Annotated in this window: 104 protein-coding genes, 2 tRNA genes and 1 pseudogene (2 of these 107 running past the window's edge); 80 read left to right on the top strand and 27 right to left on the bottom strand. The window is 71.8% G+C overall.

What is annotated here, in order from left to right; genetic code table 11:
* The 20 genes from folC to galE form a co-directional block, all read left to right on the top strand.
* Positions 1-644, top strand: the end of a protein-coding gene (gene folC, locus IO20_RS0107070) for a bifunctional tetrahydrofolate synthase/dihydrofolate synthase (protein WP_030550531.1). The gene continues 856 nt to the left of window position 1, outside the view; the window shows 644 of its 1,500 coding nt (coding positions 857-1,500); its start codon lies off the left edge, out of view; it ends in the stop codon at positions 642-644.
* Positions 645-649: 5 nt separating this feature from the next.
* Positions 650-1,015: a DUF4233 domain-containing protein gene (locus IO20_RS0107065; protein ID WP_030550529.1), complete on the top strand. Its 366-nt coding sequence runs from the start codon at positions 650-652 to the stop codon at positions 1,013-1,015.
* A gap of 66 nt (positions 1,016-1,081) precedes the next feature.
* A complete protein-coding gene (ndk, locus tag IO20_RS0107060) occupies positions 1,082-1,495 on the top strand; it encodes a nucleoside-diphosphate kinase (protein ID WP_030550527.1) in 414 nt (137 codons plus the stop codon).
* Positions 1,496-1,718: 223 nt separating this feature from the next.
* Positions 1,719-2,738 (top strand): rod shape-determining protein, encoded by a 1,020-nt coding sequence (locus IO20_RS0107055; RefSeq protein ID WP_030222552.1) that lies wholly within the window; start codon positions 1,719-1,721, stop codon positions 2,736-2,738.
* A 91-nt stretch (positions 2,739-2,829) separates the two neighbouring features.
* Complete coding sequence (gene mreC, locus IO20_RS0107050; RefSeq protein ID WP_030550525.1) at positions 2,830-3,846, top strand: rod shape-determining protein MreC; 1,017 nt, start codon at positions 2,830-2,832, stop codon at positions 3,844-3,846.
* The gene (gene mreD / locus IO20_RS0107045; protein WP_030550523.1) at positions 3,843-4,511 is read left to right on the top strand and encodes a rod shape-determining protein MreD; all 669 of its coding nucleotides are present in this window, start codon (positions 3,843-3,845) and stop codon (positions 4,509-4,511) included. Before mreC ends, mreD begins: the two co-directional genes overlap by 4 nt.
* Positions 4,512-4,530: 19 nt before the next feature.
* Positions 4,531-6,714 carry a penicillin-binding protein 2 gene (gene mrdA / locus IO20_RS0107040; RefSeq protein WP_030550521.1) on the top strand — a complete coding sequence of 728 codons (2,184 nt, stop codon included), beginning with the start codon at positions 4,531-4,533 and terminating at the stop codon, positions 6,712-6,714.
* A gap of 4 nt (positions 6,715-6,718) precedes the next feature.
* The gene (gene rodA / locus IO20_RS0107035) at positions 6,719-7,918 is read left to right on the top strand and encodes a rod shape-determining protein RodA (RefSeq protein ID WP_030550518.1); all 1,200 of its coding nucleotides are present in this window, start codon (positions 6,719-6,721) and stop codon (positions 7,916-7,918) included.
* A gap of 19 nt (positions 7,919-7,937) precedes the next feature.
* Positions 7,938-9,464 carry a CYTH and CHAD domain-containing protein gene (locus tag IO20_RS0107030; protein WP_030550516.1) on the top strand — a complete coding sequence of 509 codons (1,527 nt, stop codon included), beginning with the start codon at positions 7,938-7,940 and terminating at the stop codon, positions 9,462-9,464.
* A gap of 52 nt (positions 9,465-9,516) precedes the next feature.
* Positions 9,517-11,445 carry a TIGR03960 family B12-binding radical SAM protein gene (locus tag IO20_RS0107025; RefSeq protein ID WP_030550514.1) on the top strand — a complete coding sequence of 643 codons (1,929 nt, stop codon included), beginning with the start codon at positions 9,517-9,519 and terminating at the stop codon, positions 11,443-11,445.
* Positions 11,446-11,514: 69 nt separating this feature from the next.
* On the top strand, positions 11,515-12,180 hold the full coding sequence (locus IO20_RS0107020; RefSeq protein ID WP_157850744.1) for a hypothetical protein: 666 nt from the start codon (positions 11,515-11,517) through the stop codon (positions 12,178-12,180).
* Between the two features lie 225 nt (positions 12,181-12,405).
* Positions 12,406-13,194: a TIGR03936 family radical SAM-associated protein gene (locus tag IO20_RS0107015; protein ID WP_030550509.1), complete on the top strand. Its 789-nt coding sequence runs from the start codon at positions 12,406-12,408 to the stop codon at positions 13,192-13,194.
* A gap of 236 nt (positions 13,195-13,430) precedes the next feature.
* On the top strand, positions 13,431-17,351 hold the full coding sequence (locus IO20_RS0107010) for an Rne/Rng family ribonuclease (protein ID WP_030550507.1): 3,921 nt from the start codon (positions 13,431-13,433) through the stop codon (positions 17,349-17,351).
* Between the two features lie 240 nt (positions 17,352-17,591).
* Positions 17,592-17,912 (top strand): 50S ribosomal protein L21, encoded by a 321-nt coding sequence (rplU, locus tag IO20_RS0107005; RefSeq protein WP_030217574.1) that lies wholly within the window; start codon positions 17,592-17,594, stop codon positions 17,910-17,912.
* A gap of 13 nt (positions 17,913-17,925) precedes the next feature.
* Positions 17,926-18,180, top strand: a complete 255-nt coding sequence (gene rpmA, locus IO20_RS0107000) for a 50S ribosomal protein L27 (protein WP_030317577.1) — start codon at positions 17,926-17,928, stop codon at positions 18,178-18,180.
* 104 nt (positions 18,181-18,284) lie between these two features.
* Entirely contained in the window at positions 18,285-19,724 is a 1,440-nt protein-coding gene (obgE, locus tag IO20_RS0106995; RefSeq protein WP_030550505.1) for a GTPase ObgE, read from the top strand.
* Positions 19,725-19,871: 147 nt separating this feature from the next.
* A complete protein-coding gene (locus IO20_RS0106990; RefSeq protein ID WP_030550503.1) occupies positions 19,872-21,518 on the top strand; it encodes a glycosyltransferase family 2 protein in 1,647 nt (548 codons plus the stop codon).
* A 208-nt stretch (positions 21,519-21,726) separates the two neighbouring features.
* On the top strand, positions 21,727-24,510 hold the full coding sequence (locus IO20_RS0106985) for a bifunctional glycosyltransferase/CDP-glycerol:glycerophosphate glycerophosphotransferase (protein ID WP_037634798.1): 2,784 nt from the start codon (positions 21,727-21,729) through the stop codon (positions 24,508-24,510).
* Positions 24,503-25,657 (top strand): glycosyltransferase, encoded by a 1,155-nt coding sequence (locus tag IO20_RS0106980; RefSeq protein ID WP_030550500.1) that lies wholly within the window; start codon positions 24,503-24,505, stop codon positions 25,655-25,657. Before IO20_RS0106985 ends, IO20_RS0106980 begins: the two co-directional genes overlap by 8 nt.
* A gap of 113 nt (positions 25,658-25,770) precedes the next feature.
* On the top strand, positions 25,771-26,763 hold the full coding sequence (gene galE, locus IO20_RS0106975; RefSeq protein WP_030550499.1) for a UDP-glucose 4-epimerase GalE: 993 nt from the start codon (positions 25,771-25,773) through the stop codon (positions 26,761-26,763).
* A 70-nt stretch (positions 26,764-26,833) separates the two neighbouring features.
* Here the strand turns inward: galE and IO20_RS0106970 are convergent, their stop codons facing one another.
* Positions 26,834-28,399 carry a DUF6056 family protein gene (locus IO20_RS0106970; protein ID WP_030550498.1) on the bottom strand — a complete coding sequence of 522 codons (1,566 nt, stop codon included), beginning with the start codon at positions 28,397-28,399 and terminating at the stop codon, positions 26,834-26,836.
* 241 nt (positions 28,400-28,640) lie between these two features.
* Here IO20_RS0106970 and IO20_RS0106965 point away from each other — a divergent pair, with 241 nt between their 5' ends.
* The 7 genes from IO20_RS0106965 (at position 28,641) to IO20_RS0106935 (ending at position 35,284) form a co-directional block, all read left to right on the top strand.
* Positions 28,641-29,636, top strand: coding sequence for a glycosyltransferase family 2 protein (locus tag IO20_RS0106965; RefSeq protein WP_030550497.1), 996 nt, complete (start codon positions 28,641-28,643; stop codon positions 29,634-29,636).
* A complete protein-coding gene (locus tag IO20_RS36295) occupies positions 29,636-30,103 on the top strand; it encodes a GtrA family protein (protein WP_030550495.1) in 468 nt (155 codons plus the stop codon). The genes IO20_RS0106965 and IO20_RS36295 overlap by 1 nt, the downstream gene beginning before the upstream one ends.
* A 124-nt stretch (positions 30,104-30,227) precedes the next feature.
* Positions 30,228-31,331: a glutamate 5-kinase gene (proB, locus tag IO20_RS0106955; protein ID WP_030550493.1), complete on the top strand. Its 1,104-nt coding sequence runs from the start codon at positions 30,228-30,230 to the stop codon at positions 31,329-31,331.
* A 157-nt stretch (positions 31,332-31,488) separates the two neighbouring features.
* Positions 31,489-32,010: a hypothetical protein gene (locus tag IO20_RS0106950; RefSeq protein WP_030217537.1), complete on the top strand. Its 522-nt coding sequence runs from the start codon at positions 31,489-31,491 to the stop codon at positions 32,008-32,010.
* Between the two features lie 162 nt (positions 32,011-32,172).
* Positions 32,173-33,456 carry a glutamate-5-semialdehyde dehydrogenase gene (locus tag IO20_RS0106945; protein WP_030550491.1) on the top strand — a complete coding sequence of 428 codons (1,284 nt, stop codon included), beginning with the start codon at positions 32,173-32,175 and terminating at the stop codon, positions 33,454-33,456.
* A 75-nt stretch (positions 33,457-33,531) separates the two neighbouring features.
* Positions 33,532-34,101: an SCO2584 family spore wall biosynthesis protein gene (locus IO20_RS0106940; protein ID WP_030550489.1), complete on the top strand. Its 570-nt coding sequence runs from the start codon at positions 33,532-33,534 to the stop codon at positions 34,099-34,101.
* Between the two features lie 88 nt (positions 34,102-34,189).
* Positions 34,190-35,284: an SCO2583 family membrane protein gene (locus IO20_RS0106935; RefSeq protein ID WP_030550487.1), complete on the top strand. Its 1,095-nt coding sequence runs from the start codon at positions 34,190-34,192 to the stop codon at positions 35,282-35,284.
* Here IO20_RS0106935 and IO20_RS0106930 read toward each other — a convergent pair.
* Positions 35,269-36,405, bottom strand: coding sequence for a M48 family metallopeptidase (locus tag IO20_RS0106930; protein ID WP_030550484.1), 1,137 nt, complete (start codon positions 36,403-36,405; stop codon positions 35,269-35,271). The two genes, IO20_RS0106935 and IO20_RS0106930, sit on opposite strands and share 16 nt — an antisense overlap.
* Positions 36,406-36,653: 248 nt before the next feature.
* Here IO20_RS0106930 and IO20_RS40675 point away from each other — a divergent pair, with 248 nt between their 5' ends.
* The 6 genes from IO20_RS40675 (at position 36,654) to IO20_RS0106900 (ending at position 40,621) form a co-directional block, all read left to right on the top strand.
* Complete coding sequence (locus IO20_RS40675) at positions 36,654-36,815, top strand: hypothetical protein (RefSeq protein ID WP_030550482.1); 162 nt, start codon at positions 36,654-36,656, stop codon at positions 36,813-36,815.
* Between the two features lie 51 nt (positions 36,816-36,866).
* Positions 36,867-37,487: a nicotinate-nucleotide adenylyltransferase gene (gene nadD, locus IO20_RS0106920; protein WP_030217516.1), complete on the top strand. Its 621-nt coding sequence runs from the start codon at positions 36,867-36,869 to the stop codon at positions 37,485-37,487.
* A gap of 19 nt (positions 37,488-37,506) precedes the next feature.
* Positions 37,507-39,252, top strand: coding sequence for an LCP family glycopolymer transferase (locus IO20_RS0106915; RefSeq protein ID WP_030550480.1), 1,746 nt, complete (start codon positions 37,507-37,509; stop codon positions 39,250-39,252).
* A gap of 83 nt (positions 39,253-39,335) precedes the next feature.
* Positions 39,336-39,803, top strand: a complete 468-nt coding sequence (gene rsfS, locus IO20_RS0106910; RefSeq protein ID WP_037630646.1) for a ribosome silencing factor — start codon at positions 39,336-39,338, stop codon at positions 39,801-39,803.
* Complete coding sequence (locus tag IO20_RS0106905) at positions 39,800-40,453, top strand: histidine phosphatase family protein (protein ID WP_030550477.1); 654 nt, start codon at positions 39,800-39,802, stop codon at positions 40,451-40,453. The genes rsfS and IO20_RS0106905 overlap by 4 nt, the downstream gene beginning before the upstream one ends.
* A 95-nt stretch (positions 40,454-40,548) precedes the next feature.
* Positions 40,549-40,621: transfer RNA gene (locus tag IO20_RS0106900), tRNA-Ala, on the top strand.
* Positions 40,622-40,624: 3 nt separating this feature from the next.
* On the opposite strand, the gene IO20_RS0106895 is transcribed toward IO20_RS0106900, so the two are convergent.
* Complete coding sequence (locus IO20_RS0106895) at positions 40,625-41,557, bottom strand: helix-turn-helix transcriptional regulator (RefSeq protein WP_030550475.1); 933 nt, start codon at positions 41,555-41,557, stop codon at positions 40,625-40,627.
* Positions 41,558-41,658: 101 nt separating this feature from the next.
* Between IO20_RS0106895 and IO20_RS0106890 the strand changes: the two genes are divergently transcribed.
* Together IO20_RS0106890 and IO20_RS0106885 are read left to right on the top strand one after the other, a co-directional pair.
* Positions 41,659-43,092 carry an MFS transporter gene (locus IO20_RS0106890; RefSeq protein ID WP_211270349.1) on the top strand — a complete coding sequence of 478 codons (1,434 nt, stop codon included), beginning with the start codon at positions 41,659-41,661 and terminating at the stop codon, positions 43,090-43,092.
* A gap of 137 nt (positions 43,093-43,229) precedes the next feature.
* A complete protein-coding gene (locus tag IO20_RS0106885; RefSeq protein WP_015033559.1) occupies positions 43,230-43,463 on the top strand; it encodes a hypothetical protein in 234 nt (77 codons plus the stop codon).
* Here the strand turns inward: IO20_RS0106885 and IO20_RS0106880 are convergent.
* Positions 43,442-44,680: a glycosyltransferase 87 family protein gene (locus tag IO20_RS0106880; RefSeq protein WP_030550463.1), complete on the bottom strand. Its 1,239-nt coding sequence runs from the start codon at positions 44,678-44,680 to the stop codon at positions 43,442-43,444. The two genes, IO20_RS0106885 and IO20_RS0106880, sit on opposite strands and share 22 nt — an antisense overlap.
* 124 nt (positions 44,681-44,804) lie before the next feature.
* Here IO20_RS0106880 and IO20_RS0106875 point away from each other — a divergent pair.
* From IO20_RS0106875 to IO20_RS0106835, 9 genes are all read left to right on the top strand, one after another.
* Positions 44,805-44,877: transfer RNA gene (locus IO20_RS0106875), tRNA-Ala, on the top strand.
* 327 nt (positions 44,878-45,204) lie between these two features.
* On the top strand, positions 45,205-48,081 hold the full coding sequence (gene leuS, locus IO20_RS0106870) for a leucine--tRNA ligase (protein ID WP_030550462.1): 2,877 nt from the start codon (positions 45,205-45,207) through the stop codon (positions 48,079-48,081).
* A gap of 147 nt (positions 48,082-48,228) precedes the next feature.
* The gene (locus IO20_RS0106865; protein WP_030550460.1) at positions 48,229-48,954 is read left to right on the top strand and encodes a hypothetical protein; all 726 of its coding nucleotides are present in this window, start codon (positions 48,229-48,231) and stop codon (positions 48,952-48,954) included.
* A gap of 49 nt (positions 48,955-49,003) precedes the next feature.
* Positions 49,004-49,849, top strand: coding sequence for a DegV family protein (locus IO20_RS0106860; protein WP_030550457.1), 846 nt, complete (start codon positions 49,004-49,006; stop codon positions 49,847-49,849).
* Positions 49,850-50,305: 456 nt separating this feature from the next.
* Positions 50,306-50,998: a helix-hairpin-helix domain-containing protein gene (locus tag IO20_RS0106855; RefSeq protein ID WP_030550455.1), complete on the top strand. Its 693-nt coding sequence runs from the start codon at positions 50,306-50,308 to the stop codon at positions 50,996-50,998.
* Positions 50,995-53,613, top strand: a complete 2,619-nt coding sequence (locus IO20_RS0106850; protein ID WP_078946009.1) for a ComEC/Rec2 family competence protein — start codon at positions 50,995-50,997, stop codon at positions 53,611-53,613. Before IO20_RS0106855 ends, IO20_RS0106850 begins: the two co-directional genes overlap by 4 nt.
* A gap of 96 nt (positions 53,614-53,709) precedes the next feature.
* The gene (locus IO20_RS0106845) at positions 53,710-54,348 is read left to right on the top strand and encodes a winged helix-turn-helix domain-containing protein (protein WP_051874487.1); all 639 of its coding nucleotides are present in this window, start codon (positions 53,710-53,712) and stop codon (positions 54,346-54,348) included.
* Between the two features lie 5 nt (positions 54,349-54,353).
* Positions 54,354-55,616, top strand: a complete 1,263-nt coding sequence (locus IO20_RS0106840) for an MFS transporter (RefSeq protein WP_037634791.1) — start codon at positions 54,354-54,356, stop codon at positions 55,614-55,616.
* A gap of 149 nt (positions 55,617-55,765) precedes the next feature.
* Positions 55,766-56,659: a YceI family protein gene (locus IO20_RS0106835; RefSeq protein WP_030550447.1), complete on the top strand. Its 894-nt coding sequence runs from the start codon at positions 55,766-55,768 to the stop codon at positions 56,657-56,659.
* Between the two features lie 8 nt (positions 56,660-56,667).
* On the opposite strand, the gene IO20_RS0106830 is transcribed toward IO20_RS0106835, so the two are convergent.
* Positions 56,668-56,928: a hypothetical protein gene (locus tag IO20_RS0106830; protein ID WP_397792990.1), complete on the bottom strand. Its 261-nt coding sequence runs from the start codon at positions 56,926-56,928 to the stop codon at positions 56,668-56,670.
* Positions 56,929-56,961: 33 nt separating this feature from the next.
* Here IO20_RS0106830 and holA point away from each other — a divergent pair, with 33 nt between their 5' ends.
* Complete coding sequence (gene holA, locus IO20_RS0106825) at positions 56,962-57,954, top strand: DNA polymerase III subunit delta (protein WP_030550443.1); 993 nt, start codon at positions 56,962-56,964, stop codon at positions 57,952-57,954.
* Between the two features lie 494 nt (positions 57,955-58,448).
* Here the strand turns inward: holA and rpsT are convergent, their stop codons facing one another.
* Positions 58,449-58,715, bottom strand: coding sequence for a 30S ribosomal protein S20 (gene rpsT / locus IO20_RS0106820; protein ID WP_030217470.1), 267 nt, complete (start codon positions 58,713-58,715; stop codon positions 58,449-58,451).
* 184 nt (positions 58,716-58,899) lie between these two features.
* Here rpsT and lepA point away from each other — a divergent pair, with 184 nt between their 5' ends.
* From lepA to hemW, 3 genes are all read left to right on the top strand, one after another.
* Positions 58,900-60,765: a translation elongation factor 4 gene (lepA, locus tag IO20_RS0106815; protein ID WP_030550441.1), complete on the top strand. Its 1,866-nt coding sequence runs from the start codon at positions 58,900-58,902 to the stop codon at positions 60,763-60,765.
* Between the two features lie 221 nt (positions 60,766-60,986).
* Positions 60,987-62,864 (top strand): AMP-dependent synthetase/ligase, encoded by a 1,878-nt coding sequence (locus tag IO20_RS0106810; protein ID WP_030550439.1) that lies wholly within the window; start codon positions 60,987-60,989, stop codon positions 62,862-62,864.
* A gap of 61 nt (positions 62,865-62,925) precedes the next feature.
* Positions 62,926-64,167 carry a radical SAM family heme chaperone HemW gene (gene hemW, locus IO20_RS0106805; RefSeq protein ID WP_030550437.1) on the top strand — a complete coding sequence of 414 codons (1,242 nt, stop codon included), beginning with the start codon at positions 62,926-62,928 and terminating at the stop codon, positions 64,165-64,167.
* On the opposite strand, the pseudogene IO20_RS0106800 reads toward hemW, so the two are convergent.
* From IO20_RS0106800 to IO20_RS0106790, 3 genes and pseudogenes are all read right to left on the bottom strand, one after another.
* A pseudogene (locus tag IO20_RS0106800) lies at positions 64,164-64,622 on the bottom strand (MFS transporter); the annotation flags it as partial. The gene hemW and the pseudogene IO20_RS0106800 sit on opposite strands and share 4 nt — an antisense overlap.
* Before the next feature lie 6 nt (positions 64,623-64,628).
* Positions 64,629-65,432: a DUF3097 domain-containing protein gene (locus tag IO20_RS0106795; protein WP_030550433.1), complete on the bottom strand. Its 804-nt coding sequence runs from the start codon at positions 65,430-65,432 to the stop codon at positions 64,629-64,631.
* A gap of 10 nt (positions 65,433-65,442) precedes the next feature.
* Positions 65,443-66,171 carry an MBL fold metallo-hydrolase gene (locus IO20_RS0106790; RefSeq protein WP_030550431.1) on the bottom strand — a complete coding sequence of 243 codons (729 nt, stop codon included), beginning with the start codon at positions 66,169-66,171 and terminating at the stop codon, positions 65,443-65,445.
* A gap of 148 nt (positions 66,172-66,319) precedes the next feature.
* On the opposite strand from IO20_RS0106790, the gene hrcA reads away from it, so the two are divergent.
* The 9 genes from hrcA to IO20_RS0106745 all read left to right on the top strand — a co-directional run bounded on the left by hrcA (position 66,320) and on the right by IO20_RS0106745 (position 75,353).
* Entirely contained in the window at positions 66,320-67,339 is a 1,020-nt protein-coding gene (gene hrcA / locus IO20_RS0106785) for a heat-inducible transcriptional repressor HrcA (protein WP_030217447.1), read from the top strand.
* Positions 67,340-68,479: a molecular chaperone DnaJ gene (gene dnaJ, locus IO20_RS0106780; protein WP_030217440.1), complete on the top strand. Its 1,140-nt coding sequence runs from the start codon at positions 67,340-67,342 to the stop codon at positions 68,477-68,479.
* A 153-nt stretch (positions 68,480-68,632) separates the two neighbouring features.
* Positions 68,633-69,730, top strand: a complete 1,098-nt coding sequence (locus IO20_RS0106775; RefSeq protein ID WP_030550429.1) for a nitronate monooxygenase — start codon at positions 68,633-68,635, stop codon at positions 69,728-69,730.
* Positions 69,727-70,470 carry a 16S rRNA (uracil(1498)-N(3))-methyltransferase gene (locus IO20_RS0106770; protein ID WP_030550427.1) on the top strand — a complete coding sequence of 248 codons (744 nt, stop codon included), beginning with the start codon at positions 69,727-69,729 and terminating at the stop codon, positions 70,468-70,470. Before IO20_RS0106775 ends, IO20_RS0106770 begins: the two co-directional genes overlap by 4 nt.
* 61 nt (positions 70,471-70,531) lie before the next feature.
* Positions 70,532-71,872: an ATP-binding protein gene (locus tag IO20_RS0106765; protein WP_030550425.1), complete on the top strand. Its 1,341-nt coding sequence runs from the start codon at positions 70,532-70,534 to the stop codon at positions 71,870-71,872.
* Positions 71,869-72,972 carry a tetratricopeptide repeat protein gene (locus IO20_RS0106760; RefSeq protein ID WP_030550423.1) on the top strand — a complete coding sequence of 368 codons (1,104 nt, stop codon included), beginning with the start codon at positions 71,869-71,871 and terminating at the stop codon, positions 72,970-72,972. The genes IO20_RS0106765 and IO20_RS0106760 overlap by 4 nt, the downstream gene beginning before the upstream one ends.
* 114 nt (positions 72,973-73,086) lie before the next feature.
* Positions 73,087-73,446: a histidine triad nucleotide-binding protein gene (locus IO20_RS0106755; RefSeq protein ID WP_030217428.1), complete on the top strand. Its 360-nt coding sequence runs from the start codon at positions 73,087-73,089 to the stop codon at positions 73,444-73,446.
* Between the two features lie 3 nt (positions 73,447-73,449).
* Positions 73,450-74,355: a ribonuclease Z gene (locus tag IO20_RS0106750; protein WP_030550421.1), complete on the top strand. Its 906-nt coding sequence runs from the start codon at positions 73,450-73,452 to the stop codon at positions 74,353-74,355.
* Between the two features lie 2 nt (positions 74,356-74,357).
* Positions 74,358-75,353 (top strand): adenosine deaminase, encoded by a 996-nt coding sequence (locus IO20_RS0106745; protein WP_030550419.1) that lies wholly within the window; start codon positions 74,358-74,360, stop codon positions 75,351-75,353.
* Between the two features lie 62 nt (positions 75,354-75,415).
* Here the strand turns inward: IO20_RS0106745 and IO20_RS0106740 are convergent, their stop codons facing one another.
* A complete protein-coding gene (locus IO20_RS0106740; protein ID WP_030550417.1) occupies positions 75,416-76,747 on the bottom strand; it encodes an MFS transporter in 1,332 nt (443 codons plus the stop codon).
* Positions 76,748-77,016: 269 nt separating this feature from the next.
* Here IO20_RS0106740 and IO20_RS0106735 point away from each other — a divergent pair, with 269 nt between their 5' ends.
* The 5 genes from IO20_RS0106735 (at position 77,017) to IO20_RS0106715 (ending at position 81,439) form a co-directional block, all read left to right on the top strand.
* Positions 77,017-78,141: a carbohydrate kinase family protein gene (locus IO20_RS0106735; RefSeq protein ID WP_030550415.1), complete on the top strand. Its 1,125-nt coding sequence runs from the start codon at positions 77,017-77,019 to the stop codon at positions 78,139-78,141.
* 106 nt (positions 78,142-78,247) lie between these two features.
* Positions 78,248-79,279 carry a PhoH family protein gene (locus tag IO20_RS0106730; protein ID WP_037634789.1) on the top strand — a complete coding sequence of 344 codons (1,032 nt, stop codon included), beginning with the start codon at positions 78,248-78,250 and terminating at the stop codon, positions 79,277-79,279.
* Between the two features lie 12 nt (positions 79,280-79,291).
* Positions 79,292-79,789, top strand: coding sequence for an rRNA maturation RNase YbeY (gene ybeY / locus IO20_RS0106725; RefSeq protein WP_030217410.1), 498 nt, complete (start codon positions 79,292-79,294; stop codon positions 79,787-79,789).
* Positions 79,790-79,799: 10 nt separating this feature from the next.
* Positions 79,800-81,089 carry a hemolysin family protein gene (locus tag IO20_RS0106720; RefSeq protein ID WP_397793008.1) on the top strand — a complete coding sequence of 430 codons (1,290 nt, stop codon included), beginning with the start codon at positions 79,800-79,802 and terminating at the stop codon, positions 81,087-81,089.
* A complete protein-coding gene (locus IO20_RS0106715; protein ID WP_030217404.1) occupies positions 81,086-81,439 on the top strand; it encodes an MmcQ/YjbR family DNA-binding protein in 354 nt (117 codons plus the stop codon). Before IO20_RS0106720 ends, IO20_RS0106715 begins: the two co-directional genes overlap by 4 nt.
* Here the strand turns inward: IO20_RS0106715 and IO20_RS0106710 are convergent, their stop codons facing one another.
* Positions 81,440-82,840, bottom strand: coding sequence for an MFS transporter (locus IO20_RS0106710; protein WP_030550409.1), 1,401 nt, complete (start codon positions 82,838-82,840; stop codon positions 81,440-81,442).
* Positions 82,841-83,007: 167 nt separating this feature from the next.
* Here IO20_RS0106710 and IO20_RS0106705 point away from each other — a divergent pair, with 167 nt between their 5' ends.
* The 6 genes from IO20_RS0106705 to era all read left to right on the top strand — a co-directional run bounded on the left by IO20_RS0106705 (position 83,008) and on the right by era (position 88,598).
* Positions 83,008-83,829 carry a helix-turn-helix transcriptional regulator gene (locus IO20_RS0106705; RefSeq protein ID WP_078946011.1) on the top strand — a complete coding sequence of 274 codons (822 nt, stop codon included), beginning with the start codon at positions 83,008-83,010 and terminating at the stop codon, positions 83,827-83,829.
* A gap of 129 nt (positions 83,830-83,958) precedes the next feature.
* Complete coding sequence (locus IO20_RS0106700; RefSeq protein WP_030217395.1) at positions 83,959-84,321, top strand: cytidine/deoxycytidylate deaminase family protein; 363 nt, start codon at positions 83,959-83,961, stop codon at positions 84,319-84,321.
* A gap of 231 nt (positions 84,322-84,552) precedes the next feature.
* Positions 84,553-85,032, top strand: a complete 480-nt coding sequence (locus IO20_RS0106695; RefSeq protein WP_030550405.1) for a hypothetical protein — start codon at positions 84,553-84,555, stop codon at positions 85,030-85,032.
* A gap of 214 nt (positions 85,033-85,246) precedes the next feature.
* Positions 85,247-86,581 carry a hypothetical protein gene (locus tag IO20_RS0106690; protein WP_030550403.1) on the top strand — a complete coding sequence of 445 codons (1,335 nt, stop codon included), beginning with the start codon at positions 85,247-85,249 and terminating at the stop codon, positions 86,579-86,581.
* A 67-nt stretch (positions 86,582-86,648) separates the two neighbouring features.
* Positions 86,649-87,617, top strand: coding sequence for a WxL protein peptidoglycan domain-containing protein (locus tag IO20_RS0106685; protein ID WP_030550401.1), 969 nt, complete (start codon positions 86,649-86,651; stop codon positions 87,615-87,617).
* 30 nt (positions 87,618-87,647) lie between these two features.
* A complete protein-coding gene (gene era, locus IO20_RS0106680; protein WP_106978595.1) occupies positions 87,648-88,598 on the top strand; it encodes a GTPase Era in 951 nt (316 codons plus the stop codon).
* A 160-nt stretch (positions 88,599-88,758) separates the two neighbouring features.
* Here the strand turns inward: era and IO20_RS0106675 are convergent, their stop codons facing one another.
* Complete coding sequence (locus IO20_RS0106675; RefSeq protein ID WP_030550396.1) at positions 88,759-89,022, bottom strand: protealysin inhibitor emfourin; 264 nt, start codon at positions 89,020-89,022, stop codon at positions 88,759-88,761.
* A gap of 32 nt (positions 89,023-89,054) precedes the next feature.
* Positions 89,055-90,107: a M4 family metallopeptidase gene (locus IO20_RS0106670; RefSeq protein ID WP_030550394.1), complete on the bottom strand. Its 1,053-nt coding sequence runs from the start codon at positions 90,105-90,107 to the stop codon at positions 89,055-89,057.
* Positions 90,108-90,401: 294 nt separating this feature from the next.
* Here IO20_RS0106670 and leuA point away from each other — a divergent pair, with 294 nt between their 5' ends.
* The 3 genes from leuA (at position 90,402) to IO20_RS0106655 (ending at position 94,568) form a co-directional block, all read left to right on the top strand.
* Positions 90,402-92,165, top strand: coding sequence for a 2-isopropylmalate synthase (leuA, locus tag IO20_RS0106665; RefSeq protein ID WP_030550392.1), 1,764 nt, complete (start codon positions 90,402-90,404; stop codon positions 92,163-92,165).
* A 229-nt stretch (positions 92,166-92,394) separates the two neighbouring features.
* On the top strand, positions 92,395-93,744 hold the full coding sequence (locus IO20_RS0106660) for a choice-of-anchor A family protein (protein WP_030550390.1): 1,350 nt from the start codon (positions 92,395-92,397) through the stop codon (positions 93,742-93,744).
* Between the two features lie 131 nt (positions 93,745-93,875).
* Positions 93,876-94,568 carry a TerB family tellurite resistance protein gene (locus tag IO20_RS0106655; protein WP_030550389.1) on the top strand — a complete coding sequence of 231 codons (693 nt, stop codon included), beginning with the start codon at positions 93,876-93,878 and terminating at the stop codon, positions 94,566-94,568.
* 3 nt (positions 94,569-94,571) lie between these two features.
* Here the strand turns inward: IO20_RS0106655 and IO20_RS0106650 are convergent, their stop codons facing one another.
* From IO20_RS0106650 to IO20_RS0106630, 5 genes are all read right to left on the bottom strand, one after another.
* Positions 94,572-95,942, bottom strand: a complete 1,371-nt coding sequence (locus tag IO20_RS0106650) for an FAD-binding oxidoreductase (RefSeq protein ID WP_030550387.1) — start codon at positions 95,940-95,942, stop codon at positions 94,572-94,574.
* A 78-nt stretch (positions 95,943-96,020) separates the two neighbouring features.
* Entirely contained in the window at positions 96,021-97,784 is a 1,764-nt protein-coding gene (locus IO20_RS0106645; protein WP_030550385.1) for a LuxR family transcriptional regulator, read from the bottom strand.
* A gap of 69 nt (positions 97,785-97,853) precedes the next feature.
* The gene (locus IO20_RS0106640; RefSeq protein WP_030550383.1) at positions 97,854-99,224 is read right to left on the bottom strand and encodes an FAD-dependent oxidoreductase; all 1,371 of its coding nucleotides are present in this window, start codon (positions 99,222-99,224) and stop codon (positions 97,854-97,856) included.
* A gap of 146 nt (positions 99,225-99,370) precedes the next feature.
* Entirely contained in the window at positions 99,371-100,186 is an 816-nt protein-coding gene (locus IO20_RS0106635; protein ID WP_030550382.1) for a hypothetical protein, read from the bottom strand.
* 44 nt (positions 100,187-100,230) lie between these two features.
* Positions 100,231-101,103, bottom strand: coding sequence for a helix-turn-helix domain-containing protein (locus IO20_RS0106630; protein WP_051874484.1), 873 nt, complete (start codon positions 101,101-101,103; stop codon positions 100,231-100,233).
* Positions 101,104-101,235: 132 nt separating this feature from the next.
* Here IO20_RS0106630 and IO20_RS0106625 point away from each other — a divergent pair, with 132 nt between their 5' ends.
* The gene (locus IO20_RS0106625; protein WP_030550378.1) at positions 101,236-101,457 is read left to right on the top strand and encodes a hypothetical protein; all 222 of its coding nucleotides are present in this window, start codon (positions 101,236-101,238) and stop codon (positions 101,455-101,457) included.
* Complete coding sequence (locus IO20_RS0106620; protein ID WP_030217357.1) at positions 101,454-101,675, top strand: hypothetical protein; 222 nt, start codon at positions 101,454-101,456, stop codon at positions 101,673-101,675. The genes IO20_RS0106625 and IO20_RS0106620 overlap by 4 nt, the downstream gene beginning before the upstream one ends.
* 9 nt (positions 101,676-101,684) lie before the next feature.
* Here IO20_RS0106620 and IO20_RS0106615 read toward each other — a convergent pair whose 3' ends face one another.
* Positions 101,685-102,140, bottom strand: coding sequence for a MarR family winged helix-turn-helix transcriptional regulator (locus tag IO20_RS0106615; RefSeq protein ID WP_030550376.1), 456 nt, complete (start codon positions 102,138-102,140; stop codon positions 101,685-101,687).
* Positions 102,137-102,754, bottom strand: coding sequence for a maleylpyruvate isomerase family mycothiol-dependent enzyme (locus tag IO20_RS0106610; RefSeq protein WP_030550374.1), 618 nt, complete (start codon positions 102,752-102,754; stop codon positions 102,137-102,139). The genes IO20_RS0106615 and IO20_RS0106610 overlap by 4 nt, the downstream gene beginning before the upstream one ends.
* Before the next feature lie 71 nt (positions 102,755-102,825).
* On the opposite strand from IO20_RS0106610, the gene IO20_RS0106605 reads away from it, so the two are divergent.
* Genes IO20_RS0106605 through IO20_RS0106590 form a run of 4 tightly spaced genes read left to right on the top strand, consistent with a single transcriptional unit; the run spans position 102,826 to position 105,899 of the window.
* Complete coding sequence (locus tag IO20_RS0106605) at positions 102,826-103,734, top strand: LysR substrate-binding domain-containing protein (protein ID WP_030550372.1); 909 nt, start codon at positions 102,826-102,828, stop codon at positions 103,732-103,734.
* Between the two features lie 53 nt (positions 103,735-103,787).
* Positions 103,788-104,537, top strand: a complete 750-nt coding sequence (recO, locus tag IO20_RS0106600) for a DNA repair protein RecO (protein WP_030550369.1) — start codon at positions 103,788-103,790, stop codon at positions 104,535-104,537.
* Between the two features lie 17 nt (positions 104,538-104,554).
* Positions 104,555-105,379, top strand: a complete 825-nt coding sequence (locus IO20_RS0106595) for an isoprenyl transferase (protein WP_030550367.1) — start codon at positions 104,555-104,557, stop codon at positions 105,377-105,379.
* A gap of 7 nt (positions 105,380-105,386) precedes the next feature.
* Positions 105,387-105,899, top strand: coding sequence for a YcxB family protein (locus IO20_RS0106590; RefSeq protein ID WP_030550365.1), 513 nt, complete (start codon positions 105,387-105,389; stop codon positions 105,897-105,899).
* 68 nt (positions 105,900-105,967) lie between these two features.
* On the opposite strand, the gene IO20_RS0106585 is transcribed toward IO20_RS0106590, so the two are convergent.
* The 4 genes from IO20_RS0106585 to IO20_RS0106570 form a co-directional block, all read right to left on the bottom strand.
* Complete coding sequence (locus tag IO20_RS0106585) at positions 105,968-106,378, bottom strand: Fur family transcriptional regulator (protein WP_030550363.1); 411 nt, start codon at positions 106,376-106,378, stop codon at positions 105,968-105,970.
* A gap of 61 nt (positions 106,379-106,439) precedes the next feature.
* Entirely contained in the window at positions 106,440-107,339 is a 900-nt protein-coding gene (locus IO20_RS0106580; protein ID WP_030550361.1) for a metal ABC transporter permease, read from the bottom strand.
* A gap of 2 nt (positions 107,340-107,341) precedes the next feature.
* Positions 107,342-108,115 (bottom strand): metal ABC transporter ATP-binding protein, encoded by a 774-nt coding sequence (locus IO20_RS0106575; protein ID WP_030550358.1) that lies wholly within the window; start codon positions 108,113-108,115, stop codon positions 107,342-107,344.
* Positions 108,116-108,144: 29 nt separating this feature from the next.
* The gene (locus IO20_RS0106570) at positions 108,145-109,170 is read right to left on the bottom strand and encodes a metal ABC transporter substrate-binding protein (RefSeq protein ID WP_030550356.1); all 1,026 of its coding nucleotides are present in this window, start codon (positions 109,168-109,170) and stop codon (positions 108,145-108,147) included.
* Positions 109,171-109,406: 236 nt separating this feature from the next.
* On the opposite strand from IO20_RS0106570, the gene IO20_RS0106565 reads away from it, so the two are divergent.
* The gene (locus tag IO20_RS0106565) at positions 109,407-109,625 is read left to right on the top strand and encodes a hypothetical protein (RefSeq protein WP_157850742.1); all 219 of its coding nucleotides are present in this window, start codon (positions 109,407-109,409) and stop codon (positions 109,623-109,625) included.
* A 66-nt stretch (positions 109,626-109,691) separates the two neighbouring features.
* A complete protein-coding gene (locus tag IO20_RS0106560) occupies positions 109,692-111,074 on the top strand; it encodes a glycine--tRNA ligase (RefSeq protein ID WP_030550352.1) in 1,383 nt (460 codons plus the stop codon).
* Between the two features lie 81 nt (positions 111,075-111,155).
* Here the strand turns inward: IO20_RS0106560 and IO20_RS0106555 are convergent, their stop codons facing one another.
* Entirely contained in the window at positions 111,156-111,746 is a 591-nt protein-coding gene (locus IO20_RS0106555; protein ID WP_030550350.1) for a TetR/AcrR family transcriptional regulator, read from the bottom strand.
* A 44-nt stretch (positions 111,747-111,790) separates the two neighbouring features.
* Positions 111,791-112,825 carry an aldo/keto reductase gene (locus IO20_RS0106550; RefSeq protein ID WP_030550348.1) on the bottom strand — a complete coding sequence of 345 codons (1,035 nt, stop codon included), beginning with the start codon at positions 112,823-112,825 and terminating at the stop codon, positions 111,791-111,793.
* 211 nt (positions 112,826-113,036) lie between these two features.
* Here IO20_RS0106550 and IO20_RS0106545 point away from each other — a divergent pair, with 211 nt between their 5' ends.
* Positions 113,037-113,252, top strand: coding sequence for a DUF6243 family protein (locus tag IO20_RS0106545; RefSeq protein ID WP_030550346.1), 216 nt, complete (start codon positions 113,037-113,039; stop codon positions 113,250-113,252).
* A gap of 60 nt (positions 113,253-113,312) precedes the next feature.
* Here IO20_RS0106545 and IO20_RS0106540 read toward each other — a convergent pair whose 3' ends face one another.
* Positions 113,313-113,564: the 3' portion of an MFS transporter gene (locus IO20_RS0106540; RefSeq protein WP_030550344.1), read on the bottom strand. The gene runs 1,149 nt beyond the window's last position; 252 of the gene's 1,401 nt are visible here — the last part of the coding sequence; its start codon lies off the right edge, out of view; it ends in the stop codon at positions 113,313-113,315.

Below are 113,564 nucleotides of genomic sequence, written 5' to 3'. Positions count from 1 at the left end.
TCTCCCGCGAGGTCGCGGTCGGCGGGCAGCTCCTGACCCTGCGCGGTCTGGGCGGCGAGTACGACAACGTCTTCCTGCCGCTGCACGGCGCCTACCAGGCGCACAACGCGGCGGTGGCGCTCGCGGCGGTCGAGGCCTTCTTCGGGATCGGCGCCGACCACGCCAGGACCCTGGACCAGGACACGGTCCGCCGGGCCTTCGCCCAGGTGGCCTCGCCCGGACGGCTCGAGATCGTCCGTACCTCCCCGACGGTGCTCCTGGACGCCGCGCACAACCCGCACGGCGCGCGGGCGACGGCGGAGGGCGTCAGCGAGGCCTTCGGCTTCTCGCGGCTCATCGGCGTGGTCTCCACGAGCGGCGACAAGGACGCCAAGGGTCTCCTGGAGGCCTTCGAGCCGATCTTCGCGGAGGTCGTGATCACGGCGAACTCCAACCCGCGGGCCACGGACGTGGACGTGCTCGCCGCGGCCGCGGTCGAGGTCTTCGGCGAGGACCGGGTCGTCGTCGAGCCGCGGCTGCCCGACGCCATCGAGGCGGCCATCACCCTCGCGGAGGAAGAGGCCGAGTACGGCGGCGCGGGTGTCCTGGTGACCGGTTCGATCTTCACGGTCGGCGACGCCCGGCTGCTGCTGCGAAGGGGCTGAACGGTATGCGCACGCTCTGTTCGTCGACGCTCATCGGCGAGTTCTTCGTGATCGGTTTCGCCGGGCTCGTCGCCATGAAGGACGACAGCCTCGCGATGTCCACCGTCTGGTGGGTCTGTGGTGTCGCGATGGTCTTCTCGGTGCTGCTGTGCGGGATGGTCACCCGGCCCGGTGGGGTGCAGCTCGGCTGGGCCCTCCAGATCGGCCTGGTCCTCAGCGGCTTCTTCGTCCCGACCATGTTCTTCCTGGGCGCGGTCTTCGCCGGCCTGTGGTGGGCGTCGGTGCACTACGGGCGTCGGATCGACGACATCAAGGCCCGCTGGGCCGAGGCGCAGACCGCCGGGGCCTCGGCAGGGCCTGACGCTGCGTAATCGAGGGGCGTGCGGGGCCTGTAGCCTCGGAGGTCCCGCACACCGCTTTTCCGAAGGAGTTCCCCCGTGAGCCAGCGCACGCTCGTCCTGCTCAAGCCCGACGCCGTCCGCCGTGGCCTGGTCGGCGAGATCATCGGCCGCATCGAGCGCAAGGCCGGCTGGACCCTGGCGGCCCTGGAGCTGCGCGAGCTGGACCAGGAGACCCTGGAGCTGCACTACGGCGAGCACAAGGGCAAGCCCTTCTACGAGCCGCTGATGGGCTTCATGTCCTCCGGTCCCGTCGTCGCGCTCGTCGTCGAGGGCGAGCGGGTCATCGAGGGCGTCCGTCAGCTGGCCGGTCCGACCGACCCGATCGCCGCCGCCCCCGGCTCCATCCGTGGCGACTTCGGCACCATCGTCCGGGAGAACCTGATCCACGCGTCCGACTCGGAGGAGTCCGCCCTCCGCGAGCTGAAGATCTTCTTCCCGGGTCTCGTCTGATCCGAAGAGACTGACCCGGCGTCAGCCGAACGCAGGACCCTGTGGGGCGACCGAAGGAATTCGGTCGCCCCCAGGCATATGAACGCCGATGGCGGGAACGGATCGCCGCGTCCTTCCGTCACCTGTACAGAGGTGGACCACCGCGCGGTATCCGGGCGGGCGGCACTACGATGGAAAACTCCACGCCGCACCACCCTTAGCCATGGGAAACAAGGGGAACTCAATGTCGTTCATCGGCCGTGACATGGCTGTCGACCTCGGGACCGCCAACACGCTGGTGTACGTGAGGGGTCGAGGCATCGTCCTGAACGAGCCGTCCGTCGTCGCCATCAACACCAACACCGGCGGAATCCTCGCGGTCGGCTCCGAGGCGAAGAAGATGATCGGCCGGACCCCCGGCAACATCGTCGCGGTCCGGCCCCTGAAGGACGGCGTCATCGCCGACTTCGAGATCACCGAGCGGATGCTCCGCTACTTCATCCTCAAGATCCACAAGCGGCGCTACCTGGCCCGTCCCCGCGTCGTCGTCTGCGTCCCCTCCGGCATCACCGGAGTCGAGCGCCGCGCCGTCATCGAGGCCTCGACCCAGGCCGGTGCCCGCCAGGTGCACATCATCGAGGAGCCCATGGCGGCGGCCATCGGCGCGGGCCTCCCCGTCCACGAGGCCACCGGCAACATGGTCGTCGACATCGGCGGCGGCACCACCGAGGTCGCGGTCATCTCCCTCGGAGGAATCGTCACGGCACAGTCGATCCGGGTCGCCGGCGACGAGTTGGACAACGCGATCATCCAGCACATCAAGAAGGAGTACTCGCTCCTCCTCGGTGAGCGGACCGCCGAGCAGATCAAGATCACCATCGGCTCCGCGTACGACCTCGACAACGACGAGCACACCGAGATCCGCGGTCGCGACCTCGTCTCCGGCCTCCCCAAGACCGTCGTCATCTCGGCCGCCGAGGTCCGCAAGGCCATCGAGGAGCCGGTCAACGCGATCGTCGACGCGGTGAAGACCACTCTCGACAAGTGCCCGCCGGAGCTGTCCGGTGACGTCATGGACCGCGGCATCGTTCTCACGGGTGGCGGCGCCCTGCTGCGCGGCCTCGACGAACGCCTCCGCCGTGAGACCGGCATGCCGATCCACATCGCCGAGGACCCGCTGGACTCGGTGGCGCTCGGGTCCGGCAAGTGCGTGGAGGAGTTCGAGGCCCTCCAGCAGGTCCTGGACGCCCAGCCGCGCCGCTAGGGAAGGCGTTTCACCCGTACGGCTCCACCCGCACGCGTTTCACCCGTACAGCCGAACAACCGAACCACGAGGAAAGGCACGGCCGCCGCACGTGAGGGACACACGAGAGAGCCGGCTGCTCCTGGTGCTGCTGATCGCCATCGCGTTCGCACTGATCACGGTGGACATCCGCGGCGGTCAGGAGTCACCCGTCGACGGTGCCCGGCAGGCCGCAGCGGCGGTCTTCGGGCCGGTCGAGAACGGTGTGGCGGCCGCCGTCGATCCCATCGGCAACGCCATAGGCGCGGTCCGGGACTCCGGCGAGCGGCACACCCGGATCGCCGCCCTGGAGAAGGAGAACGCCGAGCTCAAGGCCGAGCTCGGCAGCGACGACCGCAACCGCAACCGGCTGCGTGAACTCGACTCCATCCTGAAGACCGCCGGCGCCGGGCAGTACGGCATCAAGGGCGCGCAGGTCATCGCCATAGGAGCGGCCCAGGGCTTCTCCTGGACGGTCACCATCGACATCGGCGCGCGCGACGGCGTCCAGCGGGACATGACCGTCCTCAACGGCTCAGGGCTCGTCGGGCGCGTGACCACCGTCGGCCCCTCGACCTCGACGGTCCTGCTGGCCAACGACCCCGACTTCACCGTCGGCACCCGCATGGAGAAGTCGAACGAACTCGGCTTCGCCACCGGCCAGGGCGACCGCCCGCTGCTCGTCCAGCTCCTCAACGGCAAGGCCAAGGTGAAGGCCGGCGACCGGCTCGTCACCTTCGGCTCCGCCGGCGACAGGCCCTTCGTGCCCGGCGTCCCGGTCGGCGAGATCGTCCGCGTCGACCCGGCGGGCGGCGGCCTGACCCGTAACGTCTACGTCCGCCCGTACGTCGGCTTCACCAAGCTCGACATCGTCGGCGTCGTCGTCCAGGCCCCGCCCTCGGACCCGCGCGACACGGTCCTGCCCCAGAAGCCCAAGCCCGCGCCGACCGTCACCGTCACGGTCACGCCACCGCCACCGGAGGGCCAGGCGAACCAGCAGAACCAGGGTGAGAACCAGACGCAGGACCAGGGCCTGAACCAGGGTCAGAACCAGCAGGCACCGCAGGACCAGGGGGACGCGACACCGTGAAGTTCAACCGCATCCTCCTCTCCGCGACCCTGATCGTGGTGGCCCTGGTCGTCCAGGTCTCCGTCCTCGCCCGCCTCCAGCTCCCCGGCGCCGTCCCCGACCTGGTCCTCCTCACCGTCGTCGGCCTCGCCCTCGTCTACGGACCCGTCAGCGGCTCCCTCATCGGCTTCAGCGCCGGCCTCCTCGCCGACCTCGCCCCGCCCGCCGACCACGCCGCCGGGCGCTACGCCCTCGTGCTGTGCGTCATCGGCTACCTCGTCGGCCTGGCCCGGCCGGAGAACGGCCGGCTGACGTCCGCCGCCGGCCCCATGGCGGTCGTCGTCGCGGCGGCCGTCGGCTCCACCCTCCTGTACGCGGGTGTGGGCGCCCTCGTCGGCGACACCGCCGCCCGTCACGTCGGCCTGGGCTTCCTGCTGTTCACGGCCGCCGTCTACGACCTGCTCCTCGCGCCCTTCACGGTGCCGCTCATCATGGCGCTGGCCCGCAGAGCGGAGAACGACCCGCTCGCCGACGCCGGCGGAGGCAACGGCACCGACGTGGCCTCCGGCTGGCTCTCGTCGGGCACCGGCCTGCGGATCGGCACCCAGCGCGGCGGCCTGCGGGTAAAGACCGCCCGGAGCCGCGCCTCACGGGCCGGACGCATCAAGGGAGTCAAGCGACTGTGACCGAGGGGGCACCGGCGGTATGAGCAACATCCCCGAGACAGGACGGACCCCCCGGGTCCAGATCCGGCTCGTCGTCATCCAGATCCTCGTCTTCTCGCTGTTGCTGACCCTGGGGGGCCGGCTCTGGTACCTCCAGATCCGCAACGGCAAGGAGTACACGGACGAGGCGAAGAACAACCACGTCCAGCAGGTCGTGCAGCCCGCCGTGCGCGGCTCCGTCCTCGACGCCCGCGGCGTCCCGCTCGCCGACAACGAGACCCGGCTCGTCGTCTCCGCGTCCCGCACCGAGCTGATGAAGATGAAGGACCGGGGCAAGGGCGTCCTGACCCGGCTCGCCGGCGTCCTGGAGATGAAGCCCGACGAGGTCATCAACAAGATCCGGCTCTGCGACTCCAAGACCCCGAAGCCCTGCTGGAACGGCTCGCCCTACCAGCCGATCCCGGTCACCGACGACGCCACCACCCAGCAGGCGCTGACGATCCGTGAGGCCTCCGAGGACTTCCCCGGCATCACCGCCGAGCCGACCGCCGTCCGCCGCTACCCCGCGCCCGGCAAGGCCCGTACGGCCCAGGTGCTCGGCTACCTCTCTCCCGTCACCGACGGGGAGATCGAGAAGGCCAAGGACACCGACTCGCCGTTCCTCCGCTCCGACCAGGTCGGCCGCTCCGGCATCGAGCGCACGTACGACAAGGAGCTGCGCGGCAAGGCGGGCGTGACCCGCTACGAGGTGGACAACCTCGGCCGCGTCATGGGCCAGACGAAGTCCGACCCGGGCGTCGCCGGTTCCACCCTCGTCACCAGCATCGACGCCCGCGTCCAGGCCGTCGCCGAATACGAGCTCAACGCGGCGATGAAGCTCGTACGGAGCGAGACCGACAAGATCACCGGCCGCAAGTACGAGGCCGACGCCGGCGCCGTCGTCGTCATGGAGACCAAGACCGGCCGTGTCGTCGCGATGGCCTCCCAGCCCGACTACGACCCCAACGCCTGGGTCGGCGGCATCTCCGCCAAGGACTACGCCGCGATGACCAGCAAGGGGTCCAACTACCCGCTGCTCAACCGGGCGATCCAGGGCCAGGCGCCCGCGGGCTCCATCTTCAAGGTGGTGTCGGCGAGCGCCGCCGTGCGGGCCGGCCACGACTTCAACGACAAGTACAACTGCAGCAGCTCCTACAGCCTCGGCAGCCGCAGCTTCGCCAACTTCGAGTCCAAGGGCCACGGCCCCATCACGCTCGGCGAGGCCCTCAAGTTCTCCTGCAACACCGTCTTCTACGCCCTCGGTCACCAGGAGTGGCAGCGCGACGGAGGCCTCAAGGCCAAGCCGGGTGCCCACGACTGGTTCTACAAGACCGCCCGCGACTTCGGCCTCGGCTCCGAGACCGGCATCGACCTCCCCAACGAGGTCACGGGCCGCATCCCGGACCGCCAGTGGAAGCAGAACTTCTGGGAGGCCAACAAGGACGCCTGGTGCAAGCAGGGCAAGAAGGGCGGCAGCTACGTCGAGCAGATCGCGTACGAGAGCTGCCTCGAAGGCAACCAGCTGAAGGCCTACGACAGCATCAACTTCGCCATCGGCCAGGGAGACGTCCTCGTCACCCCGATCCAGATGGCCACCGCCTACTCCGCCATCTCCAACGGCGGCACCCTCTTCAACCCCACCGTCGGCAAGGCCGTGATCAGCCCGGACGGAAAGTCGGTCCGGGAGATCAAGCCCACCGCCCACGGCAAGCTGCCCGTCGGCGCCCAGACGATCCGCGACCTCGACAAGGGCCTGCGCTCCGTCGTCGAACCCGGCGGCACCGCCGCCTGGCGCTTCGGCGGCTGGCCCCAGGACAAGATCCCGATGCGGGCCAAGACCGGCACCGCCCAGGTCTACGGCAAGCAGACCACCTCGTGGCTGGCGACGTACACCGACGACTTCACGATCGTCATGACGATCTCCCAGGGCGGCACCGGCTCCGGCGCCTCGGGCCCCGCCGTGCGCAACATCTACGACGCCCTCTACGGCCTCGACGACGCGGGCAACCAGGACCTCAAGCGGGCCCTGCTGCCCAAGCCGCAGAAGACCCTGCCGAAGATCAACGCCGACGGGACCATCGACGCCCCCGACATCAAGCCGTACGACCCCAAGGCGCAGCTGGTCGACCCCGCCGAAGGCGGCGTGCCTCCGCTCGCGGGCCCGCCTCCCCACCTGAGGGACTGACACGATGACGACCCGCACGAGCTTCTCCGTGTCCCGTTACGCCCCCGACCGCGGACCGGTCGCACGCCTCACGGCCCGGGACTCGGTGCTGCGCCGGCTCGACTGGCCGATTCTCCTGTCGGCGCTGACGCTGTCCCTGCTCGGCGCCCTGCTCGTCTGGTCCGCCACCCGCGGCCGCACCGAGCTCAACCAGGGCGACCCGTACTACTTCCTCTTCCGCCACCTGCTCAACACGGGCATCGGGCTCGTCCTGATGGCCGGCACGATCTGGCTCGGCCACCGCACCCTGCGCGGGGCCGTGCCGGTCCTCTACACCCTCTCGATCGTGCTCATCCTCGCCGTGCTCACCCCGCTCGGCGCCACGATCAACGGCGCCCACGCGTGGATCGTGATCGGCGGCGGCTTCTCGCTCCAGCCCAGCGAGTTCGTGAAGATCACGATCATCCTGATCATGGCGGTGCTGCTCGCCGCCAAGGTCGACGCGGGCGACCAGCTCCACCCCGACCACCGCACCGTCGCCAAGGCCCTCGTCCTCGCCGCCCTGCCCATGGGCATCGTCATGCTGATGCCCGACCTGGGCTCGGTCATGGTCATGGCCGTCATCGTGCTCGGCGTCCTGCTCGCCTCCGGCGCCTCCAACCGCTGGGTCCTCGGCCTGATCGGCGCCGGCGTCGGCGGCGCGGTGCTCGTCACCGCGCTCGGCATGCTCGACGAGTACCAGATCAACCGCTTCGCCGCCTTCGCCAACCCCGAGCTCGACCCCGCCGGCGTCGGCTACAACACCAACCAGGCGCGCATCGCGATCGGCTCCGGCGGTCTGTACGGCGCGGGGCTCTTCAAGGGCCATCAGACCAGCGGCCAGTTCGTGCCCGAACAGCAGACCGACTTCATCTTCACCGTCGCGGGGGAGGAGCTCGGCTTCGTCGGCGCCGGCCTCATCCTCGTCCTCATCGGCGTGGTCCTCTGGCGTGCCTGCCGCATCGCCCGCGAGACCACCGAGCTCTACGGCACGATCGTCGCCGCGGGGATCATCGCCTGGTTCGCCTTCCAGTCCTTCGAGAACATCGGCATGACCCTCGGCATCATGCCGGTCGCCGGCCTGCCCCTGCCGTTCGTCTCCTACGGCGGCTCGTCGATGTTCGCGGTCTGGGTGGCGATCGGGCTGCTCCAGTCGATCAGGGTGCAACGGCCCATGACGGCGTGACGGCCGCTAGATTCGAGGTATGGCCGAGACGAAACGCGAGATCGAGCGGAAGTACGAAGCCACCGGAGAGACCCCGGTACCGGACCTCGCACGGGTCCCCGGGGTCGCGGCCGTCGTGGACCGGGGCGTCATGGAACTCGACGCCGTCTACTACGACACGCCCGACCTGCGCCTCGCGGCCGACGCGCTGACGCTGCGCCGCCGCACCGGAGGGGACGACGCCGGCTGGCACCTCAAGTTCCCCGTCGACACCGGAATCCGCGACGAGATCAGGGCCCCGCTGGCCGACACCCTGCCGGGTGAGCTGGCGGGGCTGCTGCGTTCCCGGGTCCGCGGCGGCGAGGTCGTCCCCGTCGTCAGGCTCCGCTCCGCACGGGACGTCCGCCACCTCGTGGACGCGGACGGCACCCTCCTCGCCGAACTGTCCGTCGACACCGTCCACGCCGAACGGCTGCCGAAGGGCAAGGGCAAGGGCACGGAGGCGACCTGGACCGAGATCGAGGTCGAGCTCGCGGACGGCACCGACCCGGCGCTCCTCGACGCGGTCGAGAAGCGCCTCGGGAAGAAGGGCATCACGCCCTCGGCCTCCGCCTCGAAACTGGCCAGGGCCCTCGCGGACACGGGAGACGCGCCCCGCCCGCCGGCCGCCCCGGGGGAGCCGGGCACCGCCGGAGCCGCCGTCCTCGCCTACGCACGCGAGCAGATCGAAGCGATCGTCGCCCAGGACCCCGCCGTCCGGCGCGACCTGCCCGACGCCGTCCACCAGCTGCGCGTCGCCTGCCGACGGCTGCGCAGCGCCTTCAAGACGTACCGGCGCGTCCTGGACCGGGACGTCACCGACCCTCTCGGCGAGGAACTGAAGTGGCTCGCCGGGGAGCTCGGCGTCGCCCGCGACCAGGAGGTCCTCGACGAGCGGCTGCGCGCCCGCGTCGAGGACCTCCCGCGCACCCTCGTCCTCGGCCCGGTCAAGGCCCGGCTGCGCCGCAGGCACGCCGCCCGGGGCAGGAGCGCCCGGCACCAGGCCCTCGCCGCGCTGGACTCCGCCCGCTACCTCTCCCTCCTCGACGGCCTCGACGCGCTCCTCGCCGACCCGCCGCTGCGCAAGGCCGCGGGCCGGAGCGCGGAGAAGGTCCTCGCCAAGGCCGTCCGCAAGGACCACGGCCGGCTCGCCACCCGGATCGAGCGGGCTCTCGCCCTCGACCCGGGGGAGGAGCGCGACCTCGCCCTGCACGAGGCCCGCAAGGCCGCCAAACGGGCCCGGTACGCGGCCGACGCGGCTCGCCCCACCCTCGGGAAGCCCGCCAAGCGGCTCTCGAAACGGGTGAAGGCGGTCCAGTCCCTGCTCGGTGAGCACCAGGACGCCGTCGTCGCCCGCGGGGCCGTGCGCGAGCTCGGTCTCGTGGCCCACGGCGTCGGTGAATCGGCCTTCACCTGGGGACTTCTGTACGGACACGAGGAGGCCGCGGCCGAGGCCGCCGAGCGTGAGCTGCCGGAGGTCTGGGCCCGGGCATCTGCCCCGGGGCTCACGGCGGCACTGACCCGCTGAGCACCGGGGTACGCTTGAGAGTCGCCCCCCTGCCAGCTCACGAAGGTTCGAGATGTCTGCTGCCGAGTCTGTCTTCCCGCAGCTCGAAGCTCTGCTCCCGCACGTGCAGAAGCCGATTCAGTACGTCGGTGGAGAGCTGAACTCCACGGTCAAGCCGTGGGAGTCCGCCGACGTCCGCTGGGCGCTGATGTACCCGGACGCGTACGAGGTCGGCCTGCCCAACCAGGGCGTCATGATCCTGTACGAGGTGCTGAACGAGCGCGAGGGCGTCCTCGCCGAGCGCACCTACAGCGTGTGGCCGGACCTCGAGGAGCTGATGCGCGAGCACAAGGTCCCGCAGTTCACCGTGGACAGCCACCGGCCCGTCGGCGCCTTCGACGTCTTCGGCCTGAGCTTCTCCACCGAGCTGGGCTACACCAACATGCTCACCGCCCTCGACCTGGCCGGCATCCCGCTGGAGTCGAAGGACCGGACCGTCGACCACCCGATCGTCCTCGCGGGCGGCCACGCGGCCTTCAACCCCGAGCCGATCGCGGACTTCATCGACGCGGCGATCATCGGCGACGGCGAGCAGGCCGTCCTCGACATGACCGAGATCATCCGCGTGTGGAAGGCGGAGGGCAGGCCCGGCGGCCGCGAGGAGGTCCTCTTCCGCCTCGCGAAGACCGGCTCGGTCTACGTCCCGCGCTTCTACGACGTCGAGTACCTCCCGGACGGCCGCATCGGCCGGGTCGTCCCGAACAAGTCGGGCGTTCCCTGGCGCGTCTCCAAGCACACCGTCATGGACCTCGACGAGTGGCCGTACCCCAAGCAGCCCCTCGTCCCGCTCGCGGAGACCGTCCACGAGCGCATGTCCGTCGAGATCTTCCGCGGTTGCACCCGCGGCTGCCGCTTCTGCCAGGCCGGCATGATCACGCGCCCCGTGCGGGAGCGAAGCATCACCGGCATCGGCGAGATGGTCGAGAAGGGCCTCAAGGCGACGGGCTTCGAGGAGGTGGGCCTGCTGTCCCTCTCCTCCGCGGACCACACCGAGATCGGTGAGATCGCGAAGGGCCTGGCGGACCGCTACACGGAGGACAAGGTCGGCCTGTCCCTCCCCTCGACCCGCGTGGACGCCTTCAACGTCGACCTGGCCAACGAGCTGACGAGGAACGGCCGTCGCTCCGGCCTCACCTTCGCCCCCGAGGGCGGCTCCGAGCGCATGCGCAAGGTCATCAACAAGATGGTCTCGGAGGAGGACCTCATCCGGACCGTCTCCACCGCGTACGGCAACGGCTGGCGCCAGGTGAAGCTGTACTTCATGTGCGGCCTGCCGACGGAGACCGACGAGGACGTCCTCCAGATCGCCGACATGGCGATGAACGTGATCGCCGAGGGCCGCAAGGTCTCCGGTCAGAACGACATCCGCTGCACCGTCTCCATCGGCGGCTTCGTCCCCAAGCCGCACACCCCGTTCCAGTGGGCCCCGCAGCTCTCCGCCGAGGAGACCGACGAGCGTCTGCGCAAGCTGCGCGACAAGATCCGCGGCGACAAGAAGTACGGCCGCTCGATCGGCTTCCGCTACCACGACGGCAAGCCCGGCATCGTGGAGGGCCTCCTCTCCCGCGGTGACCGCCGGATCGGCGCGGTCATCCGCGCGGTGTACGAGGACGGCGGCCGCTTCGACGGCTGGCGCGAGCACTTCTCGTACGACCGCTGGATGGCCTGCGCCGAGAAGACGCTGCCCGACTTCGGCGTGGACGTCGCCTGGTACACCACCCGCGAGCGCACCTACGAGGAGGTCCTGCCCTGGGACCACCTGGACTCCGGCCTCGACAAGGACTGGCTCTGGGAGGACTGGCAGGACTCGCTCGACGAGACCGAGGTCGAGGACTGCCGCTGGACCCCCTGCTTCGACTGCGGCGTCTGCCCCGCGATGCAGACCGAGATCCAGGTCGGCCCGACGGGCAAGAAGCTTCTGCCCCTCTCGGTGATCAAGTAATCGCGTAACGCTCTGGTGACGGCCCGGCAAAGGGGAAACTCTTTGCCGGGCCGTCGCGTCATTCCCGGCATGAACACGGAAATGCCCAGGTCGCAGCCCACGCACGAGCCCGCAGGCTGTCTCACCGGAGTGGCGCGGGCGATCGCCCTCGTCGTCGTCCTGCCGATCCGGCTGGTCTGGGACGCCCTCGTCTGGTGCCTGAAGCAGCTGTGGCGCTGGGTCCTCGCCCCGATCGGCCGTGCCCTCGGCTGGCTGATCGAGTACCTGATCGTCATCCCGCTGCGCTGGCTCTGGGAGTGGGTCGTCGTCCCCGTCGCCCGGGCCCTGTGGTGGGTCGTCGACCTGCTGATCGTCACCCCGCTCGGCTGGCTCTGGCGCTGGGTCCTCCTGCCCGTCGGGCGAGCCCTGTGGTGGGTCGTCGACCTGCTGATCGTCACCCCGCTCAGCTGGCTCTGGCAGTACGTCCTCGCCCCCGTGGGCCGCGCGATCGGAGCGGCGCTCGCCTGGGCCTGGCGGATCGCCGGACAGATCTCGCGGGCCGTCGGCCGGGCGATCGGGTGGGTGCTGTGGCACGCGATCGGCCGCCCCCTCGCCTGGGTGTACCGGGTGATCCTCACGCCCGTCGGCCACTGGCTGCGGACCTGGGTCTGGAGGCCCGTCGCCGCCGTCGCGCGCGCCGTCCGCAACGCCGCCCGGGAGGTGCGTGTCGCCCTCTTCGGCGGGCCGTCCCGCTGACCTCGGGGAACCGCAGGTGGCTCAGGCGCGTACTCTGGGTAGTACAACGAACGTCCCCGGCGCGGCGCCCGCCCCCGAGATCTCCCCGCGAAAGCGGGGGTGAACCGGGCGGGACTCCCGGGGCCACCCGCACATCTCGTGGACGGCGTCACCCCCGCCGCCCCGCACCGAGGAGAAGAACCACTGGGCAAGCGACAGCCCGAAGGCCCGCCGCCCGCACCGGCGGTGCAGCGCATCCGACTGCGCTACACCAAGCGCGGCCGCCTCCGGTTCACCAGCCACCGTGACTTCCAGCGCGCTTTCGAGCGTGCCCTGCGCCGTGCCGAGGTGCCCATGGCGTACTCGGCCGGCTTCACCCCGCACCCCAAGGTGTCGTACGCCAACGCCGCCCCCACGGGTACGGGCTCCGAGGCCGAATACCTGGAGATCGCCCTCACTGAGACGCGCGACCCGGAGACCCTCCGGGCCCTGCTCGACGAGTCCCTCCCGGCCGGCCTCGACATCACCGACGCCGTCGAGGCCAGGACCTCGGGCCTCGCCGACCGGCTCACCGCCTCCGTGTGGGAGCTGCGACTCGAAGGCGTCACCGTCGAGGACGCGACGAAGGCCGTCGAGGCGTTTCTCGCGGCCGAGACCGTGGAAGTACAGCGCAAGACCAAGAACGGCGTCCGCACCTTCGACGCGCGCTCCGCGGTCACCGAGCTGACGGCAGCTCGTCCCCAGGGCGATCCCCAGGGTGATGCGCCGCTGGACAGCGCCTGTGCGATACTGCGCCTGGTTGTTCGGCACGTGACACCTGCCGTGCGACCCGACGACGTCCTGTCCGGTCTCCGAGCCGTGGCCGACCTGGCGCCGCCGGTCCCCGCTGCGGTGACCAGGCTGGCGCAGGGGCTCTTCGACGAGGAGTTCGGCACGGTGACCGACCCGCTCGCGCCCGACCGCGAGGCAGTCACGGCCGCATCTACCACGGCCGCCGCGACCGCCTCTGCGACGGCGCCGGGTGGCACCGCGTAGGGAGCGGTCGTCGTAGCGCAGCCCTGGTACTCGGGAGCCACCTGGGTCGGGCCGCGCACTGACCACAAGACTTTCGCCAGGCCGTCCGCACAGGGCGTACGGAACCGGCGAGCCAGACATAGAGCTCCCGTGCGGCGCCCGCGCCCCGGACGGCGGCACCGCGCCACAGGCGCGATTCGTGCCGCCGGACCGGAACCAGGCGCGGCGCCCGGGAGCGTGACGGGAGAACCGCCCGCATGCCCGAGTCCAACGAAGACACCAATGCCCCCGGTGACAAGCTGCCGCCGCGCCGCAGGCGCCGCGCCGCTTCCCGCCCCGCCGGTCCGCCGGTGACGGGCGCGACCGCCGAATCCACCGAGACCGCGGTCGTCGAGACCGCACCGGCCGCCGCCGAGGCCGCCCCGGCCGCCGAGGCCGAGGCCGCACCCGCGCCGCGCACCCGCCGCCGGGCCACCCGCAAGGCCACCGCACCGGTCGCCGAGGCCGCCCCGGTCGTCGAGGCCGCTCCGGCCGCCGCCGTGGAGAGCCCGGAGCCGGTCGCCGAGACCGCCGCGGCCGAGGCTGTCGAGGAGGCCCCCGAGGCCGCCCCCGCCCGCCCGCGCCGCCGCGCCACCCGCAAGGCCACCTCGCCGGTGACCTCCCCGGCCGCCGCCGACGAGCCCGCGGAGGCCGTCGCCAAGGTGCCCGAGGCCGCCCCGGCCGTCGAGGCCGTCGTGGAGGAGCCCGCCGAGGCCGCTCCGCCGGCCCGGACCCGCCGCCGCGCCACGCGCAAGGCCACCGCTCCGGCCGGCGCCCCCGTCGCCGCAGAGGAGGCCGTGATCGCGGCTCCCGCAGAGCCGACCCCGGCCGCCGAGCCGGTCGCGCCCGCCGCCGAGGTCGCGGAGGAGGTCGCCGCGCCCGCCCCGCGTACCCGCCGCCGTGCCACCCGCAAGGCCACCTCCCCGGAGGCGACCGCCGAAGCGACCACCGAGGCCCCCGCCGCCGGCGAGTCGCTGCCGACGTCGACCGTCGCGCAGATCGCCGCCGAAGAGGCCGAGGTCACCGCCGCCGAGACCGCCGCCACCCGTGGCCGCGGCCGTCGTCGCGCGACCTCCCCGCAGTTCACCTCCGAGCCGGCCCCGATCCGGGAGACGCGCCGCGCCGCGCGCCCCGCCGTCGCCGTCTTCCAGGCCCCGGTCTTCGCGGAGCCGATGTTCCAGACGCCGGAGACCGCGGCCGCCGCGGCCGCCGCCGGTGCGGTGGAGCCGGAGGACGAGGAGACGGTCGAGGAGATCGAGACCGTCGAGGCCGAGGCCGTGGAGGCCCCCGAGCCCGCGGAGACCGGCGGCCGTCGTCGCCGTCGCCGCCGTGGCGAGCCCGTCGCCGTCGAGCCCGTCCCGGCCACCGTCGCCGACGAGCCCGAGGTCGAGGCCGTCTCCGACGAGATCGACGAGACCGTCGAGATGGACGAGCCCGAGGCGGCCGAGGAGGCGGACGAGTACGAGGACCGTCCCTCCCGCCGTCGCCGCCGTGGCGGCCGTCGCCGCCGTCGCGGTGAGCTCGCCGAGGTCGACGAGGCCGAGGAGGGCGAGGAGCCGCACGCGGAGGACGAGACCGCCGAGGCCGAGGAGGGCGAGGAGGAGCCGGACGACGCCGACGCGTTCGCCGGCGGCTCCAGCAGCTCCCGTCGCCGCCGTCGCCGCCGCCGTCGCAGCGGGGACGCCTCCGCCGACGTCGAGGGCGCCGAGGAGGAGGGCGTCCGCACGGTCGTCAAGGTCCGCGAGCCCCGCCCGGCCCGCGAGAAGGCCGAGCCCGGCACCGGCGCCGACGAGGTCCAGTCCATCAAGGGCTCGACCCGCCTGGAGGCCAAGAAGCAGCGCCGCCGCGAAGGCCGCGAGCAGGGCCGCCGCCGCGTCCCGATCATCACCGAGGCCGAGTTCCTGGCCCGCCGCGAGGCCGTCGAGCGCGTCATGGTCGTCCGCCAGAACGGCGAGCGCACCCAGATCGGCGTCCTGGAAGACAACGTGCTCGTCGAGCACTACGTCAACAAGGAGCAGGCCACCTCGTACGTCGGCAACGTCTATCTGGGCAAGGTCCAGAACGTGCTGCCGTCCATGGAGGCCGCCTTCGTCGACATCGGCAAGGGCCGCAACGCGGTCCTGTACGCCGGCGAGGTCAACTTCGAGGCCCTCGGCATGGGCAACGGCCCCCGCCGCATCGAGACCGCCCTCAAGTCCGGCCAGTCGGTCCTCGTCCAGGTGACGAAGGACCCGATCGGCCACAAGGGCGCCCGTCTCACCAGCCAGGTCTCGCTGCCCGGCCGCTACCTCGTGTACGTGCCCGAGGGCTCGATGACCGGCATCAGCCGCAAGCTCCCGGACACCGAGCGCGCCCGCCTGAAGACCATCCTCAAGAAGATCGTCCCCGAGGACGCGGGCGTCATCGTGCGCACCGCCGCCGAGGGCGCGAGCGAGGACGAGCTGCGCCGTGACGTCGAGCGTCTGCAGGCGCAGTGGGAGGACATCCAGAAGAAGGCGAAGAGCGGCAACGCCCCGACGCTGCTCTACGGCGAGCCGGACATGACCGTCCGGGTCGTCCGCGACATCTTCAACGAGGACTTCTCCAAGGTCATCGTCAGCGGCGACGACGCGTGGGAGACCATCCACGGGTACGTCCACCACGTCGCCCCCGACCTGACCGACCGCCTGTCCCGGTGGACGAGCGAGGTCGACGTCTTCGCGACGTACCGGATCGACGAGCAGCTCATGAAGGCGCTCGACCGCAAGGTCTGGCTGCCGAGCGGCGGCTCGCTGGTGATCGACAAGACCGAGGCGATGATCGTCGTCGACGTCAACACCGGCAAGTTCACCGGCCAGGGCGGCAACCTCGAAGAGACCGTGACGAGGAACAACCTCGAAGCGGCCGAGGAGATCGTGCGCCAGCTGCGGCTGCGCGACCTCGGCGGCATCGTCGTCATCGACTTCATCGACATGGTCCTGGAGTCCAACCGCGACCTGGTGCTGCGCCGCCTCCTGGAGTGCCTGGGCCGGGACCGGACCAAGCACCAGGTGGCCGAGGTCACCTCGCTGGGCCTGGTCCAGATGACCCGTAAGCGGGTCGGCCAGGGCCTCCTGGAGTCCTTCTCCGAGACCTGCGTCCACTGCAACGGCCGCGGTGTCATCGTCCACATGGAGCAGCCGACCACCGCCGGCGGCGGTGGCGGCGGCAAGCGTGCGAAGAAGCGCGGCCGCGGCGGCGCCGAGCACGTCCACGAGCACGAGCACGAGCACGCCGAGGCGACGGAGGCCGAGGCCGACGTCCTGGAGACCGAGGCCGAGGTCGCGGCCGAGCTGGCCGCCCCCATCGCGCTGCCCGAGCCGATCGCCGCCGACGAGGAGCTGTACGGCTCCATCGCCGAGGCGGAGGCCGCCGCCACGCGCGGTCGTGGCCGCCGTCGCGCCACCCGCAGGGTGTCCGCGCCGGTCGCCGCGCGGCCGGTCGTGGAGACCGAGGCGGTCGACTTCGAGGCGAAGCCGAAGGCCGAGCCGACGCGCGAGTCGAAGCCGGAGCCCGTCGCGGCGCCGGAGCCGGTCGCCGAGCCGGTCGTCGAGCCCGTGGCCGAGCCGGTGGTCGAGGAGACCCCGGCCCCGGCCCCGCGTGGCCGTCGCCGTGCCACCCGCCGGGCGACCTCCCCGGTCGTCTCGACCACGGAGCCGGCCACCGAGCCGGCCCCGGAGCCTGCCGTCGCGCCGGTCGCCGAGACCGCCCCGGAGCCGGAGCCCGCCGTGGCGCCGGTCGCCGAGCCCGTCGTCGAGGAGGCCCCCGTGGCCGCCCCGCCGCGTGCCCGTCGCCGGGTGGTCCGCAAGGCCACCGCGCCCGCCGGTTCGCCCTCGGGCGCCGAGGAAGCGGCCGTCGTCGTGGTGACCACGGCCCCGGCCGAAGCCGCCGAGGCGCCCGCGGAGGCCGCGGAAGCGGTCACCGAGGCACCCGCCGAGGTCGAGGCCGCCCCCGCCAAGAAGACGGCGGCGCGCAAGACCGCGGCGAAGAAGGCCACGGCCAAGAAGGTCGCCACCAAGAAGACGGCGGCGACCAAGAAGACCGCGGCGAAGAAGACCACCGCCAAGAAGGCCCCGGCCAAGAAGGCGGCGGAGAAGACCGCCGCCCCGGCCCAGGACTGACCGGCGGGTACGGGCCGTCCCTCCGGGGGCGGCCCGTACCGCACGGGCGAATTTGACCCCCCGAGGCAGCCGCCCGTAACCTAGACCGTCGGCGTGTCTGTAGATACGCCACGCCTCTGAGCACCTCCCTCCCGCTCGTCGGGAGAGGCCGCTCGTCCGATTCCGGAACGCCGCGGGCCCTCGGGTCCGTGTGAGTGGCTGGCTTCAGAGGTTTCGATCCCGAGTGAGAGAGAGATCCGCGTGTACGCCATCGTGCGCAGCGGTGGTCGCCAGCACAAGGTTGCTGTCGGCGACATCGTTGAGGTTGACAAGATTTCCACTGCCAAGGTTGGCGACACGGTCGAGCTCTCGACCCTGCTCGTTGTCGACGGCGACGCCGTGACCAGCGACCCGTGGGTCCTGGCCGGCATCAAGGTCACGGCCGAGGTCGTCGACCACCACAAGGGTGTCAAGATCGACATCCTGCGTTACAAGAACAAGACCGGCTACCGCCGTCGCCAGGGTCACCGTCAGCAGTACACGGCGATCAAGGTCACCGGTATCCCCGCGGCTGCGAAGTAAGAGGGACTGAGACATGGCACACAAGAAGGGCGCATCGTCCACCCGGAACGGGCGCGACTCCAATGCCCAGCGGCTCGGCGTGAAGCGCTTCGGCGGTCAGGTCGTCAACGCGGGTGAGATCCTGATCCGCCAGCGTGGCACCCACTTCCACCCGGGCTCCGGCGTCGGCCGTGGCGGCGACGACACGCTGTTCGCCCTGCAGGCCGGTTCGGTGCAGTTCGGCACCCACCGTGGCCGCAAGGTCGTGAACATCGTTCCGGTCGCCTGATCGGTTCTTTGCGGAGGCGGACCTCACTTCCCGTACGGGAAGCGGGTCCGCCTTTCGCGTGTTACTAGATAGACATTCCGCACGTATGTAATGGAGGCACAACCATGACCACCTTCGTGGACCGCGTCGAGCTGCATGTCGCCGCGGGTAACGGAGGCCACGGCTGCGCCTCCGTTCACCGGGAGAAGTTCAAGCCGCTCGGCGGCCCCGACGGCGGCAACGGCGGCCGTGGCGGCGATGTGACCCTGGTCGTCGACCAGGCGGTCACCACGCTCCTCGAGTACCACCACTCCCCGCACCGCAAGGCCACCAACGGCCAGCCCGGTGCCGGTGACAACCGCTCCGGCAAGGACGGCCAGGACCTGGTCCTCTACGTGCCCGACGGCACCGTCGTCCTCGACAAGCAGGGCAACGTGCTCGCCGACCTGGTCGGCCAGGGCACCACCTTCGTCGCCGGCCAGGGCGGCCGCGGCGGCCTCGGCAACGCCGCGCTGTCCTCGGCGCGCCGCAAGGCCCCCGGCTTCGCGCTCCTCGGCGAGCCGGGCGAGGCGCGGGACATCGTCCTGGAGTTGAAGACCGTCGCCGACGTGGCGCTCGTCGGCTACCCGAGCGCCGGCAAGTCCTCGCTCATCTCGGTCCTGTCGGCCGCCAAGCCGAAGATCGCGGACTACCCCTTCACCACCCTGGTGCCGAACCTCGGCGTCGTCACGGCCGGCTCGACGGTCTACACGATCGCCGACGTGCCGGGCCTGATCCCGGGCGCCAGCCAGGGCCGCGGCCTGGGCCTGGAGTTCCTGCGCCACGTCGAGCGCTGCTCGGTCCTCGTGCACGTCCTGGACACGGCGACGCTGGAGTCCGACCGTGACCCGGTCACCGACCTCGACATCATCGAGGAGGAGCTGCGGCAGTACGGCGGCCTGGAGGACCGGCCCCGCATCGTCGTGCTCAACAAGGTCGACATCCCGGACGGCCAGGACCTCGCGGAGATGATCCGCCCGGACCTGGAGCAGCGCGGCTACCAGGTGTTCGAGGTCTCCGCCGTGGCCCGTCTCGGCCTCAAGGAGCTCTCCTTCGCCCTCGCCGGCATCGTCGCCGAGGCGCGCGCGTCCAAGCCGAAGGAGGAGGCGACCCGTATCGTCATCCGCCCGAAGGCCGTCGACGACGCGGGCTTCACGGTCACGTACGACGAGGCCGAGGACGTGTACCGGGTGCGCGGCGAGAAGCCGGAGCGCTGGGTCCGCCAGACCGACTTCAACAACGACGAGGCCGTGGGCTACCTGGCCGACCGCCTCAACCGCCTCGGTGTCGAGGACAGGCTGATGAAGGCGGGCGCCCGTGCGGGCGACGGCGTCGCCATCGGCGCCGAGGAGAACGCGGTCGTCTTCGACTGGGAGCCCAGCATGATGGCCGGCGCCGAGATGCTCGGCCGCCGTGGTGAGGACCACCGGCTCGAGGCCCCGCGTCCGGCCGCCCAGCGCCGCCGCGATCGCGACGCGGAGCGCGCCGACCCGGACCGCGAGTTCGACGAGTTCAACCCGTTCTAGCGGGCGGGGCGGTCCGCCGCCCCTCGGCTCAGCGGCCGGGCACCTTCGGGGGCCCGGCCGTTTCCGTGTTCCGTGCGGGCCCGGCTGGGCGATCCGGTCGGACTCCGGTCCTCCGGAGGCCGTTCGGGGGACACGTAGGATTCACGGGTGAGTGAGACCCCCCAGCCGCAGACCCCCACGCGCGTCAGCGCTGTCAGCGTGATCGTCATCGCGTACAACGACGCGGCGCACGTCGGCGACGCCGTCCGTTCCGCTCTCGCCCAGGGCGAGGCGGTCGGCGAGGTGATCGTCGTCGACGACGCCTCCGGGGACACGACCCCCGAGGTGCTCGCAGGGTTCGCCGACGAGCCGCGGGTCCGGCCACTGATCCGGCGGGAGAACAGCGGCGGCTGCGGCACTCCCCGCAACGACGGCATCGCCGCCGCCGTCCACCCGTACGTCCTGTTCCTCGACAGCGACGACCTGCTGCTGCCCGGGGCCGTCGACGGACTGCTCGCCGTCGCCGCCGAGCGGCGCGCCGACGTCGTCGCAGGGATCTGCGTGCGACGCGAGCTCCCCGAGGGCCGCGAGACCGTCTGGGCGCCCTCGCTGTACGACGTGTCCCAGGGCGCCACGCTTCCCGGCACCGTCCTCGACGGCGTCGAGGAGCACCCGGAGTTCGTCCTCGACACGCTCTCCGTCAACAAGCTCTACCGCCGCGACTTCCTCGACCGGCACGCCATCCGCTTCCCCGACGGCGCCTTCCACTACGAGGACTTCGTCTTCAGCGCCCGGGTGCAGGCCGCCGCCCCCCGGCTCGCCGTCACCGACGTCCCCGTCTACGTGTGGCACGTACGGCGGCAGGCCGCCACCCTGTCGATCTCGCTGCGCCGCGCCTCCCTGGCCAACTGGGAGCACCGGATCGCCGCGCACGCCGCCGTCCTCGACGTGTTCCGTACGGCCGGCCGCCCCGCGCTCGCCCGCGCCGCGCAGACGAAGTTCCTCGACTACGACCTCCCCATGTACCTGCGCGAGCTGCCGCAGCGGACGGCCGCCTACCGGGCCGACTGGTGGACGGCCACCCGCGCCCACCTGGCCGGGTTCGAGGCCGAAGCGGTCGCCGGCGCCCAGGCGCCGTCCCGCTGGCTGCACGCCGCGCTCATGGCGCTCGCCGTCGTGCCCGAGGGGTGGGAGCTGACCCGGTTCGTCGAGCTGGCCGCGCCCCTGCCCCGGCTCGTCCCGCCGTACCCGCGCGCGGGCGACGGGACGCCGGTCCTCGCCGCCGCGCCCGCCGACGTTCCCCTGGAGGGTCTCGCGGAGATCGCGCCGGCCGAGCTGCCCGTGGCGGTGGACGGTTCCGTGACCGTCGGCGCGTCGACCCGGCTGACCCTGACCGTTCACGATCTGTACGGGCGCGTCGCCGAGCTGCGCCCCACCGCCGTGCGCGTGGTCTTCACGGAGCGGGTCTCGGCGGTCGAGGTGGAGCTCGACGCGCCGCTGCTCCCCACCGACGAGGGCTGGACGGCGACCGTGTCGCTGCCGACCGCGAAGCTGCTCCGCGCGGGCCGGCTCGCCGCCTGGTCGCTCCGCGCGGAGCTGCGGTGCGCGACGGGCACGATCGGAAACGCCGAGGTCAGGGCACCGCAGGGAGCCGTGGACCGGCGTGGCATGGTCCTCGGGCGACTGGGCCGGGTGCTGCTCGTCCAGGTCGTGGCGTCGGCGCGGCGCGGCCTCGTCCTGCGGTTCGCGGGCGGCGTGGTCGGCGCCCGGCAGGTGGTGTCGGGCCGCTTCCGGAGGCTGCTTGCGATGCGGTGAACATCACCGAAGGTCCGGGAGAGCAGGTATGGAACAATTCCTCCTGCCGGGTAATCTTTCCGGTCGCCGGGTGGCGCCCATGGAACACGCGGGGCGGCACCCTTCACCACTGAAGGCAGTAGTGCGCCATCGACCATGGCGCAGGCAGCGCCGCGCCTGGCCGGAACGCGTGCCAGTTGTTGCCGCCCGCACTTGTGAGAGGACTTGGATGCCGACTAGCGACGTCCCTGATGTGAGCGTCGTCGTCATCGTCTACAACGATGAGGAACGGCTCCCGCGAGCGGTTGGGTCTCTTCTGGACCAGACCCTGAACAACCTCGAAGTGATCATCGCCGACGACTGCTCGACCGATGGCACCGAGCGGGTCGCGCGCGCCCTCGAGGCATCCGACCCGCGCGTGCGCTACGTACGCCTGGAGCAGAACAGCGGCGGCTGCAGCGCGCCCCGTAACCGCGGCATCGAGGTCGCGCGCGCGCCGTACGTCATGTTCCTCGACAGCGACGACGAGCTGCCCCGGCACGCGTGCAAGAGCCTGATGCTCGTCGCCGAGGAGACCGGCGTCGACTTCGTCACCGGTGAGGTGACCCGCCTCTTCGAGGAGTCGAACACCACCGGCCTCTGGTACCCGCACCTCTTCACCGAGAAGCGGGTCGTGAACGGCATCGCCGAGCGCCCCGAGTACTTCTTCGACCACCTGTCGACGAACAAGCTCTACCGGACCGCCTTCATCCGGGACAACGCGCTCACCTTCCCCGAGGGCATCCACTACGAGGACCAGCTGTTCTCCGCGCAGGCCTTCTCGCTCGCGGAGTCCTTCGCCGTCGTCCCGTGGTCGGTCTACACCTGGCGACTGGCGCCCGAGAGCGTCTCCATCTCCTCCAGCCGTCACAAGATCCAGAACGTCGCGGACCGCATCGGCGTGGCCCGGCTCATCGACACCTGGTTCGCGGAGAACGGCCGTGCGGAGCTGCGCCCGGAGAAGGACTACAAGTTCCTCCGCCACGACTTCCGGCTGTACCTGGGTGACCTGCCGTTCCGCGACGCCGACTGGGTCGCCGAGTTCGCCGACGTGGTCAACCCGTACCTGGACGAGATCTCCGACGAGACCTACGCCCGGCTCTCCCGCGAGGAGCGCATCTGCATCCACCTGCTGCGCACCGGCCGCCTGGACGAGCTCCAGGTCGCCGCCCGCCAGCTGGGCCGGCCGCAGCTCGCCCCGCGCTTCGTGACGGAGGACGGCGAGGTCACCTACTGGGGTGCCGTCGCCCCCGCCGACGACGCGAGCCGCAGCGAGCTGGACATCAGCGAGTGGTACATGCGTGACCAGGTGCTCGCCACCGGCCGCATCCGCCACGAGCTGACCTCCGTGTCGATGCGGGGCCCGGTCCTGCACCTGGAGATCCGCACGTACGACCCGGCCGGTCTGATCACCGAGGGCACCAAGGCCTCGGTGAAGCTGGCCGCGCACAAGACGCCGCTCACGGTGCCGCTGACCCTCCACCCGGAGGGCGAGGGGCAGTACGTCTCCAAGGCCGCGCTCGACTTCCGCAAGGTGCCCGTCGGCAAGGTGGGCGTGGCGACCCGACGCCACCCCGTGGTCTCCCTGGAGCGCGACGGCGGCCGCCGTACGGACATCCTGCTGGCGAAGCACGACCAGCCGGACTTCCGCGCCACCGTCACGTACCACACGTTCGGCATCCACCACCTCCGCGTCAAGGCGGAGCAGAAGGGTGCCGGACGCCTCGAGGTGACCTGGCAGCGGTCCGGTGTCCTGAAGTCCCTCGAACCGCTCGGCCCCTACGCCCGCAAGGCCAAGGGCAAGGTGGGCAAGGTCAGGAAGATCCTCGTCGGCAACGAGGGCAAGGCCACCGCGTACGACGCCGTGTCCAAGCTCCCGCGCAAGCGCAGCCTCGCCGTGTTCGAGGCGATGGAGGGCCGCGGCTACGCGGACAGCCCGCGCTACATCTACGAGGAGCTGAAGCGCCGTAACCTCCCGATCGACGTGGTCTGGGCGTACTCCGGCGACCGTTCGTCGTTCCCCGAGGACGTCACCCTCGTCAAGCGCGGAAGCTTCGCGTACGGACGTGCGCTGGCCCGCGCCACCTACTGGGTCGACTCGCACAACCTGCCGTACCTGTACCCGAAGCCGAAGGGCACCCGGTACCTGCAGACCTGGCACGGCCAGACCTTCAAGGCGATGGGCTTCGACGTGCCCTCGCTGCGCGGCGCGTCGGACATCGAGAAGGGGCGCTTCCGCTCCGCGGTGGGCCGCTGGGACGCGCTCGTCTGCCCGAGCGCCGAGTTCGAGCGGACCTTCGTCCCGGCCTTCGAGGTCTCGGCCGAGCTGATCCGCTCCGGCTACCCGCGCAACGACGTGCTGGTGCGCTGGGCCGAGCCCGAGCAGAAGGCCAGGGCCGCCGCCGTCCGCGAGGCCCTGAACATCCCGGCCGACAAGAAGGTGCTGCTCTACGCGCCGACGTTCCGTGACGCGGCCCGCCGCACCGGCCAGTCGGTGCGCGTGGACTTCGAGTCGCTGGCCCCGCACCTGTCCGACGAGTGGATCATCGTCGTGAGGACCCACCCGTACGACCGGTTCAAGATCGCCCCGGAGCTGGGTCACTTCCTGCGCGACGGCTCGTCCTACGCCGACATCAACGACGTGATGCTGGCCTCGGACGCGGTCCTCACGGACTACTCGTCGCTGATGTTCGACTACGCCAACACGGGCCGTCCGATAATCCTCTACACGGACGACTACGAGGCGTACAAGGGCGGCGACCGCGGCACGTACTACGACCTCGAGGAGATCGCGCCGGGGCCGATGGTGACGACCACCGAGGACCTCGCCGCCGCCGTGCGGGACCTGGAGGGCACCCAGGAGCGCCACGCCCAGCGGTACGCGCGCTTCCAGGAAATGTTCTGCTCGTACGAGACCGGCCACGCCAGCAAGATGGTGGTCGATGCTTTTTTCGAAGGCGGCACCCATGACTGAGGCATCCCCTGTCCGCAACGTGTTCTTCGTCGGCATCGACGTCGACTCGATGGGCGGATCCCAGCGGGTGCTGCACACCCTCGCCCAGGGCATGGGGGAGCGGGGCCACCGCGTCGAGCTGATCGGCATCCGGCCGAGCCCGGAGCCCTTCCCGTACAACGCCACGCGCGCGTACCGGCACTCGACGCTCTACCCGGCGCCCTCCGAGCCCAAGCCGCCCGTGCGTACGGTCGGCGACCGGATCAGCCTGGCCCGGCGCGCCGACGCCCGGCGCGCCCGGGCCGACCGCGACAACGCGCGGGCGGAGTTCGAGCGGAAGCTGGCCGAGGTCGAGGACGGCTACGTCGTCTTCGGCTCGCCGTGGGCGGTGGACTGGGTGATGCCCCTGAAGTGGCGTCACCTCAAGGGCATCGGGCAGTACCACGAGTCCTTCGCGCAGGCGAAGCGGAGCGCCAACCTGGGCCTGATCCGGCGCCACTACCCGGCGCTCGAACAGACCCTGGTGCTCTCCGAGGGCGACGCCGTCGAGTTCGTCAACCAGCGCGTGCCGAACGTGCGGGTCATGCCGAACCCGCTGCCGTTCTTCCCTGACGAACTGGCCCCGCTCGACACCCGCAAGATCGGCGCGGTCGGCCGGCTCGACCCGATCAAGCGGTACGACCGCATGATCGAGGCCTTCGCGCAGGCGCACAAGGGACGCGACGGCTGGGAGCTGCACCTCTTCGGCGAGGGCCCGCTGGAGGGCGAACTCCGGATGCGCGCCGAGGACCTCGGCGTCGCCGAGCAGGTCGTCTTCCGGGGCACGGCGCAGGACATGGCCGCCGCCTACCGCGAGCTGTCCGTCGTCGCGATCAGCAGTGAGCGCGAGGGCCGCCCGATGGCGCTGGCCGAGGCCGCCGCCTGCGGTGTGCCGTGTGTGAGCTTCGACGTCTCCGGCGGTGTCCGGGAGCTCGTCGCGGACGGCGTCTCCGGCACCCTGGTGCCGCCGGCCGACGTGCCGGGGCTCGCCGCCGCGCTCGGTGAGCTGATGGACGACGGCGACATGCGTCAGCGGTACGGCAGGGCCGGGCGCGAGCACGTCGCGCACCTCGCGCTGCCACACGTGCTCGACCAGTGGGAGGCGGCGTTCGAGGAGATCGAGCGCTAGACCCGCGTGACGCCGAAGCCCCGCCCGACCGTGTGTCCGGGCGGGGCTTCGGCGTGTCCGGGGCCACTTCCCGGCCTCCGGGAGGGCCCGGAGGCTGTGGCTACACTGTCGGAATGACCTGGCTCATCACCGGCGGCGCCGGTTACATCGGTTCCCACGTCGTCAAAGCAATGACCGAGGGCGGCGAGCACGTCGTCGTGGTCGACGACCTCAGCACCGGCAACCCGGCGCGTCTTCCCGAGGGCATCGTCCTCGAAGAGGGCACGGTCCTCGACCGCGCGTTCCTCGACCGCGTGCTGCGCGAGCACCAGATCAAGGGCATCGTCCACCTGGCCGGCAAGAAGCAGGTCGGCGAGTCCGTCGAGAAGCCGCTGTTCTACTACCACGAGAACGTGACGGGTCTCCAGACCATCCTGGACGCGGCGGCCTCCGCGGGCGTGAAGAGCTTCCTCTTCTCCTCCTCCGCCTCCGTCTACGGCATGCCCGACGTGGACCTCGTCACCGAGGACACCGAGTGCCTGCCCCTCAGCCCGTACGGCGAGACCAAGCTCGTCGGCGAGTGGATGGCGCGCGCCGTAGGCAAGGCCCACGGCCTGTCCACGGCCTGCCTGCGCTACTTCAACGTGGCGGGCGCGGCGACCCCCGAGCTCGCCGACACCGGCGTCTTCAACCTGGTGCCGATGGTCTTCGAGCGTCTCGACGCCGGCGAGTCCCCGCGCATCTTCGGTGACGACTACCCGACGCCGGACGGCACCTGCATCCGCGACTACATCCACGTCGCCGACATCGCGGACGCGCACCTGGCCGCCGCCCGTGCGCTCGCCGCGGCGGGCGAGGCCGGCGAGACCGCCACGCTGACCCTGAACATCGGGCGCGGCGAGGGCGTGTCGGTGCGCGAGATGGTCGACCTGATCAACGAGATCACCGGGCACAGCGTCGAGCCCGTGGTCACCCCGCGCCGCCCGGGCGACCCGGCCCGTGTGGTGGCTTCGGCGGAGCGCATCGAGTCCGAGCTGGGCTGGAAGGCGCAGCACGACGTCCGCACCATGATCAGCTCGGCCTGGGAGGGCTGGGGCGCGAACCGCGCGGCCCGCGCGGCCGTCTGACGGTCGACGCTCTTCTCGAAAGCGGGGCGCCCCGGGTCCGGGGCGCCCCGCTTTCGCCTGTCCGCAGGTCTCAGGGCCGGTGGATGCGGTCCACGCCGTAGTACGTGGCCGTGCACCGCGCCGCCCAGTCCCGCTCGTACGAGGACGCGAAGAGGGGTTCGGTGAGGAGTCCGATGAGGAGAGGCTGGTACGCGACCTCGCGGGCGCCCGCCGCCACCTCCTCCCGGATGCGTGCGTCCTGGCGGTCCCAGGCGACGGCGCGCACCACCGTGCTCGTGGTCAGGTCGTACACCGGCCGCACCAGGGCGGCCGTGCTGCCGACGGCGACCGCGCCGACCGCCACGAGGACGGCGACACGCCCGGCGGGGCGGGGGCGGGCGGGCGCCAGGAGGCGCCGTCCGAGAAGGTGGCCGCCCCACGCCCCGTACGCACAGAGGGCGAGCAGTAGCGGCAGGAGGAAGCTCACCCAGGCCCGGCCGTACGACCAGCCGCCGTCTCCGTAGCCGCTGCGCAGTCCGAAGACGACGGCCAGGGAGGCGAGGGCGATCAGCGGCAGCGGCAGGAGGACGGCGATGCGGAGCAGGGCGCGCGGGGGGAGGCCCGTGGGGCGGCGCCGGGCGCTCCCGGCCAGGCAGGGGCCGGTCGCGGCGAGCGCCAGGCCGAGCAGCGCGCCGACGGCGACCGCTCCCAGGTAGGCCCACTGGCCGCCGACCGTCAGCCAGAGGCGACACCAGTCGCGAAGCGCCTCTCCGATCCCCTCGGCCGACAGATGCTCCTGCGGACGCTGAGCACGGCGCCAGCGCGCGCCCGGTGAGGTGTAGAGGAGGACGAGGCCGCAGAGGAGCCCGAGGCAGGCCGCCGAGCACCAGGTGGACACGTACCGGTCCCGCGCCCAGCCGAACCGGGGCAGGCAGAGGATGCCCACGGTGACCGCGAACACCCCGGCCACCAGGGCGAACGGTTCGCTCAGCATGCCGACCGCCGCCCCGATCAGGAGCACCGAGACCACCGCCGCGCTCCTGGCCCACCGCACACCGCGCCGCGCGGCCCAGACGGCGCCGAGCACGGTCCAGAGCCCGATCACGCTCGGCACGGTGTGGGAGATCGTGGCCGGCGCCCAGAGCAGGACCTGGTACGCGCGCGTACCGGCGAAGAACAGCAGTGCTTCGAGCATCAGGACCGCCGCCACGGTCGCCACGACCGGGAGCGGCAGTCGCAGGGCGCGCAGCACCTCCCGGGCGAGGAGGAACAGGCCGAGGCCGAGCGCGACCACGAGGAACGCGGGCAGCAGTTTCGGCCCGCGCATGTCGTCGGAGTAGAGCAGACCCGTCAGGAAGGCGTTGGTGACGCGCCCGTTCTGGGTGCGGTAGAAGTCCGCGGTGATGCCGAGGACGCCCATGTCCCGGCTCTTCCAGAGGGCGCACCAGTCGTCGGACGTGGGGCGTACGTAGAAGCCGAGGAAGGCGCCGACCGCGAGGAGCGCCCCGGTGCCGGCGGCGACGACGAGGGCGACCCCGCCCAGCGCCCGGCGCAGCCGGCCCCCGTGACCGGTGTCGCCGTCGGTGTCGGGGTCGGTGTCCTCTCCGTCCTCCGGTCTCCGTGCGTCACCGCGTTCCGAGATGGTCGTCCTGCTCACCGTGATCGCTCCCGCCGGCCCGTGGGTCGTCGCTATGGGTGACAAATGGTGTAAAAATGCCAGGTATATCAATATCTGGAGCGCATGCTTTGCTGCATGGACGACATGCCGACGGGGGGTGGCCACTCGGGAGACGCCGGGCGGTCACCGCCACTCCGTACCCTGGCCGCGCTGCTCGAAGGAGAGTTCGGTGGCGGTCCCTCAGGACGTACTCTCGCCCATCCCTCTGGAGTGACCGTTCATGACCAGGCTTTCCGTCGTCGTCCCCTGCTTCAACGAGGAGGACGTCGTCGACCGCTTCGACGCCCGGATGCGTCAGGTGCTCGACACCCTGCCGGTCGGCTACGAGATCTGCTACGTCGACGACGGCAGCTCCGACGGAACGCTGGACAAGCTCCGCGCCATCGCCGCCCGGCACCCGCACCGGACCCAGTACGCCTCCTTCAGCCGCAACTTCGGCAAGGAGGCCGCCATGCTCGCCGGCCTCCGCAAGTCCACCGGTGACGCCGTCGTCATCATGGACGCCGACCTCCAGCACCCGCCCGAGCTCCTCGCGCGCATGCTGGACCTGCACCACCAGGGCCACGACCAGGTCATGGCGCGCCGGACCCGCGAAGGGGACAAGAAGCTCCGCTCCGCGCTCAGCCGCGTGTACTACCGGGCCGTCAACCGCTGGGTCGACGTGGAACTCACCGACGGCGTCGGCGACTTCCGGCTGCTGTCCCGCCCCGCCGTCGACGCCCTGCTCTCGCTGCCGGAGTACAACCGCTTCTCCAAGGGGCTCTTCTCCTGGATCGGCTTCGACACCGTCACCTTCGACTACCAGAACGCCGCACGCGAGGGCGGTGAGACGAAGTGGAAGTTCAGCTCCCTGGTCAACTACGGCATGGACGGGCTGATCTCCTTCAACAACCGTCCGCTGCGCATCGCCCTCTGGCTCGGGATGATGCTCACCGGCCTCGCCGCCGTCTACGCCGTCTGGGTGACCGCCGCCGCCCTGAGCCAGGGCGTCACCGCCCCCGGATACGTCACCCTGGTCGCGATCATCGTCGGTCTCGGGGGCGTGCAGATGGTGATGCTGGGGCTGATCGGGGAGTACATCGGCCGCATCTACTACGAGACCAAACGCCGGCCGCACTTCCTCGTGAAGGAGACCCACCGCTCCTTCGGACGCGGGGCCGCCGAACGCGCCGCCGCCGAGCGGATCCGCGTCCCGGCCACCGAGCGGGAGCACTGATGGGCGACGGCCCTGGCACGGCGCGGCGCGCACGGTTCGCCGAGATCTTCCGCTTCGCGCTGGTCGGCGGTGTCAACACCGGTACCTTCTTCGGGTGTTACCTGCTGCTCCACCCCTGGATGCCGTACTTCGCCGCGTACTCCCTCGCCTTCCTCCTCAGCATGATCGGCTCCTTCTTCCTCAACACCTACTTCACCTACCGCACCCGCCCGACCTGGAAGAAGTTCGCCCTCTTCCCCCTCACCAACGTCACCAACTACCTGGTGCAGAGCGTCGGTCTGTACGCGCTCGTCACCTGGGCCGGAATGGACGACAGGATCGCGCCACTCGTCGCGGCGGTCGTCGCCATCCCGTTCACCTACCTCATCTCCCAGCGGATCCTCGTCCCCCGGAACTCCGGGACGGATCCCGCCGCCTCGGGTCCAGGGACCGAAACGGACGAGCGGCGGCCCTCCCGGCTCGCGTAGATTGCCTGGCAGCCGCGGCCGGCGAGAAGCGTGCGGCGCGCGGGAAAGCCGAGTGAGGACGACGCAGGTGGCGGCACAGGTGACGACGCGGGTGACGGGACAGACGGACGTGGCAAGGCAGTACGTGACGGAGGCCCGCAGGATCGTCGTCAAGGTCGGCTCGTCCTCGCTCACCACGGCCTCCGGGGGACTCGACGCCGACCGCGTCGACGCCCTCGTCGACGTGCTCGCCAAGGTGCGCAGCGGTGGCGAGAAGGAGATCGTCCTCGTCTCCTCCGGCGCCATCGCCGCGGGTCTCGCCCCGCTCGGCCTCACCCGCCGCCCCAAGGACCTGGCCCGTCAGCAGGCCGCCGCCAGCGTCGGCCAGGGCCTCCTCGTCGCCCGCTACACCGCCTCCTTCGCCCGCTACGGCGTCCGCGTCGGACAGGTCCTCCTCACCACCGACGACACGAGCCGGCGCGCGCACTACCGCAACGCGTACCGGACCCTCGACCAGCTCCTCGCGATGGGCGCGCTGCCCGTCGTCAACGAGAACGACACCGTCGCCACGGACGAGATCCGCTTCGGCGACAACGACCGGCTCGCCGCCCTCGTCGCGCATCTGGTCCGCGCCGACCTGCTCGTCCTGCTCTCCGACGTCGACGGTCTCTACGACGGGGACCCGTCCAAGCCCGGCACGTCGAGGATCACGGAGGTCACCGGGCCCGAGTCCATCGCCCACGTGGAGATCGGCTCGGCTGGCAAGGCGGGCGTCGGCACCGGCGGCATGGTCACCAAGGTCGAGGCCGCCAGGATCGCCGCGGCCGCCGGTATCCCGGTGGTCCTCACCTCCGCGAGCCGCGCCGCCGACGCCCTCGCCGGCCGTGACACCGGCACGTACTTCCACCGCACCGGCCGCCGCTCCGCCGACCGGCTCCTCTGGCTCGCCCACGCCTCCACCCCGCAGGGCTCCCTCACCCTGGACGACGGAGCCGTGCGAGCGGTCGTCGAGGGCAAGAAGTCCCTGCTCGCGGCCGGTGTCGCGGGCGTCGAGGGCGACTTCGTGGCCGGCGACCCCGTCGAACTCCGCGACACCGCGGGCCGCGCCGTCGCCCGCGGCCTCGTCAACTTCGACGCCAAGGAGATGCCCCGGATGCTCGGGCGCTCCACCCCCGAGCTCGCCAAGGCGCTCGGGCCCGAGTACGACCGCGAGGTCGTCCACCGCGACGACCTGGTCGTCATCCGCTGACCCTCGCTCCCCTCCTGAAACGGCTGAAAGTGCGGCCATCCGGAAGGGACGTTTACCAAAACCGCCCCAAGTGCCGCCTCGGACTGGTCAACTTTGTCTCGGGGGTAAGAGAGCAGGGCGGGGTACAGCACCACACGCATCACACAGGAGGCCGCCGGTGAGACGAGCGCGCCCAGGGGCACCGCCCCGAGGGACTGCCGAACGCGCCCTGACCAGTGTCGAGGCCGGAGCCGACTTCGACGAGGCACGGGACAGGTCCACGGACAGAAAGACCGAGACCACCACCGAGACACGAGAGGTTCGCGAGACGCGTGAGGCACGCGTCAGGGAACAGCCCGTGTCCAAACTCTGGCACATCACCCTCAGCGTGTCGGGTGTGGAGTCGCCGCTGAAGGAGGTGCGCCGCGGGCTCGAACAGCTGGCCCACGACCACCCCTTCCTGCTGACCAGCCGGTACGCCAACGACCACGCCGAGATCAGGTACTGGGAGGAGGCCCGCGACCTGCACGACGCCGCGGCCGTCGCCCTGCGCCTCTGGGGCGAGCACCGGCAGACCGCCAAGCTGCCGCCATGGGAGATCGTCGGTCTCGAGGTCATCGACCGCGAGACCTACCACCAGCGGATCGCGGAGGGCTACGGCCCGCCGCCCGCCGCTCCGGTCGGCGTCCACCCGTACTGACCGGCTGACCGCTGACCTGGCCGGCTGACCGCTGACCTGACCGGCTGACCGCTGACCGGCGAAGGCGCTTCCCCCGGGACAGTCGTCTCGCCGTCGGGGACGCACGTCTCGGAGTGCGGGATACGTGAGGGATGTCCGCAGGGCTGCCAGTACCCTGCGGGCATGACCTCGCTCACGCCCCTCGACAACCTCTCCCCGGTCACCCGGGCCGCCTACCGGGCCCGTGGCGCCGCCGCCGAAATCGCGCCACTCCCGCGCGCGGCCAAGGACGACGCCCTGCTGGCGATCGCGGATGCCCTCGAAGTCCGCACCGCCGAGATCGTCGAGGCCAACGCCGAGGACATCGCCAAGGCCCGCGAAGCCGGGACCAGCGAGGCGATCATCGACCGGCTCACCCTCACCCCCGAGCGCGTCCGCGCCATCGCCGCCGACGTCCGCGACGTCGCCGCGCTGCCCGACCCCGTCGGCGAGGTCGTCCGAGGCTCGACCCTCCCCAACGGCATCGACCTGCGCCAGGTCCGCGTGCCGCTCGGCGTCGTCGGCATCATCTACGAGGCCCGCCCCAACGTCACCGTCGACGCCGCGGCCCTCTGCCTCAAGTCCGGCAACGCCGTCCTGCTCCGCGGCTCGTCCTCCGCCTACGCCTCCAACAACGCCCTGGTGAGGGTCCTGCGCGACGCCGTCGGCGGGGCCGGCCTGCCCGCCGACGCCATCCAGCTCGTCCCCGGCGAGTCCCGTGAGTCGGTCCGCGAGCTGATGCGCGCCCGCGGCCTCGTCGACGTGCTCATCCCGCGCGGCGGCGCCTCCCTGATCAAGACGGTCGTCGAGGAGTCCAGCGTCCCCGTCATCGAGACCGGCACCGGCAACTGCCACGTCTACGTCGACGCGCAGACCGACCTCGACATGGCCGTCGACATCCTGATCAACTCCAAGGCCCACCGGGTCAGCGTCTGCAACGCGGCCGAGACCCTCCTCGTCCACCAGGACGTCGCCGCGGCCTTCCTGCCGAGGGCCCTCGACGCCCTCGCGGAGGCCGGTGTCACCGTCCACGCCGACGAGCGGGTCCTCGCCCTCGCGGAGGGCTCCAAGGCCACCGTCGTACCGGCTACGACCGAGGACTGGGAGACCGAGTACCTGTCGTACGACATCGCCGCCGCCGTCGTCGACTCCCTCGACAAGGCCGTCGAGCACATCCGGACGTGGTCCTCCGGCCACACCGAGGCGATCGTCACCACCTCGCAGGCCGCGGCCCGCCGCTTCACCCAGCTGGTCGACTCCACCACGGTGACCGTGAACGCCTCCACCCGGTTCACGGACGGCGGACAGTTCGGCTTCGGCGCGGAGATCGGGATCTCCACCCAGAAGCTGCACGCCCGGGGCCCCATGGGCCTTCCGGAGCTGACCTCGACCAAGTACATCGTCACCGGTGACGGTCACGTGCGGTAAACACTCCTTTCGGTACGGGCGGGGAGGTCTCGCATCTCCCTGCCCAAATCCACCTCGCGGGTCTACTCTGAATCCGTGCCGGACGACGTGGGGGGCAGGCCGTTCCAGGACGGCGGGGACCCCGAGGACTCTGTCGACCGCGGAGGCGCCGACGAGGTCTACGCCGACGTGGTGTTCGACGAGGACTTCGTGCGGGCCGCGGCCGTTCACGAGCCGACCGCCGTGGAGCGCCTCCTCGCCGCCGCCCAGGCCCGCGCAGAGGCGGAGGCCGCCCGGGCCCGTGCCGGCGGCGGACCGGGCGAGGACGACCCCTACGAGGGCCCCCACGACCACACCGGCCTCACCTACGAGCCCGACGACATCGGTGACGACGCCAGCCCCTACGGACGCCACGGCGGCGCCCTGCGGCCCTACCGGGGCAGCCCGCGCTGGCACCGGCCCGTCGCCTGGCTCCTCGCGCTCCTGATGGGGATCGGCATGGTCGCCCTGGCCTTCAGCGCCGTCTACCGGGGAGCCGCCGCCAACCGCCAGGACCAGGTCCCCCCGCCGGCCACCACCGGCGTCGACACCCCGAGTCCGAACCCGGCCCCACCGGTCCCACCGGCCGCCCGCGAACCTGTGGCCCGGTCGGCGTCCGCCGAGTAGCCCGCCCAGTAGCCCTGACGGCGGATTCTTCCGAACTCGGCGTGTACCTGGGCGTTTACCGAGGCCCCCGCAGACCTACCCTGAAGGTATGGCAGGGCGTGGCGACCCGCCTGAGGGGACGCCCGAGGGGTTCCCCGGCGGTGGTGAGGACGAATACCGATCCGTCGTCTTCGACGAGGCGTTCATCCGTGCTGCCCGCCTCCAGGAGTTCTCGGCCCAGGAACGGCTGGGTGAGCACTCCCAGGCCGTCCGCAGCCGCACGTACGCCGGCTCCGGGGAGGGCCGCAGCGCCTCCCGCCAGGCCGTCCTGCTCGTCCTGCTGATCCTCCTCGCCTTCGGCACCGCCATCTACCTGGGCGTCCGCAACCCGTACCAGCCCCCCGTCGACCAGCGGGCCGAGCCGCTCAGGACCGCCGTGGTCCCGCTCGCCCCCCAGGGCCCCGTCGTGGGCGGCGCGCCCGCCCGACTCTTCGACCACAGCCCGGCCGCCGAGTACCGCACCGGGGCCGCCGGCATCAACCTGCCCGTCGTCGGACGCACCACCCACTTCGCGGAGAGCCAGGTCGTCACCGCCCTCAGCATCGCCAAGGACTACCTGGTGGCCTCGTCCCTCGAACCCGACGTGCTGTCCGGGGCGACCGTGCGGCCCGCGCGCCTGCTGATCGACCCGGACCAGCTGCAGCAGTTCGACCGGAGCGTCGAGGCACCGGCCGACGACGGCCGCCACGCCCTCGCCGGCTGGCTCGTCCGCTTCGACCCGCGGCAGGTGGCCCTCGCGGACCCCGCCGTCCGCGTGCAGGGCACCCTCCGCTTCGAGGAGACCAGCCCCGACACGCTGGACGTCACCGCCGACCACACGTACACCTACGCCGTACGCCCGGCCGTCCAGGGCGCGGGACCGGTCGCCGAGGCGTCCCTCTTCACCGTCCACCGCGAGATGCACTTCCGCTTCGACCGGGAGGACCTGCGCATGCACCGGGCCGAGCTGATGACCAGCACCGTCGAGGCGGGCCCCCAGGCGTGCGGCGCGGACACCACCGGCGCCCTGAAGCCGCTCCTCGCCGGAGCACGGGTCCCCGAGGGGGACGGCGGCCCGGCGGTCACCGACCCCTACGCCACGGGCCGCCCCGCCGCGCCCTCGCTGTGCGGGGCGCTGGCCCCGAGGGCTCAGCCCTCGCTCTGACCGTCCCCGGAGGCGCTCCGCGGACCGCCTTCGCCGCCCTTGTCGTCCGCGGCCGCAGCTCCGCCGTCGGCCGGCTTCGCCGGGCCCTGACCGCCGCCGAACCGGCTGCGCAGCCGGCCGCCCAGGTCGCCCGCCAGGTCACCGGCGCCCCCGGCTATGTCCCCGACGAGCTTCATCAGCGGATCCTTGCTGGTCCGCACCGTGTCGGCGTAATGCCCCGCCGACTCGCGGAAGGAGTCCGTGACCGAGGTGTCCTTGTCCTCCGAGCGCTTCGGGTAGTGACCGTCCATGATCCGCTGGAAGTCGCGGCTCTCCGACCACTTCCTCAGCTCCGCCGCCCGGACGGTGGTGAAGGGGTGCGTGCGCGGCAGCACGTTGAGGATCTTCAGGACCGAGTCCCGCAGGTCCCCGGCCTTCTCGTACTCGTCGGCCTGCGCGAGGAACGCGTCCACGTTCATCTCGTGGAGGTGGTTGCCGCCCGCGATCTTCATCAGACCCCGCATCGAGGCCTGCGGGTCCTGTCCGACGAGGAGCCCGGCCCGGTCGGCGGAGAGCTCCGACTTCCGGAACCACTCGCGCAGCGCCGTGACGATGGCCATGATCGCCACGTTCCCCAGCGGGATCCAGGCGATCTTGAGCGCCAGGCCGGTGAGGAAGAGCAGCACCGTGCGGTACACGGAGTGCCCGGAGAGGGCGTGTCCGACCTCGTGGCCGACGACCGCGCGCATCTCCTCCTCGTCGAGGAGCTCCACCAGACCGGTGGTGACGACGATGATCGGCTCGTCCAGACCGATGCACATGGCGTTGGGCTTCGGGTCCTGCGTCACGTACATCGGCGGGACCTTCTCCAGGTCCAGGATGTAACAGGCGTCCCGCAGCATGTCGTTGAGATGGCTGAACTGCGCGTCGCTCACCCGGACGGAGTCCGAGAGGAAGAGAAGTCGCAGGCTGCGCTCGGGCAGCAGCCCGCTGAGCGCCTTGAAGACCGTGTCGAAGCCGCTGAGCTTGCGCAGCGCCACCAGCGCCGAGCGGTCGGCCGGATGCTCGTAGGCCCGCGAGGAGATGCCGGGGAACCGCTTCCGCTGCCTGCTCGGCACGTTCCCCTGGTCGTTCTCGGTCATGGATGCCCCCTGTTCGTACGAGTCGGTGCTCGTCCCCCTGACGCACCTCAGCCTAGGCGTTGGCGCCCTCGCGTGCCGGAGCCTGTGGATAACCCCGGCACCGCGGCGGACGGCAGCGTGGGCGGCGGCGCGGACGGCGGCACGCGGCGGGACGCCAACGCCTGAGTCGGCGTGAGTGTGTCAGGACGGCCCGCATACGATGTGCGCGAAGTCTCCGCTCCCATCCCCGATCGATAGGTCTGTCGAAGATGAGCCTCCACAGCACCGCCGCCAACCTGGTCTCTCTCGCCGAGGGCGCCGAGCACGGCGGCAACCACGAAAGCCTCAGCCCCTACCTCACCGGCTTCGGCGCCTTCGGTGCCCTGATGCTGCTGCTGTGGATCACGACCCGCTTCAACCGCGACCGCTGAACCGGCGACCCTGATCAGGCGTCCGCTGCCGTGCCAGTAGGCTCTGCACGCATGGGAGAGCAGGAAATGCCTACTGGCGGGCGCGGGAAGCGCCGACTCGGGGTGATGGGCGGGACCTTCGACCCGATCCACCACGGACACCTGGTGGCGGCCAGTGAGGTCGCCGCCCTGTTCCACCTGGACGAGGTGGTGTTCGTGCCGACCGGGCAGCCGTGGCAGAAGAGCGACAGGGCCGTGTCGGCCCCGGAGGACCGCTATCTGATGACGGTCATCGCGACGGCGTCCAACCCGCAGTTCTCGGTCAGCCGGATCGACATCGACCGCGGCGGTGCGACCTACACCATCGACACCCTGCGGGACCTGCACGCCCTCAACACCGACTCGGACCTCTTCTTCATCACCGGGGCCGACGCCCTCTCGCAGATCCTCACCTGGCGCGACGCCGAGGAGCTGTTCTCGCTCGCCCACTTCATCGGCGTCACCCGGCCGGGCCACGACCTCACCGACGACGGACTGCCCAAGGGCGGGGTGTCGCTGGTCGAGGTCCCCGCGCTCGCCATCTCCTCCACCGACTGCCGGGCCAGGGTCGCGCAGGGCGATCCCGTCTGGTATCTGGTCCCGGACGGCGTGGTGCGCTACATCGACAAGCGCCAGTTGTACCGCGGCGCGTGAGCTTCGGGGAGGGGCACCGGTGAACGATCAGCAGCATCCGTACGACCCGTACTATCCGCAGCCGCAGATCATCGGCTACGACGAGTACGGGCAGCCGGTGTACCAGCAGCAGGCGCCGCAGCAGGCGCCCGGGCAGCACTACGACCCCTACGGCCAGCAGCAGTCGCAGCAGGGGTACGGATACGACCCCTACGCCCAGCAGCAGCCGCAGCAACAGCCCCAGCAGCAGCCTCAGCCGCCCCAGCAGCAGTCGTACGACCCGTACGACCCCTACGGGCAGCAGGGCTACGCCTACCCCTCCTACGACACGGGGCAGCAGTGGGCCGCCCAGGCCGAGCCCGCCCCCGCACAGGCCGCACCGGTCGCCCCCTCGGCACCTGCCGCGCCCGTCGCCGCCCCGGCCGGCGTCCCCGGGCAGCGTCCCGCGTCCGACCGGACCGCTCCGGCCCGGCCGTCCGCCGACGGCGACGGCGACGGCGACGGCCATGGTCATGGCGACGGGCGGGAGTACCGCACCGAGCAGTTCTCGTTCATCGAGGAACCGGACGAGGACTCCGAGGACGTCATCGACTGGCTGAAGTTCACCGAGAGCCGCTCGGAACGGCGCGAGGAGGCCAGGCGGCGCGGTCGCAACCGGATCGTCGCACTCGTCGTCGTGCTCGTCCTCGCGGTCGTGGGCGGCGTCGGCTACCTCTGGTCCGCGGGCCTCCTCCCCGGCTCGTCCGAGGAGAAGCCGCAGGGGAACACCGCGACCGGCCCGCAGAAGCGCGACACGATCGTCATCCACCTGCACGACCTCAAGAGCGGCGGCACCTCCACCGCCCTGCTCGTGAACAACACGAGCACCCGACAGGGCACCACGGTCCTGCTCCCCAACTCCGTCCTCGTCGCCGCCGGCGACGGCTCCGTGACCACCCTCGCCAAATCGGTCGAGGACGACGGGGCCGGCGGGACCCGGGAGGCCATCGACAACCTCCTCGGTACCCGGATCACCGGCACCTGGCGCCTGGACACCCCGTACCTGGAGAACCTCGTCGAGACCGTCAGCGGTATCGAGACGGACACCGACACGGACGTGCCCGACACCAAGAAGGGCGCCGAGCCGCTCGTCAAGAAGGGCGAGAAGCAGGCGCTGAACGGCCGCGCCGCCGTCGCCTACGCCACCTACCGGGCACCCGGCGAGGCCGAGGCCAAGCAGCTCCAGCGCTTCGGGCAGGTCCTGCTGGGCGTGCTGCGGAAGATCTCCTCCGACCCGGAGGCCGCCACGGTCACCATCGAGACCCTCCAGCAGATCCTCGACCCCTCGCTCCCCGAGAAGGACCTGGCCGCCTCCCTGGCCAGGCTCGCCGAGCACGCCAAGATCGGCGACCACAAGACGGCCCTGCTCCCGGTCGCGCAGGACGGCACGCTGACCGAGGACGCCGGCGGCAGTGTGGTGAAGGACATCCTCGGCGGAAAGGTCACCGCTCCCGAGGCGGGCGACGTTCCCCGCGTCTCCGTGCGGGACGGTTCCGGGAAGGAGGCGACCGAGGCGGCCAAGGTCGTCCTGATCAACGGCGGCTACGCCTTCGTGGGCGGCTCGGAGACGGCCACCCAGGAGAAGTCGCAGGTCGTCTACGGTGACGACGCCCAGAAGGCGACGGCTGTCGAGGTCGCCAAGACACTGGGTCTGCCGGCCCGCTCGGTCGTCAAGGGCAAGACGTCGGCATCGGCCGCGGTCACCGTGGTCCTGGGCCGGGACTACGAGGTCCGGGGAGCTCCGTAAAGTCGCTCCGGAAAACGTTGGCGGGGCCGTCGGCGGTCCGTGAGACCCTGGAGGGGTACTGGACCGCCGACGAAAGCCTGCATGTGACCGCCACGGATCGCTCTATCGAACTCGTCAACGCCGCCGCTCAGGCGGCCGCAGACCGGCTCGCGCACGACATCATCGCGTACGACGTCAGTGATGTGCTGTCGATCACCGACGCCTTCCTGCTCGCCTCCGCGCCCAACGACCGCCAGGTCAAGTCGATCGTCGACGAGATCGAAGAGCGCCTGAACAAGGACCTCGGCGCCAAGCCCGTCCGCCGCGAGGGCGACCGCGACGCCCGCTGGATCCTCCTGGACTACGTCGACATCGTCGTCCACGTCCAGCACAGCGAGGAGCGGGTCTTCTACGCCCTGGAGCGGCTGTGGAAGGACTGCCCCGAGCTGCCGCTTCCCGAGGACGCGCGCAACACCCGCGGCAAGGCCGCCGAGCACGCCGAACTGACCGGTGTCGACCTCAACGACCACGCCGCCGGACTCCCCGACGAAGCGGACGGTGAGCTGCGCTGAGCACCACCAAGGGCGGCAGAGGCCGCCGCATCGTCCTCTGGCGCCACGGCCAGACCTCCTGGAACCTGGAGCGCCGCTTCCAGGGCTCGACCGACATCGAGCTGACGGAGACCGGCGTCGCCCAGGCGCGCCGGGCCGCACGGCTGCTCGCCTCGCTGAGGCCGGACGCCATCGTCGCCTCCGACCTGAAGCGGGCGGCGGCCACCGCCGCCGAGCTGGCCGCGCTCACCGGACACGCCGTCGCCCACGACTCCGCGCTGCGTGAGACGTACGCGGGGGAGTGGCAGGGGCTGACCCACGACGAGATCGTCGCGCGGTACGGCGAGCAGTACGCCGCCTGGAAGCGCGGCGAGCCCGTGCGCCGGGGCGGCGGCGAGCTGGAGACCGAGGTGGCCGACCGGGCCGCCCCGGTGGTCCTGGAGCACGCCGACAAGCTTCCCGAGGACGGCACGCTCGTCGTGGTGAGTCACGGCGGCACGATCCGCACCACCATCGGCCGGCTTCTCGACCTGGAGTCCCAGCACTGGGAGAGCCTCGGTGGCCTCTCGAACTGCTGCTGGTCGGTCCTCGGTGAGGGCGCCCGTGGCTGGCGCCTGATGGAGCACAACGCGGGCACGCTGCCCGAGCCGGTCCTCGGCGACGACGACTGAGCCCCGTGGCCGGCCTGCCGGGCCCGGATTTCACTTTCCGGCAGGTCACAGGCTAAAGTTCTTCTTGTTCGCAGCGCAGAGCGCGAAGAACACGAGGGGCTATAGCTCAGTTGGTAGAGCGCCTGCATGGCATGCAGGAGGTCAGGAGTTCAATTCTCCTTAGCTCCACAGTCACCGGATCCCGTCCCCAGCAGGGGGCGGGATTCGTCGTTCCGTCACCTCGCGCAGAGCCGCGAGCCCCTGGCGGCTCTCCTCGTCGTTCGGCGTGTACGTCACGATCCGGCACTCCGGCATCCCGTTGACGGAGAGGGAGACCGAGGTCAACCGCACCTCGCCCACCCGCTCGTGGCGGAAGGCCTTCACCCGCGTCCCCGGCGGGACCACGTCGCCACTGCGCCACAGCCGGGCGAACTCCGCACTGGTCTCCGCGAGCCGCCGTACGAACTCCTCCCAGGCGGGCTCACCCACATGGCGTCCGTACGCGCCCCTCAACTGGGCCACCATCAGCGGCAGCTCCCGCTTCCGGTCGACCAGCGGGCAGGTGGCTCCCGGCAAGGTGAAGAGCGCCCACAGCACGTTGCGTATGCCGAACGGGCCGGTGTCCATGGCCTGTCCGCCCCGGCTGTCCTGTCCCCCTCGTTCGTCCTGGAAGAAGAGGCGCTCGTACATGGCGTTGGTCGCGAGCACGTCGTACCGCGCGTTGTAGAGCACCGCCGGGTGAGGGTCGAGGGCGTCGAGGATGCCCTGGAGCTCAGGACTGACCACCGCGATGTCCGCGGCCGACCGCTCCGGGGTGTACGGCACCTCGGCCAGGTGGTAGAGGTGCTCGCGCTCGGGCCGGTCCAGGCGCAGCGTGCGGGCGACCGCGTCGAGGACCTGCGCGGAGGCGTTGATCGGACGGCCCTGCTCCAGCCAGGTGTACCAGGTGACGCCGACCCCGGAGAGCTGGGCGACCTCCTCGCGGCGCAGCCCGGGCGTACGGCGGCGGAGGCCCGGCGGCATCCCCACGTCCTCCGGGGTCACCCTGGCCCGGCGGCTGCGCAGGAACGCGGCCAGCTCCGGCCGCCGGCGCCGCTGTGTCGGTGCTGCTGCCACGATCGTCACACCCCCATGGTCGAGTCCCCGTGCCGCCGTTGCCAGGTGGTGTCAGTACCAGCATCAGCGGGCTCTCGTTACCCGTATTCGATCGCGGTCACGCTCGACGCATGACCTCGACCGCATCGCGTCCCGTACTCAGTAAAGACGGTGGCACCGACAACCGCCCCGGACCACTGCTCGGCGTGGTGCTCGCCGCCCAGTTCATGGCGCTCCTCGACGTCTTCATCGTCAACGTCGCCGCGCCCACGCTCCGTGCGGAACTCAACGCCTCGGGGGCCGAACTCCAGCTCGTCGTCGCCGGATACACCGTCGCCTACGCGGTGTTGCTGATCACCGGAGCCCGCCTCGGCGACCTGCTCGGGCACCGGCGGGCCTACCTCGGCGGCCTCGCCGTCTTCACCGCGGCCTCCCTCGCCTGCGGACTCGCCACCGGGCCCGGCCAGTTGATCGCTTTCCGGCTCGCGCAGGGCGCGGGCGCGGCCCTGATGATCCCGCAGGTGCTCAGCCTCATCCAGCGGAACTTCACCGGCGAAGGCCGGGTCCGGGCGCTGAGCGCCTACTCCGCGGTCCTGGCCACCGGCGCCGCCGCAGGGCAGGTCGTCGGCGGGGTCCTGGTGAGCGCCGACCTCTTCGGCACCGGCTGGCGGCCCGTCTTCCTCGTCAACGTCCCGATCGGCGTCGGCCTGCTCGTGCTCGGCGCCCGGGTCCTGCCCTGCGACAACCCGACAGGACCCACGCGCGCGCGTGGCCTCGATCTGCCGGGCCTCCTCCTGCTCGGCGCCGCCGTGTCCCTGCTGACCGTGCCCCTGGTCCTCGGCCAGGAACAGGACTGGCCGCTGTGGTCCCGGCTCTCGCTCGGCGGCTCCCTGGTGCTCCTCGCCCTCCTCGGCGCGTACGAGTCGCGGCTCGCCCGGCGCGGCGGCGCGCCGCTGATCGCCCCGCGCGTCCTCCGCCTGCCCGGCATGGGGCGAGCGATCCTCTGGATCACCGTGGCCATGGGCGTCAACGCCGGCTTCCTGTTCACCCTCACCCTGCACCTGCAGGGCGGTCTCGGTCACAGCGCCCTGCGCGCCGGACTCACCTTCGGTCCCGCGGCCGTCGTCTTCGGCGCCGTCGGACTGACCTGGCGGAGCTGGCCCGCCCGATTGCACCGCGCGCTGGTGCCGGGCGGATTCCTGCTCGCGGCCGCTGCGGCCGTCGCCATCGGCGGGCTGCTCAAGGACGGCGGTACGGGTGGCTGGGGGCTCTACCCGGCCCTGGGCGTGTTCGGAGCGGGTATCGCGCTGGCCTTCAGCCCCGCCCTGACCGGCGCCCTGGCCACCGTGCGGGCCGAGGACGCGGCCGACGCCAGCGGGCTGCTGGCCACCGTCACCCAGCTCGGCCAGCTCATCGGGGTGGCCGCCTTCGGCACCCTCTTCCTCGGCGGGACCGCCGGAGACGGAGCGGGGGACTCCGCGGGCGCGCTCTGGGTGACCACGCTCGCCCTGGCCGGCGCCGCGATCGTCGGGGCGGCGGCCGGACCGGCACGCCGAGCACGCTGACGCTCTTGCGGGGCCATGGCAGAATCGGACGGCCGGAGGGGGACGAGGATCCGGACGGGAGGGTGGCCCAAGTGCTCGGCGAAAACGGCGGGGTGTCCTATGGGTGCACGGCCTGCGGCCACAGCTGGAGCTGACTGATGGGTGCACACAGGCGGAAATGCGACTGGTGCGGCAGCGGCACGCCCATCGTGCGCGACATGGACCCCGTCAACCCGGGGTTCCAGTACTGGTGCGAGGAGTGCGCGCGGGCGCTGATCATAAAAGGCGACCCCATCGAGACGTACCGCGAGCTGGAGGGGGAGCCGATCTACGGCCGGCTCCTCGACGAGCACTGCACCCTCAAGCGGTTCTACTCCTTCGCCACGGCCTGAGCCTGAGCCTGAGCCTGACGCCGCAGCGTCAGCACGTACCCCACGAGCAACGCCGTCGCCGTCAGGGGATAGACGGCGGACAGCACCATCTGACCCGCGTTCTGGTCCAGTTCGGGCCGGCCCGGGTCGTGCGGGACCCACCACAGCGCGAACGAGGCGAAGGCCAGGCCGACGGCCCCCGTCACGGGCCACGCGCGCGTGGCGCGGTCCGCGAGAAGGATCAGCAGGGGGACGCACCAGACCCAGTGGTGGGACCAGGAGATCGGGCTGATCATCAGCGCCGTGAACGCGCAGACGACCACCGCCACCGCCTTGTCGCCGCGCAGCGCGGCCCGGACCGCCAGCACCATCGCCACGCCGCCCAGGACCGCCGCCGCCACCGCCCACCACATGCCCGGGTCGTCGGTGTGCATCAGCCGGGCCAGGACCCCTCGGATCGACTGGTTGGCGGTCTCCTCGGCGAAGCCGACCCGGCCGGTCTCGAACAGGGTCTCCGTCCAGAACCGCTTCGAGTCCGCCGGCAGCGCGAGCACCACGGCCAGCGTCGTTCCCAGGAACACGCCGGTCGCCGTCACGGCCGTGCGCAGCCAGGTGTTCCAGACCCGGTCACGGCGCCACAGCAGCAGACCCGCGACGAGCAGCAGGACCACGAAAAGGCCCGGTGTGAGCTTCACCGCGGTCGCCAGGCCGATGCCGAGCCCGGCCCATCGGCTGTCCCGGCGGCGGGTGAGGTCCCAGAGCACCGCCACCGCTATGAGCAGGTTGATCTGGCCGTACCGCAGGGTCGTCCACACCGGCTCGCACCAGACCACGACGGCGGCGACCCACAGTGTCGTGCGCCACAGGTCCGTACGGGACAGCGAAGGGCGGACCAGCTGCAGCGACAGCTGCACCAGGGCGACGACGAGGAGCAGGTTCCCCGCCGTGCTCAGCGTCCGCATCAGCGGCACGCTCACCAGGGTCAGGGGGACGAACAGCAGAGCCGCGAAGGGCGGGTACGTCATGCCGAGGTTCGCGGAGGTGGCGCGCATCGCGTACAGGTCGCCGCCGGCCCGGACCGTCTCGCCCTCGGCCCGGTAGACCATCACGTCGAGCATGTTCACGTGGGCGAGGCGTTGCGCCACCCAGAAGGCCGCGAACGAGAGCAGGCAGACCGCCGCGGCGGTGGCCAGGGGCCACGGCCGGGCGCGGGTTTTGGAGAGCACGGAGACGGACACAGTCGGCGACCCTACCCGGCAGGTCAGAAGGGCTCCGAGAATCGATTTGGAGATCTGCCGGGGAGCCGGTTAATGTTCTGTCTGTCGCCGCGAGGGAAACCGAAACGGAGACGGAAACAAGCAAGGGGCTATAGCTCAGTTGGTAGAGCGCCTGCATGGCATGCAGGAGGTCAGGAGTTCAATTCTCCTTAGCTCCACAGAAGAGAAAGCGGGTCACCCGGATCGGGTGGTCCGCTTCTTCGTGTTCGGCGCCACGGTCAGTGGGCCGCCCCCACTCTCCCCTCCCCCTCGCCCGTACGCGCGGCGCCACCCCGTGAACGCCGGTGCGGCCGCCGCGGGCCCTGCGGTACCCTGGCGCCATGCGTGCCGTACGCCTTCTGCTTACCGAGCCGCGCTGATCAGTCCCGACGGATGACAGACATCCTGTCGGAGTCGGCGCGGCGTCCCCTCCTGTGCGAGGGGATTTTTCATTTCACGGCAGTCCGTGGCAGTGGGCAGAGACGATCGATGGAGCTTCAAGGACCATGACCGAGATCAATACGGCCGCCGAGACGGCGGCCCCGCATCGCTACACGGCGGCCATGGCCGCCGACATCGAGGCACGCTGGCAGGACTTCTGGGACGCCGAGGGCACGTACGAGGCCCCGAACCCCACCGGTGACCTGGCGGGCGACCCCGTGATCGCCGCCCGGCCCAAGAAGTTCATCATGGACATGTTCCCGTACCCCTCGGGTGCGGGTCTGCACGTCGGCCACCCTCTCGGCTACATCGCCACGGACGTTTTCGCCCGCCACGCGCGCATGACCGGCCACAACGTGCTGCACACCCTGGGCTTCGACGCCTTCGGCCTGCCGGCCGAGCAGTACGCCGTGCAGACGGGCACGCACCCGCGCGTGTCCACCGAGGCCAACATGGAGAACATGAAGGTCCAGCTGCGCCGGCTGGGTCTGGGTCACGACAAGCGCCGGTCGTTCGCCACGATCGACCCGGAGTACTACAAGTGGACCCAGTGGATCTTCCTGCAGATCTTCAACTCCTGGTATGACGAAGAGGCCAATAAGGCCCGTCCGATCGCCGCGCTGATCGAGCAGTTCGAGAACGGCACTCGTGACGTTCCCGGCACCACGCGCGCGTGGAGCGAGCTGAGCGCCGCCGAGCGCTCCGACGTCCTCGGCGAGTACCGCCTGGCGTACGCCTCCGACGCGCCCGTCAACTGGTGCCCCGGCCTGGGCACGGTCCTGGCCAACGAGGAGGTCACCGCCGACGGACGCTCCGAGCGCGGCAACTTCCCCGTCTTCAAGTCCAAGCTGCGCCAGTGGAACATGCGGATCACCGCCTACGCGGACCGCCTGCTGGACGACCTGGACGCGCTGGACTGGCCCGAGGCCATCAAGCTGCAGCAGCGGAACTGGATCGGCCGCTCCGAGGGCGCCCGCGTCGACTTCCAGGTCGGCGACACCGGCGCCATCACCGTCTTCACCACCCGCCAGGACACCCTGTTCGGCGCCACCTACATGGTCCTGGCGCCCGAGCACGATCTGGTCGAGAAGATCGTCCCGGCTGTCTGGCCCGAGGGCACCCACGACGTGTGGACCGGTGGGCACGCCACCCCGTCCGAGGCAGTCGACGCCTACCGCAAGCAGGCCGCCTCCAAGTCCGACGTCGAGCGGCAGGCCGACGCCAAGGAGAAGACCGGCGTCTTCACCGGCGCGTACGCGACCAACCCGGTCAGCGGCGAGCGGGTCCCGGTCTTCATCGCCGACTACGTCCTGATGGGCTACGGCACCGGCGCCATCATGGCCGTCCCGGCGCACGACAGCCGCGACTTCGCCTTCGCGCGCGCCTTCGAGCTGCCGATGCGCTGTGTCGTGGAGCCCAGCGACGACCGCGGCACCGACCCGTCCACCTGGGACGAGGCCTTCGCCTCCTACGAGGCGAAGCTGGTCAACTCCGCGAACGACGAGATCTCCCTGGACGGCCTTGGCGTCGTCGACGCCAAGGCGAAGATCACTGCCTGGCTGGCCGACCGCGGCATCGGCGAGGGCACCGTCAACTTCCGGCTGCGCGACTGGCTGTTCAGCCGCCAGCGGTACTGGGGCGAGCCCTTCCCGATCGTCTACGACGAGGACGGCGTCGCCCACTCCCTGCCCGAGTCGATGCTGCCGCTGGAGCTGCCCGAGGTCGAGGACTACTCGCCGCGCACCTTCGACCCGAACGACGCGGACACCCAGCCGGAGACCCCGCTGTCCCGCAACGAGGACTGGGTCAACGTCACCCTGGACCTCGGCGACGGCACCGGCCCGCGCCGCTACCGCCGCGAGACCAACACCATGCCCAACTGGGCCGGTTCCTGCTGGTACGAGCTGCGCTACCTCGACCCGCACAACTCCGAGAAGCTGGTCGACCCGGCCGTCGAGCAGTACTGGATGGGCCCCCGCGAGGGCATGCCGACCGGTGGCGTCGACCTGTACGTCGGCGGCGCCGAGCACGCCGTGCTGCACCTGCTGTACGCGCGCTTCTGGTCCAAGATGCTGTTCGACCTGGGCCACATCTCCTCGGCCGAGCCGTTCCACAAGCTCTACAACCAGGGCATGATCCAGGCCTTCGTGTACCGGGACGCGCGCGGCATCGCCGTGCCGGCGGCCGAGGTCGAGGAGCGGGACGGCGGCTTCTGGTACCAGGGCGAGAAGGTCAGCCGCGTCCTGGGCAAGATGGGCAAGTCCCTGAAGAACGCCGTCACGCCGGACGAGATCTGCTCCGAGTACGGCGCCGACACCCTGCGCCTGTACGAGATGGCGATGGGTCCGCTGGACGTGTCGCGCCCCTGGGACACGCGCGCGGTGATCGGCCAGTACCGGCTGCTGCAGCGACTGTGGCGCAACATCGTCGACGAGTCGACCGGCGAGGTCACCGTCGTCGACACCGCGCCCGACGAGGACACGCTGCGTGCCCTGCACAAGGCGATCGACGGTGTCGCGCAGGACATGGTCGCGATGCGCTTCAACACCGCCATCGCCAAGATCACCGAGCTGAACAACCACCTGACCAAGTCCGGCGGTGCGCTCTCCCGGCCGGTCGCCGAACAGCTGGTGCTGCTCGTCGCCCCGCTGGCCCCGCACATCGCCGAGGAGCTGTGGCGCAGGCTGGGCCACAGCGACTCGGTCGTCCACCAGGGCTTCCCGGTCGCCGACCCGGCATACGTCGTCGACGAGACCGTCACCTGCGTCGTGCAGATCAAGGGCAAGGTCAAGGCCCGCCTGGAGGTCTCGCCGTCGATCACGGACGCCGAGCTCGAGACGCTGGCGCTCGCCGACCCGCACGTGGTCGCCGCGCTCGGCGGCGCCGAGATCCGCAAGGTGATCGTGCGCGCGCCGAAGCTGGTCAACATCGTCGCCGGCTGACGGGGCCCGACATAGGGGCTTCCCCGCATAGGGGGTTTCCCCTACGGGCAGGTTGGGGGTTCCGATGGAACCCCTGGCCTGCCCCTTCCGTTTACGGTGGAGGAACCACATCCGTGGGGACTCGACGAACGCCGGAGGGGCGCGCACATGGAAGCCGCGATTATCACGATCATGGCGCTGCTCTTCTTGTCGTTCGTGGCGCTCGGGGCCTACGTCACCGTGAAGGCGGCCAAGGCCGCCGCGCGGGGGGTCGACCGCACCCTGGACCAGGCCAGGCGCACGGTCGAGGACACCACGCTGAGGGCCAAGAGCTTCGGACAGACCGGGGTGGCGGGTGAGCTGGCCAGGCTGCGGCTCTCGCTGCGCACCTCGATGCGGGCCACCCAGGAGGCGCTGCAGGCCGGTGTCGGCGAGGACGCCTCGCTGAAGGAGTCGCTCGCCCTGTTCCACCGGCTCAGCGGGCACGCGCGCGAGTTGGACGAGGACCTCAAGCGTCTCGAGAAGGAGCCGGACCGGGCATGGGTGTCCGGTCAGCTCCCCGAGCTCGCCGCGCGGACCGAGCGCATCACGAGCTCGGCCGACGCACTGCGCAGGGCCGCCAGGGAACGGGCCGTGAGGTTCGCCGAGGACGACCTGTCGACGCTCAGCGCCCAGATCGACGTCGAGGCGGGCGCGCTGCGCCACTGGACCGAACCGGAGACGACGCAGGGGCCGGTGCCGGATGCCGCTTCCGACAGCGCCACCGGGGCGTCGGGACAGTCCGGTCAGGCAGCCTCGCGGGACGGCGGCGAACCGTCCGCGATCACCGCGCCCGATCCCCGGCGGACCGCCTACCCCTGGGAGAAGTCGGCCCGCCCGGAGACCACCACCTGACGGGGGGCCGGGCTGCCCTGCGGCGGCCTCGGCGGGTAACCTCCCGCTCATGTCCCGGCATGTCGCGATCGTCACCGATTCCACGGCCTACCTGCCACGCCAGACGAGGGAGCGGCACGCCATCACCACGGTCCCGCTGACCGTCGTCATCGGCGACCGCGCTCTCGAGGAAGGCAACGAGATCTCGGCGCAGGCCCTCGCGGAGGCCCTGCAGAAGAGGCGGGCCGTCACCACCTCACGGCCGAGTCCCGAGACCTTCGCCGAGGCCTATCGCGTGGCCGCCGCGGCCGGCGCGCGGAGCATCGTGTCGCTCCATCTCTCCGCCGAGGTCTCGGGCACGCATGACGCGGCCGTGCTGGCCGCCAAGGACGCCCCCGTGCCCGTACGGGTGGTGGACACCCGCATGGTCGGCATGGCGCTGGGGTTCTGCGTCCTGGCGGCGGCGCAGGTCGCGGAGGCGGGCGGTTCGCTCGACGAGGCGGTGGCGGCGGCCGAGAAGCGCGCGGCGGGCACCTCCGCCTACTTCTACGTCGACACCCTGGACTACCTGCGCCGAGGCGGGCGCATCGGTGCCGCGCAGGCGCTGCTCGGCTCCGCGCTCGCGGTGAAGCCGCTCCTCGAACTCGACGGCGGCCGGATCGAACTGCGGGAGAAGGTGCGGACGGCCTCGAAGGCCATCGCACGGCTGGAGGAGATCGCGGTGGAGCGTGCCGGCTCCGGCGCCGTCGACATCGCCGTCCACCACCTCTCCGCGCCCGAGCGGGCCGCGGTCCTCGCCGACCGGCTCCGGGAGCGGGTGCCCGGCATGGGGGAACTCCACGTCAGCGAGGTGGGGGCGGTCATCGGCGCCCACACGGGACCGGGGCTCCTGGCGGTCGTCGTCTCGCCGCGCTGAGGCCGTTCGTCCCTCGGGGGAGTGACGGAGTTTTCCACAGAGGGGCCCTTGTGCACGGAACGGGAGCGAGACCCGCACGGCACGGTGGTGATCCCTACCGTCACCTGCATGACTCTTCGTACACGCATCGCATCGACCACCCCTGACGTCCTGGGCGCGCCGGGCGCTCCGTCCAGCGGACCGGGCCGGGCGCCGGGCTCCGACGGGCGGAGCCGACCCGGGGCGCGTGGTGTGTCTCCCGGACGGGCCAGGAGGCGGGCCCGGGTCAGGAGGACCGCCACGCTTTCCGAGGCCGGCGTACGGCGGCGGGGGGACGCCCTGTTTCCGCCGGCGGGGGTGGCGGGGGCGCCGGTGGGACGGGCCGGGGCGCTGGAGGGGGTGGCTCCCGACCCTGATCCGGGGGTACAGGGTGGTCCGAAGGCTCCTGAGGCGCTGGAGAGGGGATCCCCGCCCGGGATGCGGGAGCGGTGGGCGACGGTGCTGCGCGAGCGGACGCCGGTGTGGGCGCAGACGCGGTTCGGGCTCGAGCCGAGGGCGCTGGCCGCACTGACGGTGGTCCTGCTCGTGGCGGCGGGTCTCGCGGGCGGTTACTTCTGGACGGGACGGCCGGAACCGGTGCGCGCTCCCGAACTGGTCCGGGCCGCCCCCGCCGCGGCCGCGCCCGCGGCACCAGAGGGGCCGGTGGCGGGGTCGATGGCGCGGCCCGCGGCGGGCGGGTCCAGGGTGATCGTCGACGTCGGCGGCAAGGTGCGCAGGCCGGGGGTGCTGACTCTGCCCGCGGGGTCGCGTGTGGCGGATGCCTTGCGTGCCGCGGGTGGGGCGAAGCCGGAGGCCGATCTGACCGGGCTCAACCGGGCCCGTGTGCTGTTCGACGGTGAGCAGGTTCTCGTCGGCCTGCCGGGGACGCCGGTCGCCGGCTCCGGTGTCGGGAGCGGAAGCGGTGGTGGTGGGCCGACGGTGGTGCTGAGCCTCAACACGGCGACGGTGGAGCAGCTCGACACGCTTCCCGGCGTCGGACCGGTCCTCGCCCGGCACATCGTCGACCATCGCACGGAGCACGGTGGGTTCCGGTCGGTCGGGGAGCTGCGGGAGGTCAACGGCATCGGTGAGCGCAGGTTCGCCGACCTCGAACCGCTGGTCCGGCCGTGAGCCGGGGGACGACGGCGGCAGAGGAGAGCGCGGCAGAGGAGAGCGCGACCGAGCAGCGGGGGACGGAGGAGGGGAGGGCTGGGGAGTCGGGGGCCGGGGCGCCTCCGTGGGCGGAGGGGCCGACCGATCTGCGGCTCGTCCCGCTCGCGGTGGCGGCCTGGGGGGCGGCGGCCTGGGCGGTGGGCGTCAGCGGGTGGTGGACGGTGGTGGTTGTCGGAGCCTGTGTGGCGGGAGCCGCCGTTCTGCTGGCACCGGTCTCGGCCCGGTGGCTCCGCGGCACGCGGGCCGTTCGGGGCCTGTCCGGCCGGCGGTTGTGGACGACCGCCTGTGCGGGGGTCCTGCTGTGTGCCGCGGCAGGGGCCACCTCGGCGGGGTTGCATACGGCGGACCTGCGGCGCGGCCCCGTACCGGCCCTGGCCCGGGAGGACGCGCGGGCGCGGCTGGAGGTGACGGTGACCTCCGATCCCCGGCTCACCCGGCCCCGGGTGCGGGGCAGTGCGACGGTGCCGGTCTCCGTGGTCCTGGACGGCGAGGTGACCCGGGTCGAGCGGCCGGACGGCACGGTCCACCGGACCAGGGCGCCGGTTCTGCTCGTCGTTCCGCCGGGTGGGGGCCGGGAGGAGTGGCTGCGGCTCCTGCCCTCCACCCGGCTGGGCGTGGGCGCTCGGCTCACGCCGCCCTTCCGCCCCGGCGATCCCTTCGCGGCGGTGCTCAAGGTCGACGGGGCGGGACCGCCTCGCGTCCTCGGACCTCCGAGCACGCTGCAGCGGACGGCGGGGGAGCTCCGGGCCGGGCTGCGCCGGGCGACCGAGGGGCTCGCCCCGGACGCCAGGGCCCTGTTGCCCGGCCTGGTGGTCGGGGACACGTCCAGGGTGGGGCCCGAGCTGCGGGACGCCTTCGAGGCCACCGATCTCACTCATCTTCTGGCCGTCTCCGGCAGCAACCTCTCCATCGTCCTGCTCCTTCTCGTCGGGCGTCCCGGGCGGGCGCATCAGACCGAGCGCGGTGGGCTCGCACCCCGGCTGGGGATGTCGCTGCGGGTCACGGCGCTGGCCGGGGGAGCGCTGACGCTGGCCTTCGTGGTCGTCTGCCGGCCCGATCCGAGCGTGCTGCGTGCCGCGGCCTGCGGGCTCGTCGTGCTCCTCGCGATCGGGACGGGCCGCAGGAGATCGCTGATCCCCGCGCTGGCCGCCGCCGTGCTGGTCCTGGTGCTCTACGACCCCTGGCTCGCGAGGAGTTACGGATTCCTTCTCTCGGTCCTGGCCACCGGCGCCCTACTCACGGTCGCCCCACGGTGGGGCGAGGCGCTGCGACGGCGCCGCGTACCGGACAGGCTGGCGGAGGCGCTCGCGGCGTCCTTGGCGGCGCAGGCGGTGTGCGCACCGGTCGTCGTCGTGTTCGCGGCCCGGGTGAGTCTGGTCGCCATCCCGGCGAATCTGTTCGCCGAGCTCGCGGTGGCGCCCGCGACGGTGTTCGGCTTCGCCGCGCTGGCTGTCGCACCCGCGTGGGCGCCGGCCGCGGAGGGGCTGGCGTGGGTGGCCGGGTGGCCGGCCGGGTGGATCGCGCGGGTGGCCCGTACCGGGGCTTCCCTGCCGGGGGCGGAGCTGGCGTGGCCCGGCGGGTGGTGGGGCGGCCTCGCCCTCGCGCTGCTGACGGCCCTTGTGGTGCTCGGGGTGCGCAGGCTGCCGCATCGGGGGCCGGTCGGTGCGCTCGTCGTCCTCCTGCTTCTGCTGGTGGTGGTGCGACCGGTGCCGCTGGCCCGGTGGGTCACGGGATGGCCGCCGCCCGGCTGGGTGTTCGCGATGTGTCAGGTGGGGCAGGGGGATGCGACGGTGCTGGCGGCGGGCGGGGACGCGGCCGTCGTGGTGGACGCGGGTCCCGACCCCGTACCGGTTGATCGCTGTCTGCGTGAACTCGGTGTGCGGCGGGTGTCGTTGCTGGTGTTGACCCACTTCCACGCGGACCATGTGGCCGGTCTTCCCGGGGTGCTGCGGGGGCGGTCGGTGGGGGCGATCCAGGCGACGTGGCTCGAAGAGCCGCCCGCGCAGGTCGCGTTCGTCCGGCGGACGGCCGCCGCTGCGGGTGTGCCGCTGATCCGGGCGGGGCCAGGGGAGCGGCGGCGGGCCGGGACGCTGGAATGGCGAGTGCTCTGGCCCATGACGGGTGCGGCTGGTGTGGAGGGTTCGGAGGGTGCCGGAGGAGCGGCGGGTTCCGGGGCGTCGGCCGGTCACGGGGAATCGGCCGGAGGGCCGAACGACGCCAGTGTCACCCTGCTCGTCCGGACCGCCGGAGGGCTGACTCTGTTGCTGCTCGGCGATCTGGAACCGCCGGCCCAACGGGCGTTGCTGCGGGCCCATCCGGAGCTTGCGCCGGTGGACGTCCTGAAGGTGGCCCATCACGGTTCCGCCCACCAGGACCCGGGACTGATACGGGCCGTGCGGCCGCGGCTCGCGCTGGTCTCGGCGGGGCGGGAGAACCCGTACGGACACCCGTCGCCCCGGACGCTGGAGTCGTTGCGAGCCGGTGGGGCGCGGGTGCTGCGGACCGACGAGGACGGGGCGATCGCGGTGGTGGGGGCGGGGAGGGGGCTGGTGGCCGTACCGAGGGGAGGGTGAGGGCGGCGGGAAGGAGCGCACGTGTGGGAGGGAGCGCGCGAGAGCGCTTGTAGAGAAGTGCTTGTAAAGGAGTCTTTCTAAAGATACCTTTTCATCATGCCGGAGATCAGTGACCCGCAACCCGCGGACGAGCAGCCCCGCAGTATCCGACTCACCGACCCGCGCGCCCTGCGGGCCTACGCCCATCCCCTTCGGATGACCCTGGTGGGGCTGCTGCGCGCCAACGGGCCGTTCACCGCCACCCGGGCGGCCCAGCTGACCGGGGAGTCCGTGGCCAGCTGCTCCTACCACCTGCGGATACTCGCCAAGTACGGGCTCGTGGAGGAGGCGCCGGGCGGCCGTGGCCGGGAGAAGCCCTGGCGGGCGACGGCCCGGTACACCGAATGGCCCGAGTACAGCGAGGACGAGGCGGTCTCGCAGGCGGCCGACGCGCTGAGTGCCGCCATCGCCGAGCGGTACTTCGAGCGGGTCACCCGCGCCATGGAGAACCGGCACCGGCTCCCGAAGGAGTGGCGGGAGGCCGAGCAGTTCGGCGACTCGCTGCTCCACCTCACCCCGGAGGAGCTGGCCGGCCTCGGGGAACGGATCGACGCCCTGCTCCTGCCCTACGAGGCGCGCGCCTCCGACCCGTCCCTCCGGCCGGAGGGCGCCCGGCCCGTCATCGTCCTGCGGATCGCCTACCTGGATCAGGACACCCCCGAAAGCGAAGACGCCCCCGAAAGCGAAAAGGAGTGAGTGGCGTGGCCCTCGTGGAACGCGTACCGGCGCTGCTGCGCGAGCGGACCTTCCGCCGTTACTGGACCGGGCAGACCGTCTCCCTCGCCGGGGACCAGATATCGCTGATGGCGATCCCGCTCGCGGCCGTCCTCGTCCTCGGGGCCGACGCCGCGGCGATGGGCTGGCTCAAGGCCGCCGAACTCCTGCCCGCCCTCCTGCTCAACCTTCCGCTCGGCGCCTGGGCCGACCGGCAGACCAGCCGCAGGCGCGCCATGATCGCGGCCGACCTCGGGCGGGCGGCACTGGTACTGACGCTGCCCGTCGCCTACATGCTCGACGCGCTGACGCTCACCCAGCTCTACGCGGTGGCCTTCGGGATCGGAGCGCTCACCGTGCTCTTCGAGGTCTGCAACACGACGCTCTTCGTGGCGCTCGTCCCCACCGAGCGATATGTGCAGGCGAACGCGCTGGTCAATGGCAGTCGTTCGACGGCTTGGCTGGCGGGGCCCGGTATCGGTGGCCTCCTCGTGCAGTTCCTCACGGCGCCCTTCGCCCTGGTCGCGGACGCCCTCACCTATCTGGTGTCGGCCGGGTACCTGGCCCGGATCAAGCCGGTCGAGCCGCCGCCGGCCCCGGTGGCCAAGGGCCACTTCACCGAGGGGCTGCGCTGGCTGGTCCGGGAGCCGTCGATGCGCGCGCTGTTCGCCGCCTCCGGCACGGTCCAGTTCTTCAACTACATGTTCCACACCCTCTTCGTGCTCTACGTGACCACCGAACTCGGCATCAGCGCCGGCCTGCTCGGGCTGATACTCGGAGCCGGAGCAGTGGGCGGTCTCCTCGGGGCGGTGCTCAGCGGGGCGGTCGTCCGGCGGATCGGCATCGGGGGCTCGCTCGTCACCGGCTTCCTCGGATTCACGCTGCCGCTGCTCCTGGTGCCTCTGGCGGACGGGCCGCTGCCGCTGGTCGTCTTCGTGATGTTCGTGGCGGAGTTCCTCTCCTGCGTCGGGGTGATGATCGTGGACATCGCCGCGGGATCGTTCCAGATGGCGCTGATACCGGACGCCGTCCGGGCTCGGGTCATGGGCGCGTTCCGGACGCTCAACCACGGGTTCCGCCCGATCGGCGCGCTCGTCGGCGGTCTGCTCGGCGCCACGATCGGACTCCGTCCGACGCTGTGGATCGCCACCGCGGGGGCCGTCCTCGCCGTGCTGTGGGTACTGCCCTCCCCGCTGGCGCGGATGCGGGAACTGCCCACGAGGGAAGGGGAATCGGCACCCGTCGGCTAAGACTCCGGCAGCGACCTCGCGGGCGGGAATTCCGATTCGGGCCCTCGGTCGCACTTGCTGCCGGTTGCCCGGTTTGCCTCGAACGTGCCGATGATGATCGAATGCGGCTTCGTTGCACAGTAAACGAGTCGCACGGGGGTGCGTGAAGAATGTTCGATCGTCTTTTCGGGAAGCGCGCGGGGGGCGCCGCGCGAGGCGGCCCGCTCGCCGGTGTCGCCGTCCCCGCCTCGGCGGGGGTGCTGAGCTGCCGGGTGCTCGACCCCGTGCACGAACCCCTCCGGCAGGCCGAGTTCGTCGTCAGTGACGCCGCAGGCCGCAAGGTGCTCGGCGGCGAGACCGACCCGTACGGTACGGCGCTGGTGACCGTGCCGGCGGGTGAGTACCGGCTCGCCGTCACGGCCGAGGGCTACACGCCGCACCACGGCAGCGCCGTCGTCACCGAGGGCGGCCACACGGGCCTCGGCGACGTCCTGCTCCAGGTCGCCCCGCAGCCCCAGCTCCCCGAACCCGGCGACTGGGAGATCGACCCCTCGCATTCGCAGATCGGCTTCACGGCACGCCACATAGGCCTCGCCCGGATCCACGGCCGCTTCAACAGCTTCGCCGGCGCGGTGCGGATCGGTGACCGGATGGAGCACTCGGCGATGCACGTCGTCATCGACGCGGCCTCCATCGACACCGGGGTGCAGATGCGCGACGACCACCTGCGCTCCGGTGACTTCCTCGACGTCGGCGCCTACCCCACGCTGGAGTTCTTCAGCGAACGCTTCACGCACAAGGGCGGCACCCGCTGGGCCGTCACCGGGGCGCTCACCCTGCACGGAGTGAGCCGTACGGTCACCCTCGACACCCAGTACCTCGGCCTCGGGAGCGGTCTTGAAGGCGAGGCCCGGTGCGCCTGCCGGGCCACCACCGAGCTGCACCGGGAGGACTTCACCCTCACCTGGCAGACGCTCCTCGCGCGCGGCATCGCGGCCGTCGGGTCCAGCATCAGCATCGACCTCGACATCCAGATCGTCCCCAAGGGGGTGGACCGGGGCTGACGGGGGCGTTACTCGGCTTCCAGCCAGCCCTCGTACTCGGCGGCCAGCTCGTCGAGCGCCGCCGGGTCCAGACGGCCCGCCGGATCCTCGACGACGACCAGCCACTGGGCGTCCTCGGCGTCGTCCTCGCCGGCCAGGGCGTCCCGTACGAGCTGCGGTTCCTCGGCAAGGCCGAAACGGTCGGGGAGCTCGCCCGCGACCTCCTCGGCGGCGTCGCGGTCGGGGAGTACCAGTACGTGTCGTTCACTCACCCCGCCATTCTCGGGCATCGCTGTCAGTGGCCCGTGGGATGCTGGATCGCGATGGCCACCAGAAAGACTTCCCCCGACGACCTCCTCGGCCCCGTGACGCTCGCCGTGGGGCAGGAGGACCTGCTCCTCGACCGCGTCGTCCAGGAGGTGGTGCGGGCCGCCCGCGCCGCCGACGCCGACACGGACGTGCGCGACCTCGCGCCCGAGCAGCTCCAGCCCGGCTCGCTGGTGGAGCTCACCAGCCCCTCGCTCTTCGCCGAGCGCAAGGTGCTCGTCGTGCGGAACGCCCAGGATCTCTCCGCCGACACGATCAAGGACGTCAAGGCCTACCTCGACGACCCGATCGAGGACATCTCGCTGGTCCTGCTGCACGCGGGCGGCGCCAAGGGCAAGGGCCTGCTCGACGCGGCGCGCAAGGCCGGGGCGCGGGAGGTGGCCTGCCCGAAGACGACGAAGCCGGCGGAGCGGCTGTCGTTCGTACGGCAGGAGTTCCGGGCGCTCGGGCGGGCGGCCACGCCGGAGGCGTGCCAGGCGCTCGTGGACTCGATCGGCAGCGATCTGCGGGAGCTCGCGTCCGCGGTCGCACAGCTCACGTCCGACGTGGACGGGACGATCGACGAGGCCGTCGTCGGGCGGTACTACACCGGCCGCGCCGAGGCTTCCTCCTTCAACATCGCCGACCGCGCGGTCGAGGGGCGGACGGCGGAGGCCCTCGAGGCCCTGCGCTGGTCGCTCTCGACCGGGGTCGCGCCGGTGCTCGTCACCAGTGCGCTCGCCCAGGGCGTGCGGGCGATCGGCAAGCTGTCCTCGGCAAGAGGCGGCCGGCCCGCCGACCTGGCGCGGGAGCTGGGCATGCCGCCCTGGAAGATCGACCGGGTGCGGCAGCAGATGCGGGGCTGGACGCCGGACGGGGTGTCGGTGGCGCTGCGGGCGATCGCCGAGGCGGACGCGGGGGTGAAGGGCGGCGGGGACGACCCGGAGTACGCCCTGGAGAAGGCGGTGGTCGCGGTGGCGCGGGCGGCGAGGATGCGGCGCGGGGTGTGAGGGGGCGTTTTCCCCCACCCCGCCCCTTCCCGAAACCCTGCCGGGGGCTGGTGGGGGTTGAGGTTTCTTCCCGGGGGCTCCGCCCCCGCACCCCGTGCGATCGGGCGGCGGCTTCGCGCCGCTGAGTCGACCCGGCGCGTGCTCTGGTCTCTGCCGGATGGCTTCTCGGGGGTTCCGCCCTGCTTCCCGTGCAGTCTGGCGGCGGCTTCGCGTCGCCGGGTCGACCCGGCGCGTGCTCTGGTCTCTGCCGGAGGGTTTCCCGGGGGTTCCGCCCCCGCACCCCGTCGGTCCGGCGGCGGCTTCGCGTCGTGACCCCCGGGGCGGGATGCGGCGAAGGCCCCGTCGCTCCTGGGGAAGGAGCGGCGGGGCCTTCGTCGTACAAGCTGGGTGGGCTCGCACCCGCGTGGCGAACGCGTCCGCGTGCGAGTCCTGGTGGCCGGGCGGGAGCGGGAGAGAGGGCCCGCTGGGTCCCGTACGGCCGGTTACATCAGAGCTCAGCCCTGGAGAGCGGCAGCCTTGGTGGCCAGCGCCGACTTCTTGTTGGCGGCGGCGTTCTTGTGGATGACACCCTTCGAGACAGCCTTGTCGAGCGCGCGGGAGGCGGCGCGAGTGGCCACGACGGCCTTCTCGACGTCACCCGCGGCGACGGCCTCGCGGGCCTTGCGGATCGCGGTCTTGAGCGAGGACTTGACGGCCTTGTTGCGCAGGCGCGCCTTCTCGTTCGTCTTGTTCCGCTTGATCTGGGACTTGATGTTCGCCACGAAAAGAGCCTTTACAGGTTCGATGTTCCTTCTGGAGTGTGACTCGCGGCTGAGAGGGCGCACGAGACACAGCTGTCCACAGTATCAGTCACCCTCACGCCCGCCCAAACCAGGCGCAGGGCGACGGGCATGGGACCATGGAGCCTACGTATCGATCCGACATCGCCCCGAGACGAGACCCTGCGTGCCCGCGACTCCTACCAACGTGCCCGAGCCGAGCCGTACCGACCCGGCTCTGATCCGCAACTTCTGCATCATCGCGCACATCGACCACGGCAAGTCCACGCTCGCCGACCGGATGCTCCAGCTGACCGGTGTGGTCGACCAGCGGCAGATGCGTGCCCAGTATCTCGACCGGATGGACATCGAGCGGGAGCGCGGCATCACGATCAAGTCCCAGGCGGTCCGGCTGCCGTGGGCGCCGACCGAGGGGCCGACCCAGGGCGCCACGCACATCCTGAACATGATCGATACCCCCGGGCACGTCGACTTCACGTACGAGGTCTCGCGTTCGCTCGCGGCCTGTGAGGGCACGGTCCTGCTGGTCGACGCGGCCCAGGGCATCGAGGCGCAGACCCTCGCCAACCTGTACCTGGCGATGGAGAACGACCTCACCATCGTCCCGGTCCTGAACAAGATCGACCTGCCGGCCGCCCAGCCGGAGAAGTTCTCCGAGGAGCTCGCGAACCTCATCGGCTGCCAGCCGGAGGACGTCCTCAAGGTCTCGGCGAAGACCGGTGTCGGTGTCGACGCGCTGCTGGACCGGGTCGTCCGCGACGTCCCGGCGCCCGTCGGTGTCGCCGACGCCCCCGCCCGCGCGATGATCTTCGACTCCGTGTACGACTCGTACCGGGGCGTGGTGACCTATGTCCGTGTCGTCGACGGGCAGCTCAACAAGCGCGAACGCATCAAGATGATGTCGACCGGCGCCACCCACGAGCTCCTGGAGATCGGCGTCTCGTCCCCCGAGATGACGTCGGCCGACGGCATCGGCGTCGGCGAGGTCGGCTACATCATCACCGGCGTGAAGGACGTCCGTCAGTCCAAGGTCGGTGACACGATCACCTCCCTGAACAAGGGCGCCACCGAGGCCCTCGGCGGCTACAAGGACCCGAAGCCGATGGTGTTCTCGGGTCTCTACCCGCTGGACGGCTCGGAGTACCCGGACCTCCGCGAGGCCCTCGACAAGCTCCAGCTCAACGACGCCGCCCTCGTCTACGAGCCGGAGACCTCCGCCGCGCTCGGCTTCGGCTTCCGCGTCGGCTTCCTGGGGCTGCTCCACCTCGACGTGATCCGTGAGCGGCTGGAGCGCGAGTTCGGGCTCGATCTCATCGCCACCGCGCCGAACGTCGTGTACCGCGTCGTCATGGAGGACGGCAGCGAGCACACGGTCACGAACCCGAGCGAGTTCCCCGAGGGCAAGATCAACGACGTGTACGAGCCCGTCGTACGCGCCACGATCCTGGCCCCGAGCGAGTTCATCGGCGCGATCATGGAGCTGTGCCAGACCCGTCGCGGCACCCTGATCGGCATGGACTACCTCTCCGAGGACCGGGTCGAGATCCGCTACACCCTGCCCCTCGCGGAGATCGTCTTCGACTTCTTCGACCAGCTGAAGTCCAAGACGCGCGGTTACGCCTCCCTCGACTACGAGCCCACCGGCGAGCAGGCCTCCAGCCTGGTCAAGGTCGACATCCTGCTGCACGGCGACAAGGTCGACGCGTTCTCCGCCGTCACCCACAAGGACGCCGCGTACGCCTACGGTGTGCGGCTCGTCGCCAAGCTGCGCGAGCTCATCCCGCGGCAGGCCTTCGAGGTGCCGATCCAGGCCGCGATCGGCTCCCGGGTCATCGCCCGCGAGACCATCCGCGCCATCCGCAAGGACGTCCTCGCCAAGTGCTACGGCGGTGACATCTCCCGTAAGCGGAAGCTGCTCGAGAAGCAGAAGGAAGGCAAGAAGCGCATGAAGATGGTCGGCTCGGTGGAGGTGCCGCAGGAGGCCTTCATCGCCGTCCTGTCGAGCGACGAGTCCTCAGGCAAGAAGAAGTAGTCGCCGCGGAGGCAGACGACGAACGGGTCCACGTGCAGAGTGCGCGTGGGCCCGTTCCGCGTCGGTACGCGGGTTCGTTCGTTATTGAAGCGACGTGAAGCGACGCCCTGTAGACCCTTACGCGCCAGACCCCGGGCCTTTACTCTGATCCCGGCTCGAAGGTTACTCGCCAGTTAGTTTTACGAACCACCAGAAGGCACCGCCGCCGCCCGGAGGACGTCGTGAGCGACACACAGACCCAGATCGAGAACCGGCCGCCCTCCGTGGCTGCCCTCTTCCTTGAGCGCGTCGAGCGGACTCCGGACGCCGAGGCCTACCGCTATCCGGTGCCCGCCGCCTCCGGCACCGGTCCCGACGACTGGAAGTCGCTCAGCTGGGGGCAGGCCGCCGAGCGGGTCTACTCCATCGCCGCCGGCCTCGCCGACCTCGGCGTGCAGTCCGAGGAGCGCGTCGCCCTGGCCTCCGCCACCCGCGTCGAGTGGATCCTCGCCGACCTCGGCGTGATGTGCGCCGGCGCCGCGACCACCACGGTCTACCCGCAGACCAACGCGGAGGAGTCGGCGTTCATCCTCTCCGACTCCGAGTCGAAGGTCCTCATCGCCGAGGACGCGACGCAGCTCGCCAAGGCCGTGGAGCGCCGCGCCGACCTGCCGAACCTCCACCACGTGGTCGTCATCGACGCCACCGGCGTCGAGAGCGACGGCGAGTTCGTCCTCTCCCTCGCCGAGCTGGAGGCGCGCGGCAAGGCGTACCTGGAGAAGCACCCCGAGGCCGTCAAGGAGCGGGTCGCGGCGATCACCTCGACCCAGCTCGCGACCCTCATCTACACCTCGGGCACCACCGGCCGCCCCAAGGGCGTCCGCCTCCCGCACGACAACTGGTCGTACATGGCGAAGGCCATCGCCGCCACCGGTCTCGTCACCCAGGACGACGTCCAGTACCTGTGGCTGCCGCTCGCGCACGTCTTCGGCAAGGTCCTCACCTCGGGACAGATCGAGGTCGGGCACGTCACCGCCGTCGACGGCCGGGTCGACAAGATCATCGAGAACCTGCCGGTGGTCCAGCCGACCTACATGGCCGCCGTGCCGCGCATCTTCGAGAAGGTCTACAACGGCGTCGCCGCCAAGGCCCGCGCGGCCGGCGGAGCCAAGTACAAGATCTTCCAGTGGGCCGCCGGGGTCTCCCGCGACTACGCCAAGGCGACCCAGGACAACTTCCGCCGCACCGGCACCGCCTCCGCGCCCTTCGGCCTCACGGCCAAGCACAAGGTCGCCGACGCCCTCGTCTACGCCAAGATCCGAGACGCCTTCGGCGGCAACCTGCGCGCGTGCATCTCCGGATCCGCCGCGCTCGCCCCCGAGATCGGCTACTTCTTCGCCGGCGCGGGCATCCACATCCTCGAGGGGTACGGACTCACCGAGTCCTCCGCCGCCTCCTTCGTCAACCCGGGTGAGGCCTACCGCACCGGCACCGTCGGCAAGCCGCTCCCCGGCACCGAGGTCCGGATCGCCGACGACGGCGAGATCCTGCTGCGCGGCCCCGGCATCATGGAGGGCTACCACGGCCTGCCCGAGAAGACGGCCGAGGTCCTGGAGTCCGACGGCTGGTTCCACACCGGTGACATCGGCGAGCTGTCCGCCGACGGCTACCTGCGGATCACCGACCGCAAGAAGGACCTGATCAAGACGTCCGGCGGCAAGTACATCGCGCCGGCCGAGGTCGAGGGCCAGTTCAAGGCCGTCTGCCCGTTCGTCTCGAACATCCTCGTCCACGGTGCCGACCGGAACTTCTGCACCGCGCTGATCGCCCTCGACGAGCCCTCCCTCCTCGGCTGGGCCTCCGAGCACGACCTCGCGGGCAAGTCGTACGCCGAGATCGTCGCCGCCCCGCAGACCGTGGCGATGATCCAGGGCTACGTCGACCGCCTCAACGCCGGCCTCCAGCGCTGGCAGACGATCAAGAAGTTCCGCCTGCTGCCGCGCGACCTCGACATCGAGCACGGCGAGCTGACGCCGTCGCTGAAGTTGAAGCGGCCGGTCGTCGAGCGCGAGTACAAGGACCTCATCGAGGAGATGTACGCGGGGTCCCGGGAGTCCTGACCCTCGTCCCTGTGGAGAGGTTGTCCACAGGCCGGGCGTTCACCTCGGGCAGTACGGGACAATGGGGCTCATGCCTTCCGTACTGCCCGATGGTGAGACCGTTCCCGACGACGGGGCGCTGCCCCCGCACGCCCTGGAAGGGGCAGGGGAGCGGCCGCTCGGGTTCTACCTGCACGTGCCGTACTGCGCGACGCGCTGCGGCTACTGCGACTTCAACACCTACACGGCGAGCGAGCTGCGCGGGACCGGGGGCGTACTGGCCTCCCGGGACAACTACGCCGATCAGGTCGCCGACGAGATCCGGCTCGCCCGGAAGGTGCTCGGGGACGACCCCAGGCCGGTGCGGACGGTGTTCGTCGGCGGGGGTACGCCGACGCTGCTCGCCGCCGGCGACCTCGTACGGATGCTGGGGGCGATCCGCGACGAGTTCGGGCTCGCGGACGACGCCGAGATCACGACCGAGGCTAACCCGGAGTCCGTGAACCCGGCGTACCTGGCGGAGCTGCGGGCCGGGGGCTTCAACCGGATCTCCTTCGGCATGCAGAGCGCCAAGCAGCACGTCCTGAAGATCCTCGACCGGACGCACACCCCCGGGCGCCCCGAGGCGTGCGTCGCGGAGGCGCGCGCGGCCGGGTTCGAGCACGTCAACCTCGACCTGATCTACGGCACCCCCGGCGAGTCCGACGACGACTGGCGGGCCTCGCTCGACGCGGCCATCGGCGCCGGACCCGACCACGTCAGCGCCTACGCGCTGATCGTCGAGGAGGGTACGCAGCTGGCGCGCCGCATCCGGCGCGGCGAGGTGCCGATGACCGACGACGACGTGCACGCCGACCGGTACCTGATCGCGGACTCCGTCCTCGCCGAGGCCGGTTTCGAGTGGTACGAGGTCTCCAACTGGGCCACATCGGAGGCCGGGCGCTGCCTCCACAACGAGCTGTACTGGCGTGGGGCCGACTGGTGGGGCGCCGGCCCCGGCGCCCACAGCCACGTCGGCGGCGTCCGCTGGTGGAACGTGAAGCATCCCGGTGCGTACGCCGCCGCGCTGGCCGCCGGGAAGTCGCCGGGGGCCGGACGGGAGCTGCTCTCCGACGAGGACCGGAGAGTCGAGCGCGTGCTCCTCGAACTGCGGCTCAAGGAGGGCGTCGAACTGTCCCTCCTCAAGCCGGCGGGCCTCGCGGCGTCCCGCAAGGCCCTCGCCGACGGACTGCTCGACGACGGGCCGTACGCCGCCGGGCGGGCGGTACTGACCTTGCGGGGGCGGCTGCTCGCCGACGCGGTCGTGCGGGACCTCGTGGACTAGGCGGTCTCTTGCCGGGCAGGCGGGCCGCCGGCCTCCTGGGCCGAGAGCGTCCCGCGTGACGGCAGGGCGATGAGCAGTGCGCCCAGGACGAGGAGGCCGCTCGCCCACAGCGGTCCGAGCGTCCCCGCCCCGGTCCTGAGGGCGACGGCGGCGACGAGCGGTCCGGCGGCCGCCCCGACGTCGAGCGCCGCGGTCGCGTAGGAGCCGGCCATGGTGAGGGCTCCCGCGGCCTCGCGGAGGACCCGGGCGATCAGGGTGCCGCCCAGTGCGAACGACGCCATGCCCTGGACGAACACGAGGGTGAGCAGCGCTACCGGCTTGTCGGCCAGCACGGCCAGGGCGGGCCGGCCGACGATCAGCAGCGGACCGCCGACCGCGACGACCTGGCCCGGGTACCGGTGGGACCACCGTCCCGCGAGGGTGATCCCGGCGAAGGAGCCGACCCCGAAGAGGACCGACCCCTACGGCGCCGTCACGAAGTCGATCAGTTCCTCCACGCGGCCCAGGAGTTCCGGTTCCAGGTCCTTGTACGACGTGACCCTCGACAGGATGTGCTGCCAGGCCGCGCCCGTGTTGTCGTGCGGCCAGCCCAGCGCGCGGCACACGCCCGTCTTCCAGTCCTGGCCCCTGGGGACCCGCGGCCACGCCCGGATGCCCACCGAGGACGGCTTCACCGCCTCCCAGATGTCGATGTACGGGTGGCCGACGACCAGGACGTCCGGGGAGGTCACCCGCGCGGCGATCCTCGACTCCTTCGAACCCGGGACCAGGTGGTCCACCAGGACCCCCAGGCGCGCGTCCGGCGCCGGGGCGAAGTCCGCCACGATCGACGGCAGGTCGTCGACGCCCTCCAGGTACTCCACGACCACGCCCTCGATCCGCAGGTCGTCGCCCCAGACCCGCTCCACGAGCTCGGCGTCGTGGCGGCCCTCGACGTAGATCCGGCCGGCCCGCGCCACGCGCGCGCGTGCGCCCGGCACCGCGACCGAGCCCGAGGCCGTACGGGTGGGGCGGGCGGGGGCCGCGACCGGGCGGACCAGAGTCACCACCCGGCCCTCCAGGAGGAAGCCGCGCGGTTCCATCGGGAACACCCGGTGCTTGCCGAAGCGGTCCTCCAGCGTCACCGTGCCCGCCTCGCAGCGGATCACCGCCCCGCAGAAGCCCGTGGCGACCTCCTCGACGACGAGGTCGCGGTCGGCCGGGATCTCCGGGACGGGCTTCGGCTTCTTCCAGGACGGCGTCAGGTCCGGGTTGTAGCTGCGCATTCCGGTGACGTTAGGTCACGTGGAAGCGGTGTGCCAGTTCATCGCGCTGTGCCCGTACGAACGTGGCGTCCACCACGGCACCGTGCCCCGGCACGTACACCGCCTCCTCGCCGCCGAGCCGCAGCAGCCGGTCGAGCGCGTCCGGCCAGCGGGAGGGGATCGCGTCCGGGCCGGCCTGCGGCTCGCCCGACTCCTCGACGAGGTCGCCGCAGAACACCACCTCCCGCTCGCCCGGCACGAGGAGCACCAGGTCGTGGCCCGTGTGACCGGGGCCCACGTTCGCCAGGAGGACCTGCCGGCCTCCCAGGTCGAGCGTCCACTCGCCCGAGACCACGTGCCGCGGGACCACCAGGGCGTCCACCGCCTCCGCGGCCGCCGCCGGGTCCAGCCCGTGCCGCACCGCGTCCCCGCGCAGCTCGTCCCGGTCCCGCACCCGGCCGAGCAGCTCGTCCGAGCCGACCGCGCCGAAGACCTCCGCGTCCGCGAACGCCGCCGTGCCCAGCACATGGTCGAAATGGGGATGACCGAGTGCGATGTGCGTCACTTCCCGGCCGTTCGTGAGCCCCGCGATCTGGGCCCGCAGCTCGGCGCCCTCCGCGAGCGACGAGCCCGTGTCGTACAGCAGTACGGCCCGTTCACCCAGGACCAGCCCGACCGTGGCGTCCCAGCGGGGCAGCCGTCGCCGGCCCACCCCGTCCGCGAGCCGCTCCCATCCGTACGCTTCCCAATCCACGTCCATGAGGCGACGCTAACCGGTGGGAGCGCCGCCACCTTGCCAGGAGCGACGCCCGCCGCCGTACACTGGCCGGGGGATCGCTGGCACTCGAACAGGGCGAGTGCCAAATGCGGAGCAACCGGAACGACGACGAGAGCTGGAGGTGCGCACGATGCTCAGCGAACGCAGACTCGAGGTGCTGCGCGCCATCGTCCAGGACTACGTCGGGACGGAGGAGCCCGTCGGCTCCAAGGCGCTCACCGAGCGGCACAAGCTCGGCGTCTCGCCGGCCACGGTGCGCAACGACATGGCCGTCCTGGAGGAGGAGGGCTTCATCGCCCAGCCCCACACCAGCGCCGGCCGCATTCCGACCGACAAGGGCTACCGGCTCTTCGTCGACCGGCTCGCCGGCGTCAAGCCGCTGTCGACGCCCGAGCGCCGGGCCATCCACAACTTCCTCGACGGCGCGGTGGACCTCGACGACGTCGTCGGCCGCACGGTCCGGCTGCTCGCCCAGCTGACCCGCCAGGTCGCCGTCGTCCAGTACCCCTCGCTGACCCGCTCGACCGTCCGGCACGTGGAGCTGCTCTCGCTGGCCCCCGCCCGCCTGATGCTGGTGCTCATCACGGACACCGGCCGCGTCGAGCAGCGGCTCATCGACTGCCCCGCGCCCTTCGGCGAGACCTCGCTCGCCGACCTGCGGGCCCGGCTCAACAGCCGGGTCGTCGGCCGCCGGTTCGCCGACGTGCCGCAGCTGGTGCAGGACCTCCCCGAGTCCTTCGAGGAGACCGAGGACCGCGCCACGGTCACGACCGTGCTCGCGACCCTCCTCGAAAGCCTGGTCGAGGAGCACGAGGAGCGGCTGATGATCGGCGGCACCGCCAATCTCACCCGCTTCGGACACGACTTCCCCCTGATGATCAGACCCGTCCTCGAAGCTCTGGAGGAGCAGGTCGTGCTCCTCAAGCTGCTGGGCGAGGCCAAGGAATCGGGCATGACCGTACGCATCGGGCACGAGAACGCCCACGAGGGGCTGAGCTCCACGTCCGTCGTCTCGGTCGGCTACGGTTCGGGCGGCGAAGCAGTCGCCAAACTCGGCGTGGTCGGACCGACCCGCATGGACTACCCCGGAACGATGGGAGCGGTACGCGCAGTGGCACGTTACGTCGGACAGATCCTGGCGGAGTCGTAAGTGGCCACGGACTACTACGCCGTACTCGGCGTGCGCCGCGACGCTTCCCAGGACGAGATCAAGAAGGCGTTCCGGAGGCTCGCCCGCGAGCTGCACCCGGACGTCAATCCCGATCCCAAGACGCAGGAACGCTTCAAGGAGATCAACGCCGCCTACGAGGTCCTCTCGGACCCGCAGAAGAAGCAGGTCTACGACCTCGGCGGCGACCCGCTCTCGGCCTCCGGCGGAGGCGGCGCGGGCGGCTTCGGGGCCGGTGGCTTCGGCAACTTCTCCGACATCATGGACGCCTTCTTCGGCACGGCCTCGCAGCGCGGCCCGCGCTCGCGGACCCGCCGCGGCCAGGACGCCATGATCCGTCTGGAGATCGACCTCAACGAGGCGGCCTTCGGCACGACCAAGGACATCCAGGTCGACACGGCGGTCGTCTGTACGACCTGCTCGGGCGAGGGCGCCGCACCCGGCACCTCCGCGCAGACCTGTGACATGTGCCGCGGCCGCGGCGAGGTCTCGCAGGTCACCCGGTCCTTCCTCGGCCAGGTCATGACCTCGCGCCCCTGCCCGCAGTGCCAGGGCTTCGGCACCGTCGTCCCGACCCCGTGCCCCGAGTGCGCGGGCGACGGCCGGGTCCGGTCCCGTCGCACCCTCACGGTCAAGATCCCGGCCGGTGTCGACAACGGCACCCGGATCCAGCTCGCGGGCGAGGGAGAGGTCGGCCCCGGCGGCGGCCCCGCCGGCGACCTGTACGTCGAGATCCACGAGACCCCGCACGACATGTTCCAGCGGCGCGGCGACGACCTGCACTGCACGGTCACCCTGCCGATGACCGCGGCCGCGCTCGGCACCAAGGTGCAGCTGCAGACCCTCGACGGCCTCGAGGAGATCGACATCCGTCCGGGCACCCAGTCCGGCCAGTCGATCCCGCTGCACGGCCGTGGCGTCACCCACCTCCGCGGCAACGGCCGGGGCGACCTGATCGTGCACGTCGAGGTGCAGACCCCGGGCAAGCTCGACGCGGAGCAGGAGCGCCTCCTGCGCGAACTGGCCAAGCTGCGCGGCGAGGAGCGGCCCACCGGCCAGTTCCAGCCGGGGCAGCAGGGGCTGTTCTCGCGGCTGAAGGACGCCTTCAACGGGCGGACCTGACCCGGTCAGTACAACGAAGTGGGAGGGGCGGGACGGCGGTGAGCCGTCCCGCCCCTCCGCGTTTTCCCGAACCGGCGCGCACAGTCCGGGAGCCGCCTTCCTGACCTGACGTACGGATTCGGCGCCGAAGCAGGGGCATGGCACGATGCCCATATGTCCACCACCGCACTGAACGATCTCTCTCGGTTTCCGATCGTGCAGGCCCCCATGGCGGGTGGCGCCTCCTGTCCCGAACTGGTCGGAGCCGTCTGCGAGGCCGGGGCGCTCGGCTTCCTGGCCGGCGGCTACAAGACGGCCGGAGGCCTGTACCAGGAGATCAAGCAGGTACGCGGGCTCACCGCACGCCCCTTCGGCGTCAACCTCTTCATGCCGCAGACCGGGCGGCCCGCCGACCCCGCCGCCCTCGAGGTCTACCGCCACCAGCTCGCCGGCGAGGCCACCTGGTACGACACCCCGCTCGGCGAGGCCGACGACGGCCGCGACGACGCCTACGACGCCAAGCTGGCCATCCTCCTGGACGACCCGGTCCGCGTCGTCTCGTTCACCTTCGGCTGCCCCGAGCCCGAGGTCCTCGCCTCCTTCGCCCGCGTCGGCACGTACACGATCCTCACGGTCACCTCCGCCGACGAGGCCCTCACCGCCCAGCGGGCCGGCGCCGACGCGGTCTGCGTGCAGGGCGTCGAGGCCGGCGGACACCAGGGCGCGTACCGCGACGACCCCGCCGACGACGCCCCGGGCACCGGACTGCTCGCCCTCCTCACCCAGGTCCGCGAGAGCGTCGCGCTGCCGATCGTCGCCACCGGCGGGATCATGCGCGGCGCGCAGATCGCCGCCGTCCTCGCCGCCGGGGCCGACGCCGCCCAGCTCGGCACCGCGTTCCTCTGCTGCCCCGAGTCGGGCGCCCACCCGCTGCACAAGCGGGCCCTGACCGACCCGCTGTTCACCAGGACCGCCTTCACCCGGGCCTTCTCCGGGCGCCCGGCGCGCGGCCTCGTCAACCGCTTCATGCGCGAGCACGGGCCGTACGCCCCCGCCGCCTACCCCGAGATCCACCACCTCACCGCCCCGATCCGCAAGGCCGCCGCCACCGCGGGCGACGCCCAGGGCATGGCCCTGTGGGCCGGCCAGGGCCACCGGCTCGCCCGCGAACTCCCCGCGGGACAGCTGGTCGAGGTGCTGGCCGCCGAACTCGACACCGCCCGCACCGACCTCTGCGACACCTCCGGTTTCGCCCACAGGAGCACCTCATGACCGCACCCGTCTTCGTCGTCGACGCCGTCCCCGGCGCCGGCACCTTCGTGCTCGAAGGGCCCGAAGGGCGGCACGCCGTCTCCGTGAAGCGGCTTCAGGGCGGTGAGGACCTCGTCCTCGTCGACGGCCGCGGCCGGTGGGCCGACTGCGTGGTGCTCACCGCCGAGGGCAAGGACCGGCTGACCGTGCAGGTGTCGGGCGTGTACGAGGACCCCGCGGAGGAGCCCCGGATCACCGTCGTCCAGGCGCTGCCCAAGGGCGACCGGGGCGAAGTCGCCGTCGAGACGATGACGGAGACCGGGGTGGACGCCGTCGTGCCGTGGGCCGCCTCCCGCTGCATCACCCAGTGGAAGGGTGACCGGGGTCTGAAGGCGCTCGCCAAGTGGCGGTCCACCGCGCGCGAGGCCGGCAAGCAGTCGCGCCGCACCCGGTTCCCCGAGGTCGCCGACCTGATGACGACGAAGCAGGTCGCCGCGCTTCTCGCGGGCGCCGACTTCGCGGCGGTCCTGCACGAGGACCGCGACCACCCGAGCGGCGCGCTCGCCACCGCCGAACTCCCGGAGAAGGGCTCGATCGTGCTGATCGTGGGCCCCGAGGGCGGTGTCTCGCCGCAGGAACTCGCCGCGTTCGAGGAGGCCGGGGCGAAGCCGTACCGGCTGGGCCGGAGCGTGCTGCGGACCTCCACGGCGGGTACGGCGGCGACGGCGCTGGTCCTGGGCCGCACGGGCCGCTGGAGCTAGCGCAGGCGAGCGCACGGCACCCGGTGGACAGCGGCCCCCCGACGCTCCTTAGGGTGGCCGCATGGCCGACGAGTCCCCCCTGATCCGCAGTCTGCGCGCCGCCGTGGCCGCCGCCCCCGGCGACGTACCCCTGCGTCTTCACTTCGCCGAACTCCTCCTGTCCGACGGGCGGAACGACGAGGCCGTCGCGGAGGCGGCGGTCGCGCTCCAGCACGCGCCGGGGGACGCGGACGCGCGCGCCCTGATGATGCGGGCGATGGGGGTGCCGCAAGCCACCGCGCCCACCACGCCGGCCGAGCCCATCGCGCCGATCGCGCCCACCACGCCGGCCGAGCCCATCGCGCCGATCGCGCCCACCCCGCCGGCCGACCCCATCGCGCCGACCGCGCCGACCGTACCCACGAACGGATTCGACTGGGACGCCGCCGAGCAGCAGGTCCAGGACCTCGTGGGACCCCGCTTCCTGGAGGATCCGCAGGCCGCCGACGGCGAGGGGCAGGCAGGGGGCGCCGCCGCCTGGGACGTCGACGCGCCCGGTTCCGTACGCCTCGCCGACGTCGGCGGCATGGAGGAGGTCAAGGACCGGCTCGAAGCCGCCTTCCTCGCCCCCATGCGCAACCCCGAACTGCGCCGCCTGTACGGCAAGTCGCTCCGCGGCGGCCTGCTCCTCTACGGCCCGCCCGGCTGCGGCAAGACCTTCATCGCGCGGGCCGTCGCGGGCGAACTCGGCGCGAACTTCCTCACCGTCTCGCTCTCCGACGTCCTCGACATGTGGATCGGGGCCTCCGAGAAGAACATCCACGACATCTTCGAGACCGCCCGCCGACAGGCCCCCTGCGTCGTCTTCCTCGACGAGCTGGACGCCCTCGGAGCCAAGCGCTCCCGTACGCACCACAGCGGCCTGCGCAACGTCGTCAACCAGCTCCTCACCGAGCTCGACGGCATCGCGAGCGGCGCCGGCAACGAAGGCGTCTTCGTGCTCGCCGCCACCAACGTCCCCTGGGACGTGGACATCGCGCTGCGCCGCCCCGGGCGTCTCGACCGCACCCTGCTCGTGCTCCCGCCGGACGCCACCGCCCGGGAGTCGATCCTCCGCTACCACCTGCGCGAGCGCCCCATCGAGGCCGTCGATCTCGGCAAGCTGGTCAAGGCCACCGAGGACTTCTCCGGCGCCGACCTCGCCCATGTCTGCGAGACCGCCGCCGAGGCCGCGCTCCTCGACTCCGCCCGCAGCGGCTCCGTACGCCTCATCACCACCAAGGACCTGCTCGGCGCGGCCAAGCAGATCAAGCCGTCCACGGAACCGTGGTTCGCCGCCGCCCGGAACGTCGCCATGTTCGCCAACGAGGGCGGCCTGTACGACGACCTCCTCGCCCACCTCAAGCGGAAGCGCAAGCTGTGACCACCCCGGCCACCCCGACCGCCCTCCTGCGGGCCGAGGCCCTCTACGACACCGGGCGGTACGCGCAGGCCGGCCGGCTCGTCGCCCAGCACCTGGCGACCGAACCGGAGGACGCCGAGGCGCTCGTCCTGCTGGCCCGCTGCCACCACCGCGCCGAGGACCACCCGGCCGCCCTCGCCGCCGTGGACCGGGCGCTCGCCGCCGAACCCGAGCTGCTCATGGCCTGGCTGATGCGGGTGCAGATCCTGCTGGGCCTGCGGCGCTTCCAGGACGCCGAGACGTCCGCCCGGTACGCCGTCCGCCTCGCCCCGCAGTACTGGGGCACCCACTACGCCCTCGGGACCGCCCTCGCCCAGTTCGGGGAGCACGCGCGTACGCCCGCGCGTGCCGTCGAGGCGTACGAGGCGGCGCGGGCCGCCGTGGCCCTCGCCCCCGAGGAGGACGCGGCCCACTTCCTGGTCGGGCTCACCGCCCAGCGCCGGGGCGACCACGCCACCGCGCAACGGGCGTACGAGACGACGCTTCGGCTCAACCCGCAGAGCAGCGAGGCCCACAACAACCTGTCGCTGCTGCGGCTGCGACGCCGCTGGTTCCGGCGCGGGGCATGGACGCAGGCCGCCGAGGGCTTCGTCGCCTCCGCCGCGCTCGACCTCCAGGACCGCAAGGCCCGCTACAACCTGGAGGCCATGGCCTGGAACACCGTCGCCGGAGCCCGCTGGGTGGCCCTGCTCGGCTTCGTCGCCGCCGCGCTCGGCTCCTCCCCGGTCCGTACCGGAGCCACCGGCGCGGAGGCGGTCGTCCCCTTCCTGATCGGCGCGGCCGTGCTCCTCGGGGCCTGGGGCGGCTGGGTGCTGTGGATGGGCCGCCGCGTGCCGCCCCGGCTGCGCCGCCCCCTGCTCCTCGTGGCGCGTTCCTGCCGGCCGGTGATCGCGATGGCCACCGCCGTGGGGCTCCTCGGGCTCTACTCGGTGGTGACGATGGCCCTGTGGTCCTTCGGCGCGGGAGCGGTCGGCGGACTCGGGACGCCGCTGTTCTGGGCCGTGATCATCACGTACTGGGTGAGCCGCTCGGCCCTGAACCGGCGCGCGCCGAAGGACTGACCGGGGACGCGTTCCCGTCGGTGCCGGCGGATAGCATTCCCGTTGTACCGACCGACAGGCGCTGTCCGACCGACGGACGCCGTACCGATCGACAGAGGCGAGGAGGCCCGGGCCATGGCCGGAGAGCCGCAGAGCGACTGCCTGTTCTGCAAGATCTCGGAAGGGGAGGTGCCGGCGACGATCGTTCGCGAGACGGAGACCACCGTCGCCTTCCGCGACATCAACCCGCAGGCACCCACCCACGTGCTCGTGATCCCGCGCCTCCACTACCCGGACGCCGCGTCGCTCGCCGCCGCCGCGCCGACCGTCGCCGCCGACGTGCTGCGCGAGGCCGGTGAGATCGCCGCCCAGGAGAAGATCGAGGGCAGCGGCTTCCGGATCGTCTTCAACACCGGCGCCGGCGCAGGACAGACCGTTTTCCACGCCCACGCGCACGTGCTGGGCGGCCGCGGCCTCAACTGGCCCCCCGGCTAAGCCGTGTCCGTACGCGAACTGGTCGTCCTCGGAACCGCCAGCCAGGTCCCGACCCGGCACCGCAACCACAACGGCTATCTGCTGCGCTGGGACGGGCAGGGCATCCTCTTCGATCCCGGCGAGGGCACCCAGCGGCAGATGCTGCGCGCCGGGGTCGCCGCGCACGACCTCGACCGGATCTGCGTGACGCACTTCCACGGTGACCACTCGCTCGGCCTGGCCGGGGTGATCCAGCGGATCAACCTCGACCAGGTCCCGCACCCGGTCACCGCGCACTACCCGGCGAGCGGACAGCGCTTCTTCGAGCGTCTGCGGTACGCGACGGCCTACCGCGAGACGGTGAAGCTGACCGAGTCGCCGGTCGCCGCCGACGGGCCGATCGCCGTCACCGACACGTTCACCCTCGACGCGTACCGGCTCTCGCATCCCGTCGAGTCGTACGGCTACCGCCTCACCGAGCCCGACGGGCGCCGCATCCTGCCCGAGCGGCTCGCCGCCCACGGCATCAAGGGCCCCGACGTGGGCCGGATCCAGCGCGACGGCGTCCTGGACGGCGTGACCCTCGACGAGGTCAGCGAGATACGGCGCGGGCAGCGGTTCGCCTTCGTCATGGACACCCGGCTCTGCGAGGGCGTGCACACCCTCGCCGAAGGCGCCGACATGCTCGTCATCGAGTCGACCTTCCTCGACGAGGACCTCCGTCTCGCCACCGACCACGGCCATCTGACGGCCGGCCAGGCCGCCGCCGTCGCCCGCGACGCGGGGGTGCGGCACCTCGTCCTCACCCACTTCTCGCAGCGCTACTCCGACCCGGCCGCCTTCGAGCTCCAGGCGCGGGCGGCCGGGTTCGACGGCGAACTGAGCATTGCCCAGGACCTCATGAGGGTCCCCGTACCGAAACGAACGTGAACATGCCCGTACCCAAGGCCGAACTGCACCTCCACATCGAAGGCACCCTCGAACCCGAGCTGGCCTTCGCGCTCGCCGCGCGCAACGGCGTCACCCTGCCGTACGCGGACACCGACGAGCTGCGCGGCGCGTACCGGTTCAGCGACCTGCAGTCCTTCCTCGACCTGTACTACGGCCTGATGGCCGTCCTGCGCACCGCCGAGGACTTCACCGAGCTCGCCGACGCCTATCTGGAGCGGGCCGCCGCGCAGGGCGTCCGGCACGCCGAGATCTTCTTCGACCCGCAGGCGCACACCGCCCGCGGTGTCCCGATCGGCGCCGTGATCGAGGGCCTGAGCGCCTCCCTCGAACGCTCCGAGGAGCGGTACGGGATCTCCACCCGGCTCATCATGTGCTTCCTGCGCGACGAGTCCGCGGAATCGGCGCTCGCCACCCTGGACGCCGCCAAGCCCTACCTGGACCGGATCACCGGAGTCGGCCTCGACTCGGCGGAGGTCGGCCACCCGCCGGCCAAGTTCCGCGAGGTGTACGAGGCCGCCGGGGCGCTCGGTCTGCGCAAGGTCGCCCACGCGGGCGAGGAGGGTCCCGCCGCGTACATCCGCGAGGCCCTCGACGTCCTCGGCGTGGAGCGCGTCGACCACGGCCTGCGCTGCATGGAGGACGCGGACCTGGTCGACCGTCTCGTCCGCGAGCGGGTGCCGCTCACCCTCTGCCCGCTGTCGAACGTACGGCTCCGCACGATCGACACGCTCGCCGACCACCCGCTGCGGGCGATGATGACGGCGGGTCTCCTCGTCACCGTGAACTCGGACGACCCGGCGTACTTCGGCGGGTACGTGGGCGACAACTTCGACGCGGTGCGGGAGACGCTCGGCCTTGAGCCGGAGCACCTCCGCGAGCTGGCCCGCAACTCGTTCCTCGCGTCGTTCCTGGAGGACGACGAGGAGCGCAGGGCGCGGTACCTCGCCGAGGTGGAGGCCTACGCGTTCGAGGCGTAGGAGCCGGTACGGCCGCGGGCCCGGCCCGCGCGGCGGCCGCCATCCCGCCCACGCGCCGGGCGCTATCCCCGGTCCGAGGGGCGGGCGAGCCGGTACGCCGCCTTCGTGAGGCGACGGCGGCCCGCGGGGACGGCGATGGCCGCCACCTCCTGCTCGGGGGCGCCCATCTGGGGGACAAGGGCGGGGGTCGCCGAGGCGTTCCCCGCCAGGACCGCCGCGGGCGCACCGCCCCGGCGCCGCACCGAGCCGGGGACCAGCGGCCGGCCGGACGCGTGGCGGGCCACCGCCGTCATCGGGAGCGCGACCAGGACGAGCAGGGCGCACAGGACCAGGCCCATGCCCGGGTATCCGGCGCTCTCCGACAGCAGGCTCCCGGCCACCGGGCCGCACGCCACGCCGAGCGAGGACGCGGAGCCGACCAGGACGGCCCAGCGGCCGCGCGGGTCGAGCGAGGCGGCCAGGCCGAGCAGGTACGAGAGGACCACCGGGTAGACGGCGTTCCACAGGATCTCGCCGGTCGCGAACGAGACCAGGCCTTCGGCGGCCGAGCTGAGCAGTACGCAGCCCGCGATGAGGACGGTGCCCGCCCCGATGGGCACGGCCCGGCCCAGGCGGGAGCCGAGCGCCCCCGCCGCCGTGACCCCGGCGAGGCCCGCGCCGAGGGCGGCGGCGAAGACCGCGCCGACGGTCACCTCGGAGAGCCCCGCCTGGGTGAGCCCGATGCGGCCGCTCACGCCCCACAGCGCGTTCTGCGCGAGGGACCAGCACAGGATGCCCGCCGCGAGCACCACCCCCGCCCGCCGGTGGGGGAGCGGGCCGGAGACCGTCGGGGCCTCCCGTACCGCGCGCGTGCGCCCCGGCAGCCGGCCGGTCAGCGGCCACACCAGGGCCGCCGCGCAGGCGATGGCGAGCAGCGCGGGCGCGTGGCCGTCCGCCAGGTGCGGGAGGGTGAGGTAGAGGGCGCCCGCCGTCGCCGAGACGGACAGCAGCCCGAGCGTCGCGGCCCGGTGCGGGTCCCACTGCCCGGCGATCCCGGCGGCGGCCACCGCCGTCGCCGTGCCCGAGCCGAGGCCGCCGAGGACGGCGCCCGCCACCACCAGCGGCACGATGCCGGTCGCGGCGGCGGAGCCGTATCCGACGGCCATCGCGAGCAGGCCCGCGCGGGACGCCGTGCGGGGGCCGATCCGCTCCCCGCGCGCGGCGAGCGCGAAGCCCGCGCACGAGGAGGCGAGCAGGAGCACGGAGCCGACCAGGCCCGCCTGCGCCGGCGACAGTGCGAGACCGGCGGAGAGCCGGCCGACGACGGTCGGCAGCAGGTACGGGGCCAGGTAACCGGCGGTGAAGAGGGCGACGAGGGCGGCGAGAGCCCCCGGGACGCGCGGGCGCGACGACATGGGCGTTCCAGGAACTGAACAGGGAAATGAGACGGCGCCCGGTGATCCACGGGGTCGCGGCACCATGTGTATCAAGCATCCGAGTGAGCGGAGAAGGCGGTATCCCCCGATTCGGCCTGTGATACGGGTCACTATCGGTTTGGGAGCGGACCGGTGGGGGAACGCGTTGCGGCCGTGTTGCGTAACCCCCGTCTCTCCACCCCCATCGGGCACACTGTCCAGATCGGCACCACGGTGCCGATCCGCGCACCACGACCGGGGAGACCGCCGTGACCACAGCAAGGGGAGACCAGCCGCAACCCGACGCCGAGGTCGACCCGTTGGTGTGTCTGCGCGAGCCCACCGATCCCGCCTGCGACGTCTTCCTGACCGGCACCGTCTTCCTCGACATCATCTTCACCGGCCTCGACAGCGCCCCCGTCCGCGGCACCGAGTCCTGGGCCCGCGGCATGGGATCGAGCCCCGGCGGCGTCGCCAACATGGCCACCGCCCTCGCCCGCCTCGGCCTGCGCACCTCCCTCGCCGCGGCCTTCGGCGACGACCACTACGGCGAGTACTGCTGGGACGCCCTGGAGCAGGGCGAGGGGATCGACCTGTCACTCTCCCGCACCGTCCCCGGCTGGCACTCGCCCGTCACCGTCTCCATGGCCTACGAGGGCGAACGGACCATGGTGTCCCACGGCCACGAGGCCCCACCCGTCGACGCCGCCGGCGCCCTGCCCGCCTACCCGCCCCACGCGCGCGCCGCCGTCGCCTCCCTCGCCCCCGGCCGCAGCGAGGAATGGGTCGCCCGCGCCGCCCGCGGCGGCGCCAAGATCTTCGCCGACGTCGGCTGGGACGACACCGGCCGTTGGGACCTGGCGGGACTCGCCGACCTGGCGCACTGCGAGGCCTTCCTGCCGAACGCCGCCGAGGCCATGCGCTACACCCGCACCGACTGCCCCAGGGCCGCCGCCCGCGCCCTCGCCGACAAGGTCCGCTACGCCGTCGTCACCCTCGGTGCCGAAGGCGCCTACGCCGTCGACGGCGCCACCGGCGAGACCGCCGAGGTGCCCGCCATCCAGGTCTCCGCCCTCGACCCGACCGGCGCGGGGGACGTCTTCGTCGCCGGGTTCGTCACCGGCACCCTCGCCGACTGGCCGCTCGCCGACCGGCTCGCCTTCGCCGGGCTCACCGCAGCCCTCTCCGTCCAGGAGTTCGGCGGCTCCCTGTCCGCCCCCACCTGGGGCGAGATCGCCGCCTGGTGGCAGCACGTCCAGGGCCACGCCATGCAGGACCCCGAGACCCTGCGCGACCGCTACGCCTTCCTCGAACGGCTCCTGCCGGCCCCGGACCGGCCCTGGCCGCTGCGCCGGGCGGTGCCCACGATCGGCTTCCGCGCGGCCGCTTCGTAAATCCCTTCGGGCTGTCGGTACCAAGTCGTAGGCTGGGTAACCCAGAGGTTGTCGAGCAGCGAGAACCCCTGCAACGGGAGGTATGCGCAGGCCTCAGTGCCGGCCCATGACTCAGACACCCACAGCCCACGACGACGCGCCCGGACAGGCCCGCGCCCACTTCGTCGTCCCCGCCAAGCACCCGATGGTCACCCTGCTCGGCTCCGGTGACGCGCTGCTCCGTGTGATCGAGCGCTCGTTCCCGCGCGCGGACATCCACGTCCGGGGCAACCAGGTCAGCGCGGTCGGAGACGCGGCGGAAGTCGCTCTCATCCAGCGCCTGTTCGACGAGATGATGCTGGTGCTCCGCACCGGTCAGCCGATGACGGAGGACGCAGTGGAACGCTCGATCGCCATGCTCAGGGCGAGCGAGAACGGTTCGGCGGAGGGCGGGGACGAGACCCCCGCCGAGGTCCTCACGCAGAACATCCTTTCCAACCGGGGCCGCACGATCCGCCCCAAGACGCTCAACCAGAAGCGGTACGTCGACGCGATCGACAAGCACACGATCGTCTTCGGCATCGGCCCCGCGGGCACCGGCAAGACCTATCTCGCCATGGCCAAGGCGGTCCAGGCCCTGCAGTCCAAGCAGGTCACCCGGATCATCCTGACCCGTCCGGCCGTCGAGGCCGGCGAGCGCCTCGGCTTCCTGCCGGGCACGCTCTACGAGAAGATCGACCCGTACCTGCGCCCGCTGTACGACGCCCTGCACGACATGCTCGACCCCGACTCGATCCCCAAGCTCATGGCCGCGGGCACGATCGAGGTCGCGCCGCTGGCGTACATGCGCGGCCGCACCCTGAACGACGCGTTCATCATCCTCGACGAGGCGCAGAACACGAACCCCGAGCAGATGAAGATGTTCCTCACCCGCCTCGGCTTCGACTCGAAGATCGTCATCACCGGTGACGTCACCCAGGTCGACCTGCCGAACGGGACGAAGAGCGGTCTGCGGCAGGTCCGCGACATCCTGGACGGGGTCCAGGACGTCCACTTCTCGACGCTCACGTCGCAGGATGTCGTCCGGCACAAGCTCGTCGGCCGTATCGTCGACGCGTACGAGCAGTACGACAGCCGTAACGGCCGCAACGGGAAGTAGCAGAAACCGCACATGTCGATCGACGTCAACAACGAGTCCGGTACCGAGGTCGACGAGCAGGCGATCCTCGACATCGCCCGCTACGCGCTCGCGCGCATGCGTATCCACCCGCTCTCCGAGCTCTCGGTGATCGTCGTGGACACGGAGGCGATGGAGCAGCTCCACATCCAGTGGATGGACCTGCCGGGGCCGACGGACGTCATGTCCTTCCCGATGGACGAGCTGCGTCCGCCGGCGAAGGACGACGAGGAGCCCCCGCAGGGGCTCCTCGGCGACATCGTGCTCTGCCCCGAGGTCGCCACCCAGCAGGGCAAGGACGCGCCGACGGAGCACTCCATGGACGAGGAGCTCCAGCTGCTCACCGTCCACGGCGTGCTGCACCTCCTCGGGTACGACCACGAGGAGCCCGACGAGAAGGCCGAGATGTTCGGCCTCCAGGCGGCGATCGTCGACGGCTGGCGCGCGGAGAAGGGCCTGACCGGCCCGTCCCCGGCGCCGACCGTCTCCTGACCCGGTGGACATGTCGCTGATCCTCGGCGCGGTCGCCCTGGTCGTCGTGGCCTGGCTCGCGGCCTGCGCCGAGGCCGGTCTCGCCCGTGTCTCCAGCTTCCGCGCCGCCGAGGCCGTACGGTCCGGGCGGCGCGGCGGGGAGAAGCTCGCCCAGGTCGCCTCCGACCCGACCCGCTATCTCAACGTGGCCCTGCTCGTGCGGGTCGCCTGCGAGATGGCGGCCGGCGTCCTCGTCACGTACGCCTGCCTGGAGGCCTTCCCGGAGACCTGGGAGGCCCTGCTCGTCGCCATCGCCGTCATGGTCCTCGTCTCGTACGTGGCCGTCGGCGTCTCGCCGCGCACGATCGGCCGCCAGCACCCGATGAACACGGCGACGGCCGCCGCGTACGTGCTGCTGCCGCTGGCCCGGATCATGGGGCCGATCCCTCAGCTGCTCATCCTCATCGGCAACGCGCTGACCCCGGGCAAGGGCTTCCGGAAGGGCCCGTTCGCCTCCGAGGCGGAGCTGCGGGCCATGGTGGACCTCGCCGAGCAGGAGTCGCTGATCGAGGACGACGAGCGCCGGATGGTGCACTCCGTCTTCGAGCTGGGCGACACGCTCGTACGGGAGGTGATGGTGCCCCGTACCGACCTGGTCTCCATCGAGCGGTACAAGACGATCCGCCAGGCCCTCACCCTCGCGCTGCGCTCCGGTTTCTCCCGGATCCCGGTCACCGGTGAGAACGAGGACGACATCGTCGGCATCGTGTACCTGAAGGACCTGGTCCGCAAGACGCACATCAACCGGGACTCCGAGGCCGACCTGGTGTCGACCGCGATGCGGGCCGCCGCCTTCGTGCCCGACACGAAGAACGCGGGCGACCTGCTGCGCGAGATGCAGCAGGAGCGCAACCACGTCGCCGTCGTCATCGACGAGTACGGCGGCACGGCCGGGATCGTCACCATCGAGGACATCCTGGAGGAGATCGTCGGCGAGATCACCGACGAGTACGACCGCGAGCTGCCGCCGGTCCAGGACCTCGGCGAGGACCGCCACCGGGTCACCGCCCGGCTCGACATCGGAGACCTCGGCGAGCTGTACGGCCTGGGCCCCGACGAGTACGACGACGAGGACGTGGAGACCGTCGGCGGACTGCTCGCGAAGGCACTCGGCAGGGTCCCGATCGCGGGGGCGAAGGCGGTGGTGGAGCTGCCGGACGGGCGTTCGCTGCGGCTGACGGCCGAGTCCCCGGCCGGCCGGCGGAACAAGATCGTCACCGTTCTCGTGGAACCGCTGGAACCGGAGGAGAAGCCGGCATGACCCCTGAGCAGCTGCGAGCCCTCTGCCTGGAGTTCAACGACGCGTCGGAGGAGTTCCCGTTCGGCCCCGACGTCTCCGTCTTCAAGGTCGCCGGGAAGCTGTTCGCGCTGTCGTGGCTCGACTCCGAGCCGCTGCGGGTCAATCTCAAGTGCGATCCGGACGAGGCGGTACGGCTCCGCGAGGAGCACCCGGCGATCGCCCCCGGCTATCACATGAACAAGCGGCACTGGAACACGGTGACCGTCGGAGAGCTCCCGGACCGGATGGTCCGGGAGCTCGTCGAGGACTCGTACGACCTGGTGGTCGCGGGTCTGCCGAAGGCCGTACGGCTCCGCCTCGATCGCCCCTGATCACCTGCGCCGCAGGCCCAGGGCGACGAGGGCGGCCACGCCCAGCACGATCGCCGCGTCCAGGGCGAGGACCGTGCGGACACCCCCGTACAGGTCCCCGCCGGTGGTGGCGAGCACGCCGAGCAGCGGGATGCCGACGGTGAGGCCGACCTGCTGGGTCGTGGTCACCAGACCGGTCGCCAGGCCCTGCTCCTCGTCGGGGACGCCGGAGGTGACGATCAGTCCGTACGAGATGATCGCGCCGAGATGGCACATGGAGGCCAGCGAGACCGCGACGGTCGCCAGGACCACGCCCGACTCCTCGCCCAGACCGAGCAGCGCCGCCGTGAGCAGGCCCTGCCCGACGAGCGAGCCGACGAGGGTGCGGCGGGCGCCGGTCCGGCCGATCACCTTCGACGCGAACAGTCCGGCCACGACCGACGCCACGCCCTGCACGCCGAAGACCAGACCGGTCGCGAAGGCCGACAGGCCCAGCGTCTCCTGCAGGTACAGCGTCAGGACGAAGACGACCGCCGACATCATCGAGAAGGTCACGAGACCGCCCAGGTTGCCGAAGGCGACCGTGCCGCGCCGCAGCATCGGCAGCGACACCAGCGGGGCCGGGTGCCGGGACTCGACCCGGACGAACAGGGCGAGCAGCACGATGCCCGCCACCAGCGTGGCCAGCACGTCCGTGCCGCCGAAGCCGCGCTCGGCCGCCGTCGACAGGGCGTAGATCAGGGCGAGCAGACCGCCCGTGACGGTCACCGCGCCGGGCAGGTCGAGGCGCGGTCGCTCGGAGGTCCTGGACTCGGGGAGCAGGCCAGGGGCCAGGGGCAGCACGATTACGCTGAACAGCGCCAGCAGGCCCATCGTGGAGCGCCAGCCGAGGGTGTCGGTCATGACGCCGCCGAGGATCATGCCGACGGTGAAGCCGAGCGAGAGCAGCGTGCCGGAGATGCCGAGGGCCCTGTCGCGCAGCGGTCCCTCGGGGAACGTGGTGGTCAGCAGGGACATGCCGGTGGGCACGATCGCGGCGGCGCCGATGCCCTGGAGGGCGCGTGCGGTGAGGAACGCCGCCGGGTTCCAGGCGAAGGTGGCGAGCAGCGAGGCCGCGCCGAAGAGGGCGAGTCCGGCGAGGAACAGCTTCTTGCGTCCGTAGAGGTCGCCGACGCGCCCGAAGAGGAGCAGGAAGCCGCCGGAGGGCAGCGCGAAGGCGGTGACGGCCCACTGGAGGGCGGACTGGTCGAGGCCGAGGTCGGCCCCGAGGACGGGCAGCGCCACGTTCAGTACGGAGAAGTCGAGCGACACCATGAACTGGGCGGCGCACAGCACGAAGAGGATGAGCCGGGTGCGGCCGGTGAGGGCCGGGGGAGCGGCCGGGTCGGTGGGGGTGGTCGGGGCGGAGGTCGTCGTTGCCATGGCCCCACCCTCGGCGTCCGGGAACAAGGCTGGGGAGCGGGAACTTATCCTGTTGGTCGCACCACCAGGCACCACCAGGCGTCCAGGGGGAGGAAGCACACGTGGCCACCGCTCTCGAGAGCACCAGCGCGAAGCAGCACCGACTCGGCGAACTGCGCGAGTTCCTGATGAGCCGTCGGGCCCGGATCAGCCCGGCGGAGGCGGGGCTTCCCGACGGCGGCGCGCGGCGCCGCACGCCGGGCCTTCGCCGGGAGGAGGTCGCGGTCCTCGCCGGTGTCGGGGTCTCCTGGTACCAGTGGCTGGAGCAGGGCCGGGACATCACGGTCTCGCCGCAGGTGCTCGACTCGGTGGCGCGGGTGCTGCGGCTGAGCCCGGCGGAGCGGCGTCATCTGTACGTCCTGGCGGCGCTGAACCCGCCGGCCCTGGAGGCGGCTCCCGAGGACCGGGACATGTGCGAGGGGCTGCGGCGACTCATCGACGCGTGGATGCCGTTCCCCGCGCACATCATGGACGTCTACTGGAACACGGTCCTGTACAACGACGCGGCGGCGATCGTGCTCGGGATGCGGCCGGAGATCTCGCAGAACTGCCTGGTGAACTTCTTCACCGACCCGCTGTACCGCTCCCGGGTGGGGCACTGGGAGGAGCTGGCGCCGAAGGTCGTCGCGCAGTTCCGTTCCGCCTGCTCGGAGTGCCCGGACGACGAGGGGTTCCGTGCGGTGGTCGAGGAGGCCAGGGAACTGAGCCCGGAGTTCGCGGAGCTGTGGGAGCGGCGGGACATCCTGCCGGGTGGCCAGAACCGCAAGGAGATGGAGCATCCGCTGGTCGGCACGCTGGTCGTCGAGGCGACGCAGCTCCGGGTCCCGGCCCGGCCGGACCTGGTGATCGTGATGCACACGCCGCTGCCCGAGGCGGACACGGCGGAGAAGCTGGAGTGGCTGGCGTCTCCCGCGGGGCGCCGAGGGGCGATGTACCCGGTCGCGGGCTGAGACGGGCGGCTCGCGGGGCAGGACGGATCGGGGCGCGCGGTCAGCCGGCCCGGTCGCGGGCTGAGACCGGCCGGGCCGCGGGATGAGACGGGATCCGGGTGCGCCCGGCCCGCGACCTATGCTCGGGCCATGACACTCAGCAGCGAGCACGGCGACCTCGGCGCCGAGGACCTCAAGATCATCACCCTGGCGCGGAGCGCCCGCGCCCGCAACGGCGTGCCCGAGGGGGCGGCGGTGCGGGACGAGACCGGCCGCACGTACGTGGCGGGGACCGTGGAGCTGGAGTCGCTCAAGCTGAGCGCGCTGCGGACCGCGGTCGCGATGGCCGTGGCCAGCGGCGCCCAGTCCCTGGAGGCGGCGGCCGTCGTGTCGAACGCCGAGGCCGCCACGGACGAGGACCGCGCGGCGGTACGGGACCTCGGCGGCCCGGAGACCCCGGTGCTGCTCGCGGGCCCGGACGGGCAGCTGCGCACGGCGGTCACCGCGGGCTGACACAAGCGAGCGGCAAGAGGGTCCGGCGTCCCAGGGCCCGTCCGGCGGATCACGGCCGGGTCCGCGACGCCTGGCCCTTGCGCGTTTGTGAAGGATCACCGCGACTTCTCTTGCCTTCCCCGGCGGGCTGCGCATCAATGGCAGCGACCGGTCCGACGGACCGTCAGATCCACGTCCTTCACGCAGAGTCCGCACCCCTGCGTTCGTCATCGGAAGGGGTACGAACCCGCCATGAGAAGCAGAAGCACCTTAGGGACCGTCGCGGTCCTCACCGGCGGCCTCGCCGCCGCCGCGCTCGCCTTCGCGCCGACGGCCGCGGCCGTCTCGCCGGGGTCCGCCACGGCGACGTACGACTGCGGCAGCTGGGGCGGCGGCACCGCCACCCTCGCCGCGACCCAGAGCGGCACGGCCGCGACCATCACCGTCACCTCGGCCGTCACGACACCGATCGCGGTCGGCGTCGACCAGATCAACGCCACGCTGACGATGGCCAAGGCGGGTGGCGGCACCCGGGTCTTCACCGGCAAGAAGAACCCGGCGCTCGGTGCCGGGCAGTCCGTCGTCATCGGCCCGCTGAGCGGGACCGTGGCCTCGGGCGACAGCCTCAACTCGTACTTCGCGGGTGTCGCCCTCAAGATGGTGATCTTCGGGGTCACGGTGAACTGTGACGCGGTGACCTCGCAGTCGCCGGGTCCGTTCGTCTTCAGCTGATCCCCGCGCAACCCGGACCGGTGTCGCCGTCGGCGGCACCGGTCTCCGTCGTGTCCGGGGGCCGAAACCGGCCGTGTGACCTGGGGAAACGCCCGCCTCCGGGGATCTTGCCATTATCTGATGGGTCATCAGTCGATGGCTTTCGCTTGCATTGACTTCTCTCGGCCCGCAGCCGTCAATGGCGCCCACTCATCCCTCAGGAGGGGGCACATCCATGGCACTCACCCGATCCCGGGCGGCGGCCCGAAGACGGCGCTGGACCGCCGTCCTCGGCGCCACCGCCCTCACGGTCGCCGCCGGCGGCGCACTCGCCGCCCCGGCCGGCGCGACCACCACGTCCGTGGAGGTCCAGTTCCCCACGCGCTGCGTCCCGCCGCCGATCGCAGGCATCCCGGCCATCGAAGGCACCACCACCGCCGCGATCACGGTCGACAAGAGCAGCCCCAAGGTCGGCGACACCGTGACCGTCACCTACACGATCACCAAGCCCGCCGCGTCCAACCCGGTCGACCTGGCGCTCCCGGCCGACATCATGACGCCCAGCGGCAAGGTCGTCGTCGGCGGCGCCCAGACCGGCGCGATCAACGTCACCGGACCCAAGAAGAACCCGCCGGTCCCCGGCAAGGGCTCCTTCCCCGCCTTCTCCATGACCGGCACCTTCACGGTCACCCAGGCCGGATCGATCACCCTCTCGCCCGGCGACTACAACATCCACACCAGCTACCTCATGGAGCTGGACACCCCCTGTACGGTGCTCAGCCCGCCCGCCCCGGTCTCCGAGACGGTCGTCGCGAGCCCCGTCACCAGCCCCAACGCCCGCACGCTCCAGCTCGACAGCGCCTCGGGGGACGCCGGCGTCCGGGTCACCGTCAACGGCGCCAAGTTCACCCCGCTCACCGAGGTCACCGTCGCCGGCCGCGCCGGAGCGGCGGAGACCGCCGACCGGATGACCGTCACGACCGACAGCGAGGGCGGTTTCGCCGCGCGCCTGAAGGTCAACGACGCGGCGACCACCGGGATCGTGGCCTACGAGGGCGCGGCCTGGGACCCCGAGAAGGGCGCGGGACCCGCCGCGTACAAGGTCGTCGTCCCGGCCCCGCCGAACAGCCAGACGATCACCGCGGCCGTCACGGCGGGCGAACTGTCCATGACCCAGGCCGGGGACGCCGTCCAGCTGTCGTCCGTCGACTTCGGTCAGGGCGGCGCCGCCACCGGCGACCTCAACACGGTGACGGTCAAGGACTTCCGCGGCGGCCCCGCGGGCTGGTCCCTCACCGGCAAGGTCACCGACTTCACCGGCCCCGGCGGCTCCATCGGCGCCGGGAACCTCAGCTGGACCCCGGCCTGCACCGCCAAGGCCGGCAGCCCCAGCACCTGCGCGGCCGGCTCGCCCGGCCCGGTCGGCAGCGGCGGCGCGACCCTCGCCTCCACCCCGAACGGCACCCTCACGGGCGGCGAGTTCACCGTCGGCGCCGGGCTCTCCCTCGACGTCCCGGCGTTCACCGCGCCCGGAGCGTACGCGGGCGTGCTCACCCTGACCCTGTCCTGACCGTCCGGCGGGCCGGGCGCGCACCCGCCCTGCCCGCTCCCATCCGCACCCCGGGGGGTCCGCACCCGTGCGCACCAAGCCGTACGTCCTCCTCCTGAGCGTCCTTCTCGCGGGCCTGTGCCTGGGCCCCGCGCCGAGCGCGCACGCCGCCGAGAACGGCGAGTGGGCCGTCTACCCGGCCGCCGCCCGGCTCGGCAGCCGCCCCTACTTCTTCCTCACCGCCGATCCCGGCGCCACCCTCACCGACCGGGTCACCGTCGCCAACAAGACGGCCGCCCCGCTGACCTTCCGGCTCTACGGCGCCGACGCCTACAACACCGACCGCGACGGCGGCTTCGCCGTCCGCACCCAGCGGGAGAAGCAGACCGGCGCCGGGGCCTGGATCAAGCCCGCGCAGAGCCGGATCACCGTCCCGCCCGGCAAGGCCGTCACCGTCCCGTACACCCTGACCGTCCCCGCCGACGCCGACCCCGGCGACCACCCCGGGGCCCTCGTCGCCCTCGACGAGCGGATCAGCCCCGGCGGGAAGGGCTCCGTGGCTGTCGGCGTGCAGCGCGCGGTCGCCGCCCGGCTCTACCTGCGGGTCAGCGGCCCGACCGTCCCCGCCCTCGCCGTCGAGGACGTCACCCTCGACCAGGACCGGCCGCTGGTCCCCGGCACCCGGGCCGGCAGCGCCGTCGTCTCGTACACCCTGCACAACCGGGGCAACGTCACCCTCGACCCCGAGGTCGTGCTCCGCGCCGAAGGCCTCTTCGGCCGCACCCTCCTCGAACGCGACCTCACGAAGGTGCCGTCCGAGCTGCTGCCCCGGCAGAAGATCCGACTCACCGAGCGCTGGACCGGCTCCCCGCAGCTCGACTGGGGCGACGTCACCCTCACCGCCACCGCGAAGAACGTGCGGGAGACCGGCACGGTGTCCTTCCTCGCCGTGCCCTGGGCCGCCGCCACGACCCTGCTCGCGGGGGCCGCCGCCGGCCTCTTCGGACTGCGGATACGGCGGCGCCGGGCGGCCCGTACGGCCCCGGATCCGCACTGAGGTACGTGAGGCGGGCGTCCATCGGGGACAATGGCCCCCATGAGCGCTCGCAACCAAGAAACCGAAGCCGTCCACCGGGCCGGCTTCGCCTGCTTCGTAGGCCGCCCCAACGCGGGCAAGTCCACTCTCACGAACGCTCTGGTCGGCCAGAAGGTGGCCATCACCTCGAACCGGCCGCAGACCACCCGGCACACCGTCCGGGGCATCGTGCACCGCCCCGAGGCGCAGCTGATCCTGGTGGACACCCCCGGCCTCCACAAGCCGCGCACCCTCCTCGGCGAGCGGCTCAACGACGTCGTGCGCACCACCTGGGCCGAGGTCGACGTGATCGGCTTCTGCCTGCCCGCCGACCAGAAGCTCGGGCCCGGTGACAAGTTCATCGTCAAGGAGCTCGCCGCGATCAAGAAGACCCCCAAGGTCGCGATCATCACCAAGACCGACCTGGTCGACTCCAAGACGCTCGCCGAGCAGCTCATCGCCGTCGACCAGCTCGGCAAGGAGCTGGGCTTCGAGTGGCAGCAGATCGTCCCGGTCTCCGCCGTCGGCGACAAGCAGGTCCAGCTCGTGGCCGACCTGCTGATCCCGCTGCTCCCCGAGTCCCCGCCGCTCTACCCGGAGGGCGACCTCACGGACGAGCCGGAGCAGGTCATGGTCGCGGAGCTGATCCGCGAGGCCGCGCTCGAAGGCGTACGGGACGAGCTGCCGCACTCGATCGCGGTGGTCGTGGAGGAGATGATCCCCCGCGAGAACCGCCCCGCGGACCGGCCGCTGCTCGACATCCACGCCAACGTGTACATCGAGCGCCCCAGCCAGAAGGGCATCATCATCGGCCCGAAGGGCAGCCGCCTGAAGGAGGTCGGCATGAAGTCCCGCAAGCACATCGAGGCCCTGCTCGGCACGCCGGTCTTCCTCGACCTGCACGTGAAGGTCGCGAAGGACTGGCAGCGGGACCCCAAGCAGCTGCGCAAGCTGGGCTTCTAGCCCAACCCCCACCGTCCGGCCGGAGGCCGGCGCAGCCGCGCGAAGCCCGTCAGGCCCCTCGGGCCGAGCGGTGCGAGGGCGGCGAACAGAAGAGGCCCCGAGGCAGCCGCGAAAGCCGGGCTTCCGGAGCGGCCCTGGCGCCGGGTGTCCCGCGGGTCGTCTACGCGCCTTCCTTGAGGACCCTCGCGATGAGGGTCCTCTGGGCGTCCGAGAGGCGGGGGTCGCAGCAGCGGATCGTACGGTCGTCGATCGTGATCTCGTACGCGAAGCCGTCCGGGACGCCCCGGCTCTCGTCGCTGCCCCCGTCGAGGACCTGCCCGGCGAGGTCCTGCCAGTCGCCGGCATCGGGCAGGCCCGAGGTGTCCACCTCCGCCGACCGCTCGATGCCCGCGAAACCGCCCGTGCGCCGCACTCGAATCCGCATGGGACCTGTCTACCAGGCTCCGGCGCGTCGGGTCAGTCGGTCGGTACGCCGACCGCCGCCCAGGCCTTCAGGACGGCCTGGATCTCCTCCCCGTCGCCGTACCGGGCCCGCGCCGCCGCCACCGTGGCCGCCGCGAACTCGGAGAAGCGGGCCTCGGGGGTGAGCGTCCCGCCGGTCATCACGTCGTACCAGATCCGCCCGGCCCGGTCCCAGGCGTTGCCGCCGAGCTCGGTCGCGGCCAGGTAGAAGGCGTGGTTGGGGATGCCGGAGTTGATGTGCACCCCGCCGTTGTCGCGGCCGGTGCGGACGTAGTCGTCCATGTGGGCGGGCTGCGGGTCCTTGCCGAGGACGTCGTCGTCGTACGCGGTGCCCGGGGCCTTCATGGAGCGCAGCGCCGTGCCCTGCACGTTCGGGTGGAAGAGGCCCTCGCCGATGAGCCAGTCGGCCTGCTCGGCGCTCTGGCCGTGCGCGTACTGCTTGACCAGCGAGCCGAAGACGTCGGAGACGGACTCGTTGAGGGCGCCGGACTGGCTGAAGTACTCCAGGTTCGCCGAGTACTGGGTGAAGCCGTGGGCCAGCTCGTGGCCGATGACGTCCACGGGCAGGGTGAAGTCGAGGAAGATCTCGTCGTCGCCGTCGCCGAACACCATCTGCTCGCCGTTCCAGAAGGCGTTTCCGTAGTTCTCGTCGTAGTGGACGGAGGCGTGCAGCGGCAGCCCCGCGCCGTCGATCGAGTCGTGCCCGAAGACGTTCATGAAGAGGTCGAAGGTGGCGCCGAGGCCCGCGTACGCCCGGTTCACGGTGGCGTCCGCGGTCGCCTCCTCGCCCTCGGCGCGGACCCGCTCGCCCGGCAGGTCGGTCCCCTGCCGGCAGTCGTAGACGGTGCGGTGCGGACGGCCCGCCTCGGCGGGGGCGAGCGTGGGTGCCGTGCCGGGCAGCGGCAGCACCCGGAAGGTGCGGGCGGAGGCGTCCGCGATCAGGGTGCGCCGGGCGGCGGCGGCGACGGCCGGGTTCGAGGAGTGCGCCAGGTGCTCCAGGAGGTGCGGGGGGACGATCGAGCAGAAGGCATGCGCGTGGGGAGTCATCCCCGCAATGTGGCACCGCGTGAGGTCACTGTCACGAGATGCGACGAGGATTGGCGAAATGGAGTGATCTGTCACTGATCGGCCTTGACGCGCGAGCCGTCCCGCATACTGGAACAGGACGTCCGTCTCCGACGTCCCTGGGCTAGGCTGCGGCACATCATGCGTTTCGGGCTGCTTCTCCTTAGCTGCCGCGGCGAGGGCCTGTAGTCGTAGGCCGACCCCCTCCCCGCGGGACCTGGTGTTGCGTTCGACAGTCGGCCGTCCCTCCCGTGCTGGACCCGAGGAGCCCTACGCATGTCCCAGTCGCCGTTCATCGAGCGCCCCACGCCCGTCACCAACGCCACGCAGCTGCAGAAGCCGTCCGGGATGCCGATCCACAAGTACGGCCGCTACGAGGCCGTGGTCATCCCCGACCGCACCTGGCCCGAGCAGCGCATCACCAAGGCCCCCCGCTGGCTGTCCACCGACCTGCGTGACGGCAACCAGGCCCTGATCGACCCGATGAGCCCCGCCCGCAAGCGCGAGATGTTCGACCTGCTGGTCCGCATGGGCTACAAGGAGATCGAGGTCGGCTTCCCGTCCTCCGGCGAGACCGACTTCGCGTTCGTGCGCTCCATCATCGAAGAGGGCGCGATCCCGGACGACGTCACCATCTCCGTACTGACCCAGGCCCGCGAGGACCTGATCGAGCGGACCGTGGAGTCCCTGGTCGGCGCGAAGCGCGCCACCGTCCACCTGTACAACGCCACCGCGCCCACCTTCCGCCGGGTCGTCTTCCGCGGCTCGAAGGAGCAGATCAAGCAGATCGCCGTGGACGGCACACGGCTGGTCATGGAGTACGCGGAGAAGCTGCTCGACGAGCGCACGGTCTTCGGCTACCAGTACAGCCCGGAGATCTTCACCGACACCGAGCTGGACTTCGCCCTGGAGGTCTGCGAGGCGGTCTGTGACGTCTGGCAGCCGGGTCCGGGCCGCGAGATCATCCTCAACCTGCCCGCCACCGTGGAGCGCTCGACGCCGTCCACGCACGCGGACCGGTTCGAGTGGATGTCCCGGAACCTGACCCGACGCGAGCACGTCTGCCTGTCGGTCCACCCGCACAACGACCGCGGAACGGCCGTGGCCGCCGCCGAGCTGGCCATCATGGCCGGCGCCGACCGCATCGAGGGCTGCCTGTTCGGGCAGGGCGAGCGCACCGGCAACGTCGACCTGGTGACCCTGGGCATGAACCTGTTCTCGCAGGGCGTGGACCCGCAGATCGACTTCTCCCAGATCGACGAGATCCGCCGCACGAGCGAGTACTGCAACCAGATGGAGGTCCACCCGCGCCACCCCTACGCGGGCGACCTGGTCTACACCGCCTTCTCCGGCTCCCACCAGGACGCCATCAAGAAGGGCTTCGACGCGATGGAGGCCGACGCGGCCGCCAAGGGCGTCACCGTCGACGACATCGAGTGGGCCGTGCCGTACCTGCCGATCGACCCGAAGGACGTCGGCCGCTCCTACGAGGCCGTCATCCGGGTCAACTCGCAGTCCGGCAAGGGCGGCATCGCGTACGTCCTGAAGAACGACCACAAGCTGGACCTGCCCCGCCGGATGCAGATCGAGTTCTCGAAGATCATCCAGCAGAAGACCGACACCGAGGGCGGCGAGGTCACGCCGGCCGCGATCTGGTCCGTCTTCCAGGACGAGTACCTGCCCAACCCGAACAACGCCTGGGGCCGCATCCAGCTGCGCTCCGGCCAGACCACCTCCGACACGGACGGCACCGACACGCTGACCGTCGAGGCGGTCGTCGACGGTGTCGAGACCGTCCTGACCGGCTCCGGCAACGGTCCGATCTCCGCCTTCTTCGCCGCCCTGCAGGCGATCGGCGTGGACGCCCGCCTGCTGGACTACCAGGAGCACACCATGAGCGAGGGCGCCTCCGCGCAGGCCGCCTCGTACATCGAGTGCGCCATCGACGGCCAGGTCCTGTGGGGCATCGGCATCGACGCCAACACGACCCGCGCCTCCCTGAAGGCGGTCATCTCGGCGGTCAACCGCTCCGCCCGCTGACCCGCTCGACTGCCGCTGCCCCGTACCTCCGCGTGAGGTGAGGGGCAGTCGCATGTGTGAGCTGCGTCACGGTTTCAGATTCACTTAAGGAAGATCATCCCGTCATGCCGGAATCGGCGTCATATGAGGGGAGTTGACGGTACATCGGGGAATGGCGGAAGGTCGGCCCGTCCCCTTCGGACACACCCCCCACGCGCCCCCTTCGCACCTCCCTGACCTGGAGTTCCGCATGCGTACGACCGCTGCCGTGGCCACTGTTCTCGCGGTGACCGGCGCCGCCCTCGCCTGGGCCCCCGCCGCTTCCGCCGCCGGATCCGCGACCACCGCCGAGTGCGTGACGCGGCCGCTCGGCACCGCCGGTCTCTACGCCGAGTTCGTCGAGAAGGACTCCACCCGCCACTCGGACTCCGAGGGCGCGGTCGCGGTCGGCGGCGACGCCACCTTCGGCGACCCGAAGCAGCGCTCCGGATTCTCCGTCGGCCACAAGCTCACCGGCGCCGACCTCGCGAAGCTCCCCGGCGGCCACAGTCTCGTCGTCGGCGGCACGCTGTACGCGAACCAGGTCGTCCTGGACCACGGAACCGGCGTCGCGGGCAAGGTCGTCGACCGCTCCACACCGGGCCAGGGCTTCGGCGTCGACGGCGGCAAGGTCACCGAGGGCGCCGCCCCGGTCGACTTCGCGAAGGAGTTCGCGAACCTGCGGGCGCTGTCGGCCGGTTGGGCGGGCGTCGAGCCCACCGGCGAGGTGGCCGCCTCCGGCGACGGCCTCTTCCTGACCGGCACGGACGCGAAGCTCAACGTCTTCGCGGTCAACGCCTCCGACCTGGAGAAGGCGGGCGCCATCTCCCTCAAGGTGCCGGCCGGCTCCTCGACCCTCGTGAACGTGCTCGGCACGTCGTACGACATGCAGGCCAAGCCCACGTACGGCGTGTGGCTCTGGGACGAGCGGGCCGGCGCCTTCGTCCAGGACGACTACGACTCCGGCAGCGCCGCCTTCAAGCAGGTCCGCTCCCAGCTGCTGTGGAACTTCCCGCAGGCCGAGACCGTCAAGAAGAACTACTCGTCCTGGCCCGGCACGATCCTCGCGCCGAACGCCGCCGTCTCCATGGGCGGTACGGGCTACGGCCCCGGTCACGTCAACGGCTCCGTCATCGCCGAGTCGCTCGACACGGTCCCCGGCGCCGAGACCCACCAGATGAACTTCGCAGGCTGCCTCCCGACGGAGACGAACCCCGGCCCGGTCGTCACCCCGGAGGCCCCGAAGCCGACGGAGGCCCCCGTCCCCACCCCCTCGACGACCCCCGGCGAGGGCGGCTCCACGCCGACGGCCACGGCCACGTCGACCGCCACCCCGGCGTCGCCGGAGGAGTCCGCGTCCCCGTCCGCCCCCGCCACCCCGGCGGAGACCACCACCGGCCCCGCCGCGACGCCGACCGCGGCCCCGTCCGCCACCCCGGAGGGTGATCTCGCGACGACCGGTTCGGCCATCGGCCCCGGCGCGATCGGTGCCGCCGTGGCGGCCGTCCTCGTCGGCGGAGGCTTCCTGGCCTTCGCAAAGCGCCGCCGCCGCGCTTCCTGAGGACCGCCGGGCGATGGCATGTCTCGGCCAACTCCCCACCGAAGTCGTGACGAGGTGCTGACGCCACATCAAGGATGTGGCTAACATCACGCCAACGCCGGCAGTGCAGCCGGGCCGTTGAGGAGGTGCGTATGCCGTCTGCCCGGAATTCACGTGGCGCGAAGGTGGGCGTCTGCGGAATCCGTACCTCCTGGAACACGGTCGGAGACGGCGAGTTCTTCTGCGAGGAGTGCGGGGGCGACCGCAACTACCGACGGCGCACCGGCCGCCGCAGGTTCGCCGTCCTGGGCGTCCCGGTCCTGCCCCGCGGCTGTACGGGCCCCGTCGTCGAGTGCGCCGCCTGTCACACGCACTTCGGTACGGAGGTCCTCGACCGCCCCACGACCAGCCGGTTCTCGGCGATGCTGCGGGACGCCGTGCACACCGTCGCCCTGGCCGTGCTCGCGGCCGGCGGCACCGACTCCCGCGCGGTCCTCGACCGGGCCGTGCGGGCGGTCAGGTCCGCCGGTTTCGCCGAGTGCACGGCCGTCCAGCTCGTCGACCTCGTCGAGGCCCTGGAGGCCGACACCGGACGCTTCATGCCCGAGGTGAACCCCGAGGGGACGCTCCTCGCGATCGAGCTGCACGAGGCCCTGGAGCCGCTCACCCCGCACCTGGCGCCCGCCGGGCGGGAGTCGATCCTGCTCCAGGCCGCCCGGATCGCCCTCGCCGACGGGACCTACAGCCCGGCCGAGCAGGAGGTCCTCGGCACCGTCGGGAACGCGCTCGCCCTCGCTCCCGACGACACCATCCGGCTGCTCGCCTCGGCGAGGACCGTGCCGTAGGTCCTAAGGAACGATGTTCTGGTTGAGCCGGAACACGTTCCCGGGGTCGTACCGGCGTTTCACGGTCCGAAGCCGGTCGAAGTTCTGCCGGTAGTTGACCCGCACCCGGTCCTGGTCGTCGGTGTCCATGAAGTTCACGTACCCGCCCTCCTCGGTGTGCGGGCGCAGGGCCCTGTCGTAGTCCCGGGTCCAGGCGATGTTCCGCTCCGTGTCCGCCGCGTCGGTCCAGGTCCCGCCGAAGGAGTGCGAGAAGAAGGCGTCCCGGTAGGCGAACGCGGTGTCCTCCGCGCCCACCCGGTGGCAGGCCCCGTCGATGGGGAAGATCGCCGTGTCCGACTCCAGGGACGGCATGGTCGCGCCGTACTCCATGTGGGCCGCGATGGCCCCGTCCGACATCTCGCGGCTGAAGTTGCCCTTCCAGTAGTGGAAGAGCCCCGGCGGCAGCTGCTCGTCGAAGAGGGTGTTGACGACCGGGTACGGCATGCGCTCCATGAACCGGCCGATCACCGGGCCGAGACCGTCCAGGCGGGCCAGGACCTTGTCGTCCTCCGACGCCGGCCCGCTGTAGCAGGTGAAAGCGGCGCAGATCGGGCGGCCGTGCCAGCGCTCCGGCAGGAACGGTTCCTCCGGGCCGAGCGCCAGGACCAGGATCACGTTCAGCTCCTCGGGGGAGTCCGCGATCAGCTCCGCCCACGCACGGACCACGTCCCCGTCGAGCGGGTAGCAGGTCAGGCCGCCGAAGACGTCCGCGACCGGGTGCAGCCGGTAGGCGAGCGAGGTGGCGACCCCGAAGTTGCCGCCGCCGCCCCGCAGCGCCCAGAACAGGTCCGGGTGCCGCTCGGCGTCACAGGAGACGAGGGCGCCCTCGGCGGTCACCACGTCCGCCGCGACCAGGTTGTCGCAGCTCAGGCCGCAGCGACGGGCCAGGTGACCCATGCCGCCGCCGAGCGTGAGACCGCCGACGCCGGTCGTGGAGATCACCCCGCCGGTGGTGGCCAGCCCGAAGGCGTGGGTGGCGTGGTCGAAGTCGCCCCAGGTGGCGCCGCCCTCCGCCCGCGCGGTACGGGCCTCCGGGTCGACCCGGACACCCCGCATCCGGGACAGGTCGACGACGAGCCCGTCGTCCACGGTGCCGAACCCGGCCACCGAGTGGGAGCCGCCGCGCACGGCGAGCGGCAGGTCGTGCGCCTGGGCGTACAGCACCGCCGCGATCACGTCGGCGGTGTCCACGGCGTGGACGACGACGGCGGGGCGACGGTCGTGCAGGGCGTTGTAGACCCGGCGGGACACGTCGTACGACGGGTCGCCACGGGTCACGACGGTGCCGCGCACGGCACCGCGAAGCGTGTCCAGGGGATCGGTGATGGTGGTCATGTCTCCGGTGTAGCCCCCGGGGCCCGGCGACCGCATCGCCCGAACCACCCATGCCGGCGACGGTCCCGTATGGGCTGTTCAGACCAGACCGTGGGCGTACGCGTAGGCCGTCGCGGCGGCGCGGGAGCCGACGCCCAGCTTGGCGAAGATGTTGTTCAGGTGCCGGGCGACCGTGTGCTCGCTGATCACCAGCGCGCGGGCGATGTCCTTGTTCGTCCCGCCCGACGCGACGAGCCGCAGCACCTCCGCCTCCCTCGCCGTGAGCCCGCCGGGCAGCCGCCGCCGCGCCCCCGCCGAGAGCAGCGCCGCCGCGCGCCGGGCGTCCGGTACGGCCCCGAGCCGCTCGAACACGGCCCGCGCGGTGCCCAGCTCGAGGCGCGCCGCCTCCTCGTCGCCCGCCGCCCGGTCGGCCGCCGCGAGCAGCATCCGTACCTGCGCGGCCTCGTACGGCACCCGGAGCTCCAGCCAGCCGGCGAGCGCCCGCCGCAGCGGCGACAGCGCGTCGGCGGTCCGCCGGGCCAGGGCCACCGAGCCGAGCGCCGTGTCGGCCAGGGCACGCAGCAGCGGTACGTCCCCGGCCAGCGCGTCGAGGTCCGCCGCCGCCTCCGCAGCACCGGACACGTCCCGGACGGCGAGGGCCACCTCCGTACGGGCGGCGAGCAGCCGGGCCAGACCCAGGACGTCGTGGTCGGCTTGGCCCCGGCAGGCAAGGGCCAGGTCGATGCCCGCCACCGCCGCGTCGGCGCGGCCCTGCGCGAGCCGCAGCAGCGCGAGGCCCGGCTGCGGGATCCTGCCCAGCTCGTGGGCGTGCCCGTACGACACGGCGGCCTCGTCCAGGCGGCCCTGGCGCCGCTGGACGTCACCGGCGGCGTAGTAGGCGGCGGCGGCCGACTCCAGGCAGTCCACCGGCACCTCGCGGCAGGCCTGCCGGGCCTCCGCCTCGGCGAGCGCCCAGGCGCCCAGGAGGTCGAGGACCTCGACCCGGTGGGCCCGGCAGACGCCACGGAACGGATTCTCGCCGGAGGGCACGGTCATGGGCAGGGGCGTGGGGGCGGGTGCGAGCGGCGTGGGGGCGGGTGCGCCGGCCGCTTCCGTACGGGCTTCCCGACCGTCCTCCTGCGGGCGGCCCGACCAGGGCGGGGCGCACCATTCCATCGCCGCGTTCGTCCACTCCACCGCCCGGCCGAAGTCGGCCGCGTCCATGCACTGGGTCAGGGCCAGGCAGAACAGCCAGCCCGTGAACACGCCGCTCAGCTCGCCCGCCGACACCGCGCACATCGCGTCGTCGAGGAGGGCGAGGGCCTCGGTCCTGCGGCCCGCCGCGAGGAGGACCCCGGACTCGGCCTGGCGGCTGAGGGCGAGGAGGTCGGGGCTGCCGGAGTCGAGGGCGAGGCCGGTCATCCGGCGGGCGGCGACGAGGGCGGCCTCGTGGTCGCCGCGCGCCTGGGCCTCCTCGGCGTCGCTCCAGGCGAGGAAGCACTGCTCCGGGCAGTCCGGCAGGCCCTCCAGGTGGTGCCGGGCCCGGTGCAGCCAGCCGGCCGCCGCCGCCGGGCGCCCGAGGCCCAGGTACTCGTAGTGCAGCCACCAGGCGGCGAGCCCGGCGCCCCGGTGGTCGTCGGCCGCGAGGTAGCCGGCGTGCGCCCTGAGCCGGGCGGTGACGGACTCGTCGACGTGCCCCGACCACCAGGCGGCGTCGGCGAGCACGGACAGGTCGTCGGCGGTCAGGCCGCGCGAGGGGTGCCTGTCATGGGCGTGGAGCAGCGCGTACGCCTCGGCCCAGGACTCACGGGCCGCCGCGTCCCTGGCTCGCTCGACGGGGTCGATCGTGGTGGGTGCGGACATGGCCGCTCACCCCTTTCCCGGCCCTTTCAGAATAGGTCCGGGGAGGGGTGAGGGCCCGCCGCGCGTCCGCTACTGGATCGCGCCGCTCGCGCGCAGCATGTCCTCGCGCTCGACGATCTTCACGCGCTCGCGGCCCTGCGGCTCGCCGAGCGCCTTCTCGGCGGCGTCCAGGGCGTACCAGCCCTCCCACGTCGTGTACGTGATGCCCTTGCCCTCCAGGAAGGACACGACCGCGTCCGTCTCCGGGGACTCGGGCGTCAGCAGACGGCCGTTCGCGAAGTCGTCCAGGAGGTTCGCGACGGTCTCGTTGGCGTCGCCCTTGGTGTGGCCGATGAGGCCGACCGGGCCGCGCCGGATCCAGCCGGTGCAGTACGTGGAGGCCATGTGCGCGCCACCCTCCTCGATCACGCGACCGCCCTCGTCCGGGACGGTGCCGGAGACGGCGTCCCAGGGGAGCTTGGGCAGCTCGTCGGAGAGGTAGCCGACGGCGCGGTAGACGGCCTGGACGTCCCAGTCGGTGGTGGCGCCGGTGCCCTTGACGTTCCCGGTGCCGTCCAGCTCGGTGCGCTCGGTGCGCAGGCCGACGACCTTGCCGTCCTCGCCGAGGATCTCGACGGGCGACTCGAAGAAGTGCAGGAAGAGCTTGTGCGGGCGGTCGCCGATGTCGCGGATCGCCCAGTTCTCCAGGGTCTTGGCGACCATGTCGGTCTGCTTGTTCTTGCGGCGCTCGGCGATCGAGCCGTCGTCGTAGTCGATGTCCTCGGGGTTGACGATGACCTCGATGGTGGGGGAGTGGTCCAGCTCGCGCAGCTCCATGGGGCTGAACTTCGCCTGGGCCGGGCCACGGCGGCCGAAGACGTGGATCTCCACGGCCTTGTTGGCCTTGAGGCCGTCGTAGACGTTCGCCGGGATCTCGGTCGGCAGCAGCTCGTCGCCGGTCTTGGCGAGGATGCGGGCGATGTCGAGGGCCACGTTGCCGACGCCGAGGACGGCGACCTTCTCCGCTTCGAGCGGCCAGGTGCGCGGGACGTCCGGGTGGCCGTCGTACCAGGAGGCGAAGTCGGCGGCGCCGTACGAACCGTCGAGCTCGACGCCAGGGATGTCCAGCGGGCGGTCGGCCATGGCGCCGGTCGAGAAGACCACGGCGTCGTAGAAGGCGCGCAGGTCGTCCAGGTGGACGTCGGTGCCGTAGTCGACGTTGCCGAACAGGCGGACCTGCGGCTTGTCGAGGACCTGGTGGAGGGCCTTGACGATGCCCTTGATGCGCGGGTGGTCGGGGGCGACGCCGTAGCGGATGAGGCCGAAGGGGGCGGGCATCCGCTCGAAGAGGTCGATGGACACACCCGGCTCGGCGGCGGCCTCGGACTTCAGCAGCGCATCGGCGGCGTAGATTCCGGCGGGGCCGGCGCCGACGATCGCGACCCGGAGGGGGCGGGGCATGACGGGTTTCCCTTCGCAAGCGACATGGCGGCGGAGCCGCCGACACTTAGGCCACCCTAAATAACCCCTGGTATGGATCGGTACCCGCCCCCGGTCTATGGACTCATAAGGCGAACTTATGACTTCCATAAGTCCAGGTGTCGACCTCAGAAATCCCCGATCCCGAGGAGGCTGGTCACGACGAGCGCGATCACCCCGGCGATGAAGAGCAGGCCGATGCCGAGGCTGGCTGCCGCCAGGATGCCGTCGAAGCGCAGCCAGGGGCGCTTGCCGAGGGTGGTCACGCGTCCGGGGTCCTCCGGATCGTAGGCGACCTCGATCGTCCACGCGGCGGCGGTCGAGTTCACGTTGCGCCGCAGTCCGGTGGGGTCCATGTAGCCGAACAGGCCCGGCTCGCCCATGATCCGCTCGGCGACGACGGTGACGCCGTGCTTGCGGATGTGCCACTCCCGGTAGGGGAAGTACGCCACCGCCGAGCCGGCCGCCAGGAACCCGAGTCCCATGAACCCGAACGGGATGATCAGGATGATGGCGCCCGCGTGGCCGGTGACGATCACGAGCGCGCACAGGGCGACGATCGCGAGGGCGCCGTACAGCGTCCACCGCTTGAGCGCGCGCAGGGCCTTCGTGGTGTGCGGGTCGCCGCCCAGGCGGTCTCCCGAGAGGTGCTCCGCGCCGTCGGCGAACTTCCCCTCCGCCGGCAGGGCCGCGTTCACGGCCTCGGCGAACGCGACGGCGGCGGCCTCGTCCACGCCCTCGAAGCGCTGCACGCTCGGCGTCGTCCCCGCCGGGGCCGTCAGCTCGACGGCGACGGCCCGCCCCTCGGCCCGGACGCGCTCGATCGCCTTCAGCGGGATGTGCATCTCCTCGCGGGGGCGGCGCAGGATCAGAGCCTGGCCCTCGGCCCGCAGGAAGGTGCCTTCGGGCCCCTGGAGGCGGGGTATCGGGGAATTGATCGACATGGCCGGGATCGTATGACCGGCCGGCGGCCCACGTCAGCCCTTCGTCACCGGGCGATGCCGGCGACGAAGGCGGACCAGGCGGCGGCGGGGACGATCAGGGCGGGGCCGGTGGGGTTCTTGCTGTCCCGGACGGGGACGACACCGGGGACGTCGTACGAGACTTCGACGCAGTCGCCGCCCTGGCCGTTGCTGTAGGAGCTCTTGAACCAGTGGGCGTTGGTCAGGTCGTACGAGCGCATCGTCCGTAGTCCTCCGCCGCCGACTTGATCAGGTCGAGGGATGAGCTTCAGTGTGCCGGTCATGTAGGCGTGGGCTCCGACTGACCGCGGCAGCACGGTGACGACAGCTGCTCGGCTGCGCACGAGCGCTGCGATGTGGTCGAGCTGTTCGGCCATGGCCGCCGGACCGCCGACAGGGGTGAGCAGGACGTGCTCATGCAGGATCGCCCCATACTCCGGCCTTGTAGCGTCCGTGAGGATCTCTGCTCGGCTGAGTCGGGAGGTCACCTTCTCCGCGAGGTACTCGTCCGTGGCGAACGGGTTCGCAGCGATCGTCAGGGCGCTGGCGTACGACGCCGTCTGCATCAAGCCCTGTACGACCCCCGGCGCGAACTCGCACAACTTCGTCGCCACCGCCTCCAACTCCGCCACCTCGCTGAAATACGAGGCGTACGGCGACTTGTTGATGAGTTTCCGCCACGTGCGTTCGAAAATACCGCCGGTTTGTAGGACTTCGTCGATTCGCATCGCCACATCCAGCTGCGGCTTTCGAATTCCCTGCTCGAACAGTCCGATGTACCCGCCCGAGACGAACACCAGTCCGCCCAGTTCCTCCTGGGTGAGGCCCGCCGCCTCCCTGCGTTCCTTCAGGGCCTCGCCGAAGAACACCCACGCGTCCTGCTGCTTGCCTTTGGCCATGAACTAACTCCCCGACCCTACGCCGCAGTTGTACGGCCTGCGCATCTGCCGATTCTACGGATCCCGACCCACCCTGGAGAGGCGAAGCAGGAAATGGATTCAGAAAGGCATACGTTGGTGAAGGAAGACATCATGAAGACGACCACGGGGACACTCGAAGCCGCACAAGAGGCAGTGGCGGAATTGCGCGAGGCGCTTGCGAGGGCGGGAATCACGCTCCCCTCGCTCGGGCTCGACGTCGTCACCCTCGCCGGAGACCCCCCGAGGCCGCTCGTCGAATTGGGATGCTGCACGGCGGAAACGGCGCGGCTCATCGCCGCAGCCCTACTGCCGGGGGAGGAGAGCCGGTCATGACAGCCGCACTGCCCATCGGGTCGTACGTCGTGGAGATCCGCACCGGGCGGGTCGGGAGAGTGATGGGCCACGAGGGGCCGTACGTCCAGATCCGCCCGCTCGGTGGCGGACGGGAGTGGGACGTGGAGCCCGAGGACGTCCGGGAGGCGACCTCGTCGGAGCGCCTGAGCGCCGCCACGGCGCACGTCAACGCCCGGAGCCGGGGCGAGGTGCCCTGAATCGTCATGTCAGGCCGGTGACACGTCCCCACCGGCGTTGCGGATCATGCGCTGCAGGACCTTCAGGGTGATCAGGTACTCCTCGTCTGGGATACCGGCGTGTACGCGTTCCCGGCTGGCGCGCTGTGTCAGGGCGGCGCGCTGGTGCAGCGCCCTGCCCTCGTCGGTGATCCGGAGCCGGCCGTCCGCCTTCTGGGTGAGCAGGGTCCGCTCCAGCAGGAGGTCGATGTCGGGCGCCAGGCCGGCGCCGACGTCCAGGTTGCCCTGCTGGGCGGTCGTCACCTCGTCCCGGGCGGCACCGTCCTCGCTGTGCAGCACCTGGTGCAGAACCCACCACTGGGGCTGGGTGATCCCGATCGCCGCGAGCCGCCCCCTGACGTAGGCCGACAGGGTCTTGTTCGCGGCCCACGTCCAGTAGCCGATCGGCTGGTTCACCAGCTCCTCGTCCTCGTGCGAGTACGTCATGAGGCTTCCTTCTCGGTCGGTCGGTCGAGCGTGCGTCCGTAGGCGAGCAGCAGGAGTTCCTGGGCGGGGCGGCTCTCCACCCGAGTGCCGGTGCCGGTCCCGTACGACCAGTCCAGGTCCGTGGCCCGCAGGGTGACGCCTTCGAGGTCCGCCTTGAAGAAGTGGATCGTCCGAGGGGTGACGGTCCCCAGCAGGATCCTCAGGCGCTCCTCGGGAACCTGCCGCCCGAGGCCGAGCGGGACGGTGATGTCCAGGCCGTGGATCACGTCGTGGCCGAGGGCCGCCGCCAGGCCGCCCACCGGCGGCTTCCAGGGGTGACGGGCGTTGTCCCGCAGCGCTGCCGCGAGTTCGCGCGGGGAGAGGGCGGCGGCGTCCCGGCGCGCGAGACGGTCGGTCATCCGGTGCAGGTCGCCGCGCGCGCGGGCGAGTTCCAGCGCCGTCCTGCCGAGCGAGTACCGGAACCCCATGCTCATATGGCCGGCGACCTCCCGTACGCGCCAGCCGCCGCACAACGACGGCACGTCCCACTGCTCATCGGTCAGTCCGTCCAGGACGTCCGCCAGTTCGCGCCGCTCGGCCGCGATCTCCGCGCGTATCCCCGCCGTGGTCTCCATGATCGCCAGCGTGCCGAAGCATCTGCCAGAAGTCCAAGACCGGGTACTTCTCCTCACTAGAATCACTGCTTATGGAGCTTCGCCAGCTGCAGTACTTCCTCGCCGTCGTCGAGGAGGCCAACTTCACCCGCGCCGCCGCCCGCCTCCACCTCGCGCAGCCGGGGGTGAGCGCCCAGATCCGGCAGCTGGAGCGGGAGCTCGGGCAGCCGCTGCTCGACCGCTCCGGCCGGACCGTGACCACGACCGCCGTCGGTGAGGCGGTCCTCCCCTTCGCGCGGGCGGCGCTCGCGGCCGTCGAGGGGCTGCGGCGGACCGTGGACGAGTTCGCGGGGCTCGTCCGGGGACAGGTCACGATCGGGCTCGTGTCCGGCGCCGCCGTCGACGAGTTCGACATGGCCGCCGTCCTGGCCGACTTCCACGACGACCACCCGCAGGTGGAGATCTCCCTCACGGAGGACACGTCGGAGCGGATGCTCGCCGCCCTGAACCGGGGCGAACTCGACCTCGCCGTGATCGGCCTCGCCGACGAGGAGCCCCCGCAGGGCGTCGCCCTCCAGGTCCTCGTCGACATGCCCCTGGTCGCCGCCATGGCCCCGGACGACCCTCTGCTCGCCTCCGGGGGCCGCACGGCCCTTCCTCTGGCCGCGCTCGACGGCCGTCCCCTCATCAGCCTCCCGCGCGGCACCGGCCTGCGCGGTGTGCTGGAGCGCGCCTGTGCGCGGGCGGGTTTCCGGCCCCACGTCGCCTTCGAGGCCGCCGCGCCGCAGCTCCTGGCGCGGCTCGCGGCCCGCGGCCTCGGCGTCGCCGTCCTCCCGGAGCTCCCGCCCGGAGCGGCGGCCGAGCTGGGTCTCCGTACCCTTCCCCTCACCGCCCCGGAGCTCCGCGGCCGGGTCGCCCTCGCCTGGCCGGCGGACGGCCCCGCCGCTCCGGCGGCCGCGGCCCTCCTCGCCCGTATGCGGAAAGCGTTCCCGGAAGTCTGACCGGATGTCCGGCCTGCGGTCGGCGCGCCCCCGCCGTACGGGAGAATGGGCCCATGAGTCTGTTCCGCGACGACGGCATCGTGCTGCGCACCCAGAAGCTGGGTGAAGCGGACCGCATCATCACCCTCCTCACGCGCGGTCACGGGCGCGTACGCGCCGTGGCGCGCGGGGTGCGGCGGACGAAGTCGAAGTTCGGGGCCCGGCTCGAACCGTTCTCGCACGTGGACGTGCAGTTCTTCGCCCGGGGCAGCGAGCTGGTCGGGCGCGGCCTTCCGCTCTGCACCCAGAGCGAGACCATCGCCGCGTACGGCAGCGGCATCGTCACCGACTACGCCCGCTACACCGCCGGCACCGCCATGCTGGAGACGGCCGAGCGGTTCACCGACCACGAGGGCGAGCCCGCCGTGCAGCAGTACCTGCTGCTCGTCGGGGGCCTGCGGACGCTCGCCAGGGGCGAGCACGCCCCCCACCTCATCCTGGACGCCTTCCTGCTGCGCTCGCTCGCCGTGAACGGCTACGCCCCCAGCTTCGACGACTGTGCGAAATGCGGACTCCACGGCCCCAACCGGTTCTTCTCGGTCGCGGCGGGCGGCGTCATATGCGGCGACTGCCGGGTGCCCGGAAGCGTCGTACCCTCCTCGGAGGCCGTAGGCCTGCTCAGCGCGCTGCTCACCGGCGACTGGGCGACGGCGGACGCGTGCGAGCCGCGTCACGTCAGGGAGGGCAGCGGACTCGTGTCCGCCTATCTGCACTGGCACCTGGAGCGCGGCCTGCGCTCCCTGCGGTACGTCGAGAAAAGCTAGGTAGGAGAGACCACGTCATGGCCATCGCACGACTGCTCGGTCGCCAGCGCCGGGAGTACAGCACCCCCGAGCCGCACCCGTCCGGCGCCCGTCCGCCGAAGCTCCAGCCCGAGTTCGTCCCGGAGCACGTCGCGATCGTCATGGACGGCAACGGCCGCTGGGCCAAGGAGCGCGGCCTGCCCCGCACCGAGGGGCACAAGGTCGGCGCCGAGCAGGTGCTCGACGTGCTCCAGGGCGCGCTCGAGATGGGTGTGGGCGCGATCTCGCTGTACGCCTTCTCCACCGAGAACTGGAAGCGCTCGCCCGAAGAAGTGCGCTTCCTGATGAACTTCAACCGCGACTTCATCCGCAAGACCCGCGACCAGCTCGACGAGCTCGGCATCCGGGTGCGCTGGGTCGGCCGGATGCCCAAGCTGTGGAAGTCGGTCGCCAAGGAGCTCCAGGTCGCCCAGGAGCAGACCAAGGACAACACCAAGCTGACGCTGTACTTCTGCATGAACTACGGCGGACGCGCGGAGCTCACGGACGCGGCGCAGGCCCTCGCGGAGGACGTGAAGGCGGGCCGGCTCGACCCGGCGAAGATCACCGAGAAGACCATCCAGAAGTACCTCTACTACCCGGACATGCCGGACGTGGACCTCTTCCTGCGGCCCAGCGGCGAGCAGCGCACCTCCAACTACCTGATCTGGCAGAGCGCGTACGCCGAGATGGTCTTCCAGGACGTGCTGTGGCCGGACTTCGACCGCCGCGACCTGTGGCGCGCCTGCGTCGAGTACGCCCAGCGCGACCGGCGCTTCGGCGGCGTCGACCCGGCCGACATGGCCGTCCTCGACAAGGCCTGAGGCCGCCGTGGGGGAGGGGGTGGAGCTCGTCTACTCGGCAGAGTTGGCCGAGGTGAACGAGGCGGTACGGGTCCGGCTGCGGGCCACCCGCTGGTGGCGGCTGCTGCGGTGGACCGCGCGCGGTGCCTGTGCGCTGTCGGTCCTGGTCGCAGGGTTCGCCCTGGTGTCAGGGGACCCGGCCGAGGCGGTCCTCCTGGCGTTCCTCGGCCTGGTGGCCGTGGCCGCCGCCGAGCTGGTTCCCTGGGCGACGGCCCAGAGCCTCTTCCGGCTGATCGGGTCCCAGGGCGAGGCCCGGGCGGTCGTGGGCGAGGACGGCGGGCGGTGGACGTCGCGGGACACCGACACGACGATCCGGTGGGCGCTGCTGACCCGGTACGTGGAGACGCCCCGGCTCTTCGTCCTGTTCACGGACCGCACGTCCGGCACCGGCCTCGCCTACCTGCCCAAGCGCGGGCTCGCCGACCCGGCCGACGCGGACCGGCTGCGGGCGATCCTGGACCGGAACACCGTACGGGTGTGACATACGGGTGTGACATGCGAGTGGGCCCGCACCGGATGATTCCGGTGCGGGCCCACTCGCATGTCAGGTCACTTCTCCGCGCAGTCCGCGCACGTGCCGAAGATCTCGACCGTGTGCGCCACGTTCACGAAGCCGTGTTCCGAGGCGATCGCCTCGGCCCACTGCTCCACCATCGGGCCCTCCACCTCGACGGCCTTGCCGCAGACGCGGCAGACCAGGTGGTGGTGGTGGTCGCCGGTCGAGCAGCGGCGGTACACCGTCTCGCCGTCGCTGGTGCGCAGCGCGTCCACCTCGCCCGCGTCCGCGAGGGACTGGAGCGTGCGGTAGACGGTGGTGAGGCCGACCGAGTCGCCGCGGTGCTTGAGCATGTCGTGCAGCTCCTGGGCGCTGCGGAACTCGTCCACCTCGTTCAGGGCCGCCGAAACGGCGGCCCGCTGCTTGGTCGAGCGGCCTCGTACGGGGGGTCCTGCCGTCACCACGGGGGCCTCCTTGAATGCTTGTCTGCCCCCGCCATTCTGCCAGTCCCCCGTGTGTCCCAGATCAGAGCACCTTCACGTCGTCCTTCGGCTGCCGGGTGGTGGGCACGCAGCGGGCGTCGCAGTCCGCCGCGGCCTGCTCCGCGGCCCGGGCCCGCCGCCGGGCGAGCGGGGCGGCGAGCAGGGTCAGGACGACGAAGATCCCGATCGCGTACAGGACGATCGTCGCGCCGGGCGGGACGTCCTGGTAGTACGAGGTGACCGTGCCCGCCAGGGTGACCGTGACGCCGGTCGCCACCGCGAGGACGAAGGTCGCCCGGAACGACTTCGACAGCTGCTGGGCCGCCGCCACCGGAACCACCATGAGCGCGCTGACCAGCAGCAGGCCCACGACCCGCATCGCGACCGTGACCGTCACCGCGGCCGTGACCGCGATCAGCAGGTTCAGGGCGCGCACCGGCAGGCCGGTGACCCGGGCGAACTCCTCGTCCTGGCTGATCGCGAAGAGCTGCCGGCGCAGGCCGACGGTGACCAGGACCACGAAGGCGGCCAGGATGCTGATCGCGGTCACGTCCTCGGTGGAGACCGTGGAGAGCGAGCCGAAGAGGTACGAGGTCAGGTTGGCGTTGGAGCCGGTCGGCGACAGGTTGATCAGCAGGACGCCGCCGGCCATGCCGCCGTAGAAGAGCAGGGCGAGCGCGAGGTCGCCGCGGGTCTTCCCGTACGCCCGGATCAGTTCCATCGCGACGGAGCCCGCGACGGCGACGAGGGTCGCCATCCAGACCGGGTTGGAGTTCAGCAGGAAGCCGAGGCCGACACCGGTCATGGCGACGTGGCCGATGCCGTCGCCCATCAGGGCCTGGCGGCGCTGGACGAGGTAGATGCCGACGGCGGGGGCGGTGATGCCGACGAGGACGGCCGCGAGGAGCGCCCGCTGCATGAAGGCAGGTTCGAGGAAGTCCATGGTCAGGTCAGCAGTCCCGTGCGGAGCGGCTCGTCGGCCGCGTGGGGGTGGACGTGGTCGTGGCCCGGCAGGGCGTGCTGGCCGAGCGCCTCGGGCGGTGGGCCGTCGTGGACGACACAGCCGTCGCGGAGCACGACCGCGCGGTCGATGAGCGGTTCGAGGGCGCCCAGCTCGTGCAGGACGAGGAGGACGGAGGTGCCCTCGGCGACCTGCTCGCGCAGGGTCGCCGCGAGGATCTCCTGGCTTCCGAGGTCCACGCCGGCCATCGGCTCGTCCATGATCAGCAGGTCGGGCTCGGAGGCGAGCGCGCGGGCGATCAGGACCCGCTGGTGCTGGCCGCCGGAGAGGGCGGTGACGGAGTCCTTGGCGCGGTCGGCGAGGCCGACGAGCTCCATGGCCCGCTCGACGGCGGCCCGGTCCTCCTTCGTCGTCCAGCCGAACCTGCGGCGCGCGAGCCGGCCCGCTGAGACGACCTCGCGGACCGTGGCGGGGACACCGCTGGCCGCGGTCGTGCGCTGCGGTACGTAGCCGACGCGGGCCCAGTCGCGGAACCGCTTCTGCTCCGTGCCGAACAGCTCGATCCGGCCGCCGGTCAGCGGCACCTGGCCTATGACGGAGCGGACGGCGGTGGACTTGCCGGAGCCGTTGGCGCCGAGCAGGGCGACGACCTCACCGTGGTGGACGGTGAGGTCGACGCCCCGGAGGACGGGCCGGGCGCCGAGGGCCGCCGTGGCTCCGCGGACGGATATGACGGGGGCTGGTTCCGGCGCTGCCATGGCTCGTACCTCCTGCTGTGGTGCTGCGGTCACTTGGCGCCGAGGGCCTTCTTCAGCGCGGCGAGGTTGGACTGCATGACCTCGATGTAGTCATCGCCCTGGGACGTGTCCGTGATTCCCTCGAGCGGGTCGAGCACGTCGGTCTTGAGACCGGTGTCCGAGGCGAGGGTCTTGGCGGTCTTGTCGCTGGCGAGGGTCTCGAAGAAGACGGTGGTGACCTTCTCCTTCTTCGCCTTGTCCTGGAGTTCCTTGATCCGGGCGGGGCTCGGCTCGGACTCGGGGTCCATGCCGGAGATGCCCTCCTGGTCCAGGCCGTACCGCTCGGCGAGGTAGCCGAAGGCGGAGTGGGTGGTGATGAAGGTCTTCGTCGTGGTGTTCTTCAGACCGTTCGTGAACTCGGTGTTCAGGTCGCCGAGCTTCTTGACCAGCGCGTCGGTGTTCTTCTTGTAGTCGGCGGCGTGGTCCGGGTCGGCCTTCTCCAGGGCGGTGCCGACACCCTTGGCGACCTCGGCGTACTTCACGGGGTCGAGCCAGACGTGCGGGTCGGCGCCGGCCTCGGAGCCGTGGTCGTGGCCCGCCTCCTCTTCCGCGTGGCCCTCGCCGGCGTGCTCGGCGTGCTCCTCGGCGGTCTCGCCCTCGTGGCCCGCCTCGCCCTCGTGGCCGCCGGTCCCGGTGCCGTGGGCTTCGAGCTTCGTGAGGGTGACGGCGTCGACGGTGTTCTTGACGCCGGCCTGGGCGATGGCCTCGTCGACGGCGGGCTGGATGCCCTTGAGGTAGAGGATGACGTCGGCCTCGCCGAGCTCGCCGATCTGCTTCGGCTTGAGCTCCAGGTCGTGGGGTTCGACGCCGGGCTTGGTGAGCGTGTCGACGGCGACGTGGTCGCCGCCTATCTGCTCGGCCAGGTACTGCATGGGGTAGAAGGAGGCCACCACGTCCAGCTTGCCGCCGCTGTCCTTGCCCGCCGCGTCGGAGGTTCCGCAGGCGGAGAGGGAGACGAGGCCGAGCGTGACGGCTCCGGCGAGGGCGGTGCTGGGTATCAGGCGACGTACGTTCATGACACTCATTTTCAACAAAACTGGAAACGATTGTCAATTGTCGGACGTGTGTTCCGCCGCACTACAGTGCGGGCCCACTGTGCCGGGCATCGACTGGGGCTCCCCCGCCCTCGGAGCCGTGGGTGGGGACGGCCTCCGCGCCTGGGCCGCGAAACGCTTCACCCGCGCCGACGCCGTGGCTCGCGCCGTTCGGCCCCGGCGTCGTCCACGCCGCCCTCGCCGCGTACCCCTCTCTGATGCACTGGACCGAGGGCCACGCGCACGGGGTGCGCTGGCATCGAGTCGTGGGGCTCGGGATCCTTCCCTCCGGGGCGCGGCGGCTCTTCGGGGAGAACGGCGCCTGTATCGAATTCGCGGCAGACTGGTACAAGTCGGGGCGCGACCTGGTCAGCGCCGTCGACAGCCGCGTACCGGCCGCCCTCCACTTCCCGATGGACGAGGTCGAACCGATTTGATTCCGGCCCCGCGGGCGCCGGTAACCTGTGGCATTCGCACTTCGTCGTCGTAATGAAGAGAGCACCGTGGCCGCCGACAAGATCGACACCATCGTCAGCCTGAGCAAGCGCCGTGGCTTCGTCTACCCGTGCAGTGAGATCTACGGCGGCCAGAAGGCCGCCTGGGACTACGGACCGCTGGGTGTCGAACTCAAGGAGAACATCAAGCGTCAGTGGTGGCGTTACATGGTCACCGCGCGCGAGGACGTCGTCGGCATCGACTCGTCGGTCATCCTGGCCACCGAGGTCTGGGAGGCCTCCGGTCACGTCGCCACCTTCACCGACCCGCTGACCGAGTGCACCTCCTGCCACAAGCGTTACCGCGCCGACCACCTGGAGGAGGCGTACGAGGAGAAGCACGGCCGTCTCCCCGAGAACGGCTTCGCCGACCTCAACTGCCCCAACTGCGGCAACAAGGGCACCTTCACGGAGCCCAAGCAGTTCTCCGGCCTGCTCTCCACCCACCTCGGCCCGACCCAGGACACGGGCTCCGTCGCCTACCTGCGTCCCGAGACCGCGCAGGGCATCTTCACCAACTTCGGTCAGGTGCAGCAGACCTCGCGCAAGAAGCCGCCGTTCGGCATCGGCCAGATGGGCAAGTCCTTCCGGAACGAGATCACTCCGGGCAACTTCATCTTCCGCACCCGCGAGTTCGAGCAGATGGAGATGGAGTTCTTCGTCAAGCCGGGCGAGGACGAGCAGTGGCAGGAATACTGGATGGAGCAGCGCTGGAACTGGTACACGGGCCTGGGTCTCCGTGAGGAGAACATGCGCTGGTTCGAGCACCCGAAGGAGAAGCTCTCCCACTACTCGAAGCGCACCGCCGACATCGAGTACCGCTTCTCGTTCGGCGGCAGCGAGTGGGGCGAGCTCGAGGGCGTCGCCAACCGCACCGACTACGACCTGAACGCGCACTCCAAGGCCTCCGGCGCCAACCTGACCTACCTGGACCAGGAGACCGGCGAGCGCTACACGCCGTACGTCATCGAGCCCGCCGCCGGTGTCGGCCGCGCGATGCTGGCCTTCCTGCTCGACGCGTACAACGAGGACGAGGCCCCCAACGCCAAGGGCGTCATGGAGAAGCGCACCGTCCTGCGCCTCGACCACCGCCTGGCCCCGGTCAAGGTCGCCGTCCTGCCGCTGTCCCGCAACCCGCAGCTCTCCCCGAAGGCCAAGGGCCTGGCGGCGGACCTGCGCCAGAACTGGAACATCGAGTTCGACGACGCCGGCGCCATCGGCCGCCGCTACCGTCGCCAGGACGAGATCGGCACCCCGTTCTGCGTCACCGTCGACTTCGACACCCTCGACGACAACGCGGTGACCGTGCGCGAGCGCGACACCATGAAGCAGGAGCGCGTCTCCCTCGACCAGATCCAGGGCTACCTGGGCAGCCGCCTGCTCGGCTGCTGAGTCCGTTCGTGCGCTGAGTCCGTTCGCGCGTACGGCGAAGCCCCCGGTTCCTTTCGGAGCCGGGGGCTTTCCCGTACGAGGTCAGGGCCGCAGCGCGCGCTGCACCAGGGAGACGACCGCCGCGAACGCGTCCCCGATGTCCGGGGCGGACCAGTCGCCGGCGTGCGCCGGGTCGTGGAAGCGGTCCGTGGCGTCGAAGACCGCGCGGGCCGTCGTCGCGAAGTCCCGCTCCGGGGCGGCGAACACGCCCTCCCGGTGCCCGTCCTCGACGATCCGGGCGATCTGGCCCACGAGATGGTCCACGTGCCGGTCGACCACCGCGCTGTTCTCGCCGATGAGGACCTGGAAGGTGGCCATCAGCTCCGGGTCGCCGCCCGCCTTGTGGCGCTTGAGCCCGAAGAGGGCGGTCAGCCAGCCGGTGAGCCGCTCGGCGGCGGGACCCGGCTCCTCCGCGTACGGGCGGAGCTCCACGACCGTCCGCTCCAGCCACCGCTCCGTGACCGCCTCGCGCAGCGCCGCCTTCGTACGGAAGTGGCGGTAGACGCTGCCGTGGCTGACGCCGAGCACCCGGGCCACGTCCACGACGGTCGCCTTCGCCGGGCCGTAACGACGCAGCACCTCCTCGGTTGCTTCGAGGATGCGCTCTGCGGTCAGGGTCTCGGTGGCGGCCATGGAATGACAGTACTTGTTAGCCGTGGAGGCCTGGCGGCGGCCGGTCAGTGCTCGCTGTCCAGGTGTGCCATCTGCGCCGCCGGGTAGCGCTCGCCGGCCGCCGCGCCGGCCGGGACGGCCTCCTCGATCGCGGCCAGGTCGGCGGCGTCGAGCGTGACGTCGAGGGCGCCGAGCGCCTCCGCGAGCCGGTCCCTGCGCCGGGCGCCGACCAGCGGGACGATGTCCACGCCCTGCCGTCCCGCCTGCGCGAGGACCCAGGCGACGGCGGTCTGCGCCACCGAGACGCCCTTCGCGTCGGCGAGCGCCCGCAGCCGGTCCACCAGGTCCAGGTTCCGCTGGAGGTTCTCGCCCTGGAAGCGCGGGCTCATGCCGCGGAAGTCGCCGGGTGCCAGCTCCCGGTCCCGGGTGAAGTGACCGCTGATCAGACCGCGGGACAGGACTCCGTACGCCGTGATCCCGATGCCGAGCTCGCGCGCGGCCGGGAGGATCTTCTCCTCGATGGACCGGGAGATCAGCGAGTACTCGATCTGGAGGTCCGCGATCGGGGCCACGGCCGCCGCCCGGCGCAGGGTGTCCGCGCCGACCTCGGAGAGGCCGATGTGCCGTACGTGGCCCGCCTCGACCAGCTCGGCGATGGCGCCGACGGTCTCCTCGATCGGCACGTCGGGGTCGACGCGGGCGATCCGGTAGATGTCGATGTGGTCGGTGCCGAGCCGCTGGAGCGAGTACGCCGCGAAGTTCTTCACGGCGGCCGGGCGGCCGTCGTAGCCGGTGAACCCGCCCTCGACCGTGCGAAGCGCACCGAACTTGACGCTGGTCAGCGCCTGCTCGCGGGCGGCGGCGGGCGCGGTGCGGAGCGCCTCGGCGATCAGCAGCTCGTTGTGGCCCATGCCGTAGAAGTCGCCCGTGTCGAGCAGGGTGACGCCCGCGTCCAGGGCGGCGTGGAGGGTCGCGATCGACTCGGCGCGGTCGCTCTCGCCGTACAGCGCGGACATGCCCATGCAGCCGAGGCCGAGGGCGGAGACGCGGGGGCCGGTGGTGCCGAGGGGGCGGGTGGGAATGCGCGGGGTGTGGGTCATGGCTCAAGAGTGACATGACCGATGACAGATTTCAATATTTGTCATTCCGTGAGGGGTGGGGGGTGGGGGTGGCCGGGAAATGTGGTGCTCGGCCTCCCGCGGCCGAGGTACCGTCACCGACATGTCTTCGTTCTTCCAGATCTACGAGTGAGCGCCCAGCCCAGCTGATCGAGCTCGACCACCGCCCACCTCACTGCACGGGAGAACCCCCATGGCCAAGCGCAACAACCTCCTCGGCGTCGGCGGACAGCGCAAGAAGCTGTCCCGCGACGAACAGCACGGCGGCGTCCAGAGCGCCGGTGCCGCCCGTCGCACGGCCGACGAGCAGAAGCAGGAGCTCCTGAAGAAGATGCGCGAACGCGCTCAGGGCACCGAGAACGCCGAGAACGTCGAGAACGCCGGGACCGGCGAGGCCGCTCAGAAGTAGCTTCACCTGTACGACGGAGGGCCCGGGGCGCGCGCCGCCCCGGGCCCTCCGTCGTGTCCGCTACCCCACCGTCCTCGGCAGCCGCAGCGACAGCGCCGCCGTGAGCAGGACAAGCGCCAACTGGACCAGGAGCGTCACCGTCAGGGCCGTGCCCGAGCCGACGGACGATGCCAGGCTCAGGAACAGCGAGCCGAGCGTCGCGACGCCGAGGGCCAGGGCGGACTGCTGGGTCGTCACCAGGACGCCGCTGCCCACGCCCGACCGCTCCGGCGGGACCTCGGAGAGCACCACTCGGAAGAGCACCGGCAGCTG

Origin of the sequence: Streptomyces exfoliatus, assembly GCF_000725545.1 — a bacterium.
Taxonomy (GTDB): Bacteria; Actinomycetota; Actinomycetes; order Streptomycetales; family Streptomycetaceae; genus Streptomyces; species Streptomyces exfoliatus.
This window is presented reverse-complemented; position numbering and strand designations above follow the sequence as displayed.

What these genes read in the sequence shown, in the direction of transcription:
- IO20_RS0107065 (WP_030550529.1), top strand. Translation starts at nt 650, where the DNA reads ATGCGCACGCTCTGTTCGTCGACGCTCATCGGCGAGTTCTTCGTGATC.
- IO20_RS0107055 (WP_030222552.1), top strand. Translation starts at nt 1,719, where the DNA reads ATGTCGTTCATCGGCCGTGACATGGCTGTCGACCTCGGGACCGCCAAC.
- mrdA (WP_030550521.1), top strand. Translation starts at nt 4,531, where the DNA reads ATGAGCAACATCCCCGAGACAGGACGGACCCCCCGGGTCCAGATCCGG.
- rodA (WP_030550518.1), top strand. Translation starts at nt 6,719, where the DNA reads ATGACGACCCGCACGAGCTTCTCCGTGTCCCGTTACGCCCCCGACCGC.
- IO20_RS0107030 (WP_030550516.1), top strand. Translation starts at nt 7,938, where the DNA reads ATGGCCGAGACGAAACGCGAGATCGAGCGGAAGTACGAAGCCACCGGA.
- IO20_RS0107025 (WP_030550514.1), top strand. Translation starts at nt 9,517, where the DNA reads ATGTCTGCTGCCGAGTCTGTCTTCCCGCAGCTCGAAGCTCTGCTCCCG.
- IO20_RS0107020 (WP_157850744.1), top strand. Translation starts at nt 11,515, where the DNA reads ATGAACACGGAAATGCCCAGGTCGCAGCCCACGCACGAGCCCGCAGGC.
- IO20_RS0107010 (WP_030550507.1), top strand. Translation starts at nt 13,431, where the DNA reads ATGCCCGAGTCCAACGAAGACACCAATGCCCCCGGTGACAAGCTGCCG.
- rpmA (WP_030317577.1), top strand. Translation starts at nt 17,926, where the DNA reads ATGGCACACAAGAAGGGCGCATCGTCCACCCGGAACGGGCGCGACTCC.
- obgE (WP_030550505.1), top strand. Translation starts at nt 18,285, where the DNA reads ATGACCACCTTCGTGGACCGCGTCGAGCTGCATGTCGCCGCGGGTAAC.
- IO20_RS0106985 (WP_037634798.1), top strand. Translation starts at nt 21,727, where the DNA reads ATGCCGACTAGCGACGTCCCTGATGTGAGCGTCGTCGTCATCGTCTAC.
- IO20_RS0106980 (WP_030550500.1), top strand. Translation starts at nt 24,503, where the DNA reads ATGACTGAGGCATCCCCTGTCCGCAACGTGTTCTTCGTCGGCATCGAC.
- galE (WP_030550499.1), top strand. Translation starts at nt 25,771, where the DNA reads ATGACCTGGCTCATCACCGGCGGCGCCGGTTACATCGGTTCCCACGTC.
- IO20_RS0106965 (WP_030550497.1), top strand. Translation starts at nt 28,641, where the DNA reads ATGACCAGGCTTTCCGTCGTCGTCCCCTGCTTCAACGAGGAGGACGTC.
- IO20_RS36295 (WP_030550495.1), top strand. Translation starts at nt 29,636, where the DNA reads ATGGGCGACGGCCCTGGCACGGCGCGGCGCGCACGGTTCGCCGAGATC.
- IO20_RS0106945 (WP_030550491.1), top strand. Translation starts at nt 32,173, where the DNA reads ATGACCTCGCTCACGCCCCTCGACAACCTCTCCCCGGTCACCCGGGCC.
- IO20_RS0106935 (WP_030550487.1), top strand. Translation starts at nt 34,190, where the DNA reads ATGGCAGGGCGTGGCGACCCGCCTGAGGGGACGCCCGAGGGGTTCCCC.
- IO20_RS0106930 (WP_030550484.1), bottom strand. Translation starts at nt 36,405, where the DNA reads ATGACCGAGAACGACCAGGGGAACGTGCCGAGCAGGCAGCGGAAGCGG.
- IO20_RS40675 (WP_030550482.1), top strand. Translation starts at nt 36,654, where the DNA reads ATGAGCCTCCACAGCACCGCCGCCAACCTGGTCTCTCTCGCCGAGGGC.
- nadD (WP_030217516.1), top strand. Translation starts at nt 36,867, where the DNA reads ATGGGAGAGCAGGAAATGCCTACTGGCGGGCGCGGGAAGCGCCGACTC.
- IO20_RS0106890 (WP_211270349.1), top strand. Translation starts at nt 41,659, where the DNA reads ATGACCTCGACCGCATCGCGTCCCGTACTCAGTAAAGACGGTGGCACC.
- IO20_RS0106885 (WP_015033559.1), top strand. Translation starts at nt 43,230, where the DNA reads ATGGGTGCACACAGGCGGAAATGCGACTGGTGCGGCAGCGGCACGCCC.
- leuS (WP_030550462.1), top strand. Translation starts at nt 45,205, where the DNA reads ATGACCGAGATCAATACGGCCGCCGAGACGGCGGCCCCGCATCGCTAC.
- IO20_RS0106865 (WP_030550460.1), top strand. Translation starts at nt 48,229, where the DNA reads ATGGAAGCCGCGATTATCACGATCATGGCGCTGCTCTTCTTGTCGTTC.
- IO20_RS0106860 (WP_030550457.1), top strand. Translation starts at nt 49,004, where the DNA reads ATGTCCCGGCATGTCGCGATCGTCACCGATTCCACGGCCTACCTGCCA.
- IO20_RS0106855 (WP_030550455.1), top strand. Translation starts at nt 50,306, where the DNA reads ATGCGGGAGCGGTGGGCGACGGTGCTGCGCGAGCGGACGCCGGTGTGG.
- IO20_RS0106845 (WP_051874487.1), top strand. Translation starts at nt 53,710, where the DNA reads ATGCCGGAGATCAGTGACCCGCAACCCGCGGACGAGCAGCCCCGCAGT.
- IO20_RS0106835 (WP_030550447.1), top strand. Translation starts at nt 55,766, where the DNA reads ATGTTCGATCGTCTTTTCGGGAAGCGCGCGGGGGGCGCCGCGCGAGGC.
- IO20_RS0106830 (WP_397792990.1), bottom strand. Translation starts at nt 56,928, where the DNA reads ATGCCCGAGAATGGCGGGGTGAGTGAACGACACGTACTGGTACTCCCC.
- holA (WP_030550443.1), top strand. Translation starts at nt 56,962, where the DNA reads ATGGCCACCAGAAAGACTTCCCCCGACGACCTCCTCGGCCCCGTGACG.
- hemW (WP_030550437.1), top strand. Translation starts at nt 62,926, where the DNA reads ATGGGGCTCATGCCTTCCGTACTGCCCGATGGTGAGACCGTTCCCGAC.
- IO20_RS0106795 (WP_030550433.1), bottom strand. Translation starts at nt 65,432, where the DNA reads ATGCGCAGCTACAACCCGGACCTGACGCCGTCCTGGAAGAAGCCGAAG.
- IO20_RS0106790 (WP_030550431.1), bottom strand. Translation starts at nt 66,171, where the DNA reads ATGGACGTGGATTGGGAAGCGTACGGATGGGAGCGGCTCGCGGACGGG.
- hrcA (WP_030217447.1), top strand. Translation starts at nt 66,320, where the DNA reads ATGCTCAGCGAACGCAGACTCGAGGTGCTGCGCGCCATCGTCCAGGAC.
- IO20_RS0106775 (WP_030550429.1), top strand. Translation starts at nt 68,633, where the DNA reads ATGTCCACCACCGCACTGAACGATCTCTCTCGGTTTCCGATCGTGCAG.
- IO20_RS0106770 (WP_030550427.1), top strand. Translation starts at nt 69,727, where the DNA reads ATGACCGCACCCGTCTTCGTCGTCGACGCCGTCCCCGGCGCCGGCACC.
- IO20_RS0106765 (WP_030550425.1), top strand. Translation starts at nt 70,532, where the DNA reads ATGGCCGACGAGTCCCCCCTGATCCGCAGTCTGCGCGCCGCCGTGGCC.
- IO20_RS0106755 (WP_030217428.1), top strand. Translation starts at nt 73,087, where the DNA reads ATGGCCGGAGAGCCGCAGAGCGACTGCCTGTTCTGCAAGATCTCGGAA.
- IO20_RS0106745 (WP_030550419.1), top strand. Translation starts at nt 74,358, where the DNA reads ATGCCCGTACCCAAGGCCGAACTGCACCTCCACATCGAAGGCACCCTC.
- IO20_RS0106740 (WP_030550417.1), bottom strand. Translation starts at nt 76,747, where the DNA reads ATGTCGTCGCGCCCGCGCGTCCCGGGGGCTCTCGCCGCCCTCGTCGCC.
- IO20_RS0106730 (WP_037634789.1), top strand. Translation starts at nt 78,248, where the DNA reads ATGACTCAGACACCCACAGCCCACGACGACGCGCCCGGACAGGCCCGC.
- ybeY (WP_030217410.1), top strand. Translation starts at nt 79,292, where the DNA reads ATGTCGATCGACGTCAACAACGAGTCCGGTACCGAGGTCGACGAGCAG.
- IO20_RS0106720 (WP_397793008.1), top strand. Translation starts at nt 79,800, where the DNA reads ATGTCGCTGATCCTCGGCGCGGTCGCCCTGGTCGTCGTGGCCTGGCTC.
- IO20_RS0106715 (WP_030217404.1), top strand. Translation starts at nt 81,086, where the DNA reads ATGACCCCTGAGCAGCTGCGAGCCCTCTGCCTGGAGTTCAACGACGCG.
- IO20_RS0106710 (WP_030550409.1), bottom strand. Translation starts at nt 82,840, where the DNA reads ATGGCAACGACGACCTCCGCCCCGACCACCCCCACCGACCCGGCCGCT.
- IO20_RS0106705 (WP_078946011.1), top strand. Translation starts at nt 83,008, where the DNA reads ATGAGCCGTCGGGCCCGGATCAGCCCGGCGGAGGCGGGGCTTCCCGAC.
- IO20_RS0106700 (WP_030217395.1), top strand. Translation starts at nt 83,959, where the DNA reads ATGACACTCAGCAGCGAGCACGGCGACCTCGGCGCCGAGGACCTCAAG.
- IO20_RS0106695 (WP_030550405.1), top strand. Translation starts at nt 84,553, where the DNA reads ATGAGAAGCAGAAGCACCTTAGGGACCGTCGCGGTCCTCACCGGCGGC.
- IO20_RS0106690 (WP_030550403.1), top strand. Translation starts at nt 85,247, where the DNA reads ATGGCACTCACCCGATCCCGGGCGGCGGCCCGAAGACGGCGCTGGACC.
- era (WP_106978595.1), top strand. Translation starts at nt 87,648, where the DNA reads ATGGCCCCCATGAGCGCTCGCAACCAAGAAACCGAAGCCGTCCACCGG.
- IO20_RS0106675 (WP_030550396.1), bottom strand. Translation starts at nt 89,022, where the DNA reads ATGCGGATTCGAGTGCGGCGCACGGGCGGTTTCGCGGGCATCGAGCGG.
- IO20_RS0106670 (WP_030550394.1), bottom strand. Translation starts at nt 90,107, where the DNA reads ATGACTCCCCACGCGCATGCCTTCTGCTCGATCGTCCCCCCGCACCTC.
- leuA (WP_030550392.1), top strand. Translation starts at nt 90,402, where the DNA reads ATGTCCCAGTCGCCGTTCATCGAGCGCCCCACGCCCGTCACCAACGCC.
- IO20_RS0106660 (WP_030550390.1), top strand. Translation starts at nt 92,395, where the DNA reads ATGCGTACGACCGCTGCCGTGGCCACTGTTCTCGCGGTGACCGGCGCC.
- IO20_RS0106655 (WP_030550389.1), top strand. Translation starts at nt 93,876, where the DNA reads ATGCCGTCTGCCCGGAATTCACGTGGCGCGAAGGTGGGCGTCTGCGGA.
- IO20_RS0106650 (WP_030550387.1), bottom strand. Translation starts at nt 95,942, where the DNA reads ATGACCACCATCACCGATCCCCTGGACACGCTTCGCGGTGCCGTGCGC.
- IO20_RS0106645 (WP_030550385.1), bottom strand. Translation starts at nt 97,784, where the DNA reads ATGTCCGCACCCACCACGATCGACCCCGTCGAGCGAGCCAGGGACGCG.
- IO20_RS0106640 (WP_030550383.1), bottom strand. Translation starts at nt 99,224, where the DNA reads ATGCCCCGCCCCCTCCGGGTCGCGATCGTCGGCGCCGGCCCCGCCGGA.
- IO20_RS0106635 (WP_030550382.1), bottom strand. Translation starts at nt 100,186, where the DNA reads ATGTCGATCAATTCCCCGATACCCCGCCTCCAGGGGCCCGAAGGCACC.
- IO20_RS0106630 (WP_051874484.1), bottom strand. Translation starts at nt 101,103, where the DNA reads ATGGCCAAAGGCAAGCAGCAGGACGCGTGGGTGTTCTTCGGCGAGGCC.
- IO20_RS0106625 (WP_030550378.1), top strand. Translation starts at nt 101,236, where the DNA reads ATGAAGACGACCACGGGGACACTCGAAGCCGCACAAGAGGCAGTGGCG.
- IO20_RS0106620 (WP_030217357.1), top strand. Translation starts at nt 101,454, where the DNA reads ATGACAGCCGCACTGCCCATCGGGTCGTACGTCGTGGAGATCCGCACC.
- IO20_RS0106615 (WP_030550376.1), bottom strand. Translation starts at nt 102,140, where the DNA reads ATGACGTACTCGCACGAGGACGAGGAGCTGGTGAACCAGCCGATCGGC.
- IO20_RS0106610 (WP_030550374.1), bottom strand. Translation starts at nt 102,754, where the DNA reads ATGGAGACCACGGCGGGGATACGCGCGGAGATCGCGGCCGAGCGGCGC.
- IO20_RS0106605 (WP_030550372.1), top strand. Translation starts at nt 102,826, where the DNA reads ATGGAGCTTCGCCAGCTGCAGTACTTCCTCGCCGTCGTCGAGGAGGCC.
- recO (WP_030550369.1), top strand. Translation starts at nt 103,788, where the DNA reads ATGAGTCTGTTCCGCGACGACGGCATCGTGCTGCGCACCCAGAAGCTG.
- IO20_RS0106595 (WP_030550367.1), top strand. Translation starts at nt 104,555, where the DNA reads ATGGCCATCGCACGACTGCTCGGTCGCCAGCGCCGGGAGTACAGCACC.
- IO20_RS0106580 (WP_030550361.1), bottom strand. Translation starts at nt 107,339, where the DNA reads ATGGACTTCCTCGAACCTGCCTTCATGCAGCGGGCGCTCCTCGCGGCC.
- IO20_RS0106575 (WP_030550358.1), bottom strand. Translation starts at nt 108,115, where the DNA reads ATGGCAGCGCCGGAACCAGCCCCCGTCATATCCGTCCGCGGAGCCACG.
- IO20_RS0106570 (WP_030550356.1), bottom strand. Translation starts at nt 109,170, where the DNA reads ATGAACGTACGTCGCCTGATACCCAGCACCGCCCTCGCCGGAGCCGTC.
- IO20_RS0106565 (WP_157850742.1), top strand. Translation starts at nt 109,407, where the DNA reads ATGCACTGGACCGAGGGCCACGCGCACGGGGTGCGCTGGCATCGAGTC.
- IO20_RS0106555 (WP_030550350.1), bottom strand. Translation starts at nt 111,746, where the DNA reads ATGGCCGCCACCGAGACCCTGACCGCAGAGCGCATCCTCGAAGCAACC.
- IO20_RS0106550 (WP_030550348.1), bottom strand. Translation starts at nt 112,825, where the DNA reads ATGACCCACACCCCGCGCATTCCCACCCGCCCCCTCGGCACCACCGGC.
- IO20_RS0106545 (WP_030550346.1), top strand. Translation starts at nt 113,037, where the DNA reads ATGGCCAAGCGCAACAACCTCCTCGGCGTCGGCGGACAGCGCAAGAAG.